This is a genomic window from Mycobacterium sp. SMC-16 (assembly GCF_046250085.1).
Classification (GTDB): domain Bacteria; phylum Actinomycetota; class Actinomycetes; order Mycobacteriales; family Mycobacteriaceae; genus Mycobacterium; species Mycobacterium phocaicum.
Window position 1 is genome coordinate 4,203,155 of the sequence record NZ_CP176427.1, and the last position, 114,142, is coordinate 4,317,296.

Here is a 114,142-nt window from a genome sequence, read left to right on the forward strand (position 1 = left end):
GCGTACGTCGGTGGGCTGCGGCCCATCCTGTGCCTGACCAAGCAGGACCTGGCTCCCGCCGAACCGTTCGCCGCCGAGTTCACCGGCCTGGACCTGACGATCATCACCGCCGGCCGCGACGACCCGCTCGACGCCGTGGCGCCCCTGCTCGAAGGTCAGATCACCGTACTGCTCGGCCACTCCGGTGTCGGCAAATCGACGCTGGTGAATCGCCTTGTGCCAGAAGCAGACCGGGCCACCGGTGACGTGTCGGGCGTCGGCAAGGGCAAGCACACCTCGACGCAGTCGGTGGCACTGCCGCTCGACGACGGCTGGGTCGTCGACACACCGGGTATCCGCTCGTTCGGGCTGGCACACATCAAGCCCGACGACGTGCTGATGGCTTTTTCCGACCTCGCCGAGGCCATCGAGGACTGCCCCCGCGGCTGCGGGCACATGGGCCCACCGGCGGACCCAGAGTGCGCGCTGGACGCGCTCACCGGACCGGCCGTCGACCGCGTCGCGGCGGCCCGTCGTCTCCTCGCGGTCCTGAACGAGCCGACGTACTAACGCGTCACCAGCATCGTCGCGCGGTAGTCCGGCAGCGGGATGGTGCCCGGCGTCTCGGGATACGGGTCCAGCGACCGTAATTCGACGGCGAACCCGCCGACCGTCTCGGTCAGGTGAGTCTGCCCCGGCGCGGGGTTGGTGTTGAACTCCAGCGTGGCCGGCGGCCGGCCGTCGGGCGTGACGGTGACCGCGATTCGGGCCGCACCCGTCCAGACACACGACACCCGCTTCGGGCAGCGCGAATCATCGAGCACCCGATCGAATTTCAGCCGCAACCCGGCACCGTCGACCACCGCGTCCTGCCCGCCGGCGAGGACGAACTCGTGGCCCAGTTGCACGGCGGCGGTGTCGGGCCGCGCCTGCCCCGGCGAGCAGGCGACGGCGAGCGCCACTGCCAGAAGGACCGCAGGAAAACGTAAAAACCCCCAAAACCGGCCGGTTTTGGGGGTTTTCACGACTGCTTTACGCGGCGGCTGCGGCGCGCTTGGCCCGACGGCGGCTGCGCACGGTGGCGATGGCCGTCTTCAGACCGCGCTTGTTGCCGGTCGCCGGGTCGATGGCGCCGAAGCTCTCGTCGAGCTCGACGAACATCCGCTCGCTCCGGGTCTCCGGGGCATCGTCGACGGTGTCGGTCAGGTACTTGTTCGGCACCGACAGCTTGGCGATGGTGCGCCACGTCTTGCCGTACTGCACCAGGAAGTTCCCGGTGGTGTAGGGCAGGTCGTACTTCTCGCACAGCGCCCGAACGCGGATCGAGATCTCGTACAGCCGGTTGCTGGGCAGGTCCGGGTACAGGTGATGCTCGATCTGGTGGCTCAGGTTGCCGCTCATGAAGCGCAGCACGGGACCCGAGTTGAAGTTGGCGCTGCCCAACATCTGGCGCAGGTACCACTCGCCCTTGGATTCGCCGACCATGTCGGTCTTGGTGAACTTCTCGGCGCCATCGGGGAAATGGCCGCAGAAGATCACCGCGTTGGCCCACACGTTGCGGATGACGTTGGCCAGGAAGTTGGCCTTCATCGTCGACTTGAACGTGGCGCCCGGTGACAGGGACGTGAGCGCGGGGTACGCGACGTAGTCCTTGCCCAGCTGATGCGCGGCCTTGGTGCCGAACTCACGCACGCGGATCATCGTGGCCTTGCGGTCGTCGCGGCCCTTGAAGATCTTGCCGAGCTCCAGGTGCTGCAGACCCACGCCCCACTCGAACAACAACGCCAGGACGGTGTTGAACCCGAGGTTGAACAGGTGATGGGGCTTCCAGCGGATGTCCCGGGTGACGCGAATGAGGCCGTAGCCCACATCGTCGTCCATCCCGAGGATGTTCGTGTACTTGTGGTGCATGAAGTTGTGGGTGAACCGCCAGTGCTTGGAGACCCCGTTCATGTCCCACTCCCACGTCGAGGAGTGAATCTCGGGATCGTTCATCCAGTCCCACTGGCCGTGCATGACGTTGTGGCCGATCTCCATGTTCTCGATGATCTTGGCCACGCCCAGGGTGCTTGCCCCGGCCCACCAGTACGACCGCTTCGAGCTGCGCAACAGCAGCAGGCGGCCGGCCACTTCGAGAGCACGTTGTGCCGCGATGGTGCGGCGGATGTAGCGCGCGTCGCGAACGCCGCGGCTTTCCTCGATGTCTTGCCGGATCGCGTCCAGCTCGACGCCCAGAGCCTCGATATCGGCTTCGGTCAAGTGCGTGAATTCAGGTACGTCAGTGACTGCCATATCGACCTCCTTCCAGTTACCTACGCTAGCGTAACCTACTCAACCGTAGGTTGCTAGACAGCAAATTCTATATTTCCCAGATCTGCGGTTTTGTTAAATATCCAACACACAGTCGCCGGCCGCAGCCGAAACGCACGTCTGCACCCGACTGCCCGGTTCCCGTTCCGCTCCGGTCCGCAGATCGCGTGCGTGACCCTCCAGCAAACTCACCACGCAGGACTGGCAGATACCCATCCGGCAACCGAACGGCATCTGCACGCCGGCCTGCTCGCCGGCCTCCATCAGCGATGTCGCCGCATCGGCGACGACGGTCTTTCCGCTGCGCTCGAAGGTCACCGAACCACCGGTGCCCTCGACCGCAGCCCGGGACGCCGCGAAGCGCTCCAGGTGCAGGCGCACCCCGAGCCCCGCCGCCGCGTATTCACGCTCGGCGTCGTGGAGCATGGCCTCCGGGCCACACGCCCACGCTTCGCGCGTCCGCCAGTCGGCGACTTCCTCGTCCAGCTTCGACAGGTCCAGGCGTCCCTCGGTACGAGTGGCCCGCACCCGCAACTGGTAGCTCGGGTGAGCCTCGGCCAGCTTCGCCAACTCGTCGGCGAAGATGACGTCGGCCGCGGTCGGGGCCGAGTGCAGGTGGACGATGTCGGTGATCTGGTCCCGGCGCGCGAGGGTGCGCAGCATCGACATCACCGGGGTGATGCCCGACCCGGCGGTCAGGAACAGCACCTTGCCCGGCGCGGGATCCGGCATGACGAACTCGCCCTGCGGCGCGGCCAGTCGCACGATGGTGCCGGGCGCCACGCCACCGACCAGGTGGGTCGACAGGAAGCCCTCGGGCATGGCCTTCACCGTGATGGTGATGGTGTGGTCGCCGCGCGATTCCACCGGGCTCGAGGTCAGCGAGTACGAGCGCCACCGCCAGCGGCCGTCCACCAGCAAGCCGATGCCGATGTACTGCCCCGGGTGGTAGTCGAACGAGAAGCCCCAGCCCGGCTTGATCACCAGGGTTGCCGAATCCTCGGTCTCGCGGCGCACCTCGACAACCTTGCCGCGCAGCTCCCGTGCCGACCACAGCGGATTGACCAGCTTGAGGTAGTCGTCCGGCAGCAGCGGTGTGGTGATGCGCCCGACGAGCGTGCGCAGCGCGTGCCACCCCGGCCGTTCCTTGGCGCCGGCAACCTTGGGCCGCACCGTGTCGACCACATTGGCCGAGACCTTGATGGTGTTCTTGGCCACGTTCACTCCCGCTCGGTTGGTCGTCCTAACCTACGGTACCGTAACCTACGCACAAGTAGCTACCCCTGCAAGCCAGGGACAAGGGCTATAGAAGCTCCAACAAAAACGGTAACTCCTGAGCGGCGTACCACGCCAGATCATGATCCTGAGCATCTCCGACGGTGAGCTCGGCGTCCTCGTCACCGAGGTCGGCGGCGTCGACGACGGCCACCGCAGCAAGCACCGCCGGCTCGGCCGCCGAGTTGTCGACGTACGCCGCGATCACGTCGGCCAGCTTGACCGGCCCGGCCAGGCGCACCACCGCGTCGTCCAGATCCGGGCGAACCGTCACTTCTTCGGCCTCGGCCACCAGCACCGCCCGCCGCGGCGGCAACCCGGCTTCCTCGCCGACCCCTTCGCCGGCCAGCAGCCGCAGTGACGCCAGCGCGGCTTCCTGCAGCGCGATCTCGCCGAGCTCGTCCTCGTCGCCGTGCGCGTAGGCCTCACGCAACGTCGGCGTCACCGCGAACGCAGTACCGCTGCGGGCCGGCATCACCCCGTCTGCCACGAGTTGCGACAGCATCGCCAGGGTCGCCGGAATATAGACACGCACCAGGGCACTCTAGAGGGATCTCTCGGGATCGCCCATCAGCTCGGCCACGTGATCTGGCACATAGGTGGTGAGTTCGCGCGGGCCTTCCTGGACGCCATCAGCGCGCCACCTCGCGCAGCTCGTCGAGCGCCTCGCGCAACAGGCTCGGGAACACGTCGACGTCGCTCATGGCCTCGCGGTCGGCGTTGATGCCGTAGTAGAGGCTGCCGTTGTACGACGTGATGCCGAGCGCCAGCACCTGGTTGTTCAGCAGCGGCGGCACCGCGTACGTGTCCAGCAGCTTGGTGCCCGCGACGTACATCTGCTTCTGCGCGCCGGGGACGTTGGTGATCAACAGGTTGAACTGGCGCGCCGGGAAGCTGGTCGCGACCCGGGTGCCCATGGCGTGCAGCGTCGGCGGCGCGAAACCCGACAGCGCCACGATGGTGCGCGCGTCGACCGGGGTGGTCGTCGTGGCCTGGGTCTCGGTGGCGTGCGCGATCTGGGACAGCCGGACGAGCGCGTTGTTCTCGCCCACCGGCAGGTCGACCAGGAACGGTGTCACCTCGCTGATCGCCTGGCCGGGGCCGGCGGTCTCCAGATGGTCGGTTTCGGGATAGACAGACATCGGCGCCATGGCCCGCACTGTCAGGCCCGTCGACACCGATTGACCGCGGGACATCAGCCAGTTCCGCAGCGCGCCGGTCACCACCGACAGCACCACGTCGTTGACGTCGCAGTCGAAGCACGTCCGTAGCTGGCGGTACTCCTCCAGCTCGTGTTTGGCGACGGTGAATCGCCGGTTGCGGGACACGGTGGCGTTCAGCGGACTGCTCGGGGCGGTGCCCCGAACCAGCGTGCGGGCCATGTCGATGACGCGCCGGCCGGCCTCGACGAACTGTTCGGTGCTGGAGATCATGTCCGCCGCCGCCGACTGCACGGCGGCCAGCTGTGCCGTCGGGCGCGTGATCCACTCCCCGATGGCACCCAGCAGCAGCGAGGCATCGCTGGGTTCGCGGCCCGGGATCCAGATGTCCTCGCCGAACTCGGGAGGCTTCTGCGTGCGGTCGGCGATGACGTGCCCGATCTCCAGCGCCGTCATGCCGTTGACGAGCGCCTGGTGGGTCTTGGTGTAGATCGCCAGCCGATTGTCGGAGAGCCCTTCGACCAGGCACATCTCCCACAGCGGCCGGGTCTTGTCCAGCGGTCGCGAGCCCAGCCGGGCCACCAGGTCATGGAGCTGGGCATCACTGCCCGGGGACGGCAGCGCCGAGCGCCGGATGTGATAGGTGATGTCGAAGTCGCGGTCGTCGACCCAGACCGGCCGGGCCAGCCCGAGCGTGACCTCGCGGACCTTCTGCCGGTAGCGCGGGATCTGCGGCAGCCGGGCCTCGACGGTCGCCAGCAGCGTCTCGTAGCTCAGGCCGGCCCGCGGCTTACGCAGAATGGACAGCGTCCCGACGTACATGGGTGTCGATGAGTCTTCCAGCCCGTAGAACGACGCGTCCGACGCCGACAACCGGGTCACCATGCAGCCCGCTCTCCTTCACCCCTGGCGGATCGACCCCGTCACGGTATCCCCGGGACCGGTCCCCCGCAGCACCGGATCGGCGAATTGGCGTCGAGCACCTGGTGAAACCGGTGCGATGATTTAGCGGTCTGCAACTCTCCAGCAGATGCGTCACGCACCTGACCGACGGCTGGAGAGATTTCATGACCGCATCGACCCGCATCGACATCGACCTCACGGCGCCGATCGTCGACTACGAGCCTGCGCCGATCGAGACCGGCGCGGCGGTGCGTGCCCCCAACCGACTGCAGGTGGTGGCCGATCCCGAACCGGACTGCGCGACCGTATCCGCCGTCGTATCTCGGCACGAGGTCGCGCCGCCCACGGCCGCGCTGATGTTCGCCGACGCCGCCCTGCGCCGGGTCCTGGAGGTCAGCGACCGACGCCGGCCGATGGCGCAGCTGCGTCCGCTGGTCACCTCGACACTGTTCGACGCCATGTCGTCATGGCCCCACCACAACCGGAGCGACGGCACGGCAGCGCTGCGCAAGGTGCGGCTACGCACCGCCCGTGAACAGGACGGGTTGCCCACGGCCGCCGAGGTGTTCGCCACCTTCAGCCGCGGGCCACGTCTGCACGCCGCCGCCGGACGCATCGAAATGCTCGGCGGGCGTTGGCAATTCGTGGCCCTGCAGCTGGGTTGAGCGGGTTACCGCCGCTTCTGCTTGCGCGCGGCCTCACGGCGTTCCCGACGCGAGCCCGGGCCCGCCGCGTGCCGGCCACCCTCGCGACGCACCTCCGCGGACCCGTCCTCTGCTGGACCGCTGTAGGTCATGGCCGGGGCCTTGTCCTCAATTCCCTTGGCGCGCAACGCGGCCGGTGCGGCCTGCTCTTGGGCGGCGTTCTGCTCGGCCTCCGCGGCGAACTGCGCGAGCCCCTGCGGCGCGGCGACCGGGGCCACCTGCGGCGCCTGCTGAGCCTCGACCTGCACGTTGAACAGGAAGCCGACCGACTCCTCCTTCAAGCCTTCGAGCATGCCCGTGAACATGTCGAAGCCCTCGCGCTGGTACTCGACCAGCGGGTCGCGCTGCGCCATGGCCCGCAGGCCGATGCCCTCCTTGAGGTAGTCCATCTCGTAGAGGTGCTCGCGCCACTTGCGGTCGATGACGTTCAGCAGGACGCTGCGCTCCAGCTGCCGCATGGCACCGGGACCGGCGATGGCCTCCAGGTCGGCTTCGCGCTTGGCATAAGCCTTTTCGGCATCGGCGATCAGCGCCTCACGCAGCTCGTCCTGCGTCAGCTCGCCCGGCTCGCCGACCTCGTCGGAGTCGATCAGGTTGTGATAGTCCAGGCCCACCGGGTACAGCGTCTTGAGCGCGTCCCACAGCTTGGCCAGATCCCAGTCCTCGGCGTAGCCCTCGGCGGTGGCGCCGTCGACGTAGGCGGTGATGACGTCGACCAGCATCTTGTGCGCCGTGTCCTGGACGTCCTCACCCTCGAGGATCGCCTTGCGCTCGCGGTAGATGACCTTGCGCTGCTGGTTCATCACCTCGTCGTACTTGAGGACGTTCTTGCGGACCTCGAAGTTCTGCCCTTCGACCTGGGTCTGCGCGCTCTTGATCGCGCGGGTCACCATCTTGGCCTCGATCGGCACGTCGTCCGGCAGGTTCAGCCGGGTCAGCAGCGCCTCGAGGGTCGCGCCATTGAAGCGGCGCATCAGCTCGTCGGACAGCGACAGGAAGAACCGGGACTCGCCCGGGTCACCCTGACGGCCCGAGCGACCGCGGAGCTGGTTGTCGATACGACGGGACTCGTGGCGTTCGGTGCCCAGCACGTAGAGGCCACCGACCTCGCGGACCTTCTTGGCCTCTTCCTCGACCAGCTGCTTGACCTTCGGCAGCTCTTCGTGCCAGGCCGCCTCGTACTCCTCCGGGGTCTCGACCGGGTCCAGACCGCGCTTGCGCAGGCGCACGTCGGCGATGAAGTCGACATTGCCGCCCAGCACGATGTCGGTACCACGGCCGGCCATGTTGGTGGCGACCGTGACGGCCTTCAGCCGGCCCGCCTCGGCGATGATGCTCGCCTCCTGCTCGTGGTACTTGGCGTTGAGCACGTTGTGCGGGATGCGGCGCTTGGTGAACTGCTTGGACAGGTACTCCGACCGCTCGACGCTGGTGGTACCGATCAGGACCGGCTGGCCCTTCTCGTAGCGCTCCTGCACGTCGTCGACGACGGCGATGTACTTGGCCTCTTCGGTCTTGTAGATGAGGTCGGACTGGTCCTGGCGGATCATGGTCCGGTTGGTGGGGATCTGCACCACGCCGAGCTTGTAGATCTCGTGCAGCTCGGCGGCCTCGGTCTCCGCGGTACCGGTCATGCCGGACAACTTGTCGTAGAGCCGGAAGTAGTTCTGCAGCGTGATGGTGGCCAGGGTCTGGTTCTCGGCCTTGATCTCGACGTGCTCCTTGGCCTCGATGGCCTGGTGCATGCCCTCGTTGTAGCGGCGGCCGACCAGCACGCGGCCGGTGAACTCGTCGACGATGACGACCTCGCCGTCGCGGACGATGTAGTCCTTGTCGCGCTGGAACAGTTCCTTGGCCTTGATGGCGTTGTTCAGGTAGCTGACCAGCGGCGAGTTGGCGGCCTCGTAGAGGTTGTCGATGCCCAGCTGGTTCTCGACGAACTCCACGCCGGCCTCGTGCACACCGATGGTGCGCTTGCGGATGTCGACCTCGTAGTGGACGTCCTTCTCCATGAGCGGCGCGATGCGCGCGAACTCGGTGTACCAGTTCGACGCGCCATCGGCGGGGCCGGAGATGATCAGCGGGGTACGGGCCTCGTCGATGAGGATCGAGTCGACCTCGTCGACGATGGCGAAGTTGTGGCCGCGCTGGACCATGTCGTCGACCGAGTGCGCCATGTTGTCGCGCAGGTAGTCGAAACCGAACTCGTTGTTCGTGCCGTAGGTGATGTCGGCGTTGTACGCGGCGCGACGCTCCTCCGGCGTCAGCTGCGACAGGATCACCCCGACCTCCAGGCCGAGGAAGCGGTGCACGCGGCCCATCCACTCGCTGTCGCGCTTGGCCAGGTAGTCGTTGACGGTGACGACGTGCACACCCTTGCCGGAGAGCGCGTTGAGGTAGGCCGGGAGCACACAGGTCAGGGTCTTGCCCTCACCGGTCTTCATCTCGGCGACGTTGCCGTAGTGCAGCGCCGCGCCGCCCATCACCTGGACGTCGAAGTGGCGCTGGTCCAGCACGCGCCAGGCCGCCTCGCGGGCGACGGCGAAGGCCTCGGGCAGCAGGTCGTCGAGCGACTCGCCACCGGCGATGCGCTTCTTGAACTCTTCGGTCTTGGCGCGCAGCTCGTCGTCCGACAGCTTCTCGACGTCATCGGACAAGGTGTTGACATAGTCGGCGACCTTTTGCAGGCGCTTGACCATGCGGCCTTCACCGATGCGGAGCAACTTCGACAGCACGCTTTTCCCCTGTGGGTCTGGAACGGATATACGTCGGCGGGTTAGACGTGACCATCGTAGGTGACCGGCGGAATCGGCAGATAAGAGTGCGCCCCCGGCGGTTCGGCCGGGGGCGCATCAGCGGGACCTCAGGACAGACGGATCAATCCGTAGTCATAGGCATGTCTGCGGTAGACCACCGTCGGCCGGTCGCTCTCCTTGTCATGGAACAGGAAGAAGTCGTGTCCGACCAGCTCCATCTCGTAGAGCGCATCATCGACCGTCATCGGGTTGGCCGGGTGTTCCTTGACGCGGACCACCTGACCGGGCACATGGTCGTCGACCTCGGCGGCTGCGGTCTGGTTCGGCACCTCCGGCAGATCCTCGGGCGGGACGATGGACGTCGCCTCGGCCAGGCCCACCGGCGTCTTGTCGCCGTAGTGGATCTTGCGGCGGTCCTTGCTGCGCCTGAGCCGGTTCTCGAGTTTGCCGACGGCCGATTCGAGGGCCGCGTAGAAGCTGTCGGCGCAGCCTTCGCCGCGAACGACCGGCCCGCGGCCGCGTGCCGTGATCTCGACATGCTGGCAGTTCTTGCGCTGGCGCCGGTTCTTCTCGTGGTCGAGTTCGACATCGAACAGGTAGATGGTGCGATCGAAGCGCTCCAATCGAGCGAGCTTCTCGGAAACGTAGATGCGGAAGTGTTCGGGGACCTCGACGTTGCGGCCCTTGACGACGACGTCGGCGTGCGGTTCGGGCGCAGGCTCGGTGTCGTCGGCAAACATGGTCGAGCGGGCAGAATCCACGGATTGGGTTGTCATGCTTAGCAACTCGCTTCTCTCTCGCAGTGCACGTGTGGCTCTTCTTGCACACGGTCTGAACTACGCGCCGAGCGGGTCTGCAAGTCGCCGCAGCCCGGCGCAAGGTGTTGACTACTCACCTCCTACCGCTGTCAGCGATTTGGTACCGAGTGAATATGTCGGTACCGCCGTGAGGCTTCACGGGTGGTTGCAGCCGACGGTAGTCCGAGTTCACCTAGTCGTGCCACCGATTTCGCATACCGGTTTTGAGAACTTCATATCGAGTTGATGTAGGTACTGCTCCGGCCGTGTCGTGCCGTCTCGAGGCTCACGCGTGTGCTATTGCGAGCACCGCCGCCACCTGTGCTCCGGATGTTTGCAGGACCCGAACGGCCTCGGCTGCCGTCGTACCGGTCGTCACCACATCGTCGAACACAATGGTCTCCCCCGCCACCGGTGTGCGCTGTCGAACCCGGCCGCGGATGTTGCGCTGTCGTTGCGCACTGGAGAGGCCGACGGAGTCTCTGGTGAAGGCCCGCATGGCCAGCGCCGGCTGGACCGTCACTCCCGGAAGAGCCGCGGCCGCGGCGCGTGCGATCTTCGCGACGGGGTCGCCGCCGCGGCGCCGGGCGGCCAGGCTGCGGGTGGGCGCGGGCACCACCGTCAGCGGCGGCACGATCAGACCCCAGGTGATCAACGTCCGCAGGGCCGCGGCGACCGCGTCGGCCAGCGGCGCCACGAGATCGGTGCGGCCGTGCTCTTTGAGTCCGACGACGGCCCGTCTTCTGGCTCCGGCGTAGCGCCCGAGCGCGAAGACCGGCACCCCCGGGTCCTCACGCGGCGTGACGACGTGCGGCTCGTCGGGGCGGACCGTCAGTTCCGCCGCGCAGGCGGGACACCAGCGCGTCGCCGGCGCGCCGCAGCCACCACATTCGACGGGCAAGACCAGGTCGAGCATGGGGTCAGCATGACTCGGGGGTACGACACCAGCCCGATCAGCCAGGGAGCACGGGCAGCGCGCCCGCGACCATCAGCGGCCGGATATCGGTCCACATCAGGTTGTTGTCCGCTGCCGAACCCGACAGCTGCAGAATCCCGCGCTGATCGGCGAGGTACACCGTCGAGGTATTGGCCGCCACGGTGGACACCGGGACGACCAGGTTCCGGGTGGGTCCGTCGGAGTTCACGCCGTCGAGGTTGACGTATGACACGGGATGCGCGCCGTCGGTGCGGGTCACCACGATGTCGTCGCCGGTGCGCCAGGACAGCGACAGCGCCGTGTTGCCCAGACCGAAGCCGAGCCGGCGTGGATAGGTGAGCGCGAGCTGGCCGCCCTCACGCAACTCGACGCTCGCCAGGATCACCTGGCCGTTGATCACCATGGCGGCACGGGTGGCGTCCCGGGACAGCTGCAGCGCGCTGATCGGACCGGGGAACTTGGTGGCCACGGCCGACGAGTCGACGGGGATGCGGGCGGGCTGGCCCGACGCCGCCTCCTGGATCGCGCGCACGACGTTGGTGCCGTCGACGACGATCCAGATCGCATCGTCGAGCGACCAGCTGGGACGCGTCAGCGTGTGCGCGTCGAGCGCCTGGGCCGCATCGCCGTTGAGCGGACCCACCCACAGCGACTGCGCCATGTCCGGCGCGCCGGGCCGCAGCGTCACCACCGAGGCGACCTCCTGCCCGCTACGCGACAACGCCGCCGAGGTCTGGCCCGGCAGTTGGCCGAACGCGCCGGCAACCCGCGGCGCGTTGTCTCCTTCAAGCGACACCAGCGATCCCCCGGCCAGGGCATGCAGTCCGGCCGCCGCGCCGGGATCGGCACCCGGATCGGTGGCCGCGACGTCGGAGGTGTTCCACCCTTCGGCGAAGCGGTCGTCGAGGGCGGCACCGTCGGCGTTGATCACATACGGGCCGTTGACGCCGGCCCGGAACAGCGTCCAGATGATCTGTGCCGCAAGCAGTTGCCGGCTGTGCGGGTCGGTGGTCGACAAGCTCTCGAGGTCGATGCGGGCGCCGCCGTAGCCCCGCCCGACACCGGTCTTGCCGCCGTCGGCCCGCGTCACGGGACCACGCAACCGCAGCGGTGCGGCCATGAGATTCCGCACGCTGCTGGCCATCTCGGGGCGCGGCCCGGACAACAGCTTGGTGACGAGTTCGGTGGCGAGTAGGTCCGGGTCGGACACCGCGACGTAGCGCGGGTCGGGCACGACGGTCTTGCCGGTCGGGTCGACGAAGTACAGTGTGTCCCGTTTATAGGTGGACTGGAACTGTTGCCAGTCCAGGAAAACCCCGTTGGGCAGCTTGTCGATGCGCCAGCCCCGCGGCGTCTTCACCAGATCGATGGGGCCCGGGTCGGGCAGCGCGCCCTCGCCGGTCTCGAACACCCCGACATCCGACAGCGAACCCAGGATGTCGGCGTGCATGGTCACCGAAACCTTGTCCGTGCCACGGGTTTCCACGAACACGACGCGGTCGATCAGCAGGGCACTACCGGCGTCGTCCCAGGAGCGGGAGGCCGATTCGGTGAGGAACTGGCGTGCCGCGAGATGCCGGTTCGCGGGATCGGCGGTCGCTTTGAGGAATTCGCGCAGCAGCAGGTCCGGGTCCATGCCCGGCGACGGCGTCGGCAGATTCCGCGGGGCCGGACGGTCGACCGTGCCCACAGCCTGCGGTGCCGACGAACTGGGTACGCCGGCGCATCCCGTCAGGACCAGCATCAGCACCGCGCAGAGCGCCAGTGCCCCTTTCATGACGTCTCCCCCGCGGGCAGTTCGCCGGACGAGAGGGCCGTAACCGATTTGGGGCCAGTGGGTTTGAGCGGCAGCGGGCTGGTGGTCACCTTGTGACCGCGTACCAGCGGCAGCGTGAGCCGGAAGCAGGCGCCGTGCCCGGGCTCGCCCCAGGCCTCCAGCCGGCCCTGGTGCAGGCGGGCGTCCTCGATGCTGATGGCCAGGCCGAGGCCGGTGCCGCCGGAGCGCCGTACCCGCGAGGGGTCAGAGCGCCAGAACCGGCTGAACACCATCTTCTCCTCGCCCGGTCGCAGACCCACGCCGAAATCGCGGACCGTCACTGCCACGGTATCCACATCGGCGGCCATCTTGATCTGAACGGGCTTCTTCTCAGCATGGTCGATCGCGTTGGCGATGAGGTTGCGCAGAATGCGCTCGACGCGGCGCGGATCCACTTCGGCGATGACGGCCTCGTCGGGAAGATGCACGGCGAGTTTGATGTTCGCGTCGTCGGCCAGGTGGCCGACGTTGTCGAGCGCGCTCTGCACGGTGTCACGCAGGTCGACCGACTCCACCGACAGTTCGGCCACACCGGCGTCGTGCCGGGAGATTTCCAGTAGATCGGCCAGCAGCGTCTCGAAGCGGTCGAGCTCGTTGACCATCAACTCTGTCGAGCGCCGCAGCGCCGGGTCGAGTTCCTCGCTGTGGTCGTAGATCAGGTCTGCGGCCATGCGCACCGTCGTCAGCGGCGTCCGCAGCTCGTGACTGACGTCAGAAGTGAAGCGGCGCTGCAGATTTCCGAACTCTTCGAGTTGAGTGATCTGCTTGTGCAGGCTCTCGGCCATGTCGTTGAACGACACCGCCAGGCGCGCCATGTCGTCCTCGCCGCGCACGGGCATGCGCTCGGTGAGGTGCCCTTCGGCGAACCGCTCGGCGATGCGCGACGCCGAGCGCACGGGCAGCACGATCTGCCGCGCCACCAACAGGGCGATGGCCGCGAGCAGGCCGAGCAGCACGATGCCGCCGGTGGCCATGGTGCCGCGTACGAGAGCGATGGTGCTCTCTTCGTTGCTCAGCGGAAAGATCAGGTACAGCTCGAGATTCGTGACCTGCGACGACGTCGGGCTACCGACGATCAGCGCCGGACCGGAGAACCCGTCGGTGTGGACCGTCGCGTACTGATAGCTGACCTGACCGGCTTTGACGAAGTCCCGCAAGGAGTTCGGAATCTCGCCCACCGGCCCGGCCGACGTGGCCGCCCGCGGACCGTCACCAGGCACCACCAGCACCGCGTCGAACGCACCGGCCAGCCGCGAGCCCGAATCGACCTTGCGGTCGATGAGAGTGTTGCGCGCCAGCTGCAGGCTGCTGTTGAGCGAGCGCGTCTCCTCGCCGCCGACGATGCCGCTCACCGTCGTGCGGGCGTGCTCGACCTCCTCGGTACCGGCGCGGACCTTGGCTTCGAGGATCCGATCGGTGATCTGACTGGTCAGCACGAAACCGAGCACGAGAATGACCGCAAGGGACAACCCCAGCGTCAGGGACACCACGCGAAGTTGCAGCGAGCGGCGCCAGGCGTAGCCGACCACCCGGCCGACGGCACCCAGCCCGCGCACGAAAGCGCCCGAGCCGAAACCGCCACGGATACGCCGTCGTGATCCCCAGATCACCGGCGCCCTACGGTCTCAGGCTCGGGCGTGACGAGCCGTCCGATCACGGCGGTCCGGCCTTGTATCCCACTCCTCGAACGGTCAGCACCACCTGCGGGTTCTCGGGGTCCTTCTCGACCTTGGCCCGCAGGCGCTGCACGTGGACGTTCACCAGGCGGGTATCCGCCGGGTGGCGGTAGCCCCACACCTGTTCGAGCAGCACGTCACGAGTAAATACCTGGCGCGGCTTCCGGGCGAGAGCGACCAGCAGGTCGAACTCCAGCGGCGTCAGCGAAATCTGCTCGCCCTGACGCGTCACCTTGTGGGCCGGCACGTCGATGTCGACGTCGGCGATGGACAGCATCTCTGCCGGTTCGTCGTCGTTGCGGCGCAACCGCGCCCGCACCCGCGCCACGAGTTCCTTCGGCTTGAAGGGCTTCATGACGTAGTCGTCGGCGCCGGACTCCAGGCCCAGCACCACGTCGACCGTGTCGGTCTTTGCGGTCAGCATGACGATCGGCACGCCCGAGTCGGCGCGCAGCACACGGCAGACGTCGATGCCGTTCATTCCGGGCAGCATGAGGTCCAACAGCACCAGATCCGGACGCAGCTCGCGGACCGCGGTCAGCGCCTGGCTGCCGTCACCGATGACGGCGGTGTCGAAGCCTTCGCCCCGCAGCACGATGGTGAGCATCTCGGCCAGAGATGGGTCGTCGTCGACGACCAGAATGCGTTGCCTCATGGCGTCCATGGTGTCACCAGATCGCGATAAAGCTGTGATCTCCGATGGGTGTTTTGCCTTCTACCTGACAACTTGCTGGTAAGCGACGTGGCCCGATCACCCCAGCAGCGTGGCGGCCAGCTCCCCCGGGTCGACGTCAGGTGCCACCAAAGCCCAACTGCCGACCCAGTTTTCGCCCGCCAGCGCGGTGTAAACCGCCGCGGTGCGGCCCTGCAGTCCGCCGTCTCGCTCGTAGGCGTCGCGGGTCCGCGTCGCGTCCTGCGCTTCCCGGCGCGCCGCCCGCTCCGCGGCGAGATCGGTCGGCACGTTGAGATAGAGCTGCCAATCCGGCACCGGCAGCCCCAACCGCTCGAACTCGAGTTGCCGCACCCAGGCGACGACTTCCCCGTCGGCGTCCTGGTGCAGCCGGGCCGCGCTGTAGGCGGCGTTGGAGGCGACGTACCGGTCGAGGATCACCACATCATGCGCGTCGCTCAGTTCCGCGATCTCCGCCTTGGCGCCCGCGCGGTCGAGCGCGAACAGCATCGCCATCGCGTACACCGACTCCGCCAGGTCGCCGTGCTGGCCGTGCAGCGCCTCGGCCGCGATGTCCGCCTCGACCGAGCGGCCGTACCGCGGGAACGCCACGGTGGTCACCGACTTGCCGTGGGCCTCGAACTGCGCCCGCAGGCCCTGGGTCAGGGTGTTCTTCCCGGCACCATCGACGCCTTCGATTGCGATCAGCACGTGGCGAGACTAATTGCTGGATTGGATATATCTGCTGCGCGACGTCACAGAAACATCGCAGAAATCGCACGGTGACGCCTGATCAGTACTTTCGCGCGATGGCGACCAAGATCGAACCTCCCAAAAGCGAGATGATCCGGCTCGCGAACAAGCCACCCTGGTACACGTCGCTCTTCGTGCAGTTGCTCGTCGCAATCGTCGCCGGGATCCTGGTGGGCTGGCTGCAGCCGAAAGTCGGCGCGGACCTCAAGCCGCTCGCCGACGGCTTCATCAAGCTCATCAAGATGCTGATCGCGCCGATCATCTTCTGCACCGTCGTGCTGGGCATCGCGCACGTCGGCGACCTCAAGTCGGTCGGCCGGATCGGCGTCAAAGCGTTGATCTACTTCGAAGCGGTGACCACCTTCGCGCTGCTCTTCGGGCTGGTGGTCGGCAACATCGTCAAACCCGGGGCAGGTTTCCACGTCAACGCCGCCACGCTGGCGGCCGGGGCCGACGCGATCGCGAAGAAGACCCAGAGCAAGGAACTGCCGCACACCGTCGACTTTCTGCTGAACATCATCCCGGAGTCGTTGTTCAAGGCATTCACCGACAACAACCTGCTGCAGGTGCTGTTCTTCGCCGTCCTATTCGGGCTGGCGTTGGCCAAGTTCGGCGAGAAGGGGCCGCCCGTCATCCTCGAGATCGTCGACCACCTGAGCCACCTGTTCTTCACCGTCATCGGCTGGGTGATGCGACTTGCGTCGATCGGCGCGTTCGGGGCGATGGCCTACATCATCGGCCAGTACGGCATCGGTTCCCTGAGCAGTTTCGCGAAGCTGATCGGCTGTTGTTATCTCGCGGCTGCGCTCTTCATCGTGGTGCTCGGGGTCGTCGCCAGGGTCTTTGCCGGGGTGAACTTGTGGAAGTTCGTCGTGTACATCAAGGACGAGTTGTTCCTTGCGCTCGGCACCGCGTCCACCGAGGTCGTGCTGCCGCGCATCATGGCCAAGCTGACGTTGTTCACGCACCACGACGGGTCTGGTGGTGCCGACCGGCTACTCGTTCAATCTCGACGGAGCGACCCTCTACCTCTCGATCTGTGTGCTGTTCCTGGCCCAGGCCTTGGGCGTGAACCTGAGCCTCGGCGAACAGATCACCGCGGTCCTGGTGCTGATGCTGACATCGAAGGGCATGGCCGGAGTGCCCGGATCGTCATTCCTCGCGCTGTCGGCGACCGTAGCCGCCATCGGCCACGGCGCCATCCCGGTTGCCGCGGTGGCCCTGCTCCTGGGCGCCGACCGCATCATGGATTCGATGCGTGTCTCGGTGAACCTGCTGGGCAACTGTGTCGCGACGTTCGTCGTGGCCGCTTGGGAAGGACAACTCGACAAGGACCGCATGCGCAAAGTGCTCGACGGCCAAGACGTTCCACCGCTCGACGACCCTGACCCTATGGTGGATACGGCTGAGGGTGGCGGACGTACTGCATCCACGTCCAACTGATCGCCCTACGGCTAGGACCTGTCGACCGACTCGCCCCCCTTCGGCCGCCATCCGAACTGGCGTTGTAGCGGAAGCAGCCGAGGCGAAGGAGAACAAAGTTGACGCTCACCGAATTGGCAAGGGCTCTGGAATCAATCGGCATCTCGCCTGCGACCGTTGCGCTCGGTGGGCATGCGGACTACGCGTGGGCTGTCGAGCAGTCCCCTGAAGGCGCCTGGGAAGTGTATTGGTACGAGCGCGGCACCAAAAGGATGCCTGCTTTCAGCTCCTCGGGCGCTTGACCTACAGTCAGCTGTTGGCTGGCGTCATCGAGGCCAAGCAGTAGTCTCATCAGCGAGTGCCAAGCGCGCATACCCCTGAAATTCATTCTTTTCCAGGGGTATTCACGTGTCGGTCAGAGTGGCGGTGGGACGTCGCTATCTGCTGGCGGGGGCTCGGCCGCCTCCCGCGATTGCTGTTGTTCTTCGGCCTGGCGGGCGGCTTCGCGCGCCGCATGGCGGCGAGCGGCGGCTTCTTCGCCGTCTGCGATTTTTTGCAGCTCGGCTTCGTTGAGTGCGCGTTCGTAGGCGATCTGTTGGGCCTGGTCTTGCGCGCGGGTGCGGCGGCGGATGGGCATCATGATGCTCCGGCCGGGGGCCGTGGTGGTGTCCAGGTCGGTGGCATCGGGTGGTGGATTGGGCAGGGGTGTGTCGGTGATGGTGCGGGGGAACAGGATTCGGCTTTCGGGCACGCTGATGTAGGTGTGGCCCGTCGGTGCGGTCCACACGATGGTGCCGTCGGGTTGTTGACGGTCCTGCCACCCGTCGGGGCCGCCGTAGAACGTTTTCAGTAAGTGGTGTTTGCGGCACTTGGGGTTCAGGTTGCCCGGATGGGTGGGCCCGGCCGGCCACGGCACCGTGTGGTCGATATCGGAGGCGGTGGCCGGGTGATCGCAGCCCGGGAACATGCACGTCATCGCCCGCATCCGCACGAACTCATCCATCGCGGCCGACGGCCGGTATCGCGGCACCTCATCCAGGTCGGCGGCGGAGGCGACCGAACGGACCTTCGCGCCCCGGGCGACAAGGTCCGCCAACACTGTCGGCGGGATCACGCCGCCGCCGAGGACATAACCGACCGGCGCCCGCACCGGCGCCGGAGGCCGCGCAGGCGCCGGTGCGGGCGCCGACTCAGGCACCGGCGCGGTCGCCGGCGTGGGCGCCGGCGTGGGCGCCGCGTCGGCCACCGGTGTGGACGTGCTGTCGCTGGCTGGTTCGAACGCAACAGGCGCCAGGGTTTCGGCGGCCCGCGAATCGGCCACCGGCGCAGGGTCGGACATAGGCATGGGCGTCGACGCCATGTCGTTCGCCGGCTCGGCTGCTGGCGCAGGTGCAGGTGCGAAGACCGGCTCAGGCGCGCGATCAGGTTGGGGCGTGAACACCGGCTCCGGCGCAGACGGGGCCGGCGTGGGCACCAGCGGCGCGGCCGGGTCCCCGCTGAGCAGCGGATCCGCCACCGGCGCCGGCAGCCCATTGGTCAGCACATGAATCATCACCGCCGTCGCCCGCGCATCAGGCCCAGCCGCCGGGCAGTCGGGATCACCGCACTGGCAGGCCAACCGATCCCCGCGCGCGGCCAGCACCCCCAGGGCGTCGGCGCGGCGCTGCCCGAAGGTGCGCGGATCGTTCTCGCACACCTGCCGGGCCATCTCGGTCAGCACCCGATCCAGCAGTTCGGCATCGGTGGCCAGGAGTGCACCCCAGATCGAGGCCACGCCGGTCTCGTCATCAGGCTTGCCCACCCCGACCCCACGGCGGCGCGCTGCTGAGCGGACTTTCAGGACTGCGGCGGGGTCGAACTTCTGCACCCAACCGTCGATCTTCTTCTCGATCTTCTTGCGCGACAACCCCGCCCACTCCGACAGTGCTCCCGCGAGCGCGGCGTCGATCACCGCCAGCGTGTTGGGGTCCTCGACCAGACGAGTACGCCAGCAGATCGCCCCGACCGTCCGCGCCGAGACTCCACCGTCGGCGAACACCGCCGCCACCCGAGGTAGCCGGAACCGCAACGCCACCGCGATCGACAACTGCCCCGAGGCTTCGCGCTTCCCGATCCCCAGCGCCGCCCCGACTTCGGCGACCGCGGCGTCCCAACCATCGCAGGCCCACCACTGCCGGCCATCCTGATCATCGACCCGCAGCATCGCCAGGTCGGCGACGGCTGTCAGCCGGCCCGCAGCGCACTGGTTTTCCACCCGCGCGAAGTGGATCATCAAGTCGACCACGCCGGCATCGTGGACCGGCACACCGCCGGCTCCGACACCAGAATGTTCGAACATGTGTTCGAGTATACCGCCAGATCCGACGATTGTCACGTGTTATGTCTCAGGACATCGGTGACAGTTCCGGTGGTCTTGGTGGTGACACTTGGGTCCGCAGGCTCGGGCGGTGGCTGTTCATGAACCGATCGATCCTCGTGTCCGTCTGGCGATCGCGCAGTGGCCCGATGACGCGCCCCCGGAGTGACCTACGTCGGCAACCGAAAACCCCGCGGCCGCGCCAGGACCGATGAATCGTCACCGATGTCCTGACACGTCACATCCACGATTGTCACGAAAACGGCGGAACCAGCGATAACCCCTTCAGGACACAATCGAACGTTTTCCATCGCTCCTACGTGTCATTGGGTATAGGACCGGAAGGACCCTGAGATGCGTACTGCACTAATAACTCTCATAGCTCTCACCGCAACCGGTGCCATCCTGGCACCTGCCGCGCCGGCAGCCGCCGAGTCAGCGATCGTCACGATCGGCCAGCTGGAGGCCGAGGGATTCCACGTGAACGTCGACCGGGTCGGCAGCGCACCACTGGATCAGTGCGTGGTGACCAGCGTCCGCAACCCGCAGGAGCAGACCAGGCTCATTCGGGTCGACGGCCCCGGCAACCGCGATCAGGTCATCCGTGTCGTGGTGCGACGGACCATCACCGTGTCGCTGGATTGCAGCCGCTAGCGCCGGGACTCAGTTCGCGATCACCGGCAACGTGATCGACGATGGATGCGAAGGGTCATGCAGGATCGTCTGCGTCGCAACGACGGTCGCCGCATCGCGCCCGAATGGCGCACCAGTGTTGGGATTCGGCGCGAACTGCGGGTAGTCGCTGCTGGAAATCTCGACCCGCACCCGGTCCCCCGGACTGAGTTGGTAACTGGTGGGCCAGATTTGGATGCGGTACTGGTACGGCTGCCCGGGGACGATCGGTGTCGGCGCCGACAGCGAGTCCCGGAACGACGCCCGGAGAATCCCGTTGTTCAGGTTGATGGCCGTCCCGTCGGGCTTGACCACGACCAGCTTGGCCGTGAAATCGGTGTCCACAGCTGAGGATTGGGCCCACAGCGTGACGGTGGCCGCTCCGGTGATCTCGGTGTCACGGGTCACCGGATCGCCCGTGTACACCAATACGTCGGATCGCTGTTCCACCGGCGTCTGGTCGTACGGCCCTTGCGGACCGGACTTGGCACCACAACAGGAGTGCCCGCCCAGGCTCGGCGCCGGATTCAGCGGATCGTAGGTGTAGGTGTCGGCCGGCTGCGGGCCTGGCAGCACCGGCAACAGCTTGCCGTCGCGGTCCGCGATGCCCCCGGCACCGGAGAGGTAGTAATTGATCCATTGTGTCTGTGGCAGTGGCCAATTGGTGGCCGTCTTCCAGGTGTTGGTGCCCATGGTGAAGTAGTCGACGCGAGGCTTGCCCGCCACACCGTTGTCGACGCCCTTCAGGAAATGGTCGAACCAGGCCAGCATCAGCTCGTTGATCGGGCTGTTGCCCACCGCCCCGATGTCTTTGAGCATCGGGGCGGGCTCCGAATCAGCGCGTCCCCATGCGACGTGGTCCCACGGCCCGACCACCAGACGCTGGTTCGAACGCGCAAAGTCGTTGCCACCGTGGGCCACCATCCCGGCGAAGTTCTCCACACCGCCGGCCAGGAAGGCGTCGTACCAGCCCTCGAAGTGCAACACCGGAATTCGCACCGCCGAGTACCGGTCGCGAATGCTGACCTGCTGCCAGAAGGCGTCGCGGGTGTTGTGCCGGACCCAGTCGAAGTACCACGGCGCCACCGCCGGATTGTGCGGCTGCATCGGGGGAAGGTCCTGTTGCGGGCGGAAATTCAGCCATCGGGTCGGGTCGGCCCCGGCGTCCCGCAACAGCCGCTCCGCCTCTGTGTCCCGACGGTTCTGCGCGGCCCCGAGCGCGATCGACTCGATGGCCCACGGCTGCACGAACGCCAGCCGGAACTCGCCGCCCTCGTAAGTCCAGCCATCGTAGTAGTCCGATGCGGTGTTGGCCGGCGCGATGGTCACCAGATGCGGCGGCGCCGTCACCGCCGCAAGCCATTGCGTCGCACCGACATACGACGATCCGTACATGGCGACCTTGCCATTTCCACCGGGCAGGCCGGCCGCCCATTCGACGGTGTCGTAGCCGTCGGCCACGTCGTTGGTGAACTCGCTGAACACCCCGCCGGAACTCCCCTGGCCCCGGACATCTTGCACCACAACGAGATAGCAGTGCGAGGCAAACCAATCCGGCGGCTCGTAGCGCTCCGGCGAGGTCTGCGCCCCGGACTTACCGTACTGCGTGCGCATGAGCAGCACCGGCACAGGTTCAGAGGACCTGGGACGGTAGACATCGGCGCGCAGCACGACGCCGTCGCGCATGGTGGCGCCGACGTCGCGTTCGGTATCGACGGCGCACGAGCCCCGCCCCGTCGCAGCAGGAAATGGAGAGACGGGCGGACGGTCCGCGCCACAGGCGGCCAGCACAGCCAGCACGACCACGAACGCCGTCACGCGGATCAGAGCGCGCACACCACCACGCTAGCCGGTCACGACGGTGCGGGTCCGCCTGACGTCGTCGTCAGCACCAGGACGTTGTCGTCGCGGTCGAGGAACGCCTGCGTGGTCATGCCCGGACCGGAGAAGTGGTTGTTGAGTTCGGGGCCCGACAGGTACGGACCGCCGGGCAGCTCCGACTGCAGAATCTTCTGCACCATCGGCTGCCGATCGGTGGCGGACGGGTGGTACTCCGCCAGCAGTCGCGTGGTCTCGGCAGGAGACAGCTTGACCACCGCGTCGATCCAGTTGACCTTGCCGGCGAGGCTGGGATCACCGCTGTTGTTCCAGGTGACCCACACCGCTTCGTCGGGTTTGCGCAACTGCGGGAACTGCCAGACCAATTGCTGAACGTCGTGTCGGACCATCTCCGGCGGCACCGGCGGTCCTTTCACCGCGGGCGACGTGCTGCCGAAGATGCCGAGGCTGCCCAGATTCACGCTGTCGCAACCGGTCAACGTCGCCCCGACGACGGCCAGCAACGCGATGCGTCTTGCCCAGCGGTTCTCCTGCATGGCCGACGTCCCTTCACGAGGGTGCCCTGGTGTGCGCAAATTCTAACGCCGATGTCCGCTCGCCAGCAGATCTTCAGCAAACACGGAAACCGCGTCGCACAAATCGTAATTGTCGCCCATTACAAAATAATTACCGGCGGTTGAACCCCGTCAGCTAATTCATCGGGATGTGCCGGGCCCGGCAACCGCAAAAACCCCCAATTCCCGTGGGAATTGGGGGCTTTCGCGTGTGCTGGCGCGAACTACGCAAACAGACTCAGTAGCGGTAGTGCTCCGGCTTGTACGGGCCGTCGACGTCGACGCCGATGTACTCGGCCTGATCCTTGGTGAGCTTGGTCAGCGTGCCGCCGAGAGCCTCGACGTGGATGCGCGCGACCTTCTCGTCGAGGTGCTTGGCCAGGCGGTAGACCTCGTTGTCGTATTCGTCGTTCTTGGTCCACAGCTCGATCTGGGCGATGACCTGGTTGGAGAACGAGTTCGACATCACGAACGACGGGTGGCCGGTGGCGTTGCCCAGGTTGAGCAGACGGCCCTCGGACAGCACGATGATCGACTTGCCGGTGTCACCGAAGGTCCACAGGTCGACCTGCGGCTTGATGTTCAGCTTGGTGGCGCCCGACTTCTCGAGGGCCGCCATGTCGATCTCGTTGTCGAAGTGGCCGATGTTGCCCAGGATGGCCTGGTTCTTCATGGCCTTCATGTGCTCGAGCAGGATGATGTCGTAGTTGCCGGTCGCGGTGATGACGATGTCGGCGTCGGCGATGCCCTGCTCGACGGTGACGACGTCGAAGCCGTCCATCAGCGCCTGCAGCGCGTTGATCGGGTCGATCTCGGTGACCGCGACACGCGCGCCCTGGCCGGCCATCGACTCGGCACAGCCCTTGCCGACGTCGCCGTAGCCGCAGATCAGGACCTTCTTGCCACCGATCAGCACGTCGGTGCCGCGGTTGATGCCGTCGATCAGCGAGTGGCGGGTGCCGTACTTGTTGTCGAACTTGCTCTTGGTGACCGAGTCGTTGACGTTGATGGCCGGGAACGCCAGCTCACCCGCGGCGGCGAACTGGTACAGCCGCAGCACACCGGTGGTGGTCTCTTCGGTGACGCCCTTGACCGACTCGGCGATCTTGGTCCACTTGGTCTTGTCGTTCTCGAAGCCGTTGCGCACCAGCTCCAGGAAGACCTTCCACTCGGCCGAGTCGTCTTCCTCGGCCGGCGGCACGACGCCCGCCTTCTCCCACTGCGCGCCGCGCAGCACCAGCATGGTGGCGTCGCCGCCGTCGTCCAGGATCATGTTGGCCGGCTCGCCGTCCCAGGTGAGCATCTGCTCGGCGCACCACCAGTACTCCTCCAGCGTCTCACCCTTCCAGGCGAAGACCGGGGTGCCCTTGGGCTCCTCGACGGTGCCGTGCGGGCCGACGACGACGGCCGCGGCCGCGTGGTCCTGGGTGGAGAAGATGTTGCAGGAAGCCCAGCGCACCTCGGCACCGAGGGCGGTCAGCGTCTCGATCAGCACGGCGGTCTGCACGGTCATGTGCAGCGAGCCCGAGATGCGCGCACCCTTCAGCGGCTGCACATCGTGGTACTCGCGCCGCAGCGCCATCAGACCGGGCATCTCGTGCTCGGCGAGGCGAATCTCCTTGCGGCCGAACTCGGCCTCGGACAAATCGGCGACCTTGTAGTCGATGCCGTTACGGACGTCTGCCTTCAATTCCGTCATGGATTAGAGCCCCATTCATTCGTTCCACTGGAGTGACCCCATGGCCTGCGGGCTCGCGGGACAGGCGCCAGGAATCCTGCTCGAATGGCGCGCTGACGGCTACGGGGCTTCCCCACTACCGTAACGGTCGGCGAATGGCGTCATGAGCCGGGCCAGGTCAGCGGCCACATCATGGTCCGCTTCCGGCGGCATTGACACATAACTGATCGCCAGCCGGACGATCGCCCGGGCGAGCACCCCGGCATCGTCGTCGCAAATCTGCACCCAGCTGCCGCGGAACGCCTCGGTGAGGCGCTGCGAGCAGTGCGAGATGATCGGCGCGCTGTCGGTGGTGATGATCTGCAGCAGATCCGGCTTCGCGACGCCCGTCAGCAACGAGATGACGAGCGGATCGGACGCCGACTCGGTGAAGAACATCCGGAAGCCCTGCAGGAACGCGGACTCGATATCTCCGACATTGGCGTAGATGGCGTGCTCGACGGCGTCGACCAGGCGGTCGGCGAGGCGCATCGCGTAACCCTCGGCGAGGCCCTGGCGCGAGCCGAATTCGTTGTAGATGGTCTGCCGGCTGATGCCGGCTGCACGCGCGACATCGGACAGCGTGATCGATGACCAGTCCTTGGCCAGCAACAGCTCTCGCATGCCGTCCAGGATCGAATGCCGCAGCAGGACCCGTGAGGCCTCGGCGTACGGCACCCGAGGTGCCGCGGGGCGCGACACCTCGGGTCCGTCCGGTACTGCGGCCGCGGCGGTCACGACGCCACGACCTCCACCATTTCGAAGTCGGCCTTGGCGGCGCCGCAGTCCGGGCAGCTCCAGTCCTCGGGGATGTCGGCCCAGCGGGTGCCCGGGGCGATGCCGTCCTCCGGCCAGCCCTTCTCCTCGTCGTACTCGAAGCCGCACTGCAGGCAGACGAACTTCTTGAACGGCTCGCTCATGAACTCACTCCTACCGATTCGAAATCGACTTTCTCGCGGACCGCGCAGTCCGGGCAGCACCAGTCGTCGGGGACATCGTCCCACGCCGTGCCCGCCGGGAATCCTTCACGCGGAGCGCCTTTGGCCTCGTCATAGACATAACCACAGCCGGGGCAAGCGTAGGCACTCATGCTCAGGCCACCGCCCCGTACTTGGCCATCACCTTGTCACGCACCCGCGGGTGGACGTTGACCTTGGTGATGTCGCCGTCGTAGTGCTCGATGACGCGGTGGTCCATCATCCGGCGCCACAGCGGCGGGATGTAGGTCAGCCCGATCAGCGTCGCGTAGCCACTGGGCAGGTTCGGTGCGCCGTCGATGCTGCGCAGCGTCTGGTAGCGCCGCGTCGGGTTGGCGTGGTGGTCACTGTGCCGCTGCAGGTGGTACAGGAACAGGTTGGTGACGATGTGGTCGGAGTTCCAGCTGTGCACGGGCGCGCAGCGCTCGTAGCGACCGCTCTCGGTCTTCTGCCGCAGCAGGCCGTAGTGCTCCAGGTAGTTGACCGACTCCAGCAGGCTGAATCCGTAGATGGCCTGGATCAGGACGAACGGGATGAGTGCCGGGCCGAACACCGCGATCAGGATGCCGAAGAACACCAGCGACATGAGCCACGCGTTGAGGACGTCGTTCTTGAGGTAGGTGCGCGGGTCCCACGGGCTGCGGCCGAGACGACGGATGCGCTGGGCCTCCAGCTCGACCGACGACTTCAGCGCGCCCCACACCGTACGCGGCAGGAACTCCCAGAAGTTCTCACCGAAGCGCGCCGACGCCGGGTCCTCCGGGGTCGCGACGCGGACGTGGTGACCGCGGTTGTGCTCGATGTAGAAGTGGCCGTAGAACGTCTGCGCCAGGGTGATCTTGGCCAGCCAGCGCTCCAGGTTCTCCTTCTTGTGTCCCATCTCGTGGGCCGTGTTGATGCCGACGCCGCCCAGCACACCGACCGACAACGCGACACCGAGCTTGGCCCACCAGGCCAGCCCGCCGTCGAAGCCGAGCCAGCTCAGGTCCTTGGCGGTGAACAGGTACGCGCCGAGGATGACGCTGGCGTACTGGAACGGGATGTAGACGTAGGTGCAGTAGCGGTAGTACTTGTCGTTCGCCAGCTGCTCCATCATCTCGTCGGGCGGGTTCTCCCCGTCGGGCCCGAACTTCAGGTCGAGGATCGGCAGCAGCACGTAGAGCAGGCCGGGGCCAATCCACAGCGGCACCTGCGCGAGCACATGCCAGCCGGCCTGGTTCAGTGCCCAGATCAGCGGGAGCATCACGAACAGCGCGGTGGGCGCGATCAGGCCCATGAGCCACAGGTGACGCTTGCGATCGCGCCATTGCTCAACGTTGACGTCGGATACCTCGACTGACACGGGTCCACCTCCATTGGTTGGGCCGACAACTTGTGATCTTGACTATAGACCGCATTTTGTCGCCGGTCTAGACAACGGAGGCAATTTTGTAAAACGACTTGTGGTAGCCGTCACCGCCGCAGGTGACTGCGGGTGTTCCGGCGGTCTCAGCCGCGGTAGAGGTCGGGCTCGATGTAGATGATGCGGGCGTTCGGCACCGCGGCCCGGATCGTCACCTCGGCGGCGTCGATCGTGGCGGCGACGGTCGCCAGATCGGTGTTGGGCGCCAGCGCGATCTTCACCCCGACGAGCATCTCCTCCGGCCCCAGGTACTGGGTCCGGAGGTGGATGACACGGTCGATGTGCGGCGTCTGCTCAAGTGCGTTGCGGATGGCGCCGGTCTCGTCGACCGTCGCGCCCTCACCGATCAGCAGGCTCTTCATCTCGACCATGAGCACCACCGCGATGATGCCGAGCAGCACACCGATCGCCGCGGTGCCGATGCCGTCCCACACCGGGTCGCCCGTGAGCATCGACAGGCCCACACCGCCCAGGGCCAGCACCAGACCGATCAGCGCGCCGCTGTCCTCCAGCAGCACTACCGGCAGCTCCGGGTTGCGCGAGGTCCGGATGAATCGCCACCAGCTGCCGGCGCCCTTGAGCGGACGTGATTCCTTCACCGCGGTGTAGAAGCTGTAGCCCTCCAGCCCGATCGCCACGACCAGGATGGCGACGGCGACGACGGGCGACGACAGCGGCTCGGGGTGGGTGATCTTGTGGTAGCCCTCGTACAGCGCGAACATCGCACCGAGGCTGAACAGCACCAGCGCCACCACGAACGAGTAGAAGTAGCGACTGCGGCCGTAGCCGAACGGGTGCAGATGGTCGGCGTCCTTACGCGCCTGCCGTTGCCCCCACAGCAGCAGCCCCTGGTTGGACGTGTCCGCCAGCGAGTGCACCGACTCCGCGAGCATCGACGAACTGCCCGTGATCAGGAAGCCGACGAATTTCGCCGCCGCGATCCCGGCATTGGCCAACAGCGCCGCGATGATCGCGCGCGCACTCCCCGAGGCCGACATGACCCGCCCTTTCGTAGGTTTTTCTAGATCCCGACCGTCGCACGGAACACCGTCGACGGTTCTTCAGCCACCAACCGCACGGGACCCTCCCCGGCAGCGATCCAGGCGGCGGCGCCCTTGTTCAGGGTCAGCTCGCCACCGGCGGAATGCACCTGCACCCGGCCATGCGTGCCCAGCAGAATCTGCGGGCCGGCGTGCCCTTGGGGCACCTCGACCACGCTGCCCACCCGGTCGTCGTCGATCCGCAGGATCGTCACCGCGAATTCCGGTGCGGGCGTGTCGAAAACCTCTTCGACGCCGTCATCGGCCGGCCGCGGATGGATGGGCCGACCATCGGTCGGGGTGAAGTCGAGAACCCGGAGAAGCTCCGGCACATCCACGTGCTTGGGCGTCAGACCACCGCGTAACACGTTGTCGGAGTTGGCCATGACCTCGAACCCCATGCCGTGCAGGTAGGCGTGCAGATTGCCGGCGGGCAGGTAGATGCCCTCCCCCTCGACCAGGCTGATGCGGTTGAGCAGCATGGCGGCCAGCACGCCGGCATCACCCGGGTACCGCTCGCCGAGCTCGAGCACCGTCTTGGCCTCGGGCGCGAATTCTGTTGCCCCCGAACGGATGTAGTTCACCGCACCGTCGAGAACGGCCGGCACCAGGACGTCGAGATCGGGCTGCGGCAGGGTGATCCAGGTGGTGAAGACGGCTCGCAGCCCGGCCGCGTCCGACTGGCCGGCCAGCAGGTTGATGTACGGATCGAGGTCGGACACCGCCAGCGCCCGCATCAACTCGACGGTGCGGGCCACCGGCCGGAACCCGGCGAGCGCCTCGAACGGGCCGAGGGCCACGATCAACTCGGGCTTGTGGCTGCGGTCCCGGTAATTGCGGTTGCGCGCGTTGAGGGCAATGCCTTGGCGCTCTTCACGATTGAAGCCTTCGGCAGCCTGCTCGGCACTGGGATGGGCCTGCAGCGACAGCGGTTCGTCGGCGGCCAGCACCTTCGCCAGGAACGGCAACGACTCACCGAACCGGGCCACGACCTCGGGCCCCAGTTCGCCCGCGGGATCGGCCCGGATGACGTCCAGCAGCGACACCTCGCCGTCGGCCGTCTCCAGTCGCGCCGGGTCCCCGGGGTTCGCACCCAACCACAGCTCAGCCTCGGGATGCGCTGAGGGACTTGGTCTTCCGGCGAAATCGGCCAAGGCGGTACGCGACCCCCAGGCGTAGTTCCTGACCGCGCCTCGTAGCAGATGCACTATGTCTAACCTCGAACCAGTTTCAGGTAAACGGCCGTCATCTCCAGCCGGACCGCCAGCATCGCGATCTGTTGTTCCAAGCGACTTCCCGGCACCTGCAGCCCCGCGTCGGGCACGTCGTCGGCGCTGAGCACGTCGACGTCGCCACCGAGCGCGTCCATCCGGGCGATCACGCCGGGACGTTCCTCGTCGGCACACAGCACCACGGTGCGGACCCGCGCCGGCACCGGTCCGTCGATCTCGGGGTCGTGGAAAAGCGAGTCCTCGTAAGACATTTCGACCGTCTCGCGGCCGAGCCCACCGTGCAGCGCCACCAGAGCGTCGGAGCCGCCGGTCGCGGTCACGAGCTGATGGGCCACCCGCAGCAGCACCGTCGCGGCATGGCGGACCAGCGCCAGCATCGCCGCGCCCTCACCGGCAAGCACCACCTGCCGGCCGGACATCCGCTCGGCCAGGTTCTTGGCCGGGTTGGTGAAAATCTCGCGGGCCGCACTGTTGCGCAGGGCCTCGGCGTCCAACTCGTCGGCCAGGGCCTCCAGGTCGATGCGCAATGCCGGGTCGACGACCATCATCGTCGCGAGTCCCGCGGCCAGGTAGCGGGTGAGGCCGAAGTCGTCGGGCACCCCCAACCGCGGCGGCAGCACCACCGCGCGCCCGGCGGCCGCATCGCGCAGCGGGCCGTCGTTGGGCGCCACCACGATCACGCGCGCGCCGCGCCGCACCCCGGTCGCCACCGCGGTCACCAGCGCCGGGTCGGCCGCGTCATCCCCGGCCACCACCACGACGTCCAGCGCGCCGATCCACGGCGGCACATCCGGGGTGACCACGAGCGGGATCGCCGACGTCGCGCCCAGTGCCGCGGCCAGCACGGTCCCCGCCGCGCCGGGAGCTCCCGACATCCCGCGCCCGCACACCCAGGTGACGGTTCGCGGACGTTGATCCGAGCGCAGTTCGTCGAGTTCGCCTTCAGTGAGCGCCGCGGCGACCGCGCGGGTCTGTGCGCCGGCCATCGACGCGGCCCGCAGCAGGCCGTCGCGGTCGGCCGCGATCAGACCCTCGACATCGTCGAGGTCCAGGGTCGCCGGGGCGGCACTCATGGCGCAGACGCCCTGATCTGCGCCGCGATGTGTTCGACGATCTGGTCGACTTCCACGCGCGTGCGGGATTCGACGTTGAGCCGCAACAGCGGCTCGGTGTTGGAGCTGCGCAGGTTGAACCAGCGCCCGTCGCCGAGGTCGACGGTCACACCGTCGAGTTCGTCGGTCGAGGCGATGTCGCTGCCGTACGACGCGAGGACCGCCCGCACGCACGCCGGCGCGTCGGCGACGGTGAAGTTGATCTCGCCGGACGCCTCGTACCGCTGGTACTTGGCCATCAGTTCGGACAGCGGACGGTCCTGTTCCCCGAGCGCGGCCAGCACGTGCAGCGCGGCGAGCATGCCGGAGTCGGCGCCCCAGAAATCGCGGAAGTAGTAATGCGCGGAATGCTCGCCACCGAAGATCGCGTTGGTCTCGGCCATCAGCGCCTTGATGTACGAGTGGCCGACGCGGGAGCGCACGGCCGTGCCGCCGCGCTCCTCGATCAACTCGGGCACCGCGCGTGAGGTGATCAGGTTGTGGATGACGGTCGCGCCGGACTCGCGGGCCAGCTCGCGATCGGCGACGAGCGCCGTCACGGCCGACGGCGACACGGGGTCGCCCTTCTCGTCGACGACGAAGCAGCGGTCGGCGTCGCCGTCGAACGCCAGGCCGATATCGGCGCCGTTCTCGACGACGTGCTTCTGCAGGTCCACCAGGTTGGCCGGATCCAGCGGGTTGGCCTCGTGGTTGGGGAACGTGCCGTCGAGTTCGAAGTACAACGGCAGCAAGGTGATCGACCCGACGGTGCCCAGCACGGCCGGCGTGGTGTGCCCGCCCATGCCGTTGCCGGCGTCGACCGAGACCCGCAGCGGACGCAGCGCCGACACATCGACCAGCGAACGCAGGAATGTGCCGTACTCGGCGAGCACGTCGCGCTCCTCGACCGTGCCGGCCGCTCCGTCGTGACCAGGCACGCCGTCGATGACCTCATTGCTGATGTCGGTCAGACCGGTCTCCTTGCCGACGGGCTTCGCGCCCGCCCGGCACAACTTGATGCCGTTGTAGGCGGCCGGGTTGTGGCTGGCCGTGAACATGGCGCCCGGGCAGTCGAGGAGACCCGAGGCGAAGTAGAGCTGATCGGTCGACGCCAGCCCGATCCGGACCACGTCCAGACCCTGCGCGGTGACCCCCTCGGCGAACGCCGTGGCCAATGACGGTGAGCTGGGCCGCATGTCGTAGCCGACGGCCACCCGGGTGGCGCCCTCGGCGCGCATCAACCGGGCAAATGCTCCGCCGACATCGGCGACGAACGACTCGTCGATCTCCTCGCCGACCAGCCCACGCACGTCATATGCCTTGATGACGCGCTGTACAGAGGCAGCAGGCCGAGACATAGCCCTCCCGATCTCATCGTTCGCAGACCACTGCATTACCGAGGGTCTGTGACAGTCAGCCTATCGGCTGACCCATCTGCCCGCGGACGGTCGGTGGGGTTCGGTAGGACTTGTGTCGCTAACTCTCAGGCGGATCCGGCAACACCCGGAGATGGCCGCGCCGCCGCCCGTTGTGCTGCGTGCGCGGTGCGGGCGGGGCCATGACCGTGCCGCCGGGTGTGCCGGCGTGGCTGCCGGGCAGCGGATCGGTGAAACCTGTTGGGATGCCACCGCGGGACGGCGCGTCGCGCCCCTCGCGCACCGCATCGGCGAGCGCGACGAGGTCGTCGTCCTCAGAGGGCGTGGGCAGCGGACCGGCGTGGCGGACCAACTCCCACCCGCGGGGCGCGGTGATGCGACTGGCGTGCGACACACACAGGTCCCACGAATGCGGCTCCGACGCGGTGGCCAACGGACCTACGACTGCCGTGGAATCCGAGTAGACAAACGTCAGCGTCGCCACGGCGTAGTGCGGGCAACCTGGCCGGCAGCAGCGACGGGGAACATTCACTCGGCGAGATTATCGCGCCGCCGACGCGCCCACTGCCGGACACGCGCGTCGCGGGCACGTCGATCTCCAACCGTTACTATCGGCCGATGGCCCACTCGCGTGTGCGCCGCCGTCGCGGCATGCGCGGCCCGCTACTCCCCCCGACCGTTCCCGGATGGCGCAGTCGCGCCGAGCGATTCGACATGGCGGTCCTCGAGGCCTACGAACCCATCGAGCGCCGGTGGCGCAATCGGGTGTCCGGACTCGACGTCGCCGTCGACGAGATTCCGCGGATCTCCCCCAAGGATCCCGATGCCATCCAGTGGCCGCCCGAGGTGATCGCCGACGGGCCGGTGGCGCTGGCGCGGCTCATCCCGGCCGGCGTGGACGTTCGGGGTAATTCGACACGGGCGCGAATCGTCTTGTTCCGCAAGCCCATTGAACGGCGGGCGAAGGACTCCGTTGACCTCGCCGACCTTCTGCACGAAATTCTCGTGGCGCAGGTAGCCACTTATCTCGGCGTTGAACCGTCGGTGATCGACCCGACCATCCTTGACGACTAGTCGGTCGATCTACCCGCGGTGTGTCAGATGACGCCGCGCTTGATCCGCCGGCGCTCGCGCTCCGACAGACCGCCCCAGATGCCGAAGCGCTCGTCGTGCGCCAAGGCGTACTCGAGGCACGCGTCGCGCACCTCGCAGCCCTGGCAGATGCGCTTGGCTTCGCGGGTCGAGCCACCCTTCTCAGGGAAGAAAGCCTCGGGGTCGGTTTGCGCGCACAGGGCACGCTCCTGCCACTGGTCTTCCGTGAGCTCGGGTTCGTTGTCGATGTGATCGGGCACCAGACTCAGCTGCGGCCGTCCGGCGACGACGTGCTGAACGGGTCCGGTGTTCGTGTGCGGTGCGGTCCCAACAGAGCCGAGCATCCGCCCGTCGAATTGCACCACGTGATCGAAATCTGCGTGTTCGTAAGACATTTGCCGCCTCCTCCCCTGCTTTACGTAGTTCTCAAAACGGAGTCCAACTACTTGCCCTGCGTGCCGTGAGTGGCGAACAATATTCGAACAAACGGTCGAATCTCGGTCTGCTGCACCGGAACCGGTAAACAAACCGGGAATGACACTGTTGTGATTACACACGGGTTAGCTGCCACGGTCAAGCGGATGAAGCGCATTTCCTACCATCGTGTGACCTGATTACGGCGCGTCGTTACCGCGGCGTGTCGCGATAGTGACCAATAACACGCTGCCGCACAACGTAGTTGGAAATGGCGATAACTGATGCGGCTGTTACTCAAGTGAATACTGAGGTTTTAAGTTTGCTGCGCGCCAAATTGCCGTCCGGGCGCGTCATTCCGCCCGCGCGTCATCGCCTAGGGTGAGTCGACGTGAAGGTGACGGTTCTGGTCGGTGGCGTCGGCGGCGCTCGGTTTCTGCTCGGCGTCCAGAAACTGCTGGGGTTGGGTCAATTCGCCGAACCCGGTGCGGACCCCTCGCCGCACGAGCTCACCGCGATCGTCAACGTCGGTGACGACGCCTGGATGTTCGGCGTCCGCATCTGCCCCGACCTCGACACCTGCATGTACACCCTCGGCGGCGGCATCGACCCCGAACGCGGCTGGGGACACCGCGACGAGACCTGGCATGCCAAGGAAGAGCTCGCGGCGTACGGCGTGCAACCGGACTGGTTCGGACTCGGCGACCGCGACCTGGCCACGCACCTGGTGCGCAGCCAGATGCTGCGGGCCGGCTACCCGCTGTCCCAGGTGACCGAGGCGTTGTGTGACCGCTGGCAGCCCGGCGCCCGGCTGCTGCCCGCCAGTGACGAACGCAGCGAAACCCACGTGGTGGTAACCGATCCCGAATCGGGCGATCAGCGCGCCATCCACTTCCAGGAATGGTGGGTGCGCTACCGCGCCCAAATCCCCACCCACAGCTTCGCGTTCATCGGCACCGAGAAGGCAAAGGCCGCACCGGGAGTCGCCGATGCCATCGCCGGCGCCGACGTCGTGCTGGTGGCGCCCTCGAACCCGGTCGTCAGCATCGGCGCGATCCTGGCGGTGCCCGGCCTGCGCAGCGCGCTGCGGTCCACCCCGGCACAGGTGATCGGCTATTCCCCCATCGTCGCCGGAAAGCCGTTGCGCGGGATGGCCGATGACTGCCTCAAGGTGATCGGCATCGACAGCACCTCCGAGGCCGTGGGCACGCACTACGGCGCCCGCAGCGCGACCGGCATCCTCGACGGCTGGCTCATCGACGAGGGTGACCACGCCGAGATCGACGGCGTCAACGTCAAGGCCGTGCCGCTGCTGATGACCGATCCGGCGGCCACGGCAGAGATGGTCCGCGCCGGACTCGAACTGGCCGGAATTCAGCTGTGACCGAGCATGGCGCCGCGGCCGCCGTCGAAATCCTTCCGGTTCCCGGACTTCCCGAATTCCGCCCCGGCGACGACGTGGCCGCCGCCATCGCCGCCGCCGCCCCCTGGTTGCGCGACGACGACGTGCTGGTGGTCACCAGCAAGGTGCTGTCGAAGTCCGAGGGCCGGATCGTCGCCGCGCCGACCGACCCCGACGAACGGGACGCCCTGCGGCGCAGGCTGATCGACGACGAGGCCGTGCGCGTGTTGGCCCGCAAGGGCCGCACCCTGATCACCGAGAACGCCATCGGGCTGGTCCAGGCGGCGGCCGGCGTCGACGGATCCAACGTCAGTACAACCGAATTGGCGCTCCTGCCGGTCGACCCCGACGGCAGCGCGGCGCGGCTGCGGGCCGGCCTGGCCGAGCGGCTCGGCGTGACCGTCGCCGTCGTCATCACCGACACCATGGGCCGGGCCTGGCGCAACGGGCAGATCGATGCCGCCATCGGCGCCGCCGGACTGGCCGTGCTGCACGGGTATTCCGGCGTCCAGGACACCCACGGCAACGAGCTGCTGGTGACCGAGGTGGCCGTCGCCGACGAGATCGCGGCCGCCGCCGACCTGGTCAAGGGCAAGCTGACCGGCATCCCGGTCGCCGTGGTGCGGGGCCTGTCACCGCGCGACGACGGCTCGAACGGCCGGACCCTGGTGCGCGCCGGGCAGGACGATCTGTTCTGGCTGGGCACCGAGGAAGCACTGGCACTGGGCCGCAGGCAGGCGCAGTTGATGCGCCGTTCGGTGCGCACCTTCAGCGCCGAGCCCGTGGCACCGGAACTCATCGAGGACTCCGTGGCCGAGGCGCTCACCGCGCCCGCACCGCACCACACCCGCCCGGTCCGGTTCGTCTGGGTGCAGGACCACGACACCCGAATCCGCTTGCTGGACCGCATGAAAGACAAGTGGCGCACCGACCTGACCGCCGATGGGCGGCCCGCCGACTCCGTCGACCGGCGTGTGGGCCGCGGCCAGATTCTGTACGACGCACCGGAATTCGTCATCCCGTTCCTGGTCCCCGATGGCGCACACAGCTATCCGGACGCGGCCCGTACCGAAGCCGAGCACACCATGTTCACCGTCGCGGTTGGCGCGGCCGTGCAGGGACTCCTGGTGGCCCTGGCGGCGCGCGACGTCGGCAGCTGCTGGATCGGGTCGACGATCTTCGCCGGCGACATCGTGCGCGCCGAGCTCGAGCTGCCGGCCGACTGGGAACCGTTGGGCGCCATCGCCATCGGCCACTTCCCGGAGAGCGATGAGCCCCGTCGGCCACGGCCGCCGGTGCCGACCGACGAACTGCTGATCCGGCGATGAGCGACTCGCTGCACGATTCGGTGTTGACCGCGCTGCACGACTGGCCGGCGCCCGACGCCGATCAGGACACCCTCCGGCACGCCGTCGCGGCGTTCGTCGCGGCCCGCCCCGACGCCTGCCGGCGCGCCTGCGTACCCGGCCACATCACCGCGTCGGCGCTCGTACTCGACCACACCCGGACCAAGGCGTTGCTCACCCTGCACCCGCGGTTGGGCCGCTGGGTGCAGCTGGGTGGGCACTGCGAGGACGTCGACACCGACATCCGCGCCGCGGCACTACGCGAGGCGACCGAGGAATCCGGCATCACCGGACTGCAGATCGCCGAGTTGCCCGCGGCGTTGCACGTCCACGCGCTGACGTGCTCGCTGGGCGTCCCGACGCGGCATCTCGACGTGCAATATCTGGCTGTCGCGCCGCAGGACGCCGAAATTCACTGCAGCGATGAGTCACTGGATCTGCAGTGGTGGCCGCTGGACGCGCTGCCGGACCCGGACCCGGGTCTGCAGCGGCTCGCGCGGGCCGCTCAGACGTCCGTGGAGTAGCGAATACCGCCGTCGGGGATGGTGACCCCCGGCCACACCCGCGCACCGCGCAGCAGCTCGCAGCGGGCGCCGATGTTGGCGCCGTCGCCGATGACGCCGTCACGGATCAGCGCCCGCGGGCCGATCCGGGCGCCGAACCCGACGATGGACCGCTCGATCACCGACCCGGCCTCGATCTTGACGCCGTCGAAGATCACCGCACCGTCCAGCCGGGCGCCGGCGCCGATCTCCGCGCCGCGGCCCACCACTGTCCCGCCGATCAGCAGCGCACCGGGCGCCACCGCGGCACCCTCGTGCACCAGGCTCTCGCCGCGGTGCCCGTCGAGTACCGGCGACGGTGCGATACCGCGCACCAGATCCGCTGAGCCACGGACGAAGTCGTCGGGCGTGCCCATGTCACGCCAGTAGCTGGCGTCGACGTAACCGCACACCTTGAAACCGTCGGACAACAGCTTCGGGAACACCTCGCGTTCGACCGATACCTCACGGCCGGTGGGGATCTCATCGATCACCGCACGCTGGAACAGATAGCAGCCCGCGTTGATCTGATCGGTCGGCGGGTCCTGCGTCTTCTCCAGGAACGCCGTCACCACGCCCTCGGAATCGGTTGGCACACAACCGAACGCGCGCGGGTCGCTCACCCGCACGAGGTGCAGCGTGACGTCGGCCTGCCGCTCGCGGTGGCTGGCGACCATCGCACCGAGATCCAGCCCGGAGAGCACGTCACCGTTGAACACCATGGCGGTCGGGTGGCGCAGCTTGGGCGCCACGTTGGCGATACCGCCACCGGTGCCCCGGGCCTCCTCCTCGACCACGTACTCGATCTCCAGGCCCAGCTTGGAGCCGTCGCCGAATTCCGCCTCGAAGACCTCGGCCTTGTACGAGGTACCCAGCACCACATGGCGGATACCCGCGGCCGCGATCCGGGCGAGCAGGTGGGACAGGAACGGCACTCCCGCCGTCGGCAGCATCGGCTTGGGCGCCGAGAGGGTCAGCGGGCGCAGCCGGGTGCCCTGCCCACCCACCAGGATGACCGCGTCGACGTCAACCGGATTCACCGCGTCACTCAACTCGCGTCCTTTCAAGCCTCGAGGTCATCGCCGGTAGCCTAGTTCGCCCGACGGCGCTTACGCCTGGAATTGCCCACCACCGCGCGTTCGCGCGCGTTCAGCGCCGACTTGATGGTCCACCGCAGCGGGGCCTGCCACCAGTGCGGATGCCGGTCGGCAAGGAATGTATAGGTACTGCGGTGGTGCGCGGCCAGATTGCGGGCCGGGTCCCGTCCTGTGGAATGTCCCTTGTCGTGCAGGATTTCGGCGGCCGGCACGTACACGTTCTGCCAGCCACCCTGCGCGAGCCGGTCACCGAGGTCGACGTCCTCCATGTACATGAAGTAGTTCTCGTCGAATCCGCCGATCTGCCGGAACGCCTTGGTGCGCAACAACAGACACGAGCCCGACAACCAGCCGACGGCGCGTTCACTGGGCTCCAGCCGGTCCTGGCGGTAGGCCGCCGTCCACGGGTTGGATTTCCAGAACGGGCCCACCACGGCGTGCATGCCGCCGCGGATCAGGCTCGGCTGATGCCGCGCCGACGGATAGACCGAGCCGTCGGGGTCGCGGATCAGCGGACCCACCGCACCGGCCGCGGGCCACCGCGCCGCCCCGGCGAACAACTCGTCGATGCTGTGCGGTCCCCACTGCACATCCGGGTTGACCACGACGAAGAACTCCTGGTCGACGACGCTGTCGGGCGTGTCGAGGTAGGCCGCGACGGCGCGGTTCACCGCGGTGCCGTAGCCGAGGTTGCCGCCCGTGCGGAACAACTCGACGTCGGCGTAGCGCTCCAGGGCCGACTCGGGCGCACCGTCGGTCGAGCCGTTGTCGGCCATCACCACCAGCAGGCGGCGTTCCGTCGCGTGGGCCAGCGTCTTCAGGAAACGGTCCAGATGCGCGCCGGGTGAATACGTCACCGTCACCACGAGCAGCGGGCGATCCGATTGCGGTACGGATGGCTGCTCGATCACGGCCTAGAGGTTAGCGGGCCGACGGCCGTACCCGCACCAGGGTGTGACCCGCCGAACCCCGGGCTACCGGCCACGGCAAGCGCTCACCAGTAGCCTGTCCTGGTGCCAGGTCGACTGTTCCGCATCCTCGCCGTCATGACGACGGTGCTCGTGATGGTGGGCACCGGCGTGGCCTGGAGCAGCCTGCGTTCGCTGGAATCCGGCATCAACCGCATCAGCACCGCGGCCCTCGGCGGCGGGGGCGACGACGGTGCCGTCGACATCCTCCTGGTGGGTATGGACAGCCGTACCGACGCGCACGGAAATCCCTTGTCAGAGGACGAACTCGCGACGCTGCGCGCCGGCGACGACGTGTCCACCAACACCGACACCATCATCCTGGTGCGCATCCCCAACAACGGGCGCTCGGCCACCGCCATCTCCATCCCGCGCGACTCCTATGTGCAGGCGCCGGGGCTGGGCAAGACCAAGATCAACGGTGTCTTCGGTCAGGTGAAGCTCGAGAAGATGAAGGAACTCGTCGAGGAGCAGGGTGAGGACGCCGCCACCGCCGAGCCGAAAGCCGTCGAGGCCGGCCGCGAGGCGCTAATCAAAACCGTGGCAAAGCTCACAGGCGTCACCGTCGACCACTACGCCGAGGTCGGGTTGCTGGGCTTCGCCTTGATCACCGATGCCCTCGGCGGCGTCAACGTGTGTCTGAAGAACGCCGTCGACGAACCGTTGTCGGGCGCGAACTTCCCGGCGGGCTGGCAGAAACTCAACGGCCCGCAGGCCCTGAGCTTCGTGCGGCAGCGGCACGATCTGCCCCGCGGCGACCTGGACCGGGTGACGCGCCAGCAGGTCTTCATGGCGTCGCTGGCGCACGACATCATCTCCGGGCAGACGCTGTCCAGCCCCAGCACCCTGAGCCGGCTCCGCAGCGCCGTGCAGCGGTCGGTGGTGCTGTCCGATGGTTGGGACATCATGGATTTCGTCCAGCAGATGCAGAAGCTGGCGGGCGGCAACGTCGCGTTCGCCACCATCCCGGTGCTCGCCGAGGACGGCTGGAGCGACGACGGCACCCAGAGCGTCGTGCGCGTCGACCCCGCACAGGTGCAGCAGTGGGTGGCCGGTCTGCTGCAGGACCAGGCCGAGGGCAAGACCGAGAAGCTCGCGTACACCCCCGGCAACACCACCGTCGACGTCGTCAACGACAGTGACATCAACGGACTGGCCGCGGCGGTGTCGGAGGTCCTCACCGAAAAGGGCTTCGTCGCAGGCAAAGTCGGCAACAACGAGGCCGACCACGTGACGTCGAGCCAGATCCAGGCCGCGAAGTCCGACGACCTCGGAGCCAAGGCCATCGCCGAACAGCTGGGCAATCTGCCGGTGGTGGAGAACGCCTCCGTGCCGAGCGGCGCGGTGCGGGTCGTGCTTTCGCACGACTACGCGGGCCCTGGTTCCGGCCTGGACGGCGGTAGCCACACCGTGACGCAATCCGCCTCCGACACCACCGATTCCGGCACCACCACCCAGGTCCCGCCGTCACCCATCATCACCGCGGGCGCGGCCGACCCCAAGTGCGTGGACTGACCGTGACCAACCTGTCCAGCGCGATCCTCGACCCGTTGCTGCGTGACGACCCGGCCGGGCCGCGCATCACCTACTACGACGATGCCACCGGCGAGCGCATCGAGCTGTCGGCGGTGACACTGAGCAACTGGGCCGCCAAGACCGCCAACCTGTTGCGTGACGAACTCGGCGCAGGTCCGGGCAGCCGGGTCGCGGTGCTGCTGCCCGCGCACTGGCAGACGGCCGGCGTGTTGTTCGGCATCTGGTACATCGGCGCGGAAGTCTTGCTGAAAGACACAGCCGGAGAATCGATCCCATCCGGCTGCGATATCGCGCTGTGCACGGCCGATCGCATCGACGCGGCCGACGAGACCGGTGCAGGCGAAGTCGTCGTACTGTCGCTCGATCCGTTCGGCAAGCCGGTCCCCGACCTACCGATCGGCGTCACCGACTACGCGACATCCGTTCGGGTGCACGGCGATCAGATCGTGCCCGAACGGAACCCTGGTCCGGCCCTGGCCGACCGCTCGGTCGACGATGTCCTCGCCGCGGCCCGCAACGGTGCGGCGGCAAAGGGATTCACCACCGGCACCCGGCTGCTGTCGACGGCCGCGTGGGGCAGCCCAGACGAACTCGTCGCCAATCTGCTGACGGTGTTCGCCGGCGGCGCCTCCCTGGTGCAGGTGGCCAACCCCGACGCGGGCGCGTTGGAGCGGCGCCGCGCGACGGAGAAGGTCACTGCCGACCTGTAGCGCCTGACGTCAGCGCAGCAGGGCGCGGGACATCACGACCCGCTGAATCTGGTTGGTGCCCTCGTAGATCTGGGTGATCTTGGCATCGCGCATCATGCGCTCCACCGGGAAGTCCACGGTGTAACCGGCACCGCCGAACAACTGCACGGCGTTGGTGGTCACCTCCATCGCCACATCCGAGGCGAAACACTTCGACGCCGCCGAGATGAAGCCCAGGTTGCCCTCACCACGCTCGGCGCGGGCCGCGGCGTTGTAGACCATCAGGCGGGCCGCCTCGGTCTTCATCGCCATGTCCGCGATCATGAACTCGACACCCTGGAACTGGCTGATCGCCTTGCCGAACTGCTTGCGGTCCTTGGTGTAGGCGATCGCGGCGTCCAGTGCACCCTGCGCCACACCGACGGCCTGTGCACCGATGGTCGGACGGGTGTGATCCAGCGTCGCCAGCGCGGTCTTGAAGCCCGTGCCCGGCTCGCCGATGATGCGGTCACCCGGGATGCGGCAGTTCTCGAAGTACAGCTCGGTGGTCGGCGAACCCTTGATGCCGAGCTTGCGCTCCTTGGGGCCGATGGAGAAGCCCTCGTCGTCGATGTGCACCATGAACGCCGAAATGCCGTTGGCGCCCTTGTCGGGGTCGGTCACGGCCATCACGGTGTACCAGCTCGACTTGCCACCGTTGGTGATCCACGCCTTGGCGCCGTTGAGGATCCAGTCGTCACCGTCGGCCTTGGCGCGCGTGCGCATCGCTGCGGCATCGCTGCCGGCCTCCCGCTCAGACAGCGCATAAGAAGCAAGCGCGCCATCAACCAAATCGGGCAGCACCTTGCGCTTGAGATCGTCGGAGCCGTTCAGGATCAGGCCCATGGTGCCGAGCTTGTTGACCGCGGGGATCAGCGACGCCGACACGTCGACCCGGGCCACTTCCTCGATGACGATGCAGGCGGCCACCGAGTCCGCGCCCTGGCCGCCGAACTCCTCGGGCACGTGCACGGCGTTGAAACCGGACGCGGTCAGCGCGTCACTGGCCTCCTGCGGGAACCGGGCCTGCTCGTCGACCTCGGCGGCAAACGGGGCGATCTCCTTCTCGGCCAGGGCCCGGATGGCGGCACGCAGCTCCTGATGCTCTTCCGGCAGCTGAAACAGATCGAATGACGGGTTACCGATAGACATTGATGGCTCCTTGCCTGCCCATGTGGCGAGATGCGGGGTGCTACTCGCCGGTAACTTTACCGCCCCTGACCCGACACCTTCTGCAGCCCACGGACCAGCTCGCGGTAAGTGCGGTGATAGACGGTGCGCAACGTCTCGCTGCGGCGCAGCACGTCGACGGCCGTCACGGGGCCCAGCAGCAGCACCGGGTGCCCGGCGAAAACCGAGGTGGTGTGCTGGATGCGGGCCGAGCGGTGTGCCGCCGATTCGAGTTCGGCCTGGTAGTAGTCGCAGAACTCCGGCTGGGTGAAGAACACCTTGTTGAAGCCGATCGCGAACGGGGCCAGGCCGGCGCCGTCATCGAGATACTTGAGCGTGCCCACCGCCACGCCGGGCCAGAACTCGTTGAAGACGTCGTCGGCGATGACGATGCCGCCGTCGGCCAGGGTCGCCTCGGCCAGCTGCATGTCGCTGTAGACGATCTCCTCGGTGTGGCCACCGTCGACGCTGAAGAACCGGACGGGCCCGCCGGCCTCCTCCAGCAGCACCTCGGGGGTCAGCTTCGTGGAGTCACCCTGGTGGATCACCACGCTGTCCATGGACGACCAGACGTCGACGTTGCTGGTGAACTTCGCCAGATCACCGGCCCCGGAACCGTCGATGTTGAGGTCCTGGTCGCCGAAAATGTCGATGGCAACGGACTTTTCGTCGTCCCGCTGCAGCAGGTTCAGGCCGATGAACAGCTTGCCGTGGTGCACGCCGATCTCGGCGACCGCGCCGCCGACGGACCTGGCCCGCTGGGCCTCGTCCAGCGCACCGGCGACCAGGAGCACCTCCGGCTCCATGAATCCCGTGACGAGTTTGTGGCCGACGCTGCGGTACCGCGCGAATGAAGATTTCATCGATCGTGAGCTTACTTGCCCAGCAACCGATTCCGTAGCGCCTCGTCCTTGTCGAGCACCATCTGCTCCAGGTCCGCCTGGAAGCGCTGCATCCGGGCCCGCAGCGCGGCATCGGCCGACCCCAGGATGCGTACCGCCAGCAGGCCCGCGTTGCGCGCGCCGCCGATCGACACCGTGGCCACCGGCACGCCGGCGGGCATCTGCACGATCGACAGCAACGAGTCCATGCCGTCGAGGCGGGCCAGCGGCACCGGAACCCCGATCACCGGCAGCGGAGTGGCCGACGCCACCATGCCGGGCAGGTGCGCGGCGCCACCGGCGCCGGCGATGATCACCTCGACGCCGCGGTCCGCGGCGGACTTGGCGTAGTCGAGCATGCGCTGCGGCGTGCGGTGCGCCGACACCACGCCGACCTCGAACGGCACCTCGAACTCGGCGAGCGCGGTGGCCGCGTCCTCCATCACCGACCAGTCGCTGTCACTGCCCATGATCAGGCCGACCCGGGGGCCTCCCGCGCGTTCACTCATGTCCACTCCATCCGTCGGTCCACTCAGCGTGCGACAACCAATGCGCGGCCCGGACGGCGCGCTCGCGCACGTCGGCCACGTAGTCCTCGTCGTCGAGCGAGCCGCCCGGCGCGCCGACGATGTTGACGTGGCCGATCTTCCGGCCCGGCCGCTCCCCCTTGCCGTACAGGTGCACCCGGGCCTCGGGCAGCCGGCCGAACAGGTGGTGCAGGCGCTCGTCCATGGTCATCTCGGGTTGCGTCGGCGCGCCCAGCACGTTCGCCATCACCGTCACGGGCGCCAGCGGTGCCGTCGACCCCAGCGGGTAGTCCAGGACCGCGCGCAGATGCTGCTCGAACTGGCTCGTCGTCGCGCCGTCCATGCTCCAGTGCCCGGAGTTGTGCGGCCGCATGGCCAGCTCGTTGACCACCAGGTCACCGTCGACCGTCTCGAAGAGCTCGACCGCCAGCACGCCGACCACACCGAGCTCATCGGCGATCCGCAGCGCGAGCTGTTCGGCCGCCGTCGCCACCGCGGCGTGCAGCTGCGGCGCCGGCGCGATCACCTCGACGCAGATGCCGTCCTCCTGCACGGTGTGCACGACGGGCCACGCCGCGCCCTGCCCGAACGGCGAGCGCGCGACGAGCGCGGCCAGCTCGCGGCGCATGGCGACCTTCTCCTCCACCAGCACCGCCACGCCGGCGGCCAGGTAGCCCTCGGCGGCAGCGCGGGCCTGTGCCACGTCGTCGGTCAGGGTGACGCCCTTGCCGTCGTAACCGCCCCGGCTCGCCTTCACGACCAGCGCACCACCGGTTTCAGCGGCGAGCTCGTCGATGGCATCGAGATCAGCGGTCGACGCCACCTCGCGGTAGCGCGGCACCGGAGCGCCGAGTTCGGCCAGCCGGCGGCGCATCACCAGCTTGTCCTGGGCGTGCACCAGCGCCGACGGCGGCGGGGCCACGTTGACGCCGTCCGCGACCAGGGTCTGCAGCAGCTCGGTCGGCACGTGCTCGTGATCGAACGTCAGGGCCGACGCACCGGCGGCCACCTGGCGCAGCGCCTCGAGGTCGGTGTGCGAGCCCAGCACCACCGCGGGGCTCACCTGGGCGGCCGGCTCGTCGGCGGAAACCGCCAGGACCCGCAGGGTCTGACCGAGCGCGATGGCGGCCTGGTGGGTCATGCGGGCCAACTGGCCGCCACCGATCATTGCCACGACGGGGGGTTGCGTCACGGCGCCTAGTTTGTCACGCACCGCGGGTGTCCCCCGAATCTGCCTATGCCGACTAGCTACCGCCCGCTACCTGCACGGGTACGTGAAATGCAGGTACTTTCCGTAAACTGGCCGCTTATGTCGTTCACCGAGGCCACGATTGCGCGGCTCCCGCGAGTGATTCGGCCGTTTGCCGAGCGGCATCACGAGCTCATCAAGTTCGCCATCGTCGGCGCCACCACGTTCGTCATCGACTCGGGCATCTTCTACACCCTCAAGCTCACCGTGCTCGAACCGAAGCCCGTCACCGCCAAGATCATCGCGGGCATCGTCGCGGTCATCGCGTCGTACGTGCTGAACCGCGAATGGAGCTTCCAGAACCGCGGTGGCCGCCTGCGTCACCACGAGGCACTGCTGTTCTTCGCCGTCAGTGGCGTCGGCGTGCTGCTGAGCATGGCCCCGCTGTGGGTGTCCAGTTACGTGCTGCAGCTGCGGCAACCCAACGTGTCGCTGACCATCGAGAACATCGCCGACTTCGTGTCGGCGTACATCATCGGCAACCTGCTGCAGATGGCGTTCCGGTTCTGGGCGTTCCGGCGCTGGGTGTTCCCCGACGAGATGGCCAAGCACGCACCCGACATGACGCTCGAGGCGACGATCACCGCCGGTGGTTTCGCCGAGGCCTACGACGAACTCGGCGACGACCCTCAGCTGGGCGACTCCTCGGAACCCAAGGTGTCGAAGACTTCGTGATACAGCAGCGAATGGACCTGCTCCACCCGCGGAATGTCATGGAATTCCAGGGGATCCTGCGATGCCGACTCGATGATCAGCGTGCCGGTGCGCAGTATCCGGTCCAGTAGCTGGTGCCGGAACTCCACGCTGTTGATGCGCGCCAGCGGAATGTCGATACCCGACCGCGTCAGCACACCGCGCCGGAACATCACCCGCCGGTCGGTGATCACGAAATGCGTTGAGCGCCAGGTCAGGAACGGCCAGACGGTGAGCCAGCCGATCACCACCAGCCAGACCACGCCGATCACCGCGAAGATGATGTTCTTGGCGTTCGAATCCCAGTTGGTGTGATTGACCACTGCCGCGAGGAACGCGGCCAGCGCCGTCGCGACCAGCAGTACCAGCACCGGCCCGATCAGTCGCTTCCAGTGCGGGTGCCGATGCAGCACAACATGTTCGTCGGCTGCCAGCACGTTGTCCGGGTAACCCATACCCAGACTCTAGGCGGTGCTCAGCCGGCGGCGGGACGCAAATGGACGACGTCGCCCGCCGAGACGGCGACCGCGCCGTCGGCCGAATCGATCACCAGCGCACCACCGGCATCGATCTCGGTCGCCCGCCCGACCACCTCACGCCCGCCGGGCAACTCGGCCCGCACCGACTGCCCGAGAGTGGCGCTGTGCTTGCGGTAGATGGCCAGCAGCTCGACGTTGCCACCCACGCGCCACTCGGCGATGCGGGCGTGCAGACGGTTCAGCAGCGCCACGGCCAGCCGCTGCCGATCCGGTTGCGCGACACCGATACTCAGCAGGGACACGGCCACCGGGTCGGGCAGTTCGGCGGCGGCGAGCGACACGTTCAGACCGATACCGACGACGATGACGGGCGACCCGCCGGCCGGGGCCGCGACCTCGGCGAGAATGCCGGCGAGCTTGCCGGTGCCCACCAGAACATCGTTGGGCCACTTGAGCGCGGCCTGCACGCCGGCCACCTCGGCGACGGCCTCGACGACAGCCACCCCCGCCGCCAGCGACAGCAGGCCCCACGTCTCGCTCGGCACGTCGGTGGTGTCCACCCCGATCGACATCAGAATCTGCGACCGCGGCACCGCCGTCCAGCTGCGGCCCTGGCGTCCCCGGCCCGCGGTCTGGTCCTCGGTGAACAGCGCCACGCCCGCCACGTTCTCGCCGGACTGGGCCCGCGCCGCCAGATCGGCATTGGTGGAACCGGTTTCGGCCACCACCTCGACGCGCCAGCCGTCACCGACGGACGCCTGGATCGCCGCGGCGTCCAGCGGCAGCAGCTCAGCAGTCATTGGTTACCTTCTTCCCGGCGAACCGATCCGCCATCCAGTCGAGCATCTCCTGTGCCGCGGGCGGATTGTGGCCGCCCTTCGGGTCGAACTCTGTCGTCACCGTGCCACCGAGCGAACAGGCCCGCCCGATGGCCGCCTTCGTCCAGACCGAATCGATGAACGGATCCTGACCGCCGTACCAGACGTACAGCGGCGCGGTCAGCCGGCGCTGCGGAATTGCCCACGCCTGCAAGAGATTCTGCAGTCGCTGGGCCGCATCCGGCGACACCGGGAGGAAGTCGCGCGGCCCGAGTTGTCCGGCGGCGACGGCACGCTTGTAGGCCGCACCGGCGCTGCAGTCCGTCAGCACGTTCCAGTAGCGGGACGCACCGCCGTGCCGGTATTCATCACGGTTCAGATCGGGGTGCAGCCGGGCCAGCGATTCGATCAGCGCCTGCAGCACCGGCCGCTGCTCACTGGTCAACGTGCCGGTCTGCGATTTCGCCACCAGACCGCTGATATCGGCGGCGGGCGCCACGGCGACCGCACCCACCAAGTTCAGTTCCGGGGCATAGGGCTCGGCCTGCTCGTCGGCGGCCCAGGCCGCCGCGCCACCCTGCGAATCGCCGAACGCCGCCCACGTCGTGGAGATGTCACCGAACACGTGCCGTGCCGCGCGGACGGCGTCGATCATGTTGAGGCCCGCGGTGCGGGCGTCGGAGTACGGGTGCACACCCTTGACGCCCAGCCCCTGATAGTCGGCCAGCGCGACGGCGTACCCGAGATTGATCACGACTTTCGCGATGGGCAGCAGGTTCATCAAGGTCGGCGACAGCGACGGCCCGCAGTTGTTGTCAATGCCCAGGGTGCCGTGCCCGAGCGCCACCACCGGCCAGCCGCCCTTGGGCGCCTGGCCCAGCGGCGTGAGCACCGCGCCCGAGACGACGGTCGGCGCGCCGGTGTCACCCGAGGTGGAGTGATACACCACGCGGGCCGCACGAATCCCCTGCCCGGTGAAGGTGCTGGTGACGCCCGGCATGGTCGTCGCCGACAGCAGGCTGCCCGGGCCGGAGCCGGCGAGATCGGCCGAACCGATCGGCTCCGGCGCGCCCGAGAGCGGAATGAACATGTCGAGGACCTTCGAGGTCCCGATCAGCGCCAGCGGTCGCAGGTAGGTCGCGGCCGTCAGACCACCGACGACCAGGACGGCCACCACTATCCACGGCAGGGCTTTACGCATCAAAGGGGATTATTCACCGACGGTCGCCCGTCCGGAGTCAGTAGGCGCCAGAACCGCCGATGATGGTGCGGAAGGTCTTGGCCGCGATCAGCAGATCGTTGGTGATGGACCAGTTCTCGACGTACGACAGGTCGAGCCGTACCGAGTCCTCCCACGACAGGTCGGCCCGGCCGCTCACCTGCCACAGCCCCGTGATGCCGGGGAGCACCAGCAGCCGACGGCGCACCTGCTCGTTGTACGTGTCGAATTCACGGCGCAGCGGCGGGCGCGGCCCGACGACGCTCATGTCGCGGCGCAGCACGTTGAAGAACTGCGGCAGTTCGTCGATGCTGTAGCGCCGCAGGTACTTTCCGACCAGCGTGACGCGCGGGTCCTCGTGAATCTTGAACAGCACGCCGCTGCCGCTCTCGTTGAGGTCCAGGCTGATCAGGTCGTCGACCATGCGGTCGGCGCCCTGCACCATGGTGCGGAACTTCGTCATCTGGAACGGCTTGCCGTCCAAGCCGATTCGCTCGGAGCGGTAGAAGACCGGACCACGGCTGGTGAGCTTGATCGCGATGGCCGACAACACCATCAGCGGCGAGGTCACGGTGAGCGCGAACAGCGCGACGAACACGTCGAAGGCGCGCTTCTGGAGTTTCTTGGTCCCGCTGTACTGCGGACGCTCCACGTGGATCAGCGGCAGACCGGCGACGGGACGCATGGTGAGCCGGGGGCCGGCGACGTCGATGACGCTCGGGGACACGACCATGTCCATGCCCAGCTTGTCGAGCTCCCACGACAGTTCGCGCACTCCCTCGGGCCCGAGGTGGTCGGTCGTGGTCAGTGCGACGGCGTCGAAGGCGGCCTGGGTGATGGCGTCGGACACCTGGGTCTCGTTGCCGAGCACCGGCAACTCGCCGACCCCAGCCACCTCGAAGGTGCCGCCGGCGGGCCGTCCGGTGAGGCAGACGCCGCGGACCGAGTAGCCGTACCACCATTCGCGGTGCAGGGACTGCACCAGGTTGCTCACGGCGCGCGGGTCACCGACCGCCAGCACGTTGGCGACGCATTTGTTGCGCCGGCGCAGCCGGGCGAGCACCCGGCGGCAGATGGTCCGGCCCACGACGAGGCCGACGAGGCCGAGCGGCAGCGCGACGGCCAAGTAGCCGCGAGCGTACTCAGGGCGGAAGATCATCAGTGCGACGGCGATGATGCCGACGGTGGCCAGCGTCGCGGAGAAGACCCGGCGGTACTCCTCGACGCCGGCGCCGACGATGCGCGGCGATCGGGTGCGGTATGCGGCCAGCATGGCCAGCCAGATCACGGCGACGAACAGCGAGAGGACCGAGTAGTACGAGAAGACGTGCAGATACGTCGAAGTGAATTCCAGGGAGGCGTCGGGTGTACCGAGCTTGACGAACTGGGCACTCGCCAGGGCCAACACGACCACGACCAGATCGAATGCGATGAGGCACCAGCGGTAACGCGTCTGCCAGGCCCGGTCAGCTAAAGGCGCGACGGCCCGTACGGGACGCGCGGGAGAAGCCTCGGGAACGTAGAGTTCTTCTGCCACTGACACTGACGCGTACTCCCTCCCATTTGCTGGCTGTTCGCTATAGCCCCCGCTCAGCGAACTGCGACTACTATCGCATCGTTTGCTCGAAAATACCACCGATCAGAAAAATAGGCAGGTCAACCGCAGCGACCCTGCAGCGCGGCCTTAGCGAACCCGGCAAACTGATAGAAGAACGTCAGCTCCCACCCGACGGGCGAGAAGTCATAGTCCCTGGGCAAAGCCACCGCGACAACCGAACCGTGGTCCGGGGAATAGCACTGCCGGAAGATCAGGCGGGCGCGCGGCAGGTGGTACCGCCAGCTGACGACGATGATCCGGTGCCAGGATCGGCCCTCGGAGAGTTGGCGCATCATCATGGCCTCGCCGCGGGTCGTCAGGATCTCCGGCTTGCGGCAGATCACCTCGATGTCGGTGGCCGGCGCGCAGGCGCTCTTCATCTGAGGGTCGCCCGGCACGTACGGGTTGGACAGCACCACGGTGCGGGCCCAGCCCTGCCGGGCCAGGCTCAGCCCGTACTGTTCGCGGCCGTCGTGTTCGCCGGCCAGCACGATGATCGCGTCGGCCCGCTGGAGCTGATCGGACTTGGCGCCCGCGAACAGCACCAGCCCGGCCAGCCCGACATCGACGAGCACGACGATCGTGACCACACCGATGACACGGCGGATGACCCGGCCGAGTTCACCGCGCGCCATAGTCCGCCAGTTGTTCGGCGCACATCTCGCGGTACTGCTGCCACATCCGGCGACCCAACTCGCGCTGCCCGGCAGCGCTGTAGTGGCGATCGTCGGGACTGTTGTACGAATCGCGCGGGCCGGGCACGAAGGTGCAGAGCGGCCACCGGTTCGGGGTATCGGCGTGCACGGCGTCGATCGCGGCGTAGGGCTTGCCGCTCAGCTCCATCTCCTCGGGCACCATCTGCCCCAGGACGAACGGCAGGCTCTCGCCGTACCGCGCGCGCAGGTCCCCGATCAGCGAGTCGAGCTTGGCCTGGTACTGCGCGCCGGAGATCAGCGGCACGTCGGTCTCCCCCTGGTGCCAGAGCACCGCGGCGATCTCACTGCCGGGAAACCGCGCCAGCGCCGCGTCGATGGCCGCCACGGCCCGCCGGTACAGGTTCACCCGGGTCTTGCGGTCGGCCGGATCCCACGTGTGCCCGTTCTTCGGCGTGAACGAGGTGTCGCCACGGGCACCGGGGATCAGCAGCACCGGGCGTCCGGTGTCGTCGGCGAGTTGCTTAGCGAAGGTTGGGCCGAAACCGACGTATTTGCAAGGTATTTCGTGCAGCAGGGGTTGCGTCGCCAGCACCGCGGTGCCTTTGGAGGGCCCGCACATGGCCCACTGGTGCACCAGCGGGTGGGGGCGGTCCAACCCGTCGGGCTCGACCGGCAGCCCCATGCCGAACGCGTTGGACTGCCCCAGGATCGGCAGGATCAGATACGGCCGCTCGGGTTCGCCGACCGCGGTGCCGCGGGGCGCGATGAGTCGCTTCACGATGCATTTCGCCTCGATCAGCAACTGCTGATGAATCGGGCTGTCGCCGTCGGGATTACGTGGTCCCCTGCGCAGGACAGTCATTGACCGCCTCGCCTCCCCTGAATCGTTCTGCCAGCCACCGCAATTGACCCGGCCCGTCAATATCGCCGTGTCCACCGTCCGGCTGGAAATTCCAGACCACCGTACCGCCCAGCGAACATGCGCGGGCGATGGCGGCCTTGGTCCATTCCGGGTCGAGGAACGTGTCCTTGCCGCCGTAGACCACCGACATGGGGGCCGACAGCGGCTGCTGCGGCAGGGCCCAGTCCTGCAGGTACCGACGCAGTCGGTCGGCGGCCGCCGCATCGACCGGTGCCAGGTCGGTCGGTCCGATCGCGTCGATGGCGGTGGCGCGGTACGCGACGTCGGGCCCCGAGCACGCCGACAGCACCTTCCAGTACCTGGCCGCCGCGCCCCGGCGGTAGTCGTCGCGGTTCAGGTCGGGATGCAGCCGGGCCAGTGACTCGACGATCGCCTGGAACGCCGCCTCCTGGTCCTTGGTCATGGTGCCGGCCTTGCCCTGATCGAAGATGCCGGCCTTGTCGACGATGCCCGCCACGTCGGCCGACGGCACGCTGGCGGCCGCGCCGATCAGGTCGAGTTCGGGCGCGTAGGTGCGCGCCTGTTCGTCGGCGGCCCAGGCCGCGCCGCCGCCCTGCGAACCGCCGAACACCGCCCAGCGGTTGGAAATGTCGCGGAACGTGTGGCGCAGGGCGCGCACCGAGTCGATGACGTTGCGGCCCGCCGTGCGGTTGTCGGTGTAGGGGTGGACACCAGGTGCGCCCAGGCCCTGGTAGTCGGCGAGGGCGACGGCGAAACCGAGGTTGACGAAGCCCTGCACGAAGACCACGTTGCCGAGGAGATTCGCCGACAGCGACGGCGCGCACGGGTAGTCGATGCCGGTCGTGCCGTGGGCCAGCGCGATCACCGGCCAGCCGCCGTCGGGCGCCTGGCCCCGTGGCGTGAACACCGATCCCGACACCACCGTCGGCGCATCGGTGTCACCGGAGGTGGATCGGTAGACCACCCGGGCGGCCTGTAAATCCTTGCCCTCCACCGAGTTGGTCAGCGCCGGCATCGTCATGGCGCTGATCAGGCTGCCCGGGCCCGACCCCGTGAGATCGGCCGTGCGGATCGGCACCGGGTCGCCGGCATCGCCGTGCCGCAGCTTGTCCAGGGCCCAGCTGCCGACCTGCCACATCACCGGCAACGACGCCGCGATCAGGAGCACTGCCGCGAGCGCGGCGCCCCACTGGATCGCACGGCGCATTCAGGACCACCTGGTGCGGTACCGCTTGGCGAATTTCATGACGGGCTCTTCCACTGCGTAGTACGTGACGGCCGAGACCACCAGTGTCACCGCCAGGACGAGCGCCACGTTGCGCAGCATGCCGGGCACGGTGTCGCCGGCCATCAGGCCCCAGCGGCCCAGCAGCAGCATGAGGGGGAAATGCCAAAGATACGCCGACAACGAGACCTTGCCGACGAACCGGAAGGGCGCGGTGTCGAGCAGCTCGGCCAGCCCGGACCGCTCGCCGCGGAACAGCGGCGCGACGATCACCAGGATGCCCAGCGCGCACAGCACGGCCAGCGCCGACGTGGCGTACGGGTTGGCCAGGGCGATCAGGCCGAGCATGACCACGCCCGCGGGGAACATCGCCAGGAAGCTGTACAGCCGGACGCGCCGGCTGAGCTTCTCGCGAATCGCGTTGTGCTCCATGGCCACGACCAGCACCGCGGCGGCCATGCCGAACGCGAAGGTGTCGGAGTTGGTCAGGAAGGTCTTGGTGTAGACCGCAACCCAGTTGGCGCCCCAGTTGATCTCCGTCGGATCGGTCAGGTGCAACGCCGAGATCATCCACGGCACGAAGGCCCGGCCGATGAAGCCGAGCGCGATCAGCAGCGCCGGGCCGAGGGACACGATGACCCACGGCCGCAGGTTCGATCGCCGGGCGAGAGCGAACAGCAGCATGCCCAGCAGCGGGATCGAAAGGTAGAAGGCGTATTCCAGCGTCAGCGACCACGACGGGTTCAGGCCGGTCTGGAAGTACTTCGGGATGTACGACTGCATCAGCGTCAGGTTGGCGATCAACTGCCACGGGTCGGTGATCATGCCGGTGCCGTCTTCGGTGCGCGTCGGCTGCAGCGACGCGTTCTCGATGTAGACGATCTGCAGCAGGTAATTGCACAGCAGGAAGATGACCAGGTAGCCGGGCAGAATCCGGGCGATGCGGTGGACGGCGAAGTTCGCGGTGCTGGGCAGTTCGCGCTGCTCGATCAGGTTGCGTACGTAGGGCAGGAACAGCAGGAACCCGCTGAGCGCGTAGAAGAAGATCAGCGACAGCCCGACGAGGTTCGTCTTCCAGTGGTAGGCCGTCTGCGGTGAGTAGTGCCCCGTGACGTGCATGACGGCGACGCCCAGGCACGACAGCCCGCGGGCGCCGTCCAGCCCGATGATGCGGGCCCGGGTCCGGACCGGTGCCGAGGTCGGCGCGTTCACTGTCCTGCTCCCTGCATGGAATTGAATGACGGACAACTGTTCTGGGCGGGGACGCCGCCGAACCGGTCCTTGATCCAGTCGTAGGACATCGCCACGTCGATGTCGGCGTGCCCCTTGGTCGGCTGGAACATGATGTCGATGACGTCGCCGAGGCGGCACGCGGCGGCGAGCGCCTTGTTCGTCCAGTCCGGCGGCAGCAGCGTGTCCTGGCCGCCGTACAGCACGAGCATCGGCGCGGACGTCGGCTCCTTGGGCAGGCTGCGCTTGGCCAGCAGGCCCTGCAGCGTCGCTTCCGCCTGCGGGGTCGCGGGCCGCAGATCGTCGGGCGTGATCTTGTCGATCGCCGCGGTCCGCGCCGCCGCGTCCTCGGTGCGGCACGAGGCGAGGACGTCCCAGTGCTCGACGATCTCGCCGTGGCGATAGTCCGCGAGGTTCAGGGACGGGTTCTCCGTCGCCAGGGCGGCCAGGATGAGCTGCAGGATGGCGCCCTGCTCTTTCGACAGGCTGCCGGCCGCGGCCCCGGCGGCCAGGCCGGTGAGATCGGTGGCCGGCGACAGGCTGACGGTGCCGACGAGGTTCAGCCCGCTGCCGTAGCGGGCGGCGAGTTCGTTTGCGGCCCAGGCGGCTTGGCCGCCCTGGGACACCCCGACGGCCAGCCAGCGGTCCGACGACTGCGGTACCAGCTTGTGCGCCGCGCGCACGGAGTCGATGACGTTGTAGCCCACCGTGGTGGCATCGGCGTACGGATGGCCGGCGGTGCCCGGGCCGAGGCCCTGATAGTCCGGCAGGCTCACCAGGTAGCCGGCCTTGACCAGCGTGGTGATCGGCGCGGACAGCCCCTGCAGCGTCGACGACCCCGACGGTCCGCAGTCGCGTTGCACGCCGGACGTCGCGTGGCCGAAGACGATGATCGGCCAGCCGCCCGGCGGCGGTGTCCCGTTCGGCACGAAGACCGAGCCCGACACCTCGGTGTGCTCACCGGTGATCCCCGACGTCGACGTGTACCCGATGCGGGCGGCCAGCGACACGGCCGATTTCAGCCGCAGGTCCAGCGTGGGGAACGTCGACGCCGACACCAGCGCCCCGGGCACCTCGCCGGCGCCGGTGGTGTCAGGTTTGAGATCGATCCCCGGAGCCGTTGGTGGCCCGGCCTTTTTCGGTGCCGAGTCACTCTGGCAGGCCGGCGCGGTCAGGCACACCGCGGCCAGCAGCGCCGCCGCGGCGACGCGCCGCAGCCACGGCGAGTTCATCCCGAGGTCCCGGCGCTCGCGTCACCGATCACCCGCTCGAGGTGGCGGCGACTCTGTACCCGGTCGAAGATCAGCGCCCGCGCGATGACCGCGATGACGCACAGTGCGAAACCCAGGACCGTCCCGGTCATCACGTAGGACCACACGCCGCCCACCCGCTGGGCGGGACTGGCGTCGTCGATGACGACGAGCGTCGCGCTGGTACCGGCGACCAGAGCCAGCCGGTTGCCCACCGCGACGAGGTCGTTGACGACCTCGTGTGCGATCTGCGTCGTCTGGTCGGCGTCACCGCCGGTGACCGTGACGTTCAACATCGCTGTGGCACTTGGCAATATGACGATCCGGGCGGCGAGTTCCTTGTCGGACTCGATCAGGCCAAGCTTCTGGATGATGGGCGCGGTGATCTGCGAGCTGGTGGCCAGGTTTCGGTAGGTCTCCATCAGGCCGAGCATGCCGGCGTCGCCGTAGTAGGCGTCCAGGGGCGATGCGCTGCCCTCGGTCCGGACGAACACCGATGCCGTGGATCGGTATTCGGGCTTGGCGTGCTCCCAGCCCGCCCAGCCCACCAGTGCACTCGCGATGGTGGTGACCAACACCAGCACCCAACTGTTCTTGACGAACAGCGCGTAGTCGCGCACCCGCGGCACTCCGGCCGGCGTGATCACGTCGCCCCCACACAGACATCGGCCACGCGCTCGCCGTCGAACCGCGCCTGCAGCCACGCCAGCGCGTTCTGCATCGTCTGGTCGTTGATCTGGCCCGTGTCGCCGACGCCGCGCATCACGACGATCTGCTGGCCGCGGGCACACGCGGCCGCGGTGGCCGTCAGCACGCCGGCCGCCGGGTTGACGGTGTCGGCCGTGCCGAACGCCACCAGCACCGGCGGATCGTTCGGGCCCGCACCGGGACTGGGCAACGCGACGGCACCGAGGCGACGCTTGAGGTCTGCCGCAGCGGCCGCATCCTTGGCCTGGAAGTCGTTGGGAGTCAACTGATTCAGCGCCAGTTGGGCGGCCGCGACGTCGCGCGGTGCGCAGTCGACCAACAGGTCCCACTGGTCCTTGAGTTTCGCCGAGCGGTGCGCGTCGAGGTCGAAGTCGGGCTGCATGGTTTCCAGGCTCTGCAGCGCCCGGATCTGCAGCCGGTACTGATCGGCGGTCGCCAGCGCGGCGGTGCGGTCCGGGTCGGCGAGCGGCGCCAGATCCGCGATCGGGTTGACCGCCACCGCGCCGACCATGTTCATGCCGGCGCCGTAGGTCCCGTTGCGTTCGGCCGCGGCCCACGCGGCCAGGCCGCCTTCGCCGGCGCCCAGCGCACCCCAGTTGGTGCTGGTGGACGGAGCGGCGCGATGGATCGCGCGGGCGGCGTCGATGATGCTGTTCCCCAGGCTGTTCGCATCCAGGATGGAGTGCTGCCGGGCACTGGAGCCCGGGTCGATGCCCAGCCCCTGGTAGTCGGACAGGACGATGGCGAAGCCGCGCCGCAGATACACCGTCATCCCGGTCGAGTAGCCCCAGAATTGCGGCGCGAGGGTCGGCGCGCACTTGGGCAGCAGCCCGGTGGTGTCGTGGCCGAACGAGATGATGGGCCAGCCGCCCTTGGGCGCCGGGCCCGGGGGCACCGCGATCAGGCCGCTGACCTGGATGGGACGGCCGTCCACGCCGCTCGTGGACCGGTACACGATGCGTGCCGCGGTGGCGCCGGCCTCGTCGAAGCTGGGGTCACCTTTGACGGGCTTCAGCTCGACCAGGGAACCCGGGCCGTCGTCGGTGAGGTCGGGCGGCGGGAGTGCCTCGGCCCCCGGAAACATCGGGGTGAGGTCCCGGGTGGGACGCACGTCGTCACCCGGCCGTGGCGGCACCGGACCCGACTGGCCGCACGCAGCGACGGTGACCAGCACTGCAGCCAGTGCCAGTACCGTGCGCCGCAACTCAACCTGACGCATCACGGCTTCTGGTGCGCCGCCGTCTTGGCCTCGGGCTGCGATGCAGCCTTGGCGGCGGCCTTGGGCGCCGCCTTCTTGCTCTTGCCGCCACCGGACTTGGGGCCGTCGGACCCGCCGATGTGAAGCTTGAACTCGACCGGTTCGTCGGTGGCGACCGAACCGATCAGTACCGCGTTGGCGGACTTCAGGGTCTGCACGGCACGCGTGAGCGCATTGCTCGTCGTGTGCCGGATGCGGCCGACCAGCAGAGCCCCGTCCGACAGTGCGGCGGCGACGGCACCGTCGTTGTACTTGCCCAGCGGCGGCGTATCCACGACGACGTAGTCGAACTGGCCGGACAGGTCGGCGAACAGGCTCTCGGTATGGTCGCCGGCCCACAACTCGCCCGGACGCGTGGTCGCGGGGCCCGCGGGCAACACCGCGATCCGGTGCTGACCGACGGAGACCTCGGGGATCAGGCTCTCGGCGACGGTGTTCTCGCCGACCAGCACGGTGCTCAGGCCGCGGTCGGCCGCGCCTTGACGGGCCGCCGGGGTCAGGTCCAGGCGCTGCGCCACCGCCGGGTTGCGCAGGTCACCGTCCACCAGCACCACGCTTCTGCCGGTCTCGGCCAGCACGGCGGCCAGATCGATCGCCACCGTCGTCCGCCCGTCGGACGGCGACGGACTGGCTACCGCGATCACCCGAGCGGCTTCATCACGATTTGCCGGCACGGTGAACCGCAAATTGTTGCGGAGCTCGCGCAGCGCCTCCGGATAGGCACCCTCGGCGGTCAGGTCGACCACCGGCGCATGGCTGCGGGCCGAGTCCGCGGGCAGCGCGCCCATGAGCAGCGAACCACTGGCGTCGGCCACGCGGTCGCGGCCGCGCACGCGGCGGTCGATGATGCCGAGCACGATGGCCGCCAGCAGGCCGAGGACGAGGCCACCGGCCAGCCCCATCCCGATGCGGGTGACCATCGAATAGCCCAGGGGCTTGGTCGGATAGCCGGCCTCGTCCACGACGATGGCGCCCGCGGCGGGGCTGCCGCCACGGCGGGACGTCTCCACCTCCCCCACCAGGCCGGCGAGCTGATCGGCCACCGCGCTGGCGTAGGTCTGCGCCTGGCCCGGGTCCTTGTCGGTGACCGACACCTGCAGCAACACGGTCTTCGGCAGCGGGACGGCGGTGACCTTGGCCCGCAGTTCGCCCGCCGAGATGGTCGCCTTCAGCTGGTCCACCGCGCGGGCAGCCACCTGCTCGCTCATGGCGAGGGTGGCGTAGGAGTTCACGCGGTCCTGGGAGAACAGGTTGTTCTGGTAGGCCTCGGTGACCGACGTGCCGTTCTGGGTCGCCACGAAAAGCGTCGCGCTGGACTGGTATTCGCGATCACCGAATTCCCACCACGACCAGCCCGCGACACCTCCGACAACCGTCAGCGCCACGATCGCCCACCAGTACCGGCCGAATATCCGCAGGTACTCTTTGATCTCCAAGGTCGTGCCCCTTATTTCAGCAATGCGACGGCTCACAGATTAGCGGCTGGGAACCGGACCGACCATTCAGGCGCGCCACGGGTCCGGGCAACCTGCTTGAGCTTAGCTGGTCGAGCTGAGAACATAGTCGGCATGAACGCCCGTTTGGGTCAACTCGGCAATCTTAAATCATCGGTCGGGATTCTGGCCGTGATCTTGGGCCTGGTCTGGTTGGCGACGTCTTTTGGCCAGGTCACCCTGTTGGGCATTGTCGCTATTGCCGCACTGGTTGTCGGCATCTATGTCGGATTACGGCATCCGCTGTGGTTCTTGTACGGATTGGCGGTCGTCACCGGCGCACTGCCTTTCGGATATTTCCCGGGCGTTCACGTGCCCTTATATCTGCCGTTCGCATTCGGTGCGGTGGTCGCGTTGTTTGTGCATCCGCGACTGGCCCGTCCGATTCATCCGCTGGAATGGGCGATCATCGCGCTCGTGATCACGTCGATCGCGTCGGTCGCGGTAACCGGCGTGGGCGTGGGCGACGTCATCCAGATCGTCCGGTGGTCGGTGGTCACCTTGGTCGCGATCGCACTGAGCAGTCTGTCGGGGCAACATCTGGAGAAGTTCGGCCGCATATTCGTCTACGCGACGCTGGCCAATGCGGTCTTCGGCCTGTACATCGTGGCATTCGACCCCAACCAGACCTCGTTCAGGTATCTGCGGGTCTTCGGTTACGCGGCGGAATACACCGCGACGCGCTTCGCGTTCGCCGAAGGCGGTGCCGAAAGGTCCATGCGACTCGGCGGCACGTCGGTGGACCCCAACGCCGAGGGCATCGCGCTGGTGGTGTCGATCGCTGTCGGCCTGGTTGTCCTGGCGGGCTGGCAGCGCATCGTCGTGACCGGCATCTTCCTCGTCGCGCTGCTGCTCACCTTGAGCCGGGCCGGCATGTTCACCATCGTCGGCGGGGCGGTGCTGGTGCTGGCCTTCCACACCATGCGGTCCCGGGACCGCGGTTTGGCCATCGCCGCGATGGTGGCCGCGATCGGAGCCGCGGCGGCGATACCGGAAGTGCGGACCAGATTCGCGCACTCGTTCAGCAGTGACGATGTCGGCTCCACTTCCCGAATTGATGCCATCCGTGAATTCCCCGACACCATGGCCGGTTACTGGTTGTTCGGAAAAGGCTGGAACCGGCTCGAATTCCGGGACGGAAACTATGCGTTCGTGCTGAACCATGTGTCGAACGCGCCATTGCTGACGATTTACCGCGGCGGCATTTTCCCCGGTCTGGCGTTCTTTGCGATCATGGTGATCGGTTGCGTCATGAGCTACCGCGCGATTCGCTCGAATTCATTTGCCTGGGCCGGATATGGCGGCATCTACATCGGATTCTGTGTTGTCGCGCTCCAACTCGATCACCCCGTGGTCGGCATCCCCCCGGCCACCCTCAAGTTCTCCATTTTGCTGGCGTTCCTGGTGCATATAGACCGAGAACGGCAGGAACAGGTAAGACTGCGACACGCCCAAGCAGATTCACAGCAAACGCCCTTGGCTGCTGCACACTGAGTGCGCGTTTGCGCCTCGCGACGCACTTCATAGGTGAAGGGCGGTTGCACGATGCCCGGGAAGCGCCCCCGACGATCCGCCCGCCGTTTCTCGAGCATGGCATCGGCGATCGCCGGCAGCATGGTCTGCGCCCTCATCGTCTTGACCGGCATCCCAGGGGACACCCCTGAGCGGGTCAGGATCGCCGAGCGGGCCAAAGTCGTCAACCTGCCGACCACCATCGGCTTCGCCGACTCCGACATCTACGGCCTGTCGCAGGATGACGTGAACCGGACATTGGCATTGATGGCCAACAACCGCGTGAACACCATCCGGTTGATGATCCCAGTGGGCCGGGGTCGAGCCGATCCTCGGCCAGCTCGACTGGAGCCTGGTCGACAAGACGGTGAATGCCGCCGCCGCCATGAACATGTCGATCATCGCGTTCATCAACGCGACCCCGCCCTGGGCCATGTCGCAGGGCGGCCTCCCGCTCAGCAGCCGGCCGTCGGACCCCGACGCCTACGGCGCCTTCACGGCCAAGGTGGCCACGCGTTACAAGGGCAAGATCTCCGCCTACGAGATCTGGAACGAGCCGAACGCGGTGTTCTTCTACAGCCCCGCGCCCGATCCCGCGGGCTACACCGATCTGCTGAAGTCGGCCTATCCGCGCATCAAGGCCGTCGACCCGGACGCGACGGTGATCGGTGGGGTCGTCGGCGCCGTCGTGGACTTCGGCTCGTGGTCGATCAACCCGGTGCGCTTCATCGCCGGGATGTACGCCGCCGGCGCCAAGGGCAACTTCGACGCGCTGTCGTTCCACCCGTACAACTACAACCTGAAATTCTCCGACGGCATGCTGATCGCGAATTCGCCTGTCCTGCAATTGCTTCAGATGCGCCAGGTGATGATCGACAACGGCGACGACGAGAAGAAGATCTGGGCCACCGAATACGGCGAGCCCACCTCGGTGGTCAACGAGACCACGCAGGCCGCGTATCTCAAGGACATCTACACCAAGTGGCAGGAGATGCCGTACACCGGCCCGCTGATGGTCTACACCACACGTGACCGCAAGACCGGGAGCAACCAGGCCGACGCCACCGTCGGGCTCTACCGCAGCGACTGGACCCCGAAGCCCGCGGCCGCCGACCTGGCGGCGACCATCGCCGCCGGCGTACCCAAATCGCCGGAGTTCCTGCGCTTTTCGCAGATCACCGACCCGGCGCACGGCTCGGTCCTGAGCCCGGTGTTCAAGGCAACCAAGACGGTGTGGGCGCAGGTCCGCACGGTCAACACCATCTACGAGCTGCCGAGCGGCTACGTGTCGTCACCGCGCCCGGTGGCCGACATCGCGATGCAGCGGAACTCGGTGCCTTCGAGCGTCTTTGCCGATGGCTACCAGGACTTCTCCGGCGGCCAGGTGTTCCGCGTGTGGTGGTCGCCCGAGACCGGTGCCCACTGGGCCTCGAGCGCTTTCGCGCAGGCCTGGAAACCGCAGCTGGGGTTGGCCACCAGCGACGAGCGCTACGTCAACGGCTCCAACCGCGTCGACTTCCAGCACGGTTACATGGTCTGGGCACCGTGGGTCGGCGTGAAGGTCTACTACACCTGACCGTCGCCGCGCAGCAGGTCGGCCACCGCCCGGTGCGGCAACCGGTCCTGCCACCGCTGCCGGTTGATCTCGAACAGCTGGTTTCCCAGGTCGACGGCGGCCGGCACGTCGGTGAGCAGCCGCCGGCACTCGGCGATGAACGCCGCATCGTCGTCCAGGGGTCGCAACCCGAAGATCGGCCCGAGTGATCCGATGGCCGCCGTGGTGGCGACGGCAGGCAGCCCGATCCGGATGGTGTCGAGCAGCTTGACCCGGACTCCCCCGCCGGTGCGGATCGGCGCGATCAGGGCACGGCACGTGCCCAGGAACGCCCCGAGGTCGTCGACGAATCCGAGGTCGCGGACCCCGTCGGGATAGACCGGGTCGGCCGCACCAGGTTTCTTGGCCCCGATGATGCACAGTTCGGCGCCGGGGATCCCGGCGGAGATCCGCGGCCACAGTTCGAGAGCCCGCAGGAACCCCTCCTGGTTGGGCGGCCAGTCGCGGGTGCCCATGAACACCAGCCGCGGCGGGGAGGTCGCGACGTCGACCTGCGTACCGGGCGGCATCGTGATGTCCATGAACCGGGCATCGGCGACGCCGTTGTCGCGGTAGTACTCGGCTTCCTCGGCGTCGTAGGTGCTGACGGCGTCGGCCGCGCGCGCGACGCGCAGCTCGTCGCGGACCAGGCGCGGTTCCTCGACGCGGCCGAGCGCGCCGCGCGACGCCCGCCAGACCAGCGACTCGCTCACGTTGGTGTTGACGACGAATCGCTTCTTCCCGAAATGCGTGCTGCGGAAGAACGATTCGGCCATGTAGCTGTGTTCGGCGACGAACACGTCGGCGTCGCTGCGATCGATCGCCCGGACCAGTTCGTCGGTGTCGAATCGGACATGCACCAGGCTGCGCCGGCGCCGCAGGGAGTCGATGAGCAGCCGGTGCGGACGCACGGCCGGCTTGTGGACCCGCTCGAGCGGCAGGCCACCGGGAATCAGGTCGGCAGTGACGGTGCCCGGTCGGGGTGACAGCGCGATGGCCGACACCTCGGACGAGTCGGCGGCCAGCTGCATGAGCATCCGGGCCAGCGCGACGTCACCGGTGTGTTCGAGCACCGGGTCTTTCGACAGGATGAACGCGGTCTTCGGCGTGGTCATGACTCCACCACCTCGCGCGGCCGGTAGACCGCCCACGTGAACCCGGCGAGCATGATCGCGTCGGCGACGGTGGCCGCGATGGCCGCGCCCACCGCACCGAGCGGCGTCAGCGTCGCGAGGGCGGCGACCATGCCCAGTTTCACCGGCACCAGGCCGACGGCGATGGTGAGCCGGAAGACATCGCGCCGCTGGGTGTAGAGGATCACCTGCAGCACGAAGATGCAGATGCGCAGCGCGGCGAAGCCGCCCATGATCATCATGGTCGTGGCGAGCTGGGTCGGTGCCCCGAAGGCGAACAGGCAGCCACCGATGATCAGCAGCAGCGAGCCGCCGAGTGCCGCCATCCGCAGGATGTTGCGCAGCGGTGGGGCGGCCGACAGGTCTCCGCCGCTCTCCCGCAGCGGCTCGTGATAGGTCATGCCGAAGGACTGGCCGGCAGCCGCCACTGCGGCCGCGACGACCCACGCGAGCTGGTAATAGCCCGCTGCCGTGGTGTCCACCAGGGTGCCGAGCAGCAGCACGTCACCGCCGAGATACAGCGTGGTGCCGAGCATTTCGCCGGTCAGCGCCGCGATCAACCGCGGCGGCCCGGGTGGTGCGGGCCGGTGACCGATGGCCAGCTTGGCCCCGACCAGCAGAATCAGCACGTAGGGCGTGCAGTACAGCAGCGAGGCGTGGGTGAGCGTCGGGTGCGCCGCGGTGTACAGGTACACCGCGCCGATGCCGGCACTGGAGAACTGTCGCGCGGTGTCGAGCCGATACACCTTGTCCGGGTGGCCATCGCGCGCGGACTGGCTCTTGACGACGTTGAGGGCGATCTCGCCGCCGGCCACCATCAGACCGAAGCCGATGACGTAGTTGACGTCGAACGTGACCGCGCCGGCGGCGACCAGACCCACCGCGACGAGGTAGCGCATGGTGCGCTCACGCAGGAAGTGCTCCTCGGATTCCCGGATGGCCCGGACCGCGAAGGAGTTGTCGACGGTGTTGCCGACGATGCCGTTGAGCACCGTCGCCATGGCGTACAGGCCGTATTCGGAGACACCGAGGCGCTGGACGAGGATCAGCGTCCACAGCAGGCCGACCCCGCGACCGCCGTAGATCCAGATCAGCGAGATGAGCGTCTTCGCCACATTGCGGGTGGGCGCTTCGGGGGCAGTCAGGTCACACGCTCACAGCTGCTCGGGCCAACATGTCGGTCCACACGCGGCCGAACGCCTCGGCCGTCCGCGGCCCGGAGCAGGCCTCGCGGTAGGCCTCGACGTGCCGGCCGAACTCGGCCAGTCGCTGATCGTCGTCGACGAGGGACACGATGGCCTTGGCCAGCGACGACGCGACCTGTTCGGCGTTCTGGTCGCCGATGCGGACGACGAGGGCGCCGGTGCGCTCGTCCAGTTCGGCCAGGGCGCCGTAGTCGGTGCAGACCACGGGTGTGCGGTAGGCCATCGAGTGGGCGACCGAACCGGATGCCGGGTACGTCTCGGCGTAGAAGTGGCGCTTGCCGTACGGAATCACCACGGCCCGTACCGAATCGAAGAACGTGTCCTCAGCCGGACCGTCGACCGGGCCGACGATCTCCACCCCCGGGCCCCCCGTCAGTGCCTCGGTCCCCCGGCCCGCCACCCGGATCACGATGTCGTCGGGCAGCTCCCGGCGGATGCGGGCGATCTGCTCGAAACCCTTGCCCCGGTACACATGCCCGAAGAAGCCCACGGCCTTGGGCCGCTCGGTGAGCGGGCGCAGCCGCGGCCGTTCGGAGATGATGTGCGGCACGGCGGCGACGGTGCTGTCGGGGTAGATGGCCTTGATGGAGTCCGCGCCGATCTGACTCAGCGCGACCATCGTCCGGTCCCCGTTGACGACGCCCTCGATCCGCCGCGACAGCGGGCGCAAAGGGTAATGCAGGCCGTGCATGACGAGCCGGTGCTGCGCCACGAACCGGGTTCGCGCCGGCCACCAGATGCCTTGCGGCGGATCGTGAATCGTCGCCGCCACCGGCACCCCACGTAATCCGGCGATCGACCAGAACGCCGACACCGCACCGGCCGCCAGCTCCGCATGCACCAGCACCCGTCCCGGCGGCGCACCGGCCACCAGTTCGGCGACCGCACGCCGGTGGCCCCGTACCTGGGCGACCGTCTCGGCGCCCGGACCCAGGGTGCGACGTTGCATGACCTCACCGAACAGCGGCTGTACGGCGTTGACGAAGTTCTCGGCGTAGTCGCCCACCGCGGTCTGGCCTTCGGCCGGACCGATGTAGACCAGCCGGTACTCGCGTAGATCGACCGGCATCAGCAGAACAACGGCCGGTACTTTGCGCTGTAGCCCAATGCATCCGGATTTCGCTTGGCGAACACCTTGGCGGGGTTGCCGCCGACCACGTCGAGTGGGGCCACGTCCTTGACCACGAGCGCCTGCGCGGCGACGACGGCGCCGCGGCCGATCAGGGCGGGCAGCACCATGGCCCGGCTCGCGATCCATACGTAGTCCTCGATAACCGTCGGGATCGGGATCGGCAGGAAGTCCGGGTGGTTGATGTCGTGCCCGCCGCCGAGCAGGTGGACATCGCTGGCGATGGTCACGTTGTCGCCGATCCACAGGCCGGCCCGCGCGTCGAGCAGGCAGCGGAATCCGATTGTGGTGCCGTTGCCGATCGTCAGGAATTCGATGTCCAGGATCGTGGTGCCGCGCATGATGGTCGACCACTCACCGATGGTGGCGCCGAACAGCCGCAGGAATCCCTGGCGGATGGTGTGCGACGGGATGTGCGTGATGAACATGTTGAACAGCAGTTCGCCGATTCGGTTGCGCGCCTTACGGCGAACGCTCATCTTCTGCATCTTGTAGTAGGTGACGCGGCCGTCCTCACCGAGTTCCCACTCGGGATCCGGCGGCAATTTCAAGGTCGGCGCGGCCGCTTTCTTGCGTGCCACATCTGCCGGGTCTGCCGTTGCCGGCTCGCCAATCACGTTCTTCGCTCCCGTCGTCCCGGATTCCGAGTTAACCACAGTGTTTCGGCCCCGTCAGTGCAGCCGGCCCTGGCGCGTCAGCATCTCCGACCACTTTGCGGCGTAGGCGGCGGCGACGTTCTCCGGCGACCGCTCCTGGCGCGTCCGGTCGGCATTCGTCTCCAATTCCTTGAGCCGCGCCTCGTCGTTGAGCAGGGCCTCGATGGCCGCCGAGAACCCGGCCGGCAGCGCCTTCGGGTCGTCAGAGTCCATCGGCACGACGACCGCGCCGGTCTCGGTGCCGAACTCGGCCAGAGAGCCGTAGTCGGTGCACACCACCGGGGTGCGGTACGCCATGGCGTGCGCGGCGACCGACGACGCGGGGTAGGTCTCGGCGTAGAAATGGCGCTTGCCGTACGGAATCACCACGGCGCGCACCGAATCGAAGAACGCGTCCTCGGCGGCACCGTCGACGGCACCCACGATCTCCACCCCCGGGCCACCGGGCAGCGCCTCGGTCCCCCGGCCCGCCACCCGGATCACGATGTCGTCGGGCAACTCCCGGCGGATGCGCGCGATCTGCTCGAAACCCTTGCCGCGGTACACATGCCCGAAGAAGCCGACGGCCTTCGGGCGCTCGGTCACCGGGCGGACCCGGGGCCGCTCGCAGACGAGGTACGGGGTGTACGCCACGTCGGTGTTCGGATAGGTGTCGCGAATCGACTGGGCACCGATCTGGCTCAGCGCGAACAGCGTCCGCTCCCCGTTGACCGCGCCCTCGAGCATCCGGGACACCGGACGCAGCGGGTAGTGCAGGCCGTGCATCACAAGCTTGTGCCGGGCCACGAACTTCGTGCGCCCCGGCCACCAGATGCCTTGTGGCGGATCGTGCACCGTCGCCGTCACCGGCACCCCACGCAACCCCGCGATGGACCAGAACGCCGACACCGCACCGGCCGCCAGCTCCGCGTGCACCAGCACCCGGCCGGGTTTCCCACCGGCGACCAGCTTCGCCACTGCACGCCGGTGTCCCAGGATTTCCCGCGCGCTGTCGGAACCCGGCCCGAGCGTGCGGTGCTCGACGAGTTCGCCGACGTGTGGCCGCAGCGCGCGCGTCAGGTTCTCCGCGTAGTCGCCCACCGCCGTCTCGTGGTCCGCCGGACCGACGTACACCAGGCGGTAGTCCTTCAGCGTCGCGACCCGGGTCGCTTCTGGCGCCATCAGTACCCGGCCAGCTTGTCGACCGCTTCATGCAGTCGAGCGCTGAACGCGTCCTCGGTGAACTGGGAGACGTGATGCTTGATCTTCTCCTGATCCCACGTCGCCGACTCGAACCGGTCCAGCGCCTCGCGCACCGAATCCGGTTGTGGTTCATCGAAATACAGGCCGGTGGTGCCCTCGTCGATGGTGTCGAGGAAGCCGCCGAACCGCAGCGCGACGCTCGGCCGGCCCCAGACACCCGCCTCGATGGGGGTCAGGCCGTAGTCCTCGAAACTCGATGACATCAGTGCTCGGCAGTTCTTGTAGAGCCAGGCCATCTGCCCGTCGGTCAGGTTGTGGAGCATGGTCACATTGTCGGTCTTCATCGACCGGAGCCGCTCGGCTTCGGGCCCATTGCCGACCACCACGAGCTGCCGGTCACTACCCGCGAAAGCCCGCACGATGACGTCGACGTTCTTGTACGGCAGCAGCCGGCACACGACGAGGTAGAAGCTGCCGTCCGGATCGCTCAGGTCGACCTTGTCCTCGAGCTCCTCGACGGATTCGACGGCGTACGACCGCGACATCGCCACCGGCGCGAACATCACCTCGGCGTCGATGTCGTAGGCCTTCTTGACGTAGCCGCTGATCATGGTCGAGATCGCGAGGTACTTGTCGGCCGCGAGCGCCTGCCGACGGTCCCAGTCCAGCAGGCGCTTCTTGGTGAGCTTGAGGCCCAGGCGCTTGATCGGGTTCGCGTGGTCCCCGAGGTAGGCCTCGGTCTGGTACAGCCAGCGCGCCGGGTTGTAACAGTAGATGAGCTTCTTGCCGTTGGTGCGGAAACCGTGCGACCAGCCGCTGCAGCTCGCCAGCACGATGTCGGCGTCGACGTACATGGACTCGGCGACGCGCGGATAGATGGGCAGCGCGGCCCGGTGGTACTTGCGGGCCAGACCCACCTTGTTGAGCGCCGACACCCGGATGTCCAGGTCGGCAAACTCCGGGTAGGTCAGCTCGGGGTCGTAGAGCATCGTGTAGAGCGGGGCGTCCGGGAACGCCTTCGTCATCGACAGGACAACTTTTTCCGCGCCGCCGAACTGGGTCAGATAGTCGTGGGCGATGGCCACCTTCGGCCCGTCCACTCCGTCGTACTTGCGCGTCGAATGCACTGTTGAATATCCCCTTGCGCCGATCTGCTGATCGTTTCGCGGTCGTAGAGTCAGCTACCCGAAAAGAGCGGGCACGCATATCGAACCGCAAACTTACGCAAATGACAAGCTAAATGCATCGCGCCTGCGCAGGACGCACTGCCGACAGTGCGCACGCGCTCCCTCAGCTAAGCGCGATTCGGTACCATCGGTCCGCCTTTCCCGGCGCCGCGCTCCCCCGACGGCAACCCGGTCTCGCGGCTTCGACCAGGCATTACCCACTGCCCGAGCGGCGCCGGGTCGCGACCGCGCTCAGTGCCCGCTCAGCAAATGCCACCGCCTGAACGCTGTTCAACCCGAGTTACGGGCGGGACCAGCGCGCGAAGTGTATATTGACTTACCAGCAAACTGCTGACGCAGGTCGTGCAAGCCGCGGGGGCGGAAAAATCTATGAACGGTGCGCAAATGAGCGGTACACACGTGGATGTCCATTACAAGGACCTGGACACCCTCTGGCAGGGCTACGACGAGTCCGTCCGCACCCTGGCCGAGCGCGAAGGCGTCAAGGCCGTCGCCGAACTCGGCGGCGGCGCCAACCCGATCATCGGCGGCGACGACTGGAGCTTCGCCGACGAGCGCGTCGTCATCGACATCTCCGCCACCGAACTCGCCAAGGCCAACAGCCGCGTGCACACCCGCGTCGCCGATCTGTGCAAACCGATCGACAACGAACTGGCCGCGTACGACCTGGTGTTCTCCAAGATGCTGTGCGAGCACCTGCCCGACGCCCGCACGTTCCACGAGAACTGCTTCAAACTCCTTCGCCCAGGCGGACTTTCGGTGCATTTCTTCCCGACACTGTTCGCGTTCCCGTTCGTGGTGAACCTGCTCATCCCGGAGCAGGCGGCGCGCACCGTCATCGGCAAGCTGCAGCCGGGGCGGTTGCAGAACCCGCACCACGAGAAGTTCCCGGCCTACTACCGCTGGACCACCGGCCCCACCCAGAAGGCCATCAAGCGCTACGAGAGCGTCGGTTTCCAGGTCGAATCCTGGTCCGGCGCCTACGGCCACGGCTACTACCGTGTGCTCCCCCCGCTCGACGCCCTCGAGCGCGCCAAGAGCCGTTTCCTTCTTAAGCACCCGGTGCCGGCACTCACGAGTTTCGCGGCTGTCGTCCTGCGCAAACCGGCGTGACCCGCCGAGAGAGCACCCCACCTTCACAACTTTCTTAGAGAACCGTTAACATCGTCGCCATGACGAGCGTGACCGAGCCACCGGTGGACAAGGCGATCGACATCCACACCACCGCAGGCAAGCTGGAAGACCTGCGTAGGCGTACCGAAGAGACCCTGCACCCCGTCGGCGAGGCCGCGGTGGAGAAGGTCCACCAGAAGGGCAAGCTCACCGCCCGCGAGCGCATCCTGGCGCTGCTGGACGAGGGCTCGTTCGTCGAACTCGACGCGCTGGCCAAGCACCGCAGCACCAACTTCGGCCTGGCCGACAAGCACCCGCTCGGCGACGGTGTGGTGACCGGCTACGGCACCATCGACGGCCGCGAGGTCTGCATCTTCAGCCAGGACGCCACCGTCTTCGGCGGCAGCCTTGGCGAGGTCTACGGCGAGAAGATCGTCAAGGTCCAGGAGCTGGCCATCAAGACCGGCCGCCCGCTGATCGGCATCAACGACGGCGCCGGCGCCCGCATCCAGGAGGGTGTGGTCTCGCTCGGTCTGTACAGCCGCATCTTCCGCAACAACATCCTGGCGTCGGGTGTCATCCCCCAGATTTCGCTCATCATGGGTGCCGCGGCCGGTGGCCACGTGTACTCGCCCGCGCTCACCGACTTCATCATCATGGTCGACCAGACCAGCCAGATGTTCATCACCGGACCGGACGTCATCAAGACCGTCACCGGTGAAGAGGTCACCATGGAGGAGCTGGGCGGCGCCCACACCCACGAGGCCAAGTCCGGCACCGTCCACTACGTCGCCTCGGGCGAGCAGGATGCCCTGGACTACGTCCGCGACCTGCTGAGCTACCTGCCCCCGAACAACTACGCCGAGCCGCCGCGCCTGCCCGCGCCGCCGCACCCGGGCGCTGTCGAGGACAACCTCACCGAAGAGGACCTCGAGCTCGACACCCTGATCCCGGATTCGCCCAACCAGCCGTACGACATGCACGAGGTCATCTCGCGCATCCTCGACGACGACGAGTTCCTCGAGATCCAGCCCGGCTACGCGCAGAACATCGTCATCGGCTTCGGCCGCATCGACGGCCGCCCGGTCGGCATCGTGGCCAACCAGCCGACCCAGTTCGCCGGCTGCCTGGACATCAACGCCTCGGAGAAGGCCGCGCGGTTCATCCGCACCTGCGACGCCTTCAACATCCCGATCATCATGCTGGTGGACGTCCCGGGCTTCCTGCCGGGCACCGAGCAGGAGTACAACGGCATAATCCGCCGCGGCGCCAAGCTGCTGTACGCCTACGGTGAGGCCACCGTCGCCAAGATCACCGTCATCACCCGTAAGGCCTATGGCGGCGCGTACTGCGTCATGGGTTCCAAGGACATGGGTTGCGACGTCAACCTGGCCTGGCCGACGGCCCAGATCGCCGTCATGGGTGCCTCCGGCGCGGTCGGCTTCGTCTACCGCCAGGAGCTCAAGCAGGCGGAGAAGGACGGCGTCGACGTCGATGCCCTGCGCCTGCAGCTGCAGCAGGAGTACGAGGACACCCTGGTGAACCCGTACGTCGCGGCCGAGCGTGGTTACGTCGACGCGGTCATCCCGCCGTCGCACACCCGCGGCTACATCGCCAACTCGCTGCGTCTGCTGGAGCGCAAGGTCGTGCAGACGCCGCCGAAGAAGCACGGAAACATTCCGCTGTGAGCGGCGACGTGCAGACCTCTGAAGCCGAGGCCTCCGTGGAAGCGCCCGTCGCGCCGCTGTTCCAGGTCGTCAAGGGCAACCCGTCCGACGAGGAACTCGCCGCTCTGGTGACGGTGCTGGCCAGCGCCTCCGGTGGCGGTGCCGCCGAGGCCGGCGACCGCAACGACTGGGGCCACCCGGTCTCCAAGCTGCGGTACGCCTACACCAGCTGGCAGCTGGTGACGTTGGTGGAGCGCACCTTCATCCGTCGATGAGGCTCGTTCTGGGCTCGGCCTCCTCGGGCCGGCTCAGTGTCTTGCGCAAGGCCGGTGTCGAACCGGTCGTGCTGGTGTCCGACGTCGACGAGGACGCGATCATCGCGTCTCTCGCAGACGCGAGCCCCGGCGATGTCGTACGCGCCCTGGCAACAGCCAAGGCGCAGCGGGTCGCCGACTCCCTCGACGCGAGTCTGTCGTCGGATTGCGTTGTGATCGGCTGTGATTCGATGCTCGAGTTCGACGGCCGGCTCACCGGCAAGCCCGGCTACCCCGATGTGGCTCGCCGGCAATGGCACTCGATGGCCGGCCACAGCGCCGTCCTGCACACCGGCCACTGTGTGCTGCGCCTGACCGCCGGCGCCGTCACCGATCAGGTCACCGAACTCGGTTCCACCACGGTGCATTTCGGCGAGCCGAGTGCCGCGGACCTGGACGCCTACGTCGGCACCGGCGAACCCCTCTGGGTGGCAGGCGCTTTCACGCTCGACGGCCTGGGCAGCTGGTTCATCGACGGCATCGACGGCGACCCCTCCAACGTCATCGGCCTGAGCCTGCCGCTGCTGCGCCGCATGCTGGCCCGGCTCGGCGTGTCCGTCGCGGAGCTGTGGGCCGCGAACCGGCCCGCGTAGTTTTTTCCCGAATCCACCTATCCGCACCGCATCCCGCACCGAACTCCTGGTGACAAACCAGGAAGGACGGCACGGTGCGGCGGATTGCAGTGATCGGGAGCGGCATATCGGGGCTCACCGCGGCCTGGGTGCTCGCCCGCGACGCGGAAGTCACCCTGTTCGAGGCACAACCGCGATGCGGTGGTCACGCCCACACGCATGAGCTGGCGGCACGCCGCGGCGGCACCGACGTCGTCGGCGTCGACTCCGGCTTCATCGTGCACAACGACCGCACCTATCCCACTCTGCTGCGACTGTTCGCCGAACTCGGTGTCCGGACACAGGAATCCGACATGTCGATGTCGGTGTGCTGCGAAGGCTGCGGCCTGGAGTACGCCGGCGCGAAGGGGCTGAAGGGCCTGTTCGCCACGCCGGGCGCGCTGGTCTCGCCGCGCTATCTGCGTCTGCTCGCCGAGGTGACGCGCTTCCACCGGCTCGCCCGCGCCGAGCTGGCGCGCGGCGTGGCGGACGGGCAGACCCTCGGCGAATTCCTCGGGGCCGCAGGGTTTTCCCGCTACTTCGTCGCGCATTTCATGGTGCCGCTGGTCGCCGCGGTGTGGTCGTGTCCCCCGGACGTCGCGCTCGACTATCCGGTCGGCTACCTGCTGGCGTTCCTCGACCATCACGGGATGCTGACGGTGTTCGGGTCACCGACCTGGCGGACGGTGACGGGAGGCTCCGCGCGGTACGTCGAGGCGGTCACCGCGCGGCTGCCGTCGGTACGCCTCGGCGTACCCGTACGCGCCATCACCCGCAACTCCGACGGCGTGCTGGTGCGTGACGACGCGGACCGCGTCGAACAGTTCGACGCGGCCGTCATCGCGACGCATCCGAATCAGGCCCTGTCGATCCTGGACCAGCCGACGGCGGATGAGATCGAGATTCTCGGCGCCCTGCGGTACTCGATCAATCACACTGTGCTGCACACGGATACGTCACTGCTGCCGCGACGCCGTGGCGCTCGTGCGTCGTGGAACTACCGGATGCCGTCGTGCACCGTCCAGTCCGACGAGGTCCTGGTCAGTTACGACCTCAACCGGCTGCAGCGACTCGACGGGAGCACCGACCGGCGGTTCGTGGTGACGCTGGGCGGCGGCACCCGGGTCGATCCGGGTCAGGTCATCGCCACCATGCTCTACGACCACCCGCAGTACTCCCCCGAGTTCCGCGCCGCACAACAGCGCCTGCACACGCTCGGTGATCACCGCGTGGCGTTCGCCGGCGCGTATCACGGCTGGGGCTTCCACGAAGACGGCGCGGTGTCCGGCGTCGTCGCGGCGGAACGACTCGGCGGCAGCTGGAGCGGTGCGGTGCCACCTCTGCTGCGGCCGGCGGGGAATGTGGCATGAGCCCACCACAGATCGTGCGGACCAGGATCCACCACGCGCGCACCGTGCCGGTGCGGCACGCGTTCACCTACCGCAGCTACAGCTGGCTGGTCGACCTCGACGCCGTGCCCGAGCTGCCCCGCCTGTTGCGGCGGTTGGCCGGGTTCCACGCCGCCGACCATGCCGGCGATCCGCGCCGCACCCTGCGGGAGAACGTCGACGCCTATCTCGGCGAACACGGAATCGACCTCGGCGGCGGCCACATCCGAATGCTGGCCAATGCCAGGGTCTTCGGTTTCGTGTTCAATCCGCTGACCGTCTACTGGTGCCACGACGCCGGCGGCGCGCTGGTGTGCGCCGTCGCCGAGGTGCACAACACCTACGGCGGCCGGCACCGCTACCTGTTGCGCGCCGATCATCGCGGCGAGGTCGTCGTGCCGAAGGCGTTCTACGTCTCGCCGTTCAACCCCGTCAGCGGCCGGTACGTGCTGCGCGTCCCCGAACCCAACCGGGGCCGGCTCGGCGTGGCGGTCACCCTGCTCGACGCGTCCGGCGCAGTCGTGCTGACCGCGACCTGGACCGGGTCGGTCCACCCCGCGCGCCCCGCAACCGTTCTGACCACCGCACTGGCAGCGCCACTGGCGCCGCTGCTGGTCCTCGCCCGCATCCGTTGGCAAGGCGTGCGCCTGTGGGCGCGCGGACTGCCACTGCACCCCCGCCCCCAGGAGGCCGCCCTATGACGAATCAACTCCACGACGGTGCCGCGTACGATCCGTTCCTGCCGGCCAGATGGACCGACATCGCGCAGGTGCCGAGCGGTCTGCGCACCCGGCTGGGTACGCCCGTCACCCGGGCGTTGTTCCGGGCCGCGGTACGGGACCTGCCGGTGCGGGTGGAGTATCCGGACGGCACCGTCCAGGGTGCCGCCGGTGCCTCCGATCCGGCCGCACCGCGAATGTTGTTGCACCGCCCCGACGATTTCTTCGGCCGCATCGCGAACAGTGGCCTGATCGGCTTCGGCGAGGCGTACATGGTCGGAGACTGGTCGGCGCCCGAGCTCACCGCCGTGCTCACCGCGCTGGCGTCCCGCATCGACACCGTGGTGCCGGCCGCCTTCCAGGGACTGCGCTCGGTCCTGCTACCGCGGACGCCGCGCAACCACCGTGGGGCGCAAGCGGATACGCGCGCGAACATCGCTCATCACTACGACCTGTCCAACGAGTTCTTCAGCATGTTCCTCGACCCGACGCTGACGTACTCGTGCGCCCTGTTCGAGACGCTCGACCCGCCACCGGCCTGGCGCGACCTGGCGGCCGCGCAATACCGCAAGATCGACCGGCTGCTGGACGCCACCGGCGTCGGTGCCGGCACACGGCTGCTCGAAATCGGCACGGGCTGGGGCGAATTGGCGATCCGGGCCGCACGACGCGGAGCACACGTCCACACCGTCACCCTGTCGCGCGAGCAGCAGCTGCTGGCCCGCGAGCGCATCGCCGCCGCCGGGTTGTCGGACCGGATCACCGTCGAGCTGTGCGACTACCGCGACATCACCGGGACGTACGACGCGATCATCTCCATCGAGATGATCGAGGCCGTCGGCTACCGCTACCTACCGGCATACCTGCGCACGCTCGAGCGCCTCCTGGCGGCCGACGGCCGGGTCGGCCTGCAGCTGATCACCATGCCGCACAAGCGCATGCTGGCTTCGCGTGACACCTACACCTGGGTGCACAAGTACATCTTCCCGGGTGGGTTCCTGCCGTCGGTCAAGCTCATGGAACGGTCGATCAGCGCACACACCGCACTGCGCATCACCGACCGGCATTCGTTCGGACCGCACTACGCCCACACCCTCAGGCTTTGGCTGCAGCGATTCACCGCGAACAGCGCCGGCGCCGACGCCCTGGGGTTCGACCGCATCTTCCGGCGGATGTGGCGTTTCTACCTGGCCTACTCCGAGGCGGGCTTCGCCTCGGGCTACCTGGACCTGCACCAGCTGGTCCTGCAGCCGAAGGCGCGATCGTGAGCACGCCGTCCGGATCCGACCGGTTGCGTCAGATCGACCCGGTTCTCGCGCAGCCGTGCGACGATTCCCGGATGGAAGGTGAGCCGGACCGCGTAGCTCTGCTCACCGCGATCGCCGACGGCGACAGTGCGGCTTTCACCGAGTTCTACGACCTCACCTCGCCACGGGTGTTCGGACTCGCCTATCGCGTCGTGCGGGACCGGACCCTGGCCGAGGACGTCGTGCAGGAGGTCTTCCTCCAGGTGTGGTCCTCTGCGGCGCGGCAATACGACCCCGCGCTGGCCAGCCCGATCGGCTGGCTGATGACGTTGACCCACCGCCGCAGCATCGACCGGGTCCGCTCCGAACAGTCGGCCGCCGACCGCAACCACGCCTACGGCGCCTCGAGCCTCGGCCGCGAGCACGACACCGTCGCCGACGAAGTGGGCCAGCGACTCGACGAGCAGGAGGTCACCGACTGCCTCGACGGACTGACCGCCGTCCAGCGCGAAGCCATCGGCCTGGCGTACTACAGCGGCCACACCTATCGGGAGGTCGCCGAGCACCTCGCCGTCACACTCCCCACCATCAAGGCCCGAATCCGGGACGGCCTGATCCGCCTGAAGAACTGCTTGGGGGTGGGCACCGATGCCTGACAGCTACACCGACGACGAACAGCAATTGCTCGATCTCGCGTACGTATATGCACTCGATGCGGTGTCCGAGGCCGAACGCTCCGACATCGCCGGCCGCCTGGGCGTCGCGGCGCCGCACACCGCGCAGGCCTTCGCCCGCATCGTCGGCGACACCCAGGAGACCATGGCAGTGCTCACCGCGGGTGACACCCTGACGCCGCCCGCCGAGCTGCGCGTGCGCATCCTGCAGGCCATCGGCATCCAGGCGGCCGAGCGCAGTTCGGATGAGTTGGCACTCAGGCGAACCCGGCGACGCCGGCTGATCGTCCGGCTCGCGGCGGCTGCCGCCGTGATCTGCGCGATCACCATCGGCACGACGGTGATCGCCGATCGCTTCACCGAGCACCCGGCACAGCCGACGGTGTCGCAGGTGCTGGCCAACCCGGACATCCGCACGTACTCGGCGCCGGTTGCCGGCGGCACCATCACCCTCAGCGCGTCACAACGGGCGAACGCCGTCGTCGTGGCCATGTCCGATGTGCCCGCGCCGCCGGCCGGCCACGTCTATCAGATGTGGTTCATCCCGGCGTCGGGAGCGCCGCGATCCGCCGGGACGATGAGCGCGGACACCATGCCGCCACCCGGCGGCGAGGTGATACCGGCGCTGGACTCGGCCGCCAAGGTGGCCGTGACAGTCGAGCCGGGCTCCGGGTCCAGCCAGCCGACGAGCGATCCGGTCGTCGTCGTCGCCCTGACCTGATGACCATGGTCGGCGCCTTCTTCGACGATCTCCTCGACCGCACCGTCGTACTCGGGTACTCCCGACTGGGGCTGGCTGTGCGGCAACAGCTCTGGCGGGACCCCGAGCTGCCGGCCGGCGCCCTCGCCGGCCGCACCGTGCTGGTCACCGGCGCGAATTCCGGTATCGGCAAGGCCATCGCCACCGAACTCGCGACGCTCGGGGCGACGGTGTTGATGACGGTGCGCGACCGGGCCCGCGGCGAGGCCGCGCGACACCATGTGCTCACCGTCGCGCCGGCTGCCGACGTCGCGGTGGAGGTGTGCGACGTGTCGCACCTGGCGGCCGTCCGGTCGTTCGCCGCAGACCTGCTGTCGCGGCGCCCACGGCTCGACGCCGTGATCCACAACGCCGGCGTCATGCCCGAACAGCGCACGGAAAGCGCTGAAGGACATGAGCTCTCGCTGGCAACCCACGTTCTGGGGCCGGTGTTGCTGACGGAACTCCTGCGGCCGGGGCTGACCCCGGCAGCGCGGGTCGTGCTGATGTCCTCCGGCGGCATGTACACCCAGGCACTTCCGGTCGACGACATCGAGTACCGGCGCGGGCATTACCGCGGTGCCACGGCGTACGCGCGCAGTAAGCGCATCCAGGTCGCGTTGACGCCGCTGCTGGCGCGGCGCTGGCCCGAACTGATGGTGGCGGCCATGCATCCCGGCTGGGCCGACACCCCCGGCGTCGCGCAGTCACTGCCCGGGTTCCGCCGCGTGACGCGTCCGATCCTGCGGACGCCCGAACAGGCCGCCGACACCGCGGTGTGGCTGACGGCGACGAACCCGCCGCCGGAGTCGGGACAGTTCTGGCACGACCGCCGGATCCGTCCCACGCATTACCTGCCCACCGCGCATGACGACGCCGCCGAGGTAGCGCAGGTGTGGCAGTACTGCGCCGCCGCCGTCGGTGTGTGAGGACTTGCAGCGCAATCAGATTCGAGCGAGTTCGCGCCGCAGCCCGCGCGCGCCGTCGTCGAGGAGGTGCGCCACCGCGAGCTGCAGCAGCGGCTCGATCCACCGCAGCCACCCCTGGAAAGCGAACCGGATCCGGTAGGTGACCTGGGTTCCGTCGACGTGTGGGGTCACGGTGATGGTGTCTCGCGCAACCAGGTGCCGATTGACCCCGCGCAGTTCGATCGACTGCCCCGGCGTCAGGCCGATGACTTCGTACGTGATCTCCGAGGTGCGACCGGCGAAGCGGGACGTGTTCGCGTAACGGGTTCCCATGCCGCCGTCGCCGGCGATGCGTTCGGTGCGGATCGTGCCGGGGTCCCACTGCGTTGTCGTGGTGAAGTCCGCCAGGTACGCGAAGACGGCGTCGGCGGGCGCTGCCACCACCACCTGTCGCTGCGCGTCGATCATCGGGCTGCCTTTCCCAACTGGTGGCGCAGGCACTGCGCCAGGTCCGGGCGCCGGAAGCGATGTCCGGCCTCCATGAGCCGGCCGGGCACCACACGCTGACTGGCCATGGCCAGCTCGCGGGCCCCCTGCCGGCCGAGCAGGAGCGCCGGCCCCAGGGCGGGTACCGGCAACACGGCGGGCCGGTGCAGCACCCCGGCCAGTGTCCGGGTGTAGTCGGCGTTACGGACGGGTTGTGGCGCAACGGCATTCACTGGTCCGGAGAGTCCGGTGTCGACCAGTGCGCGGTGGTACACGTCGATGAGGTCGTCGATGTCGATCCAGGACAGCCATTGCTTCCCGTCGCCGAGCGGACCGCCGAGACCGGCGGCGAACAGCGGCCGCATCAACTGCAGGGTGCCGCCGCGCGGCGTCTGCACGATCCCGGTGCGGACGTTGACGACCCGCAGTCCGGCAGCGGTGGCCGGCGCCGTCGCCGCTTCCCAGTCGGCGACGACGTCGGCCAGGAACCCGTCGCCCGGCCCTGCCGATTCGTCGAGGCGCTCGTCGGCCCTGTCGTCTCCGTACCAGCCGATCGCGGACGCGCCGATGAAGACCGACGGCCCGTCCGTCGCCGCCGCGGCGCACTCGGCCAGCCGGCGAGTCGGCTCGATCCGGCTGTCGCGCACCGCTTTCTTGTGTGCGTCGGTGAACCGGCCGGCAATCGACGCGCCCGCGAGGTGCACCACGGCGTCGATCCCGTCGAGCAGATCGTCGGCGGGTGATTCGGGATCCCAGCGGCGTTCGGTGTCATCGCGTGGTTCGCGGCGCACCAGCCTGATGACCCGGTGACCACCGGTGGACAGAAAGGCGGTCAGGGCGCTGCCGACCAATCCCGACGCCCCGGTCACCGCCACCGAACCGGGACGCCGGCCGTGTTCGTGCGCCCACTGATGGGCGGCCAGGTCGTCGCTCAGCTGGCGATGGCGGTACCGGAACGTCGGCTCGAGCAGGTGCCCGGGTACCGGCGCGTCGACACGGTCGGTGACCCGGGTGCGCCCGTCACCGACGGCGTCGAAGCAGTGTTCGTGTCGCCAATGCCCAACCAAAGCCGTTGGCAGCGAACGCAATCCGTCCCGGCTCAATTCGTCCACGAAACGCGCGGGCGGCGCGTAGTCGGCCGGATTGTGTTGCGCGCTCCAGCGCAGTCCGCCGGGCAGGCCGAGCACGGCGCGCCCGTCGGCCAGCGACGCGGCTTCCGCGACCACGCTCATTGGCTGCCACGGCGGCAGCAACCGGTGGATGGCGCCCGGCCGCGCATGCCAGGCGAACACGTCGTCGCGCGGCGCGTCGAACACACTGCTGTACTCGATCCCCATCAAACCTCCGAGTCGAATCGGTCTCAGTGGGATTCGGAGCCAACCGGCCGGCGGATGGGTCTGCTCAGCCGGTGGGCTTGTAGCTGAACGACACCTTGCCGTCGGCGACGTCGGTGACCGTCAGCGTGTAGGCGCGGTTCTGGCCGCCGACGAGCGCGGTGCACCGCTGTGTCGCGCCGACCTTGCTGTCGACGTCTCCGTCGCACTTGACCGTGCTGGGGCTCTGACCCAGTTGCGTCGCAAGCGAACTCTCCGCCACCGACTTCTCCAGCACCGGTGTCAGGCCGTAATTCATTGCGAGGCCGGACACTTCGCTCACCAGTGCGGTACGTCGGCTGGTGAATCCGTCATCGGTGATGTCGCACAACGCCACCGCACCCTGCTTGCCCTCGAGCCCCGACTGGCACACGACGGAATCCGGGGCGGCCTTGCGCGCACGGGTCACCATGTCCGCCACCGCCGCCTCCAACTGGGTCTTGGAAACCGCGGGGGTCATCGAATAGCTGACCTTGCCGTTGTCGACGCCGGACACCGTGATGGTCGGCTGAATCCCGTAGGCCGGTGACATGGTGACGTCACACCGCGTGCTCTGCCCGACCCGGGCGATGAGGCCGCGCTCACAGATCACCGCCTGCGGCGGCTGGCTCGTGAAGGCATCGTGGATCGCCCGCTCCAGCGACGCCTTGTCCACCATCGGCAACTGCGCCGACGGCTTGGCCTGGACCGCTTCCGGTTCCGGACGGGTGAGGCTGTAGACCAGCGCCGCGAGGCCCGTCAGCAGCAGCCCAGCGATGACGACCAGTGCCAGGATGCGCGCCCTCATACCCGCTATTGTGCCCGGCTACATCAGGTCGTTTGCGGGCACGTCATTTCGGTGCTCGCGGTACCAGGCCACGGTGCGCGCCAGCCCGTCGTCCAGGGCGATCTGCGGCGTCCAGCCCAGCTTGCCCATCTTCGTGATGTCGGGGCAGCGCCGCTTCGTCTGCCCGGCGGGCGACTCGCCGGGCTGGACGTCCAACGCGACGCCGACGATGGCGCCGATGCGGTCGGCCAGCTCACGGATCGACATCTCCACGTCACTGCCGATGTGGTAAATCTCGCGGTGCCCGCCTTTTTCGTACATCGTCATGATGCCGTCGACACAGTCGTCGACGTAGCAGAAGGACCGGGTCTCCGTGCCGTCACCCTGGATCGGGAACACCGCATCACCGCGCTCCTGGCAGCCCAGCGCCCGCAGGATGAATTGCGGCTCGACGTGCTTCCAGCCCATGTTCGGCCCGTAGATGTTGTGCGGCCGGAAGATCTGCACCTGGCGGTAGTGCTCCTGACCGTAGTTGAAGGCGATCAGTTCACTGGCGATCTTGCCGCCGCCGTAGGAGTACCGGGGGTTGAGGCTGTCGGGCAGCATCAGCGGGATGGTCTCGGGCGTCGGGATGATCGACGGTGTCTGATAGACCTCGGCCGTGGACGCCACCACCAGATCCGGCACACCGGCGTTGCGGCCCGCGTTGACGACCGCCAGCGCGCCCAGCATGCCGACCTCGAGCACCAGTTCCGGTTGGGTGTAGAAGTTCTGGGTGCCGTTGATGGCGGCCAGGTGCATGACCACCTCGGCGCCGGCGAATGCCTTCTCGAGGGCGTCCTGATCGCGGACGTCGCACGTGAAAAGCTCTACGTCCGAGGCGACTTCGGCGAATCTGCTGGCATCGCCGCGGACCATGGAGTCCACCACCGCGACCTGCCAGCCGTCCCGCACCAGCCGCTTGACCAGGTAGGCGCCGATGAATCCGCCACCACCGGTGACCACGACCCGCTTAGACACGCTCGACGACCTTTCCGCTGCGGCCCACCGCGAAGTAGCTGTCGCCCAGTTCGGTGGCCGGCAGGTGGCTGTAGTGGTTCCAGTAGTCGAAGACGAAACCGTCGGGGCTGATGAACTCGCTGATGGTGCGCGGCGAGATGGTGCCGAGCGACGGGTGGTTGTTGCCGAGGACGACGACATCCGCGCCGCTCACCGCGTCACCGAACCGGTTGTACACCTTGTGCCCCGGAAAGGCCTCGGCCAGAACGTCATTCGGCGTGACCGGGTCGTAGACACCGATCTCGGCATCCGGGTGCGCGGCCTTCAGCTCGTTGAAAACCTTGATGGACATCGACCCGCGCAGGTCACTGGTCTCGGGCTGGCCCTTGAACGCCATGCCCAGCAGGTTGATCTTCAGCGGCCCGTCGGCGCCCAGCTTCCGGCGCGCGATCTCGCTGCTGATGAACCGCACCGTCTCGGCGGGCTGCCGCTCGTTGACCAGGCGGCCGGCGGCGGTGATGTCGAGGGTGACGCCGCGCTCGCGGACGCTCTCCATCAGGATGTGCGGGTCCTTCTCCAGGCACGGCCCGCCGACCAGACCCGGCAACGGGATATTGGTGCGGTTGTATCCGAGTTTGCCCGCCGAGATCACCTCATAGGCGCTGACGCCGAATGCGTCGCAAATCCGGGCGACCTCGTTGGCAAACGCGAACTGAACATCGCGGAACGTATTGCTCACCAATTTGATGATCTCGGCGGTCTCGATATCGGAGACCAGCACGATCGAGCTGGTGAGTTTTCGGAATACCGCGGCCGCCCGGTCGGCGACGGCCGGATCGTCGGCGCCGACGATCTGCGGCAGCTCGCGCAGTTCCTGCAGCGCCTTGCCTTCCAGGGTGCGCTCGGGGCACATGGCGATGTCGAAGCTCTTGCCGCTGGCGGCCAGCATCGGTGCCACCACGTCGCGGGTGGTGCCGACCTTGACCGTCGACCGCAGGATGACCAGCGCGCCGTCCTGCATGTTTCCGGCGATGTCGCGGGCCGCGGCCTCGATCATGTCGACGCGCGCGACACCGTCCGCCGACAACGGCGTGCCGACGGTGATGATGTACGTGTCGCACGAGAAGCTGTCGTCAAATGCGGTGACGGCCTTCAGTTTCCCGAATCGGGTGACGCCCTCGAGGGCGTCGGGCAGGCCGGTCTCGGTGAAATGCGGCAAACCCTGATTGGTCATGTCGACCAATTCCTGACGGGTCTCGATTCCGATGACGGAGTTGCCGGCCTCAGCCAGCACGGTGGCCAGCGTCAGCCCCACATATCCCAGGCCGATGATTCCGACGTCGTATTTCTCTGGCAAATCCTCAATCCCTCCAGTCAGCCCTGTGGGAGACGGCTGTTTTCATACCGCAGCAGCTGTCGCGCAAACAAGTTTCGACCTTACGGGTCTGCGGCGCATTTCGGGCCTAGGTACGCTTCCAGTGTGCCGCTGCCTGCAGACCCACATCCCGCTTTCGCCACCTACGCGCATCCCGATCGGCTGGTGACCGCCGACTGGCTGTCCGGCAACATCGGACGCCCGGGTCTGGCCATCGTCGAATCCGACGAGGACGTCCTGTTGTACGACACCGGCCACATCCCCGGCGCGGTGAAGATCGACTGGCATACCGACCTCAACGACCCGCATGTCCGCGATTACATCGACGGCGCGCAGTTCGCCGCACTGATGGATCGCAAGGGCATCAGCCGGGACGACACCGTGGTGATCTACGGCGACAAGAGCAACTGGTGGGCGGCCTACGCGCTGTGGGTTTTCACGCTCTTCGGGCACCCTGATGTGCGCCTGCTCGACGGTGGCCGCGATCTGTGGATCACCAACGGCCGGGACACCACGCTGGACGTCCCGAGCAAGCAGACCACGGGGTACCCGGTGGTCGAGCGCAACGACGCCCCGATCCGCGCCTTCAAGGACGACGTCCTCGCGATCCTCGGCAAAGAGCCGCTGATCGACGTCCGCTCGCCGCAGGAGTACACCGGCGAGCGCACCCACATGCCCGACTACCCGGAGGAGGGTGCGCTGCGCGGCGGTCACATCCCCACCGCGCGGTCCATCCCGTGGGCAAAGGCCGTCGACGACAGCGGCCGGTTCCGCAGTCGCGCCGAACTCGACGAGCTGTACGGCTTCATCTCTCCCGACGACAAGGCCGTCGCGTACTGCCGCATCGGCGAGCGCTCCAGCCACACCTGGTTCGTGCTGACGCACCTGATCGGCCTGCCCGCGGTCCGCAATTACGACGGTTCGTGGACCGAGTGGGGCAACGCGGTGCGGGTGCCCGTCGCCGTTGGTGAGGAACCGGGGGACGCGCCTTCGTGACCATGCCCGCGGCACTGGCCGAGGTCGTGTCGGAGTTCTCCGAGATGCAGGGACAGGACAAGCTGGCACTGCTGCTGGAGTTCGCGAATGAACTCCCGCCGTTGCCGTCGTCGCTCGAAGAAGCCGCGATGGAGCCGGTGCCGGAGTGCCAGTCGCCGTTGTTCCTGCACGTCGACGCCGCAGACCCCGAGCACGTGCGGTTGTTCTTCAGTGCGCCGGCCGAAGCCCCGACGACGCGGGGTTTCGCGGCCATCCTGGCGGCCGGTCTGGACGGCCTGCCGGCGTCGGACATCCTCGCGGTGCCCGACGACTTCTATGCCGACCTGGGGCTGGCCAAGCTGATCAGCCCGCTGCGCCTGCGGGGCATGTCGGCGATGCTGACGCGCATCAAGCGCCGCCTGCGCGACGCTTGATCCGGATCGGCTCAGAAGAACGGCAGCTTGAACTTGCCGCTGTAGTGCAGCGCGTCCGGGTTGCGCTGCCCGATGATCTTGCCGGGCACGCCGCCGACGATGCCGAACGGCGGCACCTCTTTGTTCACGACGGTGTGGGCGGCCACCACGGCGCCGCGGCCGAGCAGGCACGGCAGGATCATGGCGCGCGTCGCGATCCACACGTGGTCGTCGATGACGATGGGGTCGGGCGGGTTGGGCGCCGGCACGAAGTTCGGGTGATTGATGTCGTGCCCGCCGGCGATGATGTGCGTGTCGCTGGCGATGACGACGTCGTTGCCGATCGCGATGCCCGCGCGGGCGTCCAGCAGGCAGCGGAAGCCGATCGACACCCGGTCACCGATCACCAGATAGGGAATCGACCAGACACTGGTGCCGCGGTTGATCGCGGTGCCCTTGCCGATCTTCGCCCCGAACAGCCGGAGGTAGCCGAGCCGGATGAAGTGGAACGGGATGTGGGTGACGACCGAGCTGTAGAACAGCGCGGCGTAGGTGTCCCGGATCCGGTGCCACAGGGTCTCCCCGGGCAGTTCGTGCTTGAGGATGTTGCCGTCGTCGTCGGTGACCCACTGCATCTTCGGTGGGATGCGGACGTTGGGGTTGACCGCCCGCTTGCGCGCGATCAATTCGGGGTCTGAGGCCTGCGGCTCGACGAACAACGGTGTCCCCTTACTCGTGGCTCCCCGGCGGGTCCGGTGCGGCACCAGTATCACCCAAGCAGATGTTCGGTGAGAAAGCGCGGGTCAAGCGGGTCGCTTGGGCAATCTCTAAGAAAACGTCCCGGCGCCCTCGTTTCCCGAAGTGGGGATCCGCCGGTTAGGCCTTACACTGCACGCGATACATTCTTAAAGACATTTCTTAGAGAACCGCCGTCAGGAGGCACTGTGGCCAACCACGCCAGTTCCAAGATCTCCAAGGTGCTAGTCGCCAACCGTGGAGAGATTGCCGTCCGGGTCATCCGGGCTGCCAAGGACGCCGGACTGGCCAGCGTCGCCGTTTACGCCGAGCCGGACGCCGATGCGCCGCACGTGCGGCTTGCCGACGAGGCCTTCGCCCTGGGCGGCCAGACCTCGGCCGAGTCGTACCTCGTCTTCGACAAGATCCTGGACGCCGCCGCCAAGTCGGGCGCCAACGCCATCCACCCGGGCTACGGCTTCCTGTCCGAGAACGCCGACTTCGCGCAGGCCGTCCTCGACGCCGGGCTGATCTGGATCGGGCCGAGCCCGCAGTCCATCCGCGACCTCGGCGACAAGGTCACCGCGCGCCACATCGCCGCCAAGGCCAACGCACCGCTGGTGCCGGGCACCCCGGACCCGGTCAAGGACGCCGACGAGATCCTGGCGTTCGCCAAGGAGCACGGTCTGCCGATCGCCATCAAGGCCGCCTTCGGCGGTGGCGGCCGCGGCATGAAGGTCGCCCGCACCCTCGAGGAGATCCCCGAGCTGTTCGACTCGGCCACCCGTGAGGCCGTCGCGGCCTTCGGCCGTGGCGAGTGCTTCGTCGAGCGCTACCTGGACAAGCCGCGCCACGTCGAGGCTCAGGTCATCGCCGACACGCACGGCAACGTCGTCGTCGCCGGTACCCGCGACTGCTCTCTGCAGCGCCGCTTCCAGAAGCTCGTCGAGGAGGCCCCAGCGCCGTTCCTGTCCGACGCGCAGCGCAAGGAGATCCACGAGTCGGCCAAGCGCATCTGCAAGGAAGCCGGCTACTACGGTGCGGGCACCGTGGAGTACCTGGTCGGCCAGGACGGCCTGATCAGCTTCCTCGAGGTCAACACCCGTCTGCAGGTGGAACACCCGGTCACCGAGGAGACCTCGGGCATCGACCTGGTGCTGCAGCAGTTCAAGATCGCCAACGGCGACGCCCTGGACATCACCGAGGACCCCACCCCGCGTGGCCACTCGTTCGAGTTCCGGATCAACGGTGAGGACGCCGGTCGCGGCTTCCTGCCGGCCCCCGGCCCGGTCACCAAGTTCGAGGCCCCGACCGGCCCCGGCGTCCGCATGGACTCCGGTGTCGAGAGCGGTTCGGTCATCGGCGGTCAGTTCGACTCGATGCTGGCCAAGCTGATCGTCACCGGCGCCACCCGCGAAGAGGCCCTGGCCCGCTCGCGTCGTGCGCTGGCGGAGTTCAACGTCGAGGGTCTGGCCACAGTCATCCCGTTCCACCGCGCTGTGGTCTCCGACCCGGCCTTCATCGGTGACGGCGACAAGTTCGACGTGCACACCCGCTGGATCGAGACCGAGTGGAACAACACGGTCGAGCCGTTCACCGGTGGCGAGGCCCTAGACGACGAAGACGCGGCGCCGCGTCAGAAGGTCGTCGTCGAGGTCGGTGGCCGTCGCGTCGAGGTGTCGCTGCCCGGCGATCTGGCCATCGGTGGTGGCGGTGGTGGCGCGGCCACCGGCGTCATCAAGAAGAAGCCGAAGCCGCGTAAGCGTGGCGCCGCCGGCGGCAAGGCCGCCTCGGGTGACTCGGTCACCGCGCCGATGCAGGGCACCGTCGTGAAGGTCGCCGTCGAGGAGGGCCAGCAGGTCTCCGCGGGTGATCTGATCGTCGTGCTCGAGGCCATGAAGATGGAGAACCCGGTGACCGCGCACAAGGACGGCACCGTGACCGGCCTGTCGGTCGAGGCCGGCGCCGCCATCACGCAGGGCACCGTCATCGCCGAGCTGAAGGACTAGTTCTTTCGATCCGCCGGGTGGTCAGTTCTCTGGCCACCCGGCGGATTTTTTCATCATGGAAGCTATCGAGATCAACGCCGGCGCGTGGTACCTGCGCGCCTTGCGCGCCGACGACCGGATGGATGACCGGCCGTCACTGGCGGACCTGGGTGAGCACTCCCCCGATCACGTCCAAACCCGCACGGCGCAATGGGAATCCGACACGTTGTACTCGTGGGCGGTCTGCGAGCCGACGACCGGCGAACTGCTGGCCGAGATCACCCTGGACCCCGCCACGCGGGAGATTTCCGTGCGCACCCGGGCCGGATTCGACGACGCCGCCGCAACGGGCGTCGAATCGGTGCGGCGCTTCGCCGCCGCGATGCTCGGTTAGGCTCCGCCGAACTCAGAACAGCAGCACCGGCAGGCTCATCGTCAGCACGATGGACATCAGCAGGAGCAGGAACCAGCCGGCGCCCTGCCAGGCCCACCAGACCTTGTCGCCCCGCCAGGCCCGGTAGGTCCGCACGAATGCCCACACCCCGCTGCCGAACAGGAACAGCGGGCCGGCCAGCGCCAGCACGGTGCGGTACGGCATGCTGCACGCCGCCGTGTCGTAGCCACTGCAGTGCCGGACCCACACGGCCGCCAGCACCATGAAGCCGACGCCGACGCTCCCCATCACCAGGCCGAATCGCGCGGCCTGATGCACGCTGGGATCGTCGTCGCGGAACCGATCGGTTGTCGGGCTGAGCATCAATATCACCGCCAACCCCAGTATGCGCCTGTTCGGCGCTAGGGCGCCAGTGGACCCTCGGCGATGCGTTTGATCGCAGCCAGACGCCGATCCCATTGTCTGCCAATGGTTTCCAGCTCGGTTCCCAGAGCGCTGAGCTTGGCCCCCAGCGCGCGGTAGCGAATCTCCCGGCCCACCTTGACGGGCTCGACCAGCCCCGCGTCGGCCAGCACCGACAGATGCTTGGCGATCGCCTGCCGGCTCACGGGCAGTCGGCCCGCCAGGGCGCTCGCCGACAGATCGTCGGCGCTCAACTCGGTAAGGATGCGCCATCGGGTCTCGTCGGCGAGCACCGCCAGCACCGCCGGCATGCGGGTGTCGGTCACACCGCCGCCTGCAGGTACGCGACCAGGTCGTCGAGCTCGGCAGTCCAGCCGCCACTGTTCTCGGCGTGCGCCGTCTGCGGATCGGCCAGGGTCTCGAAGCCCGTCTCGCGCAGGTCGAGCCGGGTGCCGCCGTCGATCTCGGTGAGGTCGAAGCGCACGACGGTCGAATTCTGCGGGGTCGGGTCGGCATCCGTTTCGCGATGCGCCCACCGATAGACGAGCGTGTGCGGCGCCTCGGCGCTTTCGACGACGACCCGGAACTTGCCGTGGGCATTCCAGCCGAAGAACCCTGTGCCACCCGGGATCGCCTCGAGTTCGGCCGCGTCACCGAACCATTGCGCGATGAGCTCGGCTTTGGTCAGGGCGTCCCAGACCCGCTGGATCGGCGCGTTGATGTCGATGGTCCGGGTGATGTCGAGCGTGTCCATGATTCCCCTTCGAGTGGCGTTATGTGCAACTCCACAGTTGCACACATGCACCCGTACTGCAACCCTCAGATTGCACTTGGCGTCGCGCGCCGCTCTCGCACCAGCATCAGACCGATGGTGCCGAACACCAGATTGGCGGCGATCTCCAGAATCGCGGTCACCCACGAGAACGCCGTCACGCGTGCCCACGGCGGCGCGTTGATGAAACTGTCGCTGAAGAATCCCCATTTCGGAAGCAGATGCGCCGCAGTGAAACCCACCGCACCGGCGTAGCCGATACCGACGGCTGCGAGCGGTGCCCACCGGTTCCGCCTGAACACCAACACGATCGTGACCGCCGCGAGGATCAGCTGCAGCGTGCCACCCACCATCACCGCCGGCGGGACGACGTTCATCCCCCGCCGCATGTGATCGCCGCCGTGCAGCAGCAGCGCGACGACCAAAAACCCTGCGGCCCAATCGAAGTTACGTTGCCAATTCCTGGAGTCACCAGTCATTCGGATCACCTCTACTACGCACGGTAGTAAATTGGCGGCATCCTGTAAAGACCTGTCGGGGGTCGGCCCTACGATGCCTGGCGTGCGGATGAAACTCTTGAGCGCGGCAGGACTGTGTGCCGGCGGCGCCGCGTATCTGCACGGCTGGACATGGGAGCCGGCGCTGGCCGTGGCCGTCGGCGTGCCACTGCTTCTCGCCGCCATCCCGCACGTCGTCACCGGAATGCGCACCCCGAGCCGCCACGAAGACCCGGTGCACGACATGTCCGGCACCGAATTCGAGGATTACGTCGCCCGGATCGCCCGGTCCTGTGGCGTCCCCGTCATCATGACCGAGCTGTCCGGAGACTGGGGTGTCGACCTGATCGTCGGCACGCGGCCCAATCGCCTTGCCATCCAATGCAAAAGGCTGTCCCGTCCCGTCGGCCCCGGCGCCGTCCAGGAAGTGGTCGCCGGCGCACCCATGCAGGACTGCGCGCACACCATGGTGGTCACCAACAACGACTTCACGCCGGCCGCAAGGAAATTGGCCGAGCTGCACGACTGCACCCTGGTCAGCGGCGCCGAGCTGACCCGGCTGCGTGGCTTGATCCGCCAGCAGGTCCTAGAGCGCCGCTAACACGTCCCGCACTGCCTGGACGGCCTCGTCGATCTCCGTCCGCGACACCGTCAGCGCCGGCCGGAACCGCACGGAGTCGGTGCCACTGGCCAGCAGGATGACATGGCGCTGCCACAGCCGGCGGATCACCTCGTCGCGCTGCGCGGCCGAGGGCATGCTGAACGCACACATCAGCCCGCGCCCGCGCGGGTCGAGCACCAGCGACGGGAATTCGCTTGCCAGGCAGCGCAACTGCCCCACCAGGTACCAGCCCATCCGCACGGCATTGTCGATGAGGCCGTCGGCTTCGATGACCTCGAGGATGCGCCGGGCCCGCACCATGTCGGTGAGGTTGCCACCCCAGGTGGAGTTGATCCGTGAGCTGACGCGGAAGACGTTGTCGTCGACGTCGTCGACGCGGCCACCGGCCATCACGCCGCACACCTGCGCCTTTTTGCCGAACGCCACCACATCGGGCGTGACACCCAGTTGCTGGTAGGCCCAGGCGGTTCCGGTCATGCCGACGCCCGTCTGCACTTCGTCGAAGATCAGCAGCGCGTCGAACTCGTCGCACAATTCCCGCATCGCGGCGAAGAACTCGGGGCGCATGTGCCGGTCACCGCCCTCGCCCTGGATCGGCTCGGCGATGAAGCACGCGATGTCGTGCGGGTACGCCTCGAAGGCCGACCTGGCCTGGCGCAGCGATTCCCGTTCCAGCGCAACGATATCCACGCCCGGCATCACCACCGGGGCGTCGATGCGCGGCCAGTCGAACTTGGGGAACCGGGCCACCTTGTTGGGGTCGGTGTTGGTCAGCGACATCGTGTAGCCGCTGCGGCCGTGGAAGGCGCCACGCAGGTGCAGCACCCGGGTGCCCAGCGCCGGGTCGATGCCGCGCGATTCATTGAGTCGGCTCTTCCAATCGAAGGCGACCTTCAGCGCGTTCTCCACCGCCAGCGCGCCGCCGTCGACGAAGAACAGGTGCGGCAACGCCGCGTCACCCAGCACCCGTGCGAACGTCTGCACGAAGCGCGCCATCGGCACGCTGTACACGTCGGAGTTGCTCGGCTTGTTCACCGCCGCCTGCGCCAGTTCGGCACGGAAGCCCGCATCGGTCAGCGCCGGATGGTTCATCCCCAGTGCCGACGACGCGAAGAACGTGAACATGTCGAGGTACCGGGTGCCGTCGCGCGCGTCGACCAGATATGAACCGCCCGAGCGGTCCAGATCGAGCACCAGGTCCAGACCGTCGGTCAGGATGCTGCGCCCCAGCACGTCGCGCACGTCGCGGGCGCGGCCCGCCGACAGCCCGTCACCAGAAGTCAGAACAGCGGTCATGCCGCCATCCTAACGCAATATTTACAGTTTTATGGACTCGAAACAGGAACTATTCCGGCAGCGACACCTGATCATCGTAAAAAGTCTGTAAGATGATGGTGCTTCGCGTGCGAACGTTGGCGACCGTGCGGATCCGCTGCAGCAGGCCCTCCAGCGCCCGCGCCGTGGCGACCCGCACCAGCAGGACGTAGCTCTCCTCGCCGGCCACCGAATGGCAGGACTCGATTTCCGGGAAAGGCTGCAGCCGCGCCGGGGCATCATCAGGTTGGGAAGGATCGAGTGGGGTGATCGCGACGAACGCCGACAGCATGTGGCCGACGGCCTCGGGGTTGATCCGCGCCGTGTATCCCGTGATCACACCGCGAGATTCGAGCCTGCGCACCCGCGACTGCACCGCCGAGACCGACAGCCCCGCCGCCGTCGCGAGGTGCGCCAGCGTCGCGCGGCCGTCGGCCATGAGCTCCCGCACCAGGATTCGGTCGACATCGTCAAGCTGCTCGGCTTCGGCCATGGCCGGAGACTACCCGCAGGCGTTGCCATGACGGTTCAGACGTGGGAGCTGCGTGCCGCGTTCGCCGCCGCGCTGTCCCACATGTACGGCACCGAGGTACCGGCCTACACCACGCTGGTCGAGGTCAGCACGGCGGTGAACCGGGACTGCGCCACGGACGGTCGGCTCGGCTCCGTTGACCGGGTCACCGCGGAACGTCACGGCGCCATCAGGGTCGGCAGCCCCGCCGAACTCGCCGACGTCGCAGACCTTTTCGCGGCCTTCGGCATGTACCCCGTCGGGTTCTACGATCTGCGCGAGGCCGCCTCACCGGTGCCCGTGGTCTCCACCGCCTTCCGTCCCATCGAGGCAGAAGAGCTGGACCGCAACCCGTTTCGCGTCTTCACCTCGATGCTGGCGACCGCGGACGCCCGCTTCTTCTCCCCCGACCTGCGGGCCCGGGTACAGCGGTTCATCGGTCAGCGCCAGCTGTTCGACCCGGCACTGATCGCCCAGGCCCGCCGCATCGCCGCCGACGGTTGCCCCAAAGCCGATGCCGACGACTTCGTGCGGCGCGCCGTCGCGGCCTTCGCGTTGTCGCGCACGCCGATCGACAGGGCCTGGTACGACGAACTCAACGCCGTCTCCGCCGTCGCCGCGGACATCGCCGGCGTGTCCACCACCCACATCAATCACCTGACGCCGCGCGTGCTCGACATCGACGAGCTGTACCGCCGGATGACGGCCCGCGGCATCACCATGATCGACGCGATCCAGGGGTCGCCCGCCACCGACGGCCCGCCGGTCCTGTTGCGGCAGAAGTCGTTTCGGGCCCTGGCCGAGCCACGCACGTTTCGCGCCGCGGACGGCACCCTGTTCGACGGCAGCCTGCGGGTGCGCTTCGGTGAGGTCGAGGCCCGCGGGGTGGCGCTGACCCGCGCCGGCCGGGAGCGCTACGACACCGCGATGGCCGATCAGGAGCACTGGGACCGATACTTCCCCGCCACCGACACCGAGATGGCGGCGCAGGGGCTGGCCTACTACCGCGGCGACGATCCCACGAAACCCGTTGTCTACGAGGACTTCTTACCGGCGTCGGCAGCCGGCATCTTCCGGTCGAACCTGGACCGCGATGCACAACCGGCCGCCGCCGACGACACTGGCGACTACAGCCTCGCCTGGATGGCCGGCGCCATCAGCCATCACATCCATGACCCTTACGACCTCTACGAGAAAGCGGCATCATGACCTCTGTGCAGAATCATCTCTTGCCCACCGCCGATCAGCTCCGTGACCGCGTGCGGACCGCGCTCCAGGCCGTCGGGGCTCACGTCACCCTGGGTGAGCCCGGCGCCCACGGCCTGCACGCCAGCACGCCCATCACCGGTGAGGTGCTGTTCACGCTTCCCGAGAGCAGCGCCGAGGAAACCGACGCCGCGATCGTCGAAGCGGCGCAGGCCTTTGTCGCCTGGCGCACCACGCCGGCGCCGGTGCGCGGTGCTCTCGTGGCCCGCCTCGGTGAACTGCTCGTCGAGCACAAGGCCGATCTGGGCACCCTCGTGACCATCGAGGCCGGCAAGATCACCTCCGAGGCGCTCGGTGAGGTCCAGGAGATGATCGACGTCTGTCAGTTCGCGGTCGGCCTCTCGCGCCAGCTCTACGGGCGCACCATCGCCTCGGAACGGCCCGGACACCGGCTGATGGAGAACTGGCACCCGCTCGGGGTCGTCGGCGTCATCACCGCGTTCAATTTCCCCGTCGCCGTCTGGGCCTGGAACACCGCCATCGCGCTGGTGTGCGGCGACACCGTGGTGTGGAAGCCCTCCGAGCTCACCCCGCTGACCGCCGTCGCCTGCCAGGCGCTGCTGGAGCGCGCCGCGGCCGACGTCGGCGCCCCGGCGGATGTCGGCCGGTTGGTACTGGGCGGCCGCCAGATCGGTGAGCAGCTGGTCGACGATCCCCGCGTCGCGCTGGTGAGCGCGACAGGGTCGGTGCGGATGGGTCAGCAGATCGGGCCTCGGGTGGCGCAGCGGTTCGGCAAGGTGCTGCTGGAGCTCGGCGGCAACAACGCGACCATCGTCACGCCGTCGGCCGATCTCGATCTCGCGGTGCGCGGCATCGTGTTCGCCGCCGCCGGGACCGCAGGCCAGCGGTGCACCACGCTGCGCCGCGTCATCGCGCACCACAGCGTGGTGGACACACTGGTGCAGCGGATCGTCACCGCGTATCAGAGCCTGCCGGTCGGCGATCCGTCCGCGGAGGGCACCCTGATCGGGCCGCTGATCCACGAGCGGTCCTACCGCGACATGGTGGGCGCGCTCGAGCAGGCGCAAGCCGAAGGGGGCGAGGTGACCGGCGGCGAGCGAGTTCAACTGCACCCCAGCTCGTACTACGTGACGCCGGCGGTGGTCCGGATGCCGGGGCAGACGGCCATCGTGCACCAGGAGACGTTCGCGCCGATCCTGTACGTCCTGACCTACGACACGCTCGACGAGGCCATCGCCCTCAACAACGCGGTACCGCAAGGGCTTTCGTCGGCCATCTTCACCACCGACATCCGGGAGGCCGAACGCTTCATGGCCGCCGACGGGTCGGACTGCGGCATCGCCAACGTCAACATCGGCACGTCCGGCGCGGAGATCGGCGGCGCGTTCGGCGGTGAGAAGCAGACCGGCGGCGGCCGCGAATCCGGCTCCGATTCCTGGAAGGCCTACATGCGCCGGGCCACCAACACCGTCAACTACTCGTCCGAGCTGCCGCTGGCGCAAGGGGTTCAGTTCGGTTGAGGTAGACATGAGCCCGTGAAGATCGAAGGTGCGGTGGCCGTCGTCACCGGAGCGGGCTCGGGTATCGGCAGGTCCATCGCGACGGCACTGGCCGCCGCGGGCGCGTCGGTCGTGGCCGGCGACATCAACGCCGAGGCTGCCGCAGAGACGGCCGCGGGCTACGGCGGTGTCGGCATCGGCGCCGACGCGTCGTCGGTCGACGGCATCGCGACGCTGCTCGACGCCGCCCGCGAGGCGTACGGACCCGTCGACATCTACGTCGCCAACGCCGGCATCACCGGCGAACCGGGATTGGGCGACGACGAGGCCGCCTGGGACCGCATCATCGACATCAATCTGCGCGCGCATATCCGCGCCGCGAAAGCCGTTGTGCCCGAATGGGTCGAGCGCGGCGCCGGGCATTTCGTCGCCGTGGCCTCGGCCGCCGGCCTGCTCACCCAGCTCGGTGCGGCCGGCTACAGCGTCACCAAGCACGCCGCCGTCGGCTTCGCGGAGTGGCTCAGCATCACCTACGGCGACCAGGGCATCGGTGTCAGCTGCGTGTGCCCGATGGGCGTCGACACGCCCCTGCTACGCGGCATGACGGACTCCCCCGACGCCGCGATCCGGGTGGCCGGCAATGCCGTGACCCACGCGGGGAACGTCGTCGGGCCTGATGACGTCGCCGCCCTCGTGGTCAAGGCAATCGAGGACGGGACGTTCCTGGTGCTCCCGCACCCCGAGGTCCTGGAGATGTACCGGCACAAAGGCGCCGACTATGACCGGTGGCTCGCCGGCATGCGGCGGTATCAGCGCACGCTGAACGGCTGAGCTAGGCGCAGTCGTCCCACATCGGCTCTCGGCCCACCCCGCAGGCCGGCACTCGCCCAGCCCGGGTGCCCGGACCGACATCCCGGGCCGGCGGCTCGAATGCAACTGGGTGGCGGTGGATCAGCGGATTTTCCGCCACCCAGTTGCGTTCGAGCGGCGCGAGACGCGATTAGTTCTCTCACAGCGATCACAGTGGCTGCTGTGACTCGCCTGACCCGGCATAACTTGTCGGTGCCGCGAGGCAGTATGGACACGTGAATCCACTCGACAGGTTCAGTGACCTGACCCGGGAGTGGTTCGCGGCTGCCTTCAGCACGCCCACCCCGGCCCAGGCGCAGGCCTGGCAGGCCATCGCCGACGGGCACAACACGCTGGTCATCGCGCCCACCGGGTCGGGCAAGACACTCGCGGCGTTCCTCTGGGCCATCGATCAGCTGGCTCAGGAGCCCGCCAACACCAACGGCGCCAAGGGCACAAAAGTCCTCTACGTCTCGCCGCTGAAGGCCCTCGCGGTCGACGTCGAGCGCAACCTGTCGACGCCACTCACCGGCATCACGCGGGTGGCGGAGCGCGTCGGGGCACCGGCACCCGAGATCACCGTCGGCGTGCGGTCGGGTGACACGTCCCCGGCGCAGCGCCGCCAACTGATCGCGACACCGCCGGACATCCTGATCACCACTCCCGAGTCGCTGTTCCTCATGCTGACGTCGGCGGCCCGCGAGACACTGGCGACGGTACGCACCGTCATCGTCGACGAGGTGCACGCCGTCGCGGCCACCAAACGTGGCGCACACCTGGCCCTCTCGCTGGAACGTCTCGACGAGCTGCTCGACAAGCCGGCCCAGCGGATCGGCCTGTCCGCGACCGTCAAGCCGCCCGAGGAAGTCGCCCGTTTCCTATCGGGGGCCGCGCCCACCAGCATCGTCAAACCACCGGCCGCCAAGACCTTCGACCTGAGCGTCGAGGTGCCGGTGCCGGACATGGCCAACCTCGACGGCGGCACCATCTGGCCCGATGTCGAGGAACGCATCGTCGACCTGATCGAGTCGCACAATTCGTCGCTGGTTTTCGCCAACTCCCGGCGGCTGGCCGAACGGCTCACCGCACGGCTCAACGAGATTCACGCCGCCCGCTCGGGCATCGAGTTGCCCAATGAACGCAACTCGCAGGTCGGCGGGGGCGCGCCGGCCAACCTCATGGGCAGCGGGCAGACGTTCGGCGCGCCGAGCCTGCTGGCCAAGGCCCACCATGGTTCGGTCAGCAAGGAGGCCCGGGCGCAGGTCGAAGAGGATCTCAAGAGCGGCCGGCTCAAAGCCGTCGTCGCCACCTCGAGCTTGGAGCTCGGTATCGACATGGGCGCCGTCGATCTGGTCATCCAGGTGGAGGCGCCGCCCTCGGTGGCCAGTGGTCTGCAGCGCATCGGCCGCGCCGGCCACCAGGTCGGTGAGATCTCCGAGGGCGTGCTGCTGCCCAAGCACCGCACCGACCTGATCGACTGCGCCGTCACCGTGCAGCGGATGCGCGCCGGCGAGATCGAGACGCTGCAGGTACCCACCAATCCACTCGACGTGCTGGCCCAGCACACGGTCGCGGCGGCGGCTCTCGAACCGCTCGACGCCGACCGCTGGTTCGACGCGGTCCGCCGCAGCGCACCGTTCGCCGCCTTGCCGCGCAGCGCATTCGAAGCGACGCTCGACCTGCTGGCCGGCAAGTACCCGTCGACCGAGTTCGCCGAGCTGCGGCCGCGTCTGGTCTACGACCGCGACAACGGCACCCTGACCGCCCGGCCCGGCGCGCAGCGGCTGGCCGTCACCTCCGGCGGCGCGATCCCGGACCGCGGCATGTTCACCGTCTACCTGGCCACCGGCGATGAAAAGCCCTCGCGGGTGGGCGAACTCGATGAGGAGATGGTCTACGAGTCGCGGCCCGGTGACGTCATCTCCCTCGGCGCTACCAGCTGGCGCATCACCGAGATCACCCACGACCGGGTGCTGGTGCTGCCCGCGCCCGGCCAGCCCGCGCGGTTGCCGTTCTGGCGCGGTGACGCCGTCGGCCGGCCCGCCGAGCTGGGCGCCGCGATCGGCGCCTTCACCGGAAAGCTCGCTGGACTGCCGCGCGCCGAATTCGACGAGTACTGCAGCACAATGGGGTTCAACGACTACGCCACCGACAACCTGTGGCAGCTGCTCGACGAGCAGCGGCAGGCCACCGGCACCGTGCCCACCGACACCACCTTCGTGGTGGAACGGTTCCGCGACGAGCTCGGTGACTGGCGGATCGTCCTGCACTCCCCCTACGGGCTGCGGGTCCACGGTCCGCTGGCACTGGCCGTCGGTCGGAGGATCATGGAGCGGTACGGCATCGACGAGAAGCCCACCGCATCCGACGACGGCATCGTGCTCCGGCTGCCCGACACCGGGGAAAATCCGCCCGGCGCGGACATTTTCGTCTTCGAAGCCGATGAGATCGAGCCCATCGTCACCGCCGAGGTCGGCGGGTCCGCACTCTTCGCCTCCCGCTTCCGCGAGTGTGCGGCGCGGGCGCTGCTGCTACCGCGGCGCCATCCCGGCAAGCGGTCGCCGCTGTGGCATCAGCGGCAGCGCGCCGCCCAATTGCTGGACATCGCCCGCAAGTACCCGGATTTCCCGATCGTGCTGGAGACGGTGCGCGAGTGCCTGCAGGACGTCTACGACGTCCCGATGCTCATCGAGTTGATGCGCCGCGTCGCGCAACGACGGATCCGGGTGCTCGACGTGCAGACCGCCACGCCATCACCGTTCGCCGCCTCGCTGCTGTTCGGCTACGTCGGTGCATTCATGTACGAGGGCGACAGTCCACTCGCCGAACGGCGGGCTGCCGCACTGTCATTGGACGCCACCCTGCTGGCCGAGCTCCTGGGCCGCGTCGAACTGCGCGAACTGCTCGATCCCGATGTCGTGGCGTCGACCATCCGTCAGTTGCAGCATCTGACCGAAGACCGGGCCGCCCGCGACGCCGAGGGCATCGCCGACCTCCTGCGACTGCTCGGTCCGCTCAGTACCGAGGAACTCCGGCAGCGTTGCACCGCAAGCGATGTCGAGGCCTGGTGCGCCACGCTACAGGCCGCCAAGCGCGCCGTCTCGGTGACCTTCGCCGGCCAGAGCTGGTGGGCCGCGGTCGAAGACATGGGTCTGCTGCGCGACGGGCTCGGCGTTGCGGTGCCGGTCGGCGTGCCGGCCAGTTTCACCGCCGCGGTGTCCGACCCGCTGGGTGAATTGCTCGGCCGCTACGCCAGGACCAACGGGCCGTTCACGACGACCCAGGCCGCTAGCCGGTTCGGCCTGGGCCACCGCGTGACTGCAGATGCCCTCAGCCGGATGGTGTTGGACGGCAAGCTCATCCGCGGTGAATTCACTGATCTTCCGGACAGCGTCGACCAACAGTGGTGTGACGCCACGGTTCTGAAGATTCTGCGGCGCCGTTCGCTGGCCGCGCTGCGGGCCCATATCGAACCGGTGAGCACCGCCGCATACGCCCGGTTCCTGCCGGCCTGGCAGCAATTCGGCGACGCCCGCGGCATCGACGGCCTGGCCTCGGTCATCGAACAGCTTGCCGGCGTGCCGATTCCGGCGTCGGCGGTCGAGCCGCTCGTGTTCGGCCAGCGGGTCTCGGACTACCAGCCGGCGATGCTTGACGAACTCCTGGCCTCCGGTGAGGTCATGTGGTCTGGCGCCGGTCAGATCGGTAGCAACGACGGCTGGGTCGTGTTCCACCGTGCCGACACCGCGCCGCTTTCGCTGGCGCCGGGCACCGAGATCGAGTTCACCGACACGCATCGCGAGCTGCTCGACACACTCGGCAGCGGTGGGGCGTACTTCTTCCGGCAGCTGGCGGCCGAAGACGGCACCGACACGAAACAGGCTCTGTGGGAACTGATCTGGGCCGGCTGGGTCACCGGCGACACCTTCGCCCCGGTGCGGGCGCTGCTCGGCAACGCGGGACGCAAACCAGGAGGTGCGCACCGGCAACGGCAGCAGCGCCCGCCCCGGCTCAGCCGCTACAGCGTCGCCCGGCCGCAGACCCGCACCGTCGACCCGACGGTCGCCGGCCGGTGGTCGGCCCTGCCACCCGCCGAGCCGGAATCCACGACGCGGGCGCACTTTCAGGCCGAGCTGCTGCTGAACCGCTACGGCGTCGTCACCCGCGGCGCGGCCGACGGCCTGCCCGGCGGGTTCGCCACGCTGTACAAGGTGTTGACGGCTTTCGAGGAAGCCGGCCGCTGCCAGCGCGGGTATTTCATCGAATCGCTTGGTGGTGCACAGTTCGCAGTGGCGTCAACGGTGGACCGGCTGCGCAACTACCTCGACAATGTCGACCAGAGCAGCCCCGACTACACCGCCATCGTGCTCGCCGCCACCGACCCCGGAAATCCCTACGGCGTCGCGCTCCCCTGGCCCGAGGTCGCGGGCCACCGGCCGGGCCGCAAGGCAGGCGCACTGGTGGCGTTGGTCGACGGCGAGTTGGTGTGGTTCCTGGAACGGGGCGGAAAGTCGTTGCTGTCGTTCGACGCCACGCCGGAACAACAACGCGCGGCGGCCGGTGCGCTGGCCGACCTGGTGAGCGCGGGGCGGCTGCAGTCGCTGTTGATCGAGAAGGTCAACGGGCAGCCGGTATTGGCCCCCACCCCTGACGCCGAGCAGGCCCAGGTCCATGCTGCGCTGGCCGACGCCGGCTTCTCCCGGACACCGCGGGGGCTACGGCTGCGCTAGGCAAAACTCCGTCGGAGGCTGGCGCTCTTACCTACGAGGATTTAGGTCACTGAGACAGGGCCGGTATTCGCAAGAGCAATGATCAATACCTGTGGATGAGGCCCGAGGAGGTGGCCTGAAAGTGGGCGCACCTTCCCGAGGATGATCATCACGGAATCAGGTATTCGATCAAGACCGGCGTTGGCGCGCTGGTTGGGAAGGTACGCCCATGCTCACCGTAGTTCACGATGCCGAGGAGGCCAACGGCGGCGAGGCCGGCCGGTCGTTGTTGGACGAGATCGTCCGCGACGGAGCCCGGCAGATGTTGGCCGCTGCCCTGCAGGCCGAGGTCGCCGCGTACGTCGCCGCATTCGCTGATCAGCGTGACGAGAACGGTCACCGACTGGTGGTCCGCAACGGCTATCACCAGCCGCGTGAGGTGCTGACCGCGGCCGGTGCCGTGCAGGTGAAAGCGCCGCGGGTCAACGACCGCCGTGTCGACCCCGATTCTGGTGAGCGGCAGCGGTTTTCCTCGGCGATTTTGCCGGCCTGGGCACGCAAGTCCCCGCAGATGAGTGAGGTGCTGCCGCTGCTGTATCTGCACGGCCTATCAACCAGCGACTTCGGGCCCGCACTCGAGCAGTTCCTCGGCTCGGGTGCCGGGTTGTCGGCCACCACGATCACCCGTCTGACCGCGCAGTGGCAAGACGAAGCCCGTACGTTCGCTGCCCGGGACCTGTCCGGCAGCGACTACGTCTACCTGTGGGTCGACGGCATTCACCTCAAGGTCCGCCTGGACCAGGAGAAGCTGTGCCTGCTGGTGATGCTCGGCGTGCGCGCTGACGGCCGCAAAGAACTCGTGGCGATCACCGACGGCTATCGGGAGTCATGCGAGTCGTGGGCGGATCTGCTGCGCGACTGCAAACGCCGCGGCATGACCGCCCCAGTGCTGGCCGTCGGCGATGGCGCGCTCGGGTTCTGGAAGGCGGTGCGGGAGGTATTCCCGAAGACCCGAGAGCAGCGCTGCTGGTTCCACAAGCAGGCCAACGTCCTGGCCGGGCTGCCGAAGTCAGCGCATCCGGCCGCGCTGGCGGCGATCAAGGACATCTACAACGCCGAAGACATCGACAAAGCTCAGGTCGCGGTCAAGGCCTTCGCGGTTGCCTTCGGCGCGAAGTACCCGAAAGTGGTCGCCAAGATCGTCGACGACCTCGATGTCCTGCTGGAGTTCTACCACTACCCCGCCGAGCACTGGATCCATCTGCGTACCACGAATCCGATCGAATCCACCTTCGCCACAGTGCGTTTGAGAACGAAGGTCACCAAGGGTCCGGGATCACGGGCCGCTGGATTGGCCATGGCCTACAAGCTGATCGACGCCGCCCAAGCCCGCTGGCGGGCCGTCAACGCCCCACATCTGGTCGCCCTCGTCCGCGCCGGAGCGGTCTTCCACAAAGGCAAACTGCTCGAACGACCCACCGACATCACCCCACCGACACCACCGTCAGACGGCGATCAACACACCGAAACGGAGGTCGCCTGAAACACCCCGATCCACAGGTATTGACAATTGCTCATTCGCAATACGCTGTGCGTCAGCGGCGTTGGTGCAGGCATAGCTGAAAGAATGGGAGCGCACCATGCCATTGCTGAACTTCACAGTCGTCCGCGGCCGGACTCCTGAGCAAATCCGCCAACTGCTGGACAGCGCGCACGCTGCCGTCGTCGAGGCGTTCGAGGTCCCAGAGACTGACCGCTACCAGGTCGTCGACGTCCGCGAGCCCGATGACGTTGTCGCGCAAGACACTGGACTGGGATTCGAACGATCAGACCAGCTGGTGATCATCCAGGTGGTCAGCCGCCGCCGCACCGCAGAGATGAAGCAGCGGTTCTACGAGCTGCTGGCCGAGCACCTGCATAGGGACTGCGGTTTGGACGCCAAAGACCTGATCGTGTCGATCACCGAAAACGGCGACGCCGATTGGTCGTTCGGCGCGGGCCGGGCACAGTTCGTCACCGGCGAACTCGCCTGAACATGATCACGACGAGACTCACTTCGAGGTTCGGCCTGTCAGTGCCCGTCGTGCTGGCCCCGATGGCCAAGTTCGCCGATGGCCGCTTGGCCGCCGCAGTCACAAAGGCAGGCGGTCTCGGACTGTTGGGCGCCGGCTATGACGATGCCGCCTGGCTCAATGCACAGTTCGCCACGGCTGGAGATACCCGCATCGGCGTCGGCTTCATCGCCTGGAAGCTCGCTGAACGCCCGGAGCTATTGGATGCAGTACTCGCACACAACCCCGCTGCTGTAGCGCTCTCATTCGGCGATCCCACGCCGTTCGCGTCGAAGATTCGCAATGCGAATGTTCCTCTGTTCAATCAGGTCAACGATCTGGAAGAGGCACGACGCGGCGTCGACATCGGAGCTGACGTACTGATTGCGCAAGGCGGCGAAGCGGGTGGTCACGGTAAGGGGATTCGTTCCACCTTCACCCTGGTCCCGGAGGTCGCCGACCTGGTCGCCGACCGGGCACCGGATACCCTTGTCCTCGCCGCCGGAGGCATCGCCGACGGTCGTGGCCTTGCGGCGGCACTCTCGCTCGGTGCTGACGGAGCCCTCGTCGGCTCCAGGCTGTGGGCGGTGCAGGAGTCGCCGGTTAACCCAGTGGCCCGGGAGCGCGCCATCGCCGCAGGCTCCGACGACACCATTCGCTCAACCGTGTTCGACATCGTGCGCGGCTATCCGTGGCCGCGGGGCTACGGTGGTCGCGCTTTGCGCAATGATTTCGTCAGCCGCTGGTATGGGACCGAGGACGCGCTACGCGCCAATCTCGCTGAGCTCCAGCGTGATTACCGCGCCGCGGTCGAAGCGTCAGACTTCGACACCGCTGAGGTTCATATCGGCGAAGGTGTCGGCATGATCCATGACAATCCGACTGCAGCTGAGGTGCTGGCACGCATGGCGCGAGAGTCCGCCACCATTTTCGGAAGACTGTCCGAGGCCGCGAAGTAGGACAATAAAGGGCGTGACCGAGCACGCAGACCAGGCGTTGTCAGACGCCGCCATCGCCGCGATGACGCCGGCGCAGCGGCACGACCTGATCATGCGGTTGCAGCGTCCGCTGGACGAAGTGTTTCCGCCTGCGATGGCCAGGAGGATGCGACGCATCCGGCTGACGGTGATGACCGGCAGCTGCATCGTGCTGATCCCGTGGGTCGTCTACCTCGGATTCACGCTTCCGGAAAACTACACCGCGCACAACTGGCCGGCCACCTGGATCGGGTTCGACGGCCTGCTGGTCGCCTTCATGGCCACGACGGCCGTGCTCGGTTGGTTGCGCAGGCAGCTCGTGCTGCTCACCGCGTTCACGACCGGCGTGCTGTTGGTGTGCGACGCCTGGTTCGACGTCATGACTTCGGATTTCGGCCACGATTCGACCATCCCGTTGATCACCGCGGTGTTGATCGAGCTGCCACTGGCGGTGCTCATGATGACCGGCGCCATCCGGATACTGCGCCTGACCGCGACGCGGCTGTGGTTCCTCGAACCCGGTGCGCCGCTGTGGCGGCTGCCGCTGCTGCCCTAGTTGGTCGACGGTGTGGGTGGTGGTTCGAAGGGTTGGTACCACCACCATTGGGCGCGTTCACCGGTCGGCCCGGGGCAGGGCGGCACATCAGGGCGGGCCGTAGTGGGTGGCCGCGCAAGGGATCCGCCGTCGAGTTGTCGGCCCGCGGCGTCGGTGACGACCAGCCGATCGGCCGGACCGGTGATGGTGATGACCCGCTGGTGGTGCAACCGGTGATGGTAGGGGCACACCAGCACCAGGTTGTGCAGTTCGGTTTCCCCGCCGTTCTCCCAATGAATGATGTGATGTGCGTGCAAGCCGCGGGTCGCCCCGCACCCGGGGACCCGGCAGCAGCGGTCGCGGTGTTCCAGAGCGCGGCGCAGCCGGCGGCTGATGGTGCGGGTGCTGCGCCCGGCCCCGATCGGCTGACCATGTTTCTCGAGCCACACCTCGCACGTGGCGTCGCACAACAGCAGCCGGCGTTCCTCATCGGTGAGCACTGACCCTAAATGCAACGCAGCCGTGCGCTTTTCGAGATCCATATGCGCCACGACGGTGGTGCGCTGCCCGTGCGGCCGCAGTGCCACGTCGGCGTCCCAGCCGGCCTCGACCACACTCATGAACGCATCCACACCGTTCGGGAACGGGGGTGCCTGCTCCGACACTGCCCCTTCGGTGTCTTCGTGGTCCCGTTTCCAGTCGGCCACCAATGCATCCTGATGCGACGCCAGCGCGGTATCGACCTTGGCGGCTTCCAGTTTCGGTAGGCGGATCTTGTATGTGGTGGACCCGTCTTCGTGCGTGGTCTTGGCGATCGACCGCGGCGCCTCGGGCTTGGGATCGGGCTCCGGGCGGGGCTCGAGTTTCACGGCCGTGCGCAGCTGGGTGACGGTGGCGCTTTCGGCGAACTGGGCGTAATGCTCGTCAGAACCCTCGGCTGCGTGTTCGGCGACCACCCCGACCTGGTCCAGCGACAACCGGCCCGCGCGCATCGCTTCGGCGCAGCGCGGGAACTCCTCCAGGCGGTGCGCCACCGCCATCATCACTTCCGCATTGCGCGGTGACACACCGGTTTTCCATGCCATCATCGACGCCATCGACCGGGCACCGGTGGCACCCCAGAGCCCGTCACGGTCGATCTCGGCCGCAATCTGCACCAGCCGTGCGTCGATCGCGTTGCGCTGACCGGTCAGCTCACCGATCTCCGCGAAGTACGCATCCATGCGCTCGCACGGCGACGACTCAACATCGAAAGCCGTTGCGGTGCTGGACATGACACCATCAAAGCAGAAGGGTACGACAAAAAATCGCACCCAGCCGCTCGCGTACTCCTCAAGCAGCAGAGGGATTTTCGAGCACAATGGCAACGCCTTGACCCGATCCGACGCAGACCCCGATGGCCCCGTAGCGGACATTGCGCTCGCGCAGTTCGGTGGCCAGGGTCAGGACATACCGGGCACCGGTGGCGCCGAACGGGTGGCCGATCGCCACGGCGCCGCCGTTGGGTGTGAGCTTCTCATCGGGAACGACGAACCCGCCGAGCTGATTGGGCAGTTCCCGCAGCACACCGAGGGCCTGCGCGCTGAACGCTTCGTGGACCTCCCAGACATCGATCTGCTCAGGCGTCAGCCCGGCACGTTTGATGGCCAGAGGCAGGGCCCACGCCGGGGCGAGACCCATGAACAGCGGATCGATCCCGTACACCGCCGAGGACACGACCCGCGCCAACGGCTCGACACCGAGTTCCGCCGCGCGCTCCCCCGACGCCAGCACCAGGGCGCTGGCGCCATCGGTGAGGGGCGTCGAATTTGCCGCGGTCATCTGGGTCGTACCCGGCTGCGGTCGTAGTGCCGCCAGCTGCTCGGCCGTGGTCTCGTCGCGGATGAATTCGTCGTGTTCGAAAAGCCGCGCCGGTGCCTTCTTCGTCGCCGCGATCTCGACCGGCATGATCTCCTTGGCCAGTCGCCCGGAATCGCGGGCCGCCTTGGCATTTCGCTGCGTTCGCAGCGCGAAGGCGTCGATCTCCTCGCGCGTCAGGCCGTAACGATCGGCCACCTTCTGCGCGGTCTCGATCATGCTGATGTAGGCGTTACGCGCCAGCAGCGCGGGGTTGGGCGGGCCGCCGGCGCCGGCCCACATGGTGTCGAGCAGGATCACCGGCCCGCGCGGCGCGAACGGCGCGTCGCCTTTCATGTAGGCCCAGCCCGATCGCGACATCGATTCGACGCCGCAGGCCATACCGACACCGAGGTCGCCGGCCCTGATCGCGTGCGCGACGTTGATCGTGGCGCTCAGCGACGAACCGCAGAACCGGTTGATGGTCGTCCCGGCCACGGTGTCGGGGAATCCGGCGGCGAGCGCGGCCCAGCGCGCGACGTCGCCCATCCCCTCGTGCGCGGGATTCACGCAGCCGGCGACGACGTCCTCGATGGCGCCGAGCTCGACGCCGACACGTTCGCACGCGCCCTTCATGGTCATGCCGAGGAGGTCGTCGGTGCGGATGTGCGACAGCGAACTGCCGTACCGCGCAAATGGAGTGCGGACACCACCAAGCACAAATGCTTCTGTCATCAGCCGTCTCCCGCTCGATGTCGAGGCGAGCGTACCGCCGGCGCCGCTCCGGCAGCAGGCGATCCGTCAGCTCTCTACACCGGATGTGCGCGCAACCAGTCCAGCACCTGCTGCGCGTGCGTGTTCGGCGGGAAGATCGGGTAGAAGACGTGCTCGATGCGGCCGTCTCGGATAACCATGGTGAGCCGGGTGTAGAGACGCGGGTGCCCGTCGGCGGCGAACGTCGGGAGCCGCAGCGCGTCGGCCAGCGCGAACGTCTCATCGGACAGCATGTGGAACGGCAGCCGCAGCCGCCGCACCACTTCCGCCTGATAGTCGACGTCCTGACTGGAAAGGCCCCAGACCTCCTCTGCGCCGGCAGCTTTCAGCTCGGCGAAGTGGTCGCGGAAATCACACGCCTCTGTCGAACAGCCACGCGCTCCCGGTATCGCGTCCCACCCTTCGGGGAGATCGGTGCCCGGACGACCGGTGAGCGGGTACAGATACAGAATCGTCCGTCCCATCGGCAGGCTCCCGAGCTGGACGGGGCCACCACCGCTGGACTTCAGCGTGATATCGGGGACCCGCAGCCCGACCAGATGGTCGGCCGCGCCGTCGTTTTCGGGAACCGGAAGGCCCGCGGGAAGCGTCGTGTAGTCCGTCACCTGCTCATACTCCTTGTCGAACTCGCGGCACGCGGCAGCGTTGAGCCGCGCCGTGAGGATCTGTCTGCGCTGCGTCAACGCTGCGATGGTCTCGTCGAGAACCGCGATGCTGTCCCGATAAGCCGCAAGCGACTCGGGGCACTCGTCACTGTGCTCGTGGCCGTGGCGTAGGCAGTCGATGAACGGCCCGGCCTTCGACGGGGCGATGCCCACCGCGGCCAGCGCGCGCACCTCGCTGACGATCTGCACGTCCTCTTCGGTGTAGTCCCGGTAGCCGTTGGGGAGGCGCAACGGCTCCAGGAGGCCGAGGTCCTCGTAGTACCGCACGGCCTTGGTCGACGCGCCCGTCAGCCGGGCCAGCTCAGAAATCTGCATGGTCAATGTCCTCAGCCCAGAGGGTAAACATTGCCGCCAGGGGCAAGGTCAAATCGAGCAGTCATACAGTGAAGTCATGGCCCTGCACACCCCGCTCACCGAACTGTTCGGCATCGACCACCCGATCGTCCTGGCCCCGATGGGCGACGTATCCGGTGGCCGGCTGGCAGCTGCGGTGTCCGAGGGCGGCGGATTGGGTCTGATCGGTGGCGGCCGCGGTGACCTGACCATGCTCGCCACCGAATGCCAGCTGGCCAAGCAGGGCACCGAAAAGCCCTGGGGCGTCGGTCTACTCACGTGGGCGGTGAATCAGGAGATCATCGACTGGGTCATCGCGCAGCAGCCCGCCGCCATCATTTTGTCGTTCGGCGACCCCGCCCCGTTCGCCAAGGCCATCCACGACGCCGGTATCCCGCTGCTGGCGCAGGTGCACAGCCTCGACGAGGCCAAGCAGGCGCTCGACGCGGGAGTCCAGGCGCTGGTCGCGCAGGGCAGAGAGGCCGGGGGCCATCACGGCGGCCGGTCGACGCTGCCGTTCGTCCCCGCGGTCGTCGACCTCGCGCACGGTATCCCCGTGCTGGCGGCCGGCGGGATCGGTGACGGCCGCGGCCTGGCCGCCGCACTGACCCTCGGCGCCGCGGGCGCCATGGTCGGCACCCGATTCGAAGCCACCCACGAATCCCTGCTCAGCGCCGCCGAATCGAAAGTCATGCTCAAGGCGAAGGCGGCGGACACCACCAGCGGCCGGGCCATCGACATCGCCGCCCGACCGGTCGAAACGCGTTGGCCCGCGGAGTATCCGGCACGCACCTTGCGCAGCGTCTTCACCGACGAGTGGCAGGACCGCGACGCTGAGCTCGACGCAAATCCCAAGGCGCAACAGCAGTTCCGCGACCGAACAGCCGAGCTGGACATGGATTACGTGCCGATCTGGGCCGGCGAGGCCCTCGACCTCATCGACGACCTCGAACTGGCCGCTCCCCTGGTCCAGAAGATCGCGCATGACGCCGAACGCGCGCTGACCCGGGCTCACGCCTACATCCGCTGATGCCCGAAGGCGACACCGTCTGGCACACCGCAGCCATCCTCCGCGATGCGCTGCAGGGAAAGACGCTGACCCGCTGCGATATTCGCGTCCCGAAGTTCGCGACCGTCGATCTCACCGGCCAGACGGTCGACGAGGTCATCAGCCGCGGCAAGCACCTGTTCATCCGCACGGCCGAGGCCAGCATCCACTCGCACCTCAAGATGGAGGGCAAGTGGCAGGTCAACTCCAGGCCCCGCCGCCCCGACCACAAGACCCGGATCATTCTGGAAGCAGGCGACATTCAGGCGGTGGGATCCGAACTGGGCACCCTGGAAGTCCTCCACCGGGACCACGACGACGAACCCGTCAAACACCTCGGCCCGGATCTGCTTGGCCCGGACTGGGATCCGCACCGAGCCGCCCAGAACCTCACCCAGGACCCCGACCGGCCGCTGCACGAAGCACTACTCGACCAACGCAATCTCGCGGGCGTCGGCAACGTCTACGCCAACGAGCTGTGCTTCATTGTCGGCCGCCGTCCAACTGCCCCGGTCAGCACAGTGAAAGACCCGCTGCGCTTGGCGCAGCGGGCCCGGGACATGTTGTGGCTGAACAGAAACAGATGGAGCCGGACCACAACGGGCGATACCCGGCCCGGCCGTCAACTCTGGGTGTACGGCCGGGCCGGGCAGGCGTGTCGCAGGTGCGGGACGCTGATCGAATCAGCCGGCCGACACCGGCACGAGAACCTCGACGTCGTCGGCGACCTCGACAACCTCACGGACCGGATCACCTTCTGGTGCCCGCTTTGTCAGCCATGAGTCCGGCAGGGCCAGGCGGCAGATCTTCTTGACCACCGAGAAGAACTGCTTGTGCAGCGGGCCACTGTTGTAGGGCAGGTCGTACTTCTCGCACAGCGCCTTGACCTCCGGTGAGATTTCCGCGTAGCGGTGTGCCGGGATATCGGGGAACAGGTGGTGCTCGATCTGGAACGACAGGTTGCCGCTGAAGATGTGGAACCACTTGCCACCGGACAGGTTCGCCGAACCCAGCAGCTGCCGGTAGTACCACTGGCCGCGGGTCTCGCTCTTGGTCTCCTCGATGGAGAACTCGTGGGTGCCCTCGGGGAAGTGACCGCAGAAGATGATCGCGTACGACCACACGTTGCGCATCAGGTTCGCGGTCATGTTGCCCGCGAACACGAACGGCAGGAACGGTCCGGCCAGCAGCGGGAAGGCCACGTAGTCCTTGACGGTCTGCTTGCGGACCTTCGCCCACATCTCACGCAGCATGTCCTTCTTGTCCCGCAGGCGGATTTCACCGGTGCGGATGCGCTCGGCCTCCAGCTCGTGCAGCGCGACGCCGTACTGGAAGAACACCATCAGCAGGAAGGCGTAGACCGGGTTGCCCAGGAAGTACGGGCTCCACTTCTGGTCCTCGCTCATCCGCAGGATGCCGTAGCCGATGTCGCGGTCCATGTCGACGATGTTGGTGTAGGTGTGGTGCATGTAGTTGTGCGAGTGCCGCCACTGGTTGGACGGGCAGGCCGAATCCCATTCGAAGTTCTGGCCGCGCAGCGCCGGGTCACCCATCCAGTCGTACTGGCCGTGCATGACGTTGTGGCCGATCTCCATGTTGTCCAGGATTTTCGACAGACCGAGCATCACGGTGCCGACGGGCCAGGCCGGCGGCAGGAACAGCAGCGCGCGGCCACCGATCTCCAGCTTGCGCTGCATGGCGATGATGTTGCGGATGTAGTCGGAGTCACGGTCACCGAGGTCGGCGAGGTGGCGTTCGCGAATGGCGTCGAGCGCGCGGCCGAACTCGTCGAACTGCTCGGGGGTCATGGGGGCGGGACGTTGAGCCATGGTTCGTCTCCTTTGGGTGTGTGGGCTGGTGGGGTTGTCTAGAGGTCGATCTGGACGTCGCCGCACGGGGCGGTCACGCAGATTTCGATGTTTTCGTCGGGGGCGGTCGAGACGGCGCCGGTGATCAGGTTCTTCACGGGGCCGCTGATCTTCTTGCGGGTGCAGGTGTGGCAGATGCCCATGCGGCAGCCGTTGGTCGGGTTCAGGCCCGCGGCCTCGGCCTGCTCGAGGATCGAGCGGCCGTCGTCGACGACGTCGACCTTGCTCTCGGTGAAGGCGACGCTGCCGCCGGAGGCCTCGGTCGGGACCGCGATGACCGGGGGCACGAAGCTCTCGGACTGCGCGCCCGGCAGGAGGTCCTTTACCGCGTCGACCAGTGCCGGCGGGCCGCAGACGAACACCGCGTCGGGGTTGGGCATGGCGGCGGCCAGGTGGTCTGGGCCGAAGTGGCCGCTGAGGTCACCGCGGTTGGATCGGGTGTAGCTGTGCAGCACCTTGACCCCGGGCGTGGCCGCCAGCTCGGTGGCGTACGCGGCCTCTTCGGGGTTGCGGGCGTAGTGGATGAACGCCACCTCGCCGTCGAAGTTCTCCTCGCGCAGTGTGCGCAGCATGGAGAGCACCGGGGTGATGCCGCTGCCGCCGGAGACCAGCAGGATGCGGCGGGGACGCTGCGCGGGCAGGACGAAGTCACCACCGACGGAGTCGAGGTGAACGACCATGCCGGGCTCGGCGTGCTCGAACAGGTGGCTGGAGACCAGGCCGCCGTCGTGCAGACCGACGGTCAGCTCGATGACGGGGCTGCCCTCGGAGTTGGCCGGCGAGTAGCACCGGGTGCGGCGACGGCCGTCGATCTCGACGGTCAGGTTGATGTGCTGGCCGGCCTTGAAGCCCTGCCAGGCGTCGTTGGGCTGCAGGGTCAGGGTGACGCTGCGCGGCGTCTGCCGGCGGACCGCGACCACCTTGGCGCGGGCATCGTTGACAGTCCAGGTGCGGTCGAAAACCTCGGTGTACCGGTCCACGCCATGCGGGCCGGTGAGGATGCCAACCAGGGCGGAGCGCCGAACTCGGCGGCTCAAAGTTTCGGTGAACATGTGTACACAGTGACTGATGCCAACCGTTCGCGTCAAGGGTTAAACCGCAGGTTGTTGCCCGCATCACACGGTGAACATCCGTACGCATTTACCTCACACAAATGTTTCAGAGTTCCCGTTTACCGCGCTGTGTAAACTTTGTTCGGTGAACAGTCGTACCCCTGGTTCACGCGACCGGAGGTCCAGCCGCTCATCAAGCTCCCGCGTCCAGGACAACCTCTCGCGCGAAGAGCGCAAGGAAGCCACCCGCCGCGCCATCATCGCGGCCGCCCTCAAGCTGCTCGACGAGGACAGTTTCAGCGCGCTCAGCCTGCGCGAGGTCACCCGCGAGGCCGGCATCGTGCCTGCGGCCTTCTATCGGCACTTCGAAACCATGGACGCCCTCGGCCTGGTACTGATCGACGAGTCGTTCCGCGCCCTGCGGGAGATGCTCCGCGGCGGCCGCGCCGGGCAGCTCGACCCCAAACGCATCATCGAGTCCTCGGTCGACATCCTGTTCAGCAGCGTCGCCGAACGCCCCGAGCACTGGCGCTTCATCAGCCGCGAACGCAACAGCGGCGTCACCGCGCTGCGCTATGCGATCCGCACGGAAATCCGGTTGATCACCTCGGAGCTCGCGATCGACCTGGGCCGGCTGCCCGGGCTCACCACCTGGAGCGCCGAGGACCTCAACATCGTGGCCGGCCTGTTCGTCAACACGATGATGACCACCGCCGAATCCATCGACGACGCCAATGACGCCAAAGCACTGGACGACGTCAAACGGACCGCACGCAAGCAGTTGCGCATGATCGCCGTCGGCGTGGCCGGGTGGCACAGCGGCTAACGTCAGGCGCATGACAACGCTGTCGCTCGCCTATCCCCGCCCCGAGATCGCGGTCCTCACCCTGAACCGGCCGGAAAAACTCAACGCCCTGAACTTCGACCTCGTCGAAGCGCTGCACAGCACCCTCGAGGACATCCACCGCAACAACGAGTGCCGCGTCGTCGTACTCACCGGCGCCGGCCGCGGATTCTGTTCCGGCCTGGACCTTTCCGACCCCAACCCGCCGGAAGCCGGTGGCGGACTGGAATTTCCGCGGTCGGGCATGCGCTGGCAGGAACGTATCGCCGAGCTGACCACCCGAATCCAGAATCTGCGCCAGCCAGTGATCGCCGCGGTCAACGGGCCCGCATACGGCGGCGGCTTCGCCGTCGCGCTGGCCGCCGACATCCGCCTCGCGGGACCCGGCGCACGGTTCTGCACCCAGTTCATCAAGCTGGGCATCGGCGGCTGCGACATCGGGGTGAGCTACACGCTCCCCCGGATCGTCGGCGCGGGGCAGGCGTTCGATCTGATTCTCACGGCCCGGACGGTCGAGGCCGACGAGGCGCTGCGCCTGGGGCTGGTCTCGCGCCTGTCGGCGGACGACGTCGTCGCCGACGCCCTGGCTATCGCCGAAACCCTGTGCAGCTACGGGAAATTCGGTGTCGAGTCGACCAAGCAGGTGCTGTGGGCCAACCTCGAGGCCCCCAGTCTGCAGGCCGCTCTCCACGTCGAGAACCGCAGCCAGATTCTCGCCACCTCCACCCAAATCGATTTGGCGGCAAAGGCTTTCGGCCCCCGGTAGCTAGGGCACGCGCTTCTTCAATCGCGCCACCCGGTGCAGCTGACCGAAGATGTTGAGCGAGGTGAGCATCGGGATGCCGCCGATGAAAGTGCGGAACGACGGATGGCCGCCGTGGACCTGGAGTTCATACATACAGCCGACCACGTAGAAGAAGCCCATGGTGAACAGCAGCGCGGGGATCGCATAGGCGAGCGGCGAGCCGGCGTCGGACACCAGCTCCTTCGCGTAGTCGATCTCGTCCTGCGACATCGGTTGGCCCTCGCGCACTTTGACCAGTACGGCTTTGTGGGCGCCCACCTGTTCACCCAGTGCGGCGGGTGGCCGCCGCTCCAGCCCGCGGATGTACACGAAGACGCATGCGAGACAGATCAGTGCCATCAGCCCGGCGAGGATGGTCAGGCCGCCCCACAGTTCGATGCCCGTCATGCGTCTCCTCCATGCCGTCGCGCACCTGCACCCGATCCCGTGACCGCAGGATCGCCGTCTTCCCACAACAGCAGTTGGCGCACGGCCGAGCGGGATCCGTAGGGCTGCAGCATCTGGCTGGCGGGGCGCGGCCGCACCTTCAGCGGCCACCAGAACCACCGTCCGAGCAGCGCCGCGATGGCCGGTGTCATGAACGACCGCACGATCAACGTGTCGAACAGCAGACCGAGGGCGATGGTCGTGCCGATCTGGCCGAGGACCCGAAGGTCGGCGAACACGAAGGACGCCATGGTGGCGGCGAACACCAGCCCGGCCGAGGTCACCACCGCGCCGGACCCTGCCATCGCCCGGATGATGCCGGTGTTGATGCCGGCGTGGATCTCTTCCTTGAACCGCGACACCAGCAGCAGGTTGTAGTCCGAGCCCACCGCCAACAGCAGAATGACGGCCAGTGCCAACACGATCCAGTACAGCTCGATACCGAAGATGTCCTGCCAGATCAACACGGAGAGTCCGAACGAGGCGCCCAACGACAGCGCCACGGTACCGACGATGATGACGGCCGCAACGATGCTTCGGGTGATGAACATCATCACCAGCAGGATCAGGCTCAGCGCGGCGATACCGGCGATCATGAGGTCGTATTTGGCGCCGTCCTGAATGTCCTTGTAGGTGGCCGCAGTCCCCGCGAGATAGATCTTCGACCCGCCCAGCGGCGTGCCCTTGACAGCCTGTTGCGCGGCATGCCTGATCTCGGCGATGTGCGAAATGCCCTCGGGCGTCGCGGGATCGCCGTCGTGCGTGATGATCATCCGGGCGGCCTTGCCGTCCGGCGACATGAACAGCTTCATCCCGCGCTGGAACTCGGGGTTGGTGAACGCCTCCGGCGGGAGATAGAAGGAGTCGTCGGTTTTCGACGCGTCGTATGCCTGGCCCAGCGCGGTGGCGTTCTGCAGCGATGCGGCAGCCTGGTCGTTGAGACCCTTGTTCGTGGCGTAGTTCGTCATCGTCAGTTCGCGGTTGGTCTGCTGGCTGGCGATCTGCGGTGGGATCAGCGCGAGCAACTTCGGCTGCAGCGCATCGAGTTTGGCGATGCTCCCCGCGACGTCATTCAGTTGGTCGGTCAGGTCGTCGATGCCGTCGAGCGCGTCGAATATGGACCGCAAGGCAGCGCAGACGGGGATGTCGTAGCAGTGCGGCTCCCAGTAGAAGTAGTTGCGCAGCGGGCGGAAGAAGTCGTCGAAGTTGGCGATCTTGTCACGCAGGTCCTGGGCGGTCGCGACCGTCTGCTGAAATGCCGTGGCCTGCTCGTGCGTGATGCCGCTCGACTGCTGTTGCAGCGAATACTGCTGTCGCAGAATGTCGATCGAATTGTTGATCACCTCGACCTGCTTGAGCAGGTCGGCGCTGCGCGCCTGCTGGAAGGGCAGGTTGTTGATCTGCCCGGCGTTTCCGGCACTGATCAGGAACGGTATCGACGAGTGGTCCAGCGGCGTCCCCAATGGCCGGGTGATCGACTGCACCTGAGCGATGCCGTCGGTGTGGAACACCGCTTTCGCGACGCGCTCGAGCAGGATCATGTCGGTGGAGTTGCGCAGGTCGTGGTCGGCTTCGATCATCAGCAGCTCGGGATTGAGCCGGGCCTGCGAGAAGTGTCGTTCGGCCGCGGCGTAGCCGATGTTGGCGGGCGCATCGGCGGGCATGTACGGGCGGGTGTCGTAACTCGTCTTGTAGCCGGGCAGGGCGATCAGGCCGATGAGGGCCACCGCGACGGTCGCGACCAGGATGGGGCCGGGCCAGCGCACGACGGCGGTACCGATGCGCCGCCAGCCTTGCGTCTGCAGCTGACGCACGGGTTCGAAGAGGCCGAAGTGCCGGCCGATGCACAGCAGCGCGGGCGCGAGCGTCAACGCGGCCACCACGGCGACGAGAACACCTGTGCCGGCCGGAATTCCGAGGCTCTCGAAGTAGGGCAACCGGGTGAAAGTCAGGCAGAACACCGCCCCGGCAATGGTCAGGCCCGACCCCAGGATGATGTGAGAGGTACCGCGGTACATGGTGTGGTAGGCGGAGATCCGGTCTTCTCCCGCATAGCGGGCCTCGTGGAAGCGGCCGAGGAGGAAGATCGCGTAATCGGTGCCGGCGGCAATGACCAAGAGTGTCAAGAGGTTCGTCGAGTACGTCGACAGCTCGATGATGCCGGCGTTG

General features: G+C 67.7%; 109 protein-coding genes and 1 pseudogene (2 of these 110 cut by a window edge). 41 read left to right on the forward strand and 69 right to left on the reverse strand.

The genetic code is table 11. From position 1 onward, the window contains the following. Positions 1 to 549, forward strand: the 3' portion of a protein-coding gene (gene rsgA / locus ACJEIK_RS20345; RefSeq protein WP_060999069.1) for a ribosome small subunit-dependent GTPase A. 429 nt of this gene lie to the left of the window's left edge; only the last 549 of its 978 coding nucleotides appear in the window; its start codon lies off the left edge, out of view; the stop codon is at positions 547 to 549. Here rsgA and ACJEIK_RS20350 read toward each other — a convergent pair. From ACJEIK_RS20350 to ACJEIK_RS20370, 5 genes are all read right to left on the reverse strand, one after another. Next, positions 546 to 941: a hypothetical protein gene (locus tag ACJEIK_RS20350; RefSeq protein WP_406783820.1), complete on the reverse strand. Its 396-nt coding sequence runs from the start codon at positions 939 to 941 to the stop codon at positions 546 to 548. The genes rsgA and ACJEIK_RS20350 overlap by 4 nt on opposite strands. A gap of 70 nt (positions 942 to 1,011) precedes the next feature. Next, positions 1,012 to 2,271, reverse strand: a complete 1,260-nt coding sequence (locus ACJEIK_RS20355; protein WP_409430199.1) for a fatty acid desaturase family protein — start codon at positions 2,269 to 2,271, stop codon at positions 1,012 to 1,014. Positions 2,272 to 2,364: 93 nt separating this feature from the next. Beyond that, the gene (locus ACJEIK_RS20360; protein ID WP_060999164.1) at positions 2,365 to 3,507 is read right to left on the reverse strand and encodes a ferredoxin reductase; all 1,143 of its coding nucleotides are present in this window, start codon (positions 3,505 to 3,507) and stop codon (positions 2,365 to 2,367) included. Between the two features lie 85 nt (positions 3,508 to 3,592). Further along, positions 3,593 to 4,102, reverse strand: a complete 510-nt coding sequence (locus ACJEIK_RS20365; RefSeq protein WP_174814156.1) for a DUF6912 family protein — start codon at positions 4,100 to 4,102, stop codon at positions 3,593 to 3,595. 94 nt (positions 4,103 to 4,196) lie between these two features. Further along, positions 4,197 to 5,609: a wax ester/triacylglycerol synthase family O-acyltransferase gene (locus ACJEIK_RS20370; RefSeq protein ID WP_135355348.1), complete on the reverse strand. Its 1,413-nt coding sequence runs from the start codon at positions 5,607 to 5,609 to the stop codon at positions 4,197 to 4,199. A gap of 182 nt (positions 5,610 to 5,791) precedes the next feature. On the opposite strand from ACJEIK_RS20370, the gene ACJEIK_RS20375 reads away from it, so the two are divergent. Continuing rightward, positions 5,792 to 6,292, forward strand: coding sequence for an Rv3235 family protein (locus ACJEIK_RS20375; RefSeq protein ID WP_060999059.1), 501 nt, complete (start codon positions 5,792 to 5,794; stop codon positions 6,290 to 6,292). A 5-nt stretch (positions 6,293 to 6,297) separates the two neighbouring features. Here the strand turns inward: ACJEIK_RS20375 and secA are convergent, their stop codons facing one another. The 7 genes from secA to ACJEIK_RS20410 form a co-directional block, all read right to left on the reverse strand. Next, positions 6,298 to 9,066: a preprotein translocase subunit SecA gene (gene secA, locus ACJEIK_RS20380; protein ID WP_409430200.1), complete on the reverse strand. Its 2,769-nt coding sequence runs from the start codon at positions 9,064 to 9,066 to the stop codon at positions 6,298 to 6,300. Positions 9,067 to 9,194: 128 nt separating this feature from the next. Further along, positions 9,195 to 9,827, reverse strand: coding sequence for a ribosome hibernation-promoting factor, HPF/YfiA family (gene hpf, locus ACJEIK_RS20385; protein WP_406774253.1), 633 nt, complete (start codon positions 9,825 to 9,827; stop codon positions 9,195 to 9,197). 343 nt (positions 9,828 to 10,170) lie between these two features. Beyond that, positions 10,171 to 10,800, reverse strand: a complete 630-nt coding sequence (locus ACJEIK_RS20390) for a ComF family protein (RefSeq protein WP_060999053.1) — start codon at positions 10,798 to 10,800, stop codon at positions 10,171 to 10,173. 37 nt (positions 10,801 to 10,837) lie between these two features. After that, positions 10,838 to 12,565 carry an MtrAB system accessory lipoprotein LpqB gene (gene lpqB / locus ACJEIK_RS20395; protein WP_409431733.1) on the reverse strand — a complete coding sequence of 576 codons (1,728 nt, stop codon included), beginning with the start codon at positions 12,563 to 12,565 and terminating at the stop codon, positions 10,838 to 10,840. A gap of 29 nt (positions 12,566 to 12,594) precedes the next feature. After that, a complete protein-coding gene (gene mtrB / locus ACJEIK_RS20400) occupies positions 12,595 to 14,247 on the reverse strand; it encodes an MtrAB system histidine kinase MtrB (protein ID WP_060999049.1) in 1,653 nt (550 codons plus the stop codon). Between the two features lie 43 nt (positions 14,248 to 14,290). After that, complete coding sequence (gene mtrA, locus ACJEIK_RS20405; protein ID WP_020102929.1) at positions 14,291 to 14,977, reverse strand: two-component system response regulator MtrA; 687 nt, start codon at positions 14,975 to 14,977, stop codon at positions 14,291 to 14,293. Between the two features lie 87 nt (positions 14,978 to 15,064). Then, positions 15,065 to 15,694 (reverse strand): dTMP kinase, encoded by a 630-nt coding sequence (locus ACJEIK_RS20410; RefSeq protein WP_060999048.1) that lies wholly within the window; start codon positions 15,692 to 15,694, stop codon positions 15,065 to 15,067. 98 nt (positions 15,695 to 15,792) lie between these two features. Between ACJEIK_RS20410 and dctA the strand changes: the two are divergent. Together dctA and ACJEIK_RS20420 are read left to right on the forward strand one after the other, a co-directional pair. Then, positions 15,793 to 17,179: pseudogene (gene dctA, locus ACJEIK_RS20415) on the forward strand (C4-dicarboxylate transporter DctA). Between the two features lie 98 nt (positions 17,180 to 17,277). Further along, on the forward strand, positions 17,278 to 17,460 hold the full coding sequence (locus tag ACJEIK_RS20420) for a hypothetical protein (RefSeq protein WP_131808711.1): 183 nt from the start codon (positions 17,278 to 17,280) through the stop codon (positions 17,458 to 17,460). 113 nt (positions 17,461 to 17,573) lie between these two features. Here ACJEIK_RS20420 and ACJEIK_RS20425 read toward each other — a convergent pair whose 3' ends face one another. Continuing rightward, on the reverse strand, positions 17,574 to 19,496 hold the full coding sequence (locus ACJEIK_RS20425) for a DUF222 domain-containing protein (protein ID WP_409430201.1): 1,923 nt from the start codon (positions 19,494 to 19,496) through the stop codon (positions 17,574 to 17,576). 372 nt (positions 19,497 to 19,868) lie between these two features. On the opposite strand from ACJEIK_RS20425, the gene ACJEIK_RS20430 reads away from it, so the two are divergent. After that, positions 19,869 to 20,168, forward strand: a complete 300-nt coding sequence (locus ACJEIK_RS20430) for a hypothetical protein (protein ID WP_064858202.1) — start codon at positions 19,869 to 19,871, stop codon at positions 20,166 to 20,168. A 9-nt stretch (positions 20,169 to 20,177) separates the two neighbouring features. On the opposite strand, the gene ACJEIK_RS20435 is transcribed toward ACJEIK_RS20430, so the two are convergent. The 12 genes from ACJEIK_RS20435 to ACJEIK_RS20490 form a co-directional block, all read right to left on the reverse strand. Further along, the gene (locus tag ACJEIK_RS20435) at positions 20,178 to 21,872 is read right to left on the reverse strand and encodes a CocE/NonD family hydrolase (protein WP_409431734.1); all 1,695 of its coding nucleotides are present in this window, start codon (positions 21,870 to 21,872) and stop codon (positions 20,178 to 20,180) included. A 167-nt stretch (positions 21,873 to 22,039) separates the two neighbouring features. Further along, positions 22,040 to 22,561 (reverse strand): hypothetical protein, encoded by a 522-nt coding sequence (locus tag ACJEIK_RS20440; RefSeq protein WP_061004465.1) that lies wholly within the window; start codon positions 22,559 to 22,561, stop codon positions 22,040 to 22,042. A 256-nt stretch (positions 22,562 to 22,817) separates the two neighbouring features. Further along, positions 22,818 to 24,278, reverse strand: coding sequence for an adenosylhomocysteinase (ahcY, locus tag ACJEIK_RS20445; RefSeq protein WP_061004464.1), 1,461 nt, complete (start codon positions 24,276 to 24,278; stop codon positions 22,818 to 22,820). Between the two features lie 99 nt (positions 24,279 to 24,377). Further along, positions 24,378 to 25,034 (reverse strand): TetR family transcriptional regulator, encoded by a 657-nt coding sequence (locus ACJEIK_RS20450; protein WP_409430202.1) that lies wholly within the window; start codon positions 25,032 to 25,034, stop codon positions 24,378 to 24,380. Next, entirely contained in the window at positions 25,031 to 25,216 is a 186-nt protein-coding gene (locus ACJEIK_RS20455; protein ID WP_061004460.1) for a rubredoxin, read from the reverse strand. Before ACJEIK_RS20455 ends, ACJEIK_RS20450 begins: the two co-directional genes overlap by 4 nt. Beyond that, positions 25,213 to 25,386: a rubredoxin gene (locus ACJEIK_RS20460; RefSeq protein WP_082761797.1), complete on the reverse strand. Its 174-nt coding sequence runs from the start codon at positions 25,384 to 25,386 to the stop codon at positions 25,213 to 25,215. The genes ACJEIK_RS20455 and ACJEIK_RS20460 overlap by 4 nt, the downstream gene beginning before the upstream one ends. Before the next feature lie 2 nt (positions 25,387 to 25,388). Then, positions 25,389 to 26,615 carry an alkane 1-monooxygenase gene (locus ACJEIK_RS20465; protein WP_409430203.1) on the reverse strand — a complete coding sequence of 409 codons (1,227 nt, stop codon included), beginning with the start codon at positions 26,613 to 26,615 and terminating at the stop codon, positions 25,389 to 25,391. 146 nt (positions 26,616 to 26,761) lie between these two features. After that, the gene (locus ACJEIK_RS20470) at positions 26,762 to 27,673 is read right to left on the reverse strand and encodes a cation diffusion facilitator family transporter (protein ID WP_061000732.1); all 912 of its coding nucleotides are present in this window, start codon (positions 27,671 to 27,673) and stop codon (positions 26,762 to 26,764) included. A 23-nt stretch (positions 27,674 to 27,696) separates the two neighbouring features. Then, positions 27,697 to 28,923 (reverse strand): mannose-6-phosphate isomerase, class I, encoded by a 1,227-nt coding sequence (gene manA, locus ACJEIK_RS20475; RefSeq protein ID WP_061000734.1) that lies wholly within the window; start codon positions 28,921 to 28,923, stop codon positions 27,697 to 27,699. 5 nt (positions 28,924 to 28,928) lie between these two features. After that, on the reverse strand, positions 28,929 to 30,020 hold the full coding sequence (locus tag ACJEIK_RS20480) for a hypothetical protein (RefSeq protein ID WP_061000736.1): 1,092 nt from the start codon (positions 30,018 to 30,020) through the stop codon (positions 28,929 to 28,931). Next, positions 30,017 to 31,396 (reverse strand): phosphomannomutase/phosphoglucomutase, encoded by a 1,380-nt coding sequence (locus tag ACJEIK_RS20485; RefSeq protein ID WP_061000738.1) that lies wholly within the window; start codon positions 31,394 to 31,396, stop codon positions 30,017 to 30,019. Before ACJEIK_RS20485 ends, ACJEIK_RS20480 begins: the two co-directional genes overlap by 4 nt. Positions 31,397 to 31,514: 118 nt before the next feature. Next, positions 31,515 to 31,946: a DUF3499 domain-containing protein gene (locus ACJEIK_RS20490; RefSeq protein ID WP_061000741.1), complete on the reverse strand. Its 432-nt coding sequence runs from the start codon at positions 31,944 to 31,946 to the stop codon at positions 31,515 to 31,517. A 119-nt stretch (positions 31,947 to 32,065) separates the two neighbouring features. Between ACJEIK_RS20490 and ACJEIK_RS20495 the strand changes: the two genes are divergently transcribed. Continuing rightward, entirely contained in the window at positions 32,066 to 32,488 is a 423-nt protein-coding gene (locus tag ACJEIK_RS20495; RefSeq protein ID WP_061000795.1) for a metallopeptidase family protein, read from the forward strand. A 23-nt stretch (positions 32,489 to 32,511) separates the two neighbouring features. Here ACJEIK_RS20495 and ACJEIK_RS20500 read toward each other — a convergent pair whose 3' ends face one another. Beyond that, positions 32,512 to 32,775, reverse strand: a complete 264-nt coding sequence (locus ACJEIK_RS20500; RefSeq protein ID WP_174557686.1) for a WhiB family transcriptional regulator — start codon at positions 32,773 to 32,775, stop codon at positions 32,512 to 32,514. 536 nt (positions 32,776 to 33,311) lie between these two features. On the opposite strand from ACJEIK_RS20500, the gene cofD reads away from it, so the two are divergent. The 3 genes from cofD to ACJEIK_RS20515 are packed head-to-tail and all read left to right on the forward strand — an operon-like array spanning position 33,312 to position 36,192. Beyond that, positions 33,312 to 34,304: a 2-phospho-L-lactate transferase gene (gene cofD, locus ACJEIK_RS20505; RefSeq protein WP_061009600.1), complete on the forward strand. Its 993-nt coding sequence runs from the start codon at positions 33,312 to 33,314 to the stop codon at positions 34,302 to 34,304. Beyond that, the gene (locus ACJEIK_RS20510; RefSeq protein WP_061000744.1) at positions 34,301 to 35,650 is read left to right on the forward strand and encodes a coenzyme F420-0:L-glutamate ligase; all 1,350 of its coding nucleotides are present in this window, start codon (positions 34,301 to 34,303) and stop codon (positions 35,648 to 35,650) included. The genes cofD and ACJEIK_RS20510 overlap by 4 nt, the downstream gene beginning before the upstream one ends. After that, complete coding sequence (locus tag ACJEIK_RS20515) at positions 35,647 to 36,192, forward strand: NUDIX hydrolase (protein WP_073696550.1); 546 nt, start codon at positions 35,647 to 35,649, stop codon at positions 36,190 to 36,192. Before ACJEIK_RS20510 ends, ACJEIK_RS20515 begins: the two co-directional genes overlap by 4 nt. On the opposite strand, the gene ACJEIK_RS20520 is transcribed toward ACJEIK_RS20515, so the two are convergent. Further along, on the reverse strand, positions 36,174 to 37,250 hold the full coding sequence (locus ACJEIK_RS20520; protein ID WP_020102906.1) for a sugar phosphate nucleotidyltransferase: 1,077 nt from the start codon (positions 37,248 to 37,250) through the stop codon (positions 36,174 to 36,176). The two genes, ACJEIK_RS20515 and ACJEIK_RS20520, sit on opposite strands and share 19 nt — an antisense overlap. Before the next feature lie 50 nt (positions 37,251 to 37,300). Next, on the reverse strand, positions 37,301 to 38,218 hold the full coding sequence (locus tag ACJEIK_RS20525) for a glycosyltransferase family 2 protein (RefSeq protein WP_133426913.1): 918 nt from the start codon (positions 38,216 to 38,218) through the stop codon (positions 37,301 to 37,303). A gap of 135 nt (positions 38,219 to 38,353) precedes the next feature. On the opposite strand from ACJEIK_RS20525, the gene ACJEIK_RS20530 reads away from it, so the two are divergent. Then, positions 38,354 to 39,790: an LCP family protein gene (locus tag ACJEIK_RS20530; RefSeq protein WP_135355468.1), complete on the forward strand. Its 1,437-nt coding sequence runs from the start codon at positions 38,354 to 38,356 to the stop codon at positions 39,788 to 39,790. Positions 39,791 to 39,792: 2 nt separating this feature from the next. Then, positions 39,793 to 40,521, forward strand: a complete 729-nt coding sequence (locus tag ACJEIK_RS20535; RefSeq protein WP_135355358.1) for a TIGR03089 family protein — start codon at positions 39,793 to 39,795, stop codon at positions 40,519 to 40,521. A 9-nt stretch (positions 40,522 to 40,530) separates the two neighbouring features. Here the strand turns inward: ACJEIK_RS20535 and ACJEIK_RS20540 are convergent, their stop codons facing one another. The 4 genes from ACJEIK_RS20540 to ACJEIK_RS20555 are packed head-to-tail and all read right to left on the reverse strand — an operon-like array spanning position 40,531 to position 44,285. After that, positions 40,531 to 41,691: an acyl-CoA dehydrogenase gene (locus ACJEIK_RS20540; protein ID WP_073696554.1), complete on the reverse strand. Its 1,161-nt coding sequence runs from the start codon at positions 41,689 to 41,691 to the stop codon at positions 40,531 to 40,533. Positions 41,692 to 41,747: 56 nt separating this feature from the next. Next, positions 41,748 to 42,572, reverse strand: a complete 825-nt coding sequence (locus tag ACJEIK_RS20545) for a class I SAM-dependent methyltransferase (protein WP_061000759.1) — start codon at positions 42,570 to 42,572, stop codon at positions 41,748 to 41,750. 11 nt (positions 42,573 to 42,583) lie between these two features. Continuing rightward, positions 42,584 to 43,099: a 5-(carboxyamino)imidazole ribonucleotide mutase gene (purE, locus tag ACJEIK_RS20550; protein ID WP_061000797.1), complete on the reverse strand. Its 516-nt coding sequence runs from the start codon at positions 43,097 to 43,099 to the stop codon at positions 42,584 to 42,586. Next, entirely contained in the window at positions 43,092 to 44,285 is a 1,194-nt protein-coding gene (locus tag ACJEIK_RS20555; RefSeq protein ID WP_209840903.1) for a 5-(carboxyamino)imidazole ribonucleotide synthase, read from the reverse strand. Before ACJEIK_RS20555 ends, purE begins: the two co-directional genes overlap by 8 nt. A gap of 141 nt (positions 44,286 to 44,426) precedes the next feature. On the opposite strand from ACJEIK_RS20555, the gene ACJEIK_RS20560 reads away from it, so the two are divergent. Next, positions 44,427 to 45,041 (forward strand): GtrA family protein, encoded by a 615-nt coding sequence (locus ACJEIK_RS20560; RefSeq protein ID WP_064858281.1) that lies wholly within the window; start codon positions 44,427 to 44,429, stop codon positions 45,039 to 45,041. Here the strand turns inward: ACJEIK_RS20560 and ACJEIK_RS20565 are convergent. From ACJEIK_RS20565 to ACJEIK_RS20620, 12 genes are all read right to left on the reverse strand, one after another. Next, a complete protein-coding gene (locus ACJEIK_RS20565) occupies positions 44,996 to 45,514 on the reverse strand; it encodes a PH domain-containing protein (protein WP_064858282.1) in 519 nt (172 codons plus the stop codon). The two genes, ACJEIK_RS20560 and ACJEIK_RS20565, sit on opposite strands and share 46 nt — an antisense overlap. Positions 45,515 to 45,534: 20 nt before the next feature. Continuing rightward, positions 45,535 to 46,338, reverse strand: a complete 804-nt coding sequence (locus ACJEIK_RS20570; RefSeq protein WP_135355359.1) for a biotin--[acetyl-CoA-carboxylase] ligase — start codon at positions 46,336 to 46,338, stop codon at positions 45,535 to 45,537. Then, positions 46,328 to 47,557: a lipase family protein gene (locus tag ACJEIK_RS20575; protein ID WP_167837885.1), complete on the reverse strand. Its 1,230-nt coding sequence runs from the start codon at positions 47,555 to 47,557 to the stop codon at positions 46,328 to 46,330. The genes ACJEIK_RS20570 and ACJEIK_RS20575 overlap by 11 nt, the downstream gene beginning before the upstream one ends. A gap of 37 nt (positions 47,558 to 47,594) precedes the next feature. Beyond that, positions 47,595 to 49,118 (reverse strand): sugar transferase, encoded by a 1,524-nt coding sequence (locus ACJEIK_RS20580; protein ID WP_244602182.1) that lies wholly within the window; start codon positions 49,116 to 49,118, stop codon positions 47,595 to 47,597. A gap of 113 nt (positions 49,119 to 49,231) precedes the next feature. Then, positions 49,232 to 49,807, reverse strand: coding sequence for a YdcF family protein (locus ACJEIK_RS20585; RefSeq protein WP_064858286.1), 576 nt, complete (start codon positions 49,805 to 49,807; stop codon positions 49,232 to 49,234). Then, the gene (locus ACJEIK_RS20590) at positions 49,794 to 50,690 is read right to left on the reverse strand and encodes a sialate O-acetylesterase (RefSeq protein ID WP_064858287.1); all 897 of its coding nucleotides are present in this window, start codon (positions 50,688 to 50,690) and stop codon (positions 49,794 to 49,796) included. Before ACJEIK_RS20590 ends, ACJEIK_RS20585 begins: the two co-directional genes overlap by 14 nt. Continuing rightward, positions 50,662 to 51,918, reverse strand: a complete 1,257-nt coding sequence (locus ACJEIK_RS20595; RefSeq protein ID WP_135355360.1) for a lipase family protein — start codon at positions 51,916 to 51,918, stop codon at positions 50,662 to 50,664. Before ACJEIK_RS20595 ends, ACJEIK_RS20590 begins: the two co-directional genes overlap by 29 nt. Then, on the reverse strand, positions 51,919 to 53,148 hold the full coding sequence (locus tag ACJEIK_RS20600; RefSeq protein ID WP_064858289.1) for an acyltransferase family protein: 1,230 nt from the start codon (positions 53,146 to 53,148) through the stop codon (positions 51,919 to 51,921). Beyond that, the gene (locus tag ACJEIK_RS20605; protein WP_135355361.1) at positions 53,145 to 54,398 is read right to left on the reverse strand and encodes an alpha/beta fold hydrolase; all 1,254 of its coding nucleotides are present in this window, start codon (positions 54,396 to 54,398) and stop codon (positions 53,145 to 53,147) included. The genes ACJEIK_RS20600 and ACJEIK_RS20605 overlap by 4 nt, the downstream gene beginning before the upstream one ends. Beyond that, on the reverse strand, positions 54,395 to 55,063 hold the full coding sequence (locus tag ACJEIK_RS20610) for a YveK family protein (protein WP_167837886.1): 669 nt from the start codon (positions 55,061 to 55,063) through the stop codon (positions 54,395 to 54,397). The genes ACJEIK_RS20605 and ACJEIK_RS20610 overlap by 4 nt, the downstream gene beginning before the upstream one ends. Continuing rightward, positions 55,060 to 56,343 carry a lipase family protein gene (locus ACJEIK_RS20615; RefSeq protein ID WP_131808698.1) on the reverse strand — a complete coding sequence of 428 codons (1,284 nt, stop codon included), beginning with the start codon at positions 56,341 to 56,343 and terminating at the stop codon, positions 55,060 to 55,062. The genes ACJEIK_RS20610 and ACJEIK_RS20615 overlap by 4 nt, the downstream gene beginning before the upstream one ends. Next, complete coding sequence (locus ACJEIK_RS20620; protein WP_064858291.1) at positions 56,343 to 57,818, reverse strand: polysaccharide biosynthesis tyrosine autokinase; 1,476 nt, start codon at positions 57,816 to 57,818, stop codon at positions 56,343 to 56,345. Before ACJEIK_RS20620 ends, ACJEIK_RS20615 begins: the two co-directional genes overlap by 1 nt. 132 nt (positions 57,819 to 57,950) lie before the next feature. On the opposite strand from ACJEIK_RS20620, the gene ACJEIK_RS20625 reads away from it, so the two are divergent. Further along, complete coding sequence (locus ACJEIK_RS20625; protein WP_061000789.1) at positions 57,951 to 59,369, forward strand: O-antigen ligase; 1,419 nt, start codon at positions 57,951 to 57,953, stop codon at positions 59,367 to 59,369. Between the two features lie 385 nt (positions 59,370 to 59,754). Then, on the forward strand, positions 59,755 to 60,963 hold the full coding sequence (locus ACJEIK_RS20630; RefSeq protein ID WP_234785334.1) for an LGFP repeat-containing protein: 1,209 nt from the start codon (positions 59,755 to 59,757) through the stop codon (positions 60,961 to 60,963). Here the strand turns inward: ACJEIK_RS20630 and ACJEIK_RS20635 are convergent. The 6 genes from ACJEIK_RS20635 to ACJEIK_RS20660 all read right to left on the reverse strand — a co-directional run bounded on the left by ACJEIK_RS20635 (position 60,954) and on the right by ACJEIK_RS20660 (position 67,413). Continuing rightward, positions 60,954 to 62,096, reverse strand: a complete 1,143-nt coding sequence (locus tag ACJEIK_RS20635; protein WP_061000791.1) for a glycosyltransferase family 4 protein — start codon at positions 62,094 to 62,096, stop codon at positions 60,954 to 60,956. The two genes, ACJEIK_RS20630 and ACJEIK_RS20635, sit on opposite strands and share 10 nt — an antisense overlap. Next, on the reverse strand, positions 62,093 to 63,229 hold the full coding sequence (locus ACJEIK_RS20640) for a hypothetical protein (RefSeq protein WP_061000793.1): 1,137 nt from the start codon (positions 63,227 to 63,229) through the stop codon (positions 62,093 to 62,095). Before ACJEIK_RS20640 ends, ACJEIK_RS20635 begins: the two co-directional genes overlap by 4 nt. 31 nt (positions 63,230 to 63,260) lie before the next feature. After that, on the reverse strand, positions 63,261 to 64,388 hold the full coding sequence (locus tag ACJEIK_RS20645) for a glycosyltransferase family 4 protein (protein ID WP_138250083.1): 1,128 nt from the start codon (positions 64,386 to 64,388) through the stop codon (positions 63,261 to 63,263). After that, entirely contained in the window at positions 64,388 to 65,029 is a 642-nt protein-coding gene (locus ACJEIK_RS20650; protein WP_064860975.1) for an acyltransferase, read from the reverse strand. Before ACJEIK_RS20650 ends, ACJEIK_RS20645 begins: the two co-directional genes overlap by 1 nt. A gap of 90 nt (positions 65,030 to 65,119) precedes the next feature. Beyond that, positions 65,120 to 66,265, reverse strand: a complete 1,146-nt coding sequence (locus tag ACJEIK_RS20655) for a glycosyltransferase family 4 protein (RefSeq protein WP_135355364.1) — start codon at positions 66,263 to 66,265, stop codon at positions 65,120 to 65,122. Continuing rightward, complete coding sequence (locus ACJEIK_RS20660; protein ID WP_226519206.1) at positions 66,265 to 67,413, reverse strand: glycosyltransferase; 1,149 nt, start codon at positions 67,411 to 67,413, stop codon at positions 66,265 to 66,267. The genes ACJEIK_RS20655 and ACJEIK_RS20660 overlap by 1 nt, the downstream gene beginning before the upstream one ends. A gap of 444 nt (positions 67,414 to 67,857) precedes the next feature. On the opposite strand from ACJEIK_RS20660, the gene ACJEIK_RS20665 reads away from it, so the two are divergent. From ACJEIK_RS20665 to ACJEIK_RS20710, 10 genes are all read left to right on the forward strand, one after another. Next, the gene (locus tag ACJEIK_RS20665) at positions 67,858 to 68,586 is read left to right on the forward strand and encodes a class I SAM-dependent methyltransferase (RefSeq protein WP_244602183.1); all 729 of its coding nucleotides are present in this window, start codon (positions 67,858 to 67,860) and stop codon (positions 68,584 to 68,586) included. Positions 68,587 to 68,645: 59 nt separating this feature from the next. Continuing rightward, positions 68,646 to 70,274 (forward strand): acyl-CoA carboxylase subunit beta, encoded by a 1,629-nt coding sequence (locus tag ACJEIK_RS20670; RefSeq protein WP_061005204.1) that lies wholly within the window; start codon positions 68,646 to 68,648, stop codon positions 70,272 to 70,274. Beyond that, entirely contained in the window at positions 70,271 to 70,528 is a 258-nt protein-coding gene (locus tag ACJEIK_RS20675; protein WP_133426930.1) for an acyl-CoA carboxylase subunit epsilon, read from the forward strand. Before ACJEIK_RS20670 ends, ACJEIK_RS20675 begins: the two co-directional genes overlap by 4 nt. Further along, positions 70,525 to 71,160, forward strand: coding sequence for a nucleoside triphosphate pyrophosphatase (locus ACJEIK_RS20680; RefSeq protein ID WP_064858483.1), 636 nt, complete (start codon positions 70,525 to 70,527; stop codon positions 71,158 to 71,160). Before ACJEIK_RS20675 ends, ACJEIK_RS20680 begins: the two co-directional genes overlap by 4 nt. A gap of 83 nt (positions 71,161 to 71,243) precedes the next feature. Beyond that, positions 71,244 to 72,548, forward strand: a complete 1,305-nt coding sequence (locus ACJEIK_RS20685; protein WP_064858518.1) for an NAD(P)/FAD-dependent oxidoreductase — start codon at positions 71,244 to 71,246, stop codon at positions 72,546 to 72,548. Then, the gene (locus tag ACJEIK_RS20690) at positions 72,545 to 73,267 is read left to right on the forward strand and encodes a DUF1365 domain-containing protein (RefSeq protein WP_061005198.1); all 723 of its coding nucleotides are present in this window, start codon (positions 72,545 to 72,547) and stop codon (positions 73,265 to 73,267) included. Before ACJEIK_RS20685 ends, ACJEIK_RS20690 begins: the two co-directional genes overlap by 4 nt. Continuing rightward, complete coding sequence (locus tag ACJEIK_RS20695) at positions 73,264 to 74,553, forward strand: SAM-dependent methyltransferase (protein WP_061005196.1); 1,290 nt, start codon at positions 73,264 to 73,266, stop codon at positions 74,551 to 74,553. Before ACJEIK_RS20690 ends, ACJEIK_RS20695 begins: the two co-directional genes overlap by 4 nt. Then, on the forward strand, positions 74,550 to 75,188 hold the full coding sequence (sigK, locus tag ACJEIK_RS20700) for an ECF RNA polymerase sigma factor SigK (protein ID WP_135355366.1): 639 nt from the start codon (positions 74,550 to 74,552) through the stop codon (positions 75,186 to 75,188). Before ACJEIK_RS20695 ends, sigK begins: the two co-directional genes overlap by 4 nt. Beyond that, complete coding sequence (locus ACJEIK_RS20705; protein WP_135355367.1) at positions 75,181 to 75,927, forward strand: anti-sigma factor domain-containing protein; 747 nt, start codon at positions 75,181 to 75,183, stop codon at positions 75,925 to 75,927. The genes sigK and ACJEIK_RS20705 overlap by 8 nt, the downstream gene beginning before the upstream one ends. Beyond that, positions 75,927 to 76,874 carry an SDR family NAD(P)-dependent oxidoreductase gene (locus ACJEIK_RS20710; protein WP_061010728.1) on the forward strand — a complete coding sequence of 316 codons (948 nt, stop codon included), beginning with the start codon at positions 75,927 to 75,929 and terminating at the stop codon, positions 76,872 to 76,874. The genes ACJEIK_RS20705 and ACJEIK_RS20710 overlap by 1 nt, the downstream gene beginning before the upstream one ends. 15 nt (positions 76,875 to 76,889) lie before the next feature. Here ACJEIK_RS20710 and ACJEIK_RS20715 read toward each other — a convergent pair whose 3' ends face one another. The 5 genes from ACJEIK_RS20715 to ACJEIK_RS20735 form a co-directional block, all read right to left on the reverse strand. After that, positions 76,890 to 77,321 carry an SRPBCC family protein gene (locus tag ACJEIK_RS20715; protein ID WP_061002698.1) on the reverse strand — a complete coding sequence of 144 codons (432 nt, stop codon included), beginning with the start codon at positions 77,319 to 77,321 and terminating at the stop codon, positions 76,890 to 76,892. Next, a complete protein-coding gene (locus ACJEIK_RS20720; RefSeq protein ID WP_061010726.1) occupies positions 77,318 to 78,676 on the reverse strand; it encodes a TIGR01777 family oxidoreductase in 1,359 nt (452 codons plus the stop codon). The genes ACJEIK_RS20715 and ACJEIK_RS20720 overlap by 4 nt, the downstream gene beginning before the upstream one ends. A 64-nt stretch (positions 78,677 to 78,740) precedes the next feature. Further along, the gene (locus tag ACJEIK_RS20725; RefSeq protein WP_138250092.1) at positions 78,741 to 79,499 is read right to left on the reverse strand and encodes a DUF4333 domain-containing protein; all 759 of its coding nucleotides are present in this window, start codon (positions 79,497 to 79,499) and stop codon (positions 78,741 to 78,743) included. A gap of 18 nt (positions 79,500 to 79,517) precedes the next feature. Beyond that, on the reverse strand, positions 79,518 to 80,498 hold the full coding sequence (locus ACJEIK_RS20730) for an NAD(P)-dependent oxidoreductase (protein WP_167526439.1): 981 nt from the start codon (positions 80,496 to 80,498) through the stop codon (positions 79,518 to 79,520). Beyond that, positions 80,491 to 81,834 carry a nucleotide sugar dehydrogenase gene (locus ACJEIK_RS20735; RefSeq protein WP_061004685.1) on the reverse strand — a complete coding sequence of 448 codons (1,344 nt, stop codon included), beginning with the start codon at positions 81,832 to 81,834 and terminating at the stop codon, positions 80,491 to 80,493. Before ACJEIK_RS20735 ends, ACJEIK_RS20730 begins: the two co-directional genes overlap by 8 nt. Before the next feature lie 123 nt (positions 81,835 to 81,957). On the opposite strand from ACJEIK_RS20735, the gene ACJEIK_RS20740 reads away from it, so the two are divergent. After that, positions 81,958 to 82,848 carry a sulfurtransferase gene (locus tag ACJEIK_RS20740; protein ID WP_064858492.1) on the forward strand — a complete coding sequence of 297 codons (891 nt, stop codon included), beginning with the start codon at positions 81,958 to 81,960 and terminating at the stop codon, positions 82,846 to 82,848. 2 nt (positions 82,849 to 82,850) lie between these two features. After that, positions 82,851 to 83,261, forward strand: coding sequence for a SufE family protein (locus ACJEIK_RS20745; RefSeq protein ID WP_064858493.1), 411 nt, complete (start codon positions 82,851 to 82,853; stop codon positions 83,259 to 83,261). 11 nt (positions 83,262 to 83,272) lie between these two features. Here ACJEIK_RS20745 and ACJEIK_RS20750 read toward each other — a convergent pair whose 3' ends face one another. Next, on the reverse strand, positions 83,273 to 84,004 hold the full coding sequence (locus tag ACJEIK_RS20750) for an acyltransferase (protein WP_306307974.1): 732 nt from the start codon (positions 84,002 to 84,004) through the stop codon (positions 83,273 to 83,275). 180 nt (positions 84,005 to 84,184) lie between these two features. Here ACJEIK_RS20750 and ACJEIK_RS20755 point away from each other — a divergent pair, with 180 nt between their 5' ends. After that, entirely contained in the window at positions 84,185 to 85,984 is a 1,800-nt protein-coding gene (locus tag ACJEIK_RS20755; RefSeq protein ID WP_135355369.1) for an acetyl/propionyl/methylcrotonyl-CoA carboxylase subunit alpha, read from the forward strand. Between the two features lie 55 nt (positions 85,985 to 86,039). Next, positions 86,040 to 86,357, forward strand: coding sequence for a hypothetical protein (locus tag ACJEIK_RS20760; protein WP_409430204.1), 318 nt, complete (start codon positions 86,040 to 86,042; stop codon positions 86,355 to 86,357). Between the two features lie 12 nt (positions 86,358 to 86,369). Here the strand turns inward: ACJEIK_RS20760 and ACJEIK_RS20765 are convergent, their stop codons facing one another. From ACJEIK_RS20765 to ACJEIK_RS20780, 4 genes are all read right to left on the reverse strand, one after another. Continuing rightward, a complete protein-coding gene (locus tag ACJEIK_RS20765) occupies positions 86,370 to 86,720 on the reverse strand; it encodes a hypothetical protein (RefSeq protein ID WP_133426942.1) in 351 nt (116 codons plus the stop codon). A gap of 38 nt (positions 86,721 to 86,758) precedes the next feature. Beyond that, positions 86,759 to 87,070: an ArsR/SmtB family transcription factor gene (locus tag ACJEIK_RS20770; protein ID WP_409431735.1), complete on the reverse strand. Its 312-nt coding sequence runs from the start codon at positions 87,068 to 87,070 to the stop codon at positions 86,759 to 86,761. Positions 87,071 to 87,081: 11 nt separating this feature from the next. After that, on the reverse strand, positions 87,082 to 87,513 hold the full coding sequence (locus tag ACJEIK_RS20775) for an SRPBCC family protein (protein WP_267323745.1): 432 nt from the start codon (positions 87,511 to 87,513) through the stop codon (positions 87,082 to 87,084). A 65-nt stretch (positions 87,514 to 87,578) separates the two neighbouring features. After that, positions 87,579 to 88,010, reverse strand: a complete 432-nt coding sequence (locus ACJEIK_RS20780; RefSeq protein WP_409430205.1) for a hypothetical protein — start codon at positions 88,008 to 88,010, stop codon at positions 87,579 to 87,581. 73 nt (positions 88,011 to 88,083) lie between these two features. Between ACJEIK_RS20780 and ACJEIK_RS20785 the strand changes: the two genes are divergently transcribed. Continuing rightward, positions 88,084 to 88,629 carry a restriction endonuclease gene (locus ACJEIK_RS20785; protein ID WP_061003374.1) on the forward strand — a complete coding sequence of 182 codons (546 nt, stop codon included), beginning with the start codon at positions 88,084 to 88,086 and terminating at the stop codon, positions 88,627 to 88,629. On the opposite strand, the gene lat is transcribed toward ACJEIK_RS20785, so the two are convergent. Both lat and ACJEIK_RS20795 read right to left on the reverse strand, forming a co-directional pair. Further along, positions 88,615 to 89,946, reverse strand: coding sequence for an L-lysine 6-transaminase (gene lat, locus ACJEIK_RS20790; RefSeq protein WP_409430206.1), 1,332 nt, complete (start codon positions 89,944 to 89,946; stop codon positions 88,615 to 88,617). The genes ACJEIK_RS20785 and lat overlap by 15 nt on opposite strands. A gap of 49 nt (positions 89,947 to 89,995) precedes the next feature. Next, positions 89,996 to 90,457 (reverse strand): Lrp/AsnC family transcriptional regulator, encoded by a 462-nt coding sequence (locus ACJEIK_RS20795; protein ID WP_061003377.1) that lies wholly within the window; start codon positions 90,455 to 90,457, stop codon positions 89,996 to 89,998. Between the two features lie 27 nt (positions 90,458 to 90,484). Between ACJEIK_RS20795 and ACJEIK_RS20800 the strand changes: the two genes are divergently transcribed. The 8 genes from ACJEIK_RS20800 to ACJEIK_RS20835 all read left to right on the forward strand — a co-directional run bounded on the left by ACJEIK_RS20800 (position 90,485) and on the right by ACJEIK_RS20835 (position 102,343). Next, entirely contained in the window at positions 90,485 to 91,684 is a 1,200-nt protein-coding gene (locus ACJEIK_RS20800; RefSeq protein ID WP_409430207.1) for a 2-oxoadipate dioxygenase/decarboxylase family protein, read from the forward strand. After that, positions 91,681 to 93,222 (forward strand): aldehyde dehydrogenase family protein, encoded by a 1,542-nt coding sequence (locus ACJEIK_RS20805; protein ID WP_409430208.1) that lies wholly within the window; start codon positions 91,681 to 91,683, stop codon positions 93,220 to 93,222. The genes ACJEIK_RS20800 and ACJEIK_RS20805 overlap by 4 nt, the downstream gene beginning before the upstream one ends. A gap of 15 nt (positions 93,223 to 93,237) precedes the next feature. Then, entirely contained in the window at positions 93,238 to 94,032 is a 795-nt protein-coding gene (locus ACJEIK_RS20810) for an SDR family oxidoreductase (protein WP_409430209.1), read from the forward strand. A gap of 254 nt (positions 94,033 to 94,286) precedes the next feature. Then, on the forward strand, positions 94,287 to 98,780 hold the full coding sequence (locus ACJEIK_RS20815) for an ATP-dependent helicase (protein ID WP_409430210.1): 4,494 nt from the start codon (positions 94,287 to 94,289) through the stop codon (positions 98,778 to 98,780). Between the two features lie 208 nt (positions 98,781 to 98,988). Beyond that, positions 98,989 to 100,302, forward strand: coding sequence for an IS256 family transposase (locus tag ACJEIK_RS20820; protein ID WP_267323522.1), 1,314 nt, complete (start codon positions 98,989 to 98,991; stop codon positions 100,300 to 100,302). A gap of 97 nt (positions 100,303 to 100,399) precedes the next feature. Further along, the gene (locus tag ACJEIK_RS20825; RefSeq protein ID WP_061005239.1) at positions 100,400 to 100,792 is read left to right on the forward strand and encodes a tautomerase family protein; all 393 of its coding nucleotides are present in this window, start codon (positions 100,400 to 100,402) and stop codon (positions 100,790 to 100,792) included. Positions 100,793 to 100,794: 2 nt separating this feature from the next. After that, entirely contained in the window at positions 100,795 to 101,769 is a 975-nt protein-coding gene (locus tag ACJEIK_RS20830; RefSeq protein WP_064858503.1) for an NAD(P)H-dependent flavin oxidoreductase, read from the forward strand. Between the two features lie 61 nt (positions 101,770 to 101,830). Beyond that, positions 101,831 to 102,343: a hypothetical protein gene (locus ACJEIK_RS20835; protein WP_064858520.1), complete on the forward strand. Its 513-nt coding sequence runs from the start codon at positions 101,831 to 101,833 to the stop codon at positions 102,341 to 102,343. On the opposite strand, the gene ACJEIK_RS20840 is transcribed toward ACJEIK_RS20835, so the two are convergent. From ACJEIK_RS20840 to ACJEIK_RS20850, 3 genes are all read right to left on the reverse strand, one after another. Then, the gene (locus ACJEIK_RS20840; protein WP_409430211.1) at positions 102,340 to 103,596 is read right to left on the reverse strand and encodes an HNH endonuclease signature motif containing protein; all 1,257 of its coding nucleotides are present in this window, start codon (positions 103,594 to 103,596) and stop codon (positions 102,340 to 102,342) included. The genes ACJEIK_RS20835 and ACJEIK_RS20840 overlap by 4 nt on opposite strands. Positions 103,597 to 103,654: 58 nt before the next feature. Further along, complete coding sequence (locus tag ACJEIK_RS20845; protein ID WP_061010189.1) at positions 103,655 to 104,893, reverse strand: thiolase family protein; 1,239 nt, start codon at positions 104,891 to 104,893, stop codon at positions 103,655 to 103,657. A 74-nt stretch (positions 104,894 to 104,967) separates the two neighbouring features. After that, positions 104,968 to 105,912, reverse strand: a complete 945-nt coding sequence (locus ACJEIK_RS20850; RefSeq protein ID WP_061007115.1) for a MerR family transcriptional regulator — start codon at positions 105,910 to 105,912, stop codon at positions 104,968 to 104,970. A gap of 76 nt (positions 105,913 to 105,988) precedes the next feature. Here ACJEIK_RS20850 and ACJEIK_RS20855 point away from each other — a divergent pair, with 76 nt between their 5' ends. Both ACJEIK_RS20855 and nei2 read left to right on the forward strand, forming a co-directional pair. Beyond that, a complete protein-coding gene (locus ACJEIK_RS20855) occupies positions 105,989 to 106,960 on the forward strand; it encodes an NAD(P)H-dependent flavin oxidoreductase (RefSeq protein ID WP_061007114.1) in 972 nt (323 codons plus the stop codon). Next, positions 106,960 to 107,760: an endonuclease VIII Nei2 gene (nei2, locus tag ACJEIK_RS20860; RefSeq protein ID WP_061007113.1), complete on the forward strand. Its 801-nt coding sequence runs from the start codon at positions 106,960 to 106,962 to the stop codon at positions 107,758 to 107,760. Before ACJEIK_RS20855 ends, nei2 begins: the two co-directional genes overlap by 1 nt. On the opposite strand, the gene ACJEIK_RS20865 is transcribed toward nei2, so the two are convergent. Further along, complete coding sequence (locus tag ACJEIK_RS20865; protein ID WP_061007112.1) at positions 107,662 to 108,807, reverse strand: acyl-CoA desaturase; 1,146 nt, start codon at positions 108,805 to 108,807, stop codon at positions 107,662 to 107,664. The two genes, nei2 and ACJEIK_RS20865, sit on opposite strands and share 99 nt — an antisense overlap. 38 nt (positions 108,808 to 108,845) lie before the next feature. Further along, entirely contained in the window at positions 108,846 to 109,898 is a 1,053-nt protein-coding gene (locus tag ACJEIK_RS20870) for a ferredoxin reductase (RefSeq protein WP_061007111.1), read from the reverse strand. Between the two features lie 145 nt (positions 109,899 to 110,043). Between ACJEIK_RS20870 and ACJEIK_RS20875 the strand changes: the two genes are divergently transcribed. Beyond that, positions 110,044 to 110,724, forward strand: coding sequence for a TetR family transcriptional regulator (locus ACJEIK_RS20875; protein ID WP_061007110.1), 681 nt, complete (start codon positions 110,044 to 110,046; stop codon positions 110,722 to 110,724). 10 nt (positions 110,725 to 110,734) lie between these two features. Further along, positions 110,735 to 111,508 carry an enoyl-CoA hydratase/isomerase family protein gene (locus ACJEIK_RS20880; RefSeq protein ID WP_409430212.1) on the forward strand — a complete coding sequence of 258 codons (774 nt, stop codon included), beginning with the start codon at positions 110,735 to 110,737 and terminating at the stop codon, positions 111,506 to 111,508. Here ACJEIK_RS20880 and ACJEIK_RS20885 read toward each other — a convergent pair whose 3' ends face one another. Next, positions 111,509 to 111,934 (reverse strand): hypothetical protein, encoded by a 426-nt coding sequence (locus ACJEIK_RS20885; RefSeq protein ID WP_061007108.1) that lies wholly within the window; start codon positions 111,932 to 111,934, stop codon positions 111,509 to 111,511. Next, on the reverse strand, positions 111,931 to 114,142 hold the 3' portion of the coding sequence (locus tag ACJEIK_RS20890) for an RND family transporter (protein ID WP_409430213.1). It continues 698 nt past the right edge of the window; 2,212 of the gene's 2,910 nt are visible here — the last part of the coding sequence; the start codon falls outside the window, past its right edge — the gene reads right to left on this strand; it ends in the stop codon at positions 111,931 to 111,933. Before ACJEIK_RS20890 ends, ACJEIK_RS20885 begins: the two co-directional genes overlap by 4 nt.

Bases quoted from the DNA above. Each gene is read 5' to 3' on its own strand.
- ACJEIK_RS20355 (WP_409430199.1), bottom strand. From the start codon at position 2,271: ATGGCAGTCACTGACGTACCTGAATTCACGCACTTGACCGAAGCCGAT.
- ACJEIK_RS20370 (WP_135355348.1), bottom strand. From the start codon at position 5,609: ATGGTGACCCGGTTGTCGGCGTCGGACGCGTCGTTCTACGGGCTGGAA.
- ACJEIK_RS20375 (WP_060999059.1), top strand. From the start codon at position 5,792: ATGACCGCATCGACCCGCATCGACATCGACCTCACGGCGCCGATCGTC.
- hpf (WP_406774253.1), bottom strand. From the start codon at position 9,827: ATGTTTGCCGACGACACCGAGCCTGCGCCCGAACCGCACGCCGACGTC.
- ACJEIK_RS20390 (WP_060999053.1), bottom strand. From the start codon at position 10,800: ATGCTCGACCTGGTCTTGCCCGTCGAATGTGGTGGCTGCGGCGCGCCG.
- lpqB (WP_409431733.1), bottom strand. From the start codon at position 12,565: ATGCTGGTCCTGACGGGATGCGCCGGCGTACCCAGTTCGTCGGCACCG.
- mtrA (WP_020102929.1), bottom strand. From the start codon at position 14,977: ATGGACGCCATGAGGCAACGCATTCTGGTCGTCGACGACGACCCATCT.
- ACJEIK_RS20425 (WP_409430201.1), bottom strand. From the start codon at position 19,496: ATGTTCGAACATTCTGGTGTCGGAGCCGGCGGTGTGCCGGTCCACGAT.
- ACJEIK_RS20430 (WP_064858202.1), top strand. From the start codon at position 19,869: ATGCGTACTGCACTAATAACTCTCATAGCTCTCACCGCAACCGGTGCC.
- ACJEIK_RS20435 (WP_409431734.1), bottom strand. From the start codon at position 21,872: ATGCGCGACGGCGTCGTGCTGCGCGCCGATGTCTACCGTCCCAGGTCC.
- ACJEIK_RS20440 (WP_061004465.1), bottom strand. From the start codon at position 22,561: ATGCAGGAGAACCGCTGGGCAAGACGCATCGCGTTGCTGGCCGTCGTC.
- ahcY (WP_061004464.1), bottom strand. From the start codon at position 24,278: ATGACGGAATTGAAGGCAGACGTCCGTAACGGCATCGACTACAAGGTC.
- ACJEIK_RS20455 (WP_061004460.1), bottom strand. From the start codon at position 25,216: ATGAGCGAGCCGTTCAAGAAGTTCGTCTGCCTGCAGTGCGGCTTCGAG.
- ACJEIK_RS20460 (WP_082761797.1), bottom strand. From the start codon at position 25,386: ATGAGTGCCTACGCTTGCCCCGGCTGTGGTTATGTCTATGACGAGGCC.
- ACJEIK_RS20470 (WP_061000732.1), bottom strand. From the start codon at position 27,673: ATGTCGGCCTCGGGGAGTGCGCGCGCGATCATCGCGGCGCTGTTGGCC.
- ACJEIK_RS20480 (WP_061000736.1), bottom strand. From the start codon at position 30,020: ATGAGTGCCGCCCCGGCGACCCTGGACCTCGACGATGTCGAGGGTCTG.
- ACJEIK_RS20485 (WP_061000738.1), bottom strand. From the start codon at position 31,396: ATGTCTCGGCCTGCTGCCTCTGTACAGCGCGTCATCAAGGCATATGAC.
- ACJEIK_RS20495 (WP_061000795.1), top strand. From the start codon at position 32,066: ATGCGCGGCCCGCTACTCCCCCCGACCGTTCCCGGATGGCGCAGTCGC.
- ACJEIK_RS20515 (WP_073696550.1), top strand. From the start codon at position 35,647: ATGAGCGACTCGCTGCACGATTCGGTGTTGACCGCGCTGCACGACTGG.
- ACJEIK_RS20530 (WP_135355468.1), top strand. From the start codon at position 38,354: ATGACGACGGTGCTCGTGATGGTGGGCACCGGCGTGGCCTGGAGCAGC.
- ACJEIK_RS20540 (WP_073696554.1), bottom strand. From the start codon at position 41,691: ATGTCTATCGGTAACCCGTCATTCGATCTGTTTCAGCTGCCGGAAGAG.
- ACJEIK_RS20545 (WP_061000759.1), bottom strand. From the start codon at position 42,572: ATGAAATCTTCATTCGCGCGGTACCGCAGCGTCGGCCACAAACTCGTC.
- purE (WP_061000797.1), bottom strand. From the start codon at position 43,099: ATGAGTGAACGCGCGGGAGGCCCCCGGGTCGGCCTGATCATGGGCAGT.
- ACJEIK_RS20555 (WP_209840903.1), bottom strand. From the start codon at position 44,285: ATGATCGGTGGCGGCCAGTTGGCCCGCATGACCCACCAGGCCGCCATC.
- ACJEIK_RS20560 (WP_064858281.1), top strand. From the start codon at position 44,427: ATGTCGTTCACCGAGGCCACGATTGCGCGGCTCCCGCGAGTGATTCGG.
- ACJEIK_RS20565 (WP_064858282.1), bottom strand. From the start codon at position 45,514: ATGGGTTACCCGGACAACGTGCTGGCAGCCGACGAACATGTTGTGCTG.
- ACJEIK_RS20570 (WP_135355359.1), bottom strand. From the start codon at position 46,338: ATGACTGCTGAGCTGCTGCCGCTGGACGCCGCGGCGATCCAGGCGTCC.
- ACJEIK_RS20575 (WP_167837885.1), bottom strand. From the start codon at position 47,557: ATGCGTAAAGCCCTGCCGTGGATAGTGGTGGCCGTCCTGGTCGTCGGT.
- ACJEIK_RS20585 (WP_064858286.1), bottom strand. From the start codon at position 49,807: ATGGCGCGCGGTGAACTCGGCCGGGTCATCCGCCGTGTCATCGGTGTG.
- ACJEIK_RS20590 (WP_064858287.1), bottom strand. From the start codon at position 50,690: ATGACTGTCCTGCGCAGGGGACCACGTAATCCCGACGGCGACAGCCCG.
- ACJEIK_RS20595 (WP_135355360.1), bottom strand. From the start codon at position 51,918: ATGCGCCGTGCGATCCAGTGGGGCGCCGCGCTCGCGGCAGTGCTCCTG.
- ACJEIK_RS20605 (WP_135355361.1), bottom strand. From the start codon at position 54,398: ATGAACTCGCCGTGGCTGCGGCGCGTCGCCGCGGCGGCGCTGCTGGCC.
- ACJEIK_RS20615 (WP_131808698.1), bottom strand. From the start codon at position 56,343: ATGCGTCAGGTTGAGTTGCGGCGCACGGTACTGGCACTGGCTGCAGTG.
- ACJEIK_RS20625 (WP_061000789.1), top strand. From the start codon at position 57,951: ATGAACGCCCGTTTGGGTCAACTCGGCAATCTTAAATCATCGGTCGGG.
- ACJEIK_RS20635 (WP_061000791.1), bottom strand. From the start codon at position 62,096: ATGACCACGCCGAAGACCGCGTTCATCCTGTCGAAAGACCCGGTGCTC.
- ACJEIK_RS20645 (WP_138250083.1), bottom strand. From the start codon at position 64,388: ATGCCGGTCGATCTACGCGAGTACCGGCTGGTCTACATCGGTCCGGCC.
- ACJEIK_RS20655 (WP_135355364.1), bottom strand. From the start codon at position 66,265: ATGGCGCCAGAAGCGACCCGGGTCGCGACGCTGAAGGACTACCGCCTG.
- ACJEIK_RS20665 (WP_244602183.1), top strand. From the start codon at position 67,858: ATGAGCGGTACACACGTGGATGTCCATTACAAGGACCTGGACACCCTC.
- ACJEIK_RS20670 (WP_061005204.1), top strand. From the start codon at position 68,646: ATGACGAGCGTGACCGAGCCACCGGTGGACAAGGCGATCGACATCCAC.
- ACJEIK_RS20680 (WP_064858483.1), top strand. From the start codon at position 70,525: ATGAGGCTCGTTCTGGGCTCGGCCTCCTCGGGCCGGCTCAGTGTCTTG.
- ACJEIK_RS20690 (WP_061005198.1), top strand. From the start codon at position 72,545: ATGAGCCCACCACAGATCGTGCGGACCAGGATCCACCACGCGCGCACC.
- ACJEIK_RS20695 (WP_061005196.1), top strand. From the start codon at position 73,264: ATGACGAATCAACTCCACGACGGTGCCGCGTACGATCCGTTCCTGCCG.
- ACJEIK_RS20705 (WP_135355367.1), top strand. From the start codon at position 75,181: ATGCCTGACAGCTACACCGACGACGAACAGCAATTGCTCGATCTCGCG.
- ACJEIK_RS20710 (WP_061010728.1), top strand. From the start codon at position 75,927: ATGACCATGGTCGGCGCCTTCTTCGACGATCTCCTCGACCGCACCGTC.
- ACJEIK_RS20715 (WP_061002698.1), bottom strand. From the start codon at position 77,321: ATGATCGACGCGCAGCGACAGGTGGTGGTGGCAGCGCCCGCCGACGCC.
- ACJEIK_RS20720 (WP_061010726.1), bottom strand. From the start codon at position 78,676: ATGGGGATCGAGTACAGCAGTGTGTTCGACGCGCCGCGCGACGACGTG.
- ACJEIK_RS20725 (WP_138250092.1), bottom strand. From the start codon at position 79,499: ATGAGGGCGCGCATCCTGGCACTGGTCGTCATCGCTGGGCTGCTGCTG.
- ACJEIK_RS20745 (WP_064858493.1), top strand. From the start codon at position 82,851: ATGCCCGCGGCACTGGCCGAGGTCGTGTCGGAGTTCTCCGAGATGCAG.
- ACJEIK_RS20760 (WP_409430204.1), top strand. From the start codon at position 86,040: ATGGAAGCTATCGAGATCAACGCCGGCGCGTGGTACCTGCGCGCCTTG.
- ACJEIK_RS20765 (WP_133426942.1), bottom strand. From the start codon at position 86,720: ATGCTCAGCCCGACAACCGATCGGTTCCGCGACGACGATCCCAGCGTG.
- ACJEIK_RS20770 (WP_409431735.1), bottom strand. From the start codon at position 87,070: ATGCCGGCGGTGCTGGCGGTGCTCGCCGACGAGACCCGATGGCGCATC.
- ACJEIK_RS20775 (WP_267323745.1), bottom strand. From the start codon at position 87,513: ATGGACACGCTCGACATCACCCGGACCATCGACATCAACGCGCCGATC.
- ACJEIK_RS20780 (WP_409430205.1), bottom strand. From the start codon at position 88,010: ATGACTGGTGACTCCAGGAATTGGCAACGTAACTTCGATTGGGCCGCA.
- ACJEIK_RS20785 (WP_061003374.1), top strand. From the start codon at position 88,084: ATGCCTGGCGTGCGGATGAAACTCTTGAGCGCGGCAGGACTGTGTGCC.
- lat (WP_409430206.1), bottom strand. From the start codon at position 89,946: ATGACCGCTGTTCTGACTTCTGGTGACGGGCTGTCGGCGGGCCGCGCC.
- ACJEIK_RS20795 (WP_061003377.1), bottom strand. From the start codon at position 90,457: ATGGCCGAAGCCGAGCAGCTTGACGATGTCGACCGAATCCTGGTGCGG.
- ACJEIK_RS20800 (WP_409430207.1), top strand. From the start codon at position 90,485: ATGACGGTTCAGACGTGGGAGCTGCGTGCCGCGTTCGCCGCCGCGCTG.
- ACJEIK_RS20805 (WP_409430208.1), top strand. From the start codon at position 91,681: ATGACCTCTGTGCAGAATCATCTCTTGCCCACCGCCGATCAGCTCCGT.
- ACJEIK_RS20820 (WP_267323522.1), top strand. From the start codon at position 98,989: ATGCTCACCGTAGTTCACGATGCCGAGGAGGCCAACGGCGGCGAGGCC.
- ACJEIK_RS20825 (WP_061005239.1), top strand. From the start codon at position 100,400: ATGCCATTGCTGAACTTCACAGTCGTCCGCGGCCGGACTCCTGAGCAA.
- ACJEIK_RS20830 (WP_064858503.1), top strand. From the start codon at position 100,795: ATGATCACGACGAGACTCACTTCGAGGTTCGGCCTGTCAGTGCCCGTC.
- ACJEIK_RS20835 (WP_064858520.1), top strand. From the start codon at position 101,831: ATGACGCCGGCGCAGCGGCACGACCTGATCATGCGGTTGCAGCGTCCG.
- ACJEIK_RS20840 (WP_409430211.1), bottom strand. From the start codon at position 103,596: ATGTCCAGCACCGCAACGGCTTTCGATGTTGAGTCGTCGCCGTGCGAG.
- ACJEIK_RS20845 (WP_061010189.1), bottom strand. From the start codon at position 104,893: ATGACAGAAGCATTTGTGCTTGGTGGTGTCCGCACTCCATTTGCGCGG.
- ACJEIK_RS20850 (WP_061007115.1), bottom strand. From the start codon at position 105,912: ATGCAGATTTCTGAGCTGGCCCGGCTGACGGGCGCGTCGACCAAGGCC.
- ACJEIK_RS20855 (WP_061007114.1), top strand. From the start codon at position 105,989: ATGGCCCTGCACACCCCGCTCACCGAACTGTTCGGCATCGACCACCCG.
- nei2 (WP_061007113.1), top strand. From the start codon at position 106,960: ATGCCCGAAGGCGACACCGTCTGGCACACCGCAGCCATCCTCCGCGAT.
- ACJEIK_RS20865 (WP_061007112.1), bottom strand. From the start codon at position 108,807: ATGGCTCAACGTCCCGCCCCCATGACCCCCGAGCAGTTCGACGAGTTC.
- ACJEIK_RS20870 (WP_061007111.1), bottom strand. From the start codon at position 109,898: ATGTTCACCGAAACTTTGAGCCGCCGAGTTCGGCGCTCCGCCCTGGTT.
- ACJEIK_RS20880 (WP_409430212.1), top strand. From the start codon at position 110,735: ATGACAACGCTGTCGCTCGCCTATCCCCGCCCCGAGATCGCGGTCCTC.
- ACJEIK_RS20885 (WP_061007108.1), bottom strand. From the start codon at position 111,934: ATGACGGGCATCGAACTGTGGGGCGGCCTGACCATCCTCGCCGGGCTG.